Origin of the sequence: Neoalteromonas arenosi, assembly GCF_030362855.1 — a bacterium.
In the GTDB taxonomy this organism is placed as follows: domain Bacteria; phylum Pseudomonadota; class Gammaproteobacteria; order Enterobacterales; family Alteromonadaceae; genus Alteromonas_E; species Alteromonas_E arenosi.
On the sequence record NZ_JAUCBP010000010.1, the window covers coordinates 1 to 115,343 of the forward strand.

Annotated in this window: 107 protein-coding genes and 1 pseudogene (1 of these 108 running past the window's edge); 60 read left to right on the plus strand and 48 right to left on the minus strand. The window is 47.1% G+C overall.

Annotation, left to right across the window (positions count from 1 at the left end):
- Positions 1-297: 297 nt before the first annotated feature.
- Complete coding sequence (locus tag QTP81_RS11715; protein WP_289365701.1) at positions 298-732, plus strand: DUF3291 domain-containing protein; 435 nt, start codon at positions 298-300, stop codon at positions 730-732.
- 29 nt (positions 733-761) lie between these two features.
- On the opposite strand, the gene QTP81_RS11720 is transcribed toward QTP81_RS11715, so the two are convergent.
- Positions 762-2,240 (minus strand): LytTR family DNA-binding domain-containing protein, encoded by a 1,479-nt coding sequence (locus QTP81_RS11720; RefSeq protein WP_289365702.1) that lies wholly within the window; start codon positions 2,238-2,240, stop codon positions 762-764.
- A 125-nt stretch (positions 2,241-2,365) separates the two neighbouring features.
- On the opposite strand from QTP81_RS11720, the gene QTP81_RS11725 reads away from it, so the two are divergent.
- Positions 2,366-3,604, plus strand: coding sequence for a serine hydrolase domain-containing protein (locus tag QTP81_RS11725; protein WP_289365704.1), 1,239 nt, complete (start codon positions 2,366-2,368; stop codon positions 3,602-3,604).
- Between the two features lie 92 nt (positions 3,605-3,696).
- Here the strand turns inward: QTP81_RS11725 and QTP81_RS11730 are convergent, their stop codons facing one another.
- The gene (locus tag QTP81_RS11730) at positions 3,697-4,251 is read right to left on the minus strand and encodes an NAD/FAD-utilizing enzyme (protein ID WP_289365705.1); all 555 of its coding nucleotides are present in this window, start codon (positions 4,249-4,251) and stop codon (positions 3,697-3,699) included.
- A 242-nt stretch (positions 4,252-4,493) separates the two neighbouring features.
- Here QTP81_RS11730 and QTP81_RS11735 point away from each other — a divergent pair, with 242 nt between their 5' ends.
- Positions 4,494-5,606 carry a cystathionine gamma-lyase gene (locus QTP81_RS11735; RefSeq protein ID WP_289365706.1) on the plus strand — a complete coding sequence of 371 codons (1,113 nt, stop codon included), beginning with the start codon at positions 4,494-4,496 and terminating at the stop codon, positions 5,604-5,606.
- Between the two features lie 4 nt (positions 5,607-5,610).
- Here the strand turns inward: QTP81_RS11735 and QTP81_RS11740 are convergent, their stop codons facing one another.
- Positions 5,611-6,288, minus strand: coding sequence for a transporter substrate-binding domain-containing protein (locus QTP81_RS11740; RefSeq protein WP_289365708.1), 678 nt, complete (start codon positions 6,286-6,288; stop codon positions 5,611-5,613).
- A 423-nt stretch (positions 6,289-6,711) separates the two neighbouring features.
- On the opposite strand from QTP81_RS11740, the gene QTP81_RS11745 reads away from it, so the two are divergent.
- Positions 6,712-7,773, plus strand: coding sequence for a CNNM domain-containing protein (locus QTP81_RS11745; protein WP_289365709.1), 1,062 nt, complete (start codon positions 6,712-6,714; stop codon positions 7,771-7,773).
- 42 nt (positions 7,774-7,815) lie between these two features.
- Here the strand turns inward: QTP81_RS11745 and QTP81_RS11750 are convergent, their stop codons facing one another.
- A complete protein-coding gene (locus tag QTP81_RS11750) occupies positions 7,816-8,112 on the minus strand; it encodes a hypothetical protein (RefSeq protein WP_289365710.1) in 297 nt (98 codons plus the stop codon).
- Positions 8,113-8,328: 216 nt separating this feature from the next.
- On the opposite strand from QTP81_RS11750, the gene QTP81_RS11755 reads away from it, so the two are divergent.
- The 3 genes from QTP81_RS11755 to QTP81_RS11765 all read left to right on the plus strand — a co-directional run bounded on the left by QTP81_RS11755 (position 8,329) and on the right by QTP81_RS11765 (position 10,490).
- Positions 8,329-8,793: a DoxX family protein gene (locus tag QTP81_RS11755; protein WP_289365711.1), complete on the plus strand. Its 465-nt coding sequence runs from the start codon at positions 8,329-8,331 to the stop codon at positions 8,791-8,793.
- Positions 8,794-8,802: 9 nt separating this feature from the next.
- Positions 8,803-9,498: a pirin family protein gene (locus tag QTP81_RS11760; protein WP_289365712.1), complete on the plus strand. Its 696-nt coding sequence runs from the start codon at positions 8,803-8,805 to the stop codon at positions 9,496-9,498.
- A gap of 83 nt (positions 9,499-9,581) precedes the next feature.
- Entirely contained in the window at positions 9,582-10,490 is a 909-nt protein-coding gene (locus QTP81_RS11765) for a LysR substrate-binding domain-containing protein (RefSeq protein ID WP_289365713.1), read from the plus strand.
- Here QTP81_RS11765 and pdsS read toward each other — a convergent pair.
- Positions 10,468-12,627: a proteobacterial dedicated sortase system histidine kinase gene (gene pdsS, locus QTP81_RS11770; protein WP_289365714.1), complete on the minus strand. Its 2,160-nt coding sequence runs from the start codon at positions 12,625-12,627 to the stop codon at positions 10,468-10,470. The genes QTP81_RS11765 and pdsS overlap by 23 nt on opposite strands.
- 2 nt (positions 12,628-12,629) lie before the next feature.
- The gene (gene pdsR / locus QTP81_RS11775; RefSeq protein WP_289365913.1) at positions 12,630-13,322 is read right to left on the minus strand and encodes a proteobacterial dedicated sortase system response regulator; all 693 of its coding nucleotides are present in this window, start codon (positions 13,320-13,322) and stop codon (positions 12,630-12,632) included.
- A gap of 311 nt (positions 13,323-13,633) precedes the next feature.
- On the opposite strand from pdsR, the gene nhaD reads away from it, so the two are divergent.
- From nhaD to QTP81_RS11810, 7 genes are all read left to right on the plus strand, one after another.
- The gene (gene nhaD, locus QTP81_RS11780) at positions 13,634-15,040 is read left to right on the plus strand and encodes a sodium:proton antiporter NhaD (protein WP_289365715.1); all 1,407 of its coding nucleotides are present in this window, start codon (positions 13,634-13,636) and stop codon (positions 15,038-15,040) included.
- Between the two features lie 126 nt (positions 15,041-15,166).
- Positions 15,167-15,892: a sortase-associated OmpA-like protein PdsO gene (gene pdsO / locus QTP81_RS11785; protein WP_289365716.1), complete on the plus strand. Its 726-nt coding sequence runs from the start codon at positions 15,167-15,169 to the stop codon at positions 15,890-15,892.
- Between the two features lie 162 nt (positions 15,893-16,054).
- The gene (locus QTP81_RS11790) at positions 16,055-16,987 is read left to right on the plus strand and encodes an ABC transporter ATP-binding protein (RefSeq protein ID WP_289365717.1); all 933 of its coding nucleotides are present in this window, start codon (positions 16,055-16,057) and stop codon (positions 16,985-16,987) included.
- Positions 16,987-17,760 carry an ABC transporter permease gene (locus QTP81_RS11795; protein WP_289365718.1) on the plus strand — a complete coding sequence of 258 codons (774 nt, stop codon included), beginning with the start codon at positions 16,987-16,989 and terminating at the stop codon, positions 17,758-17,760. The genes QTP81_RS11790 and QTP81_RS11795 overlap by 1 nt, the downstream gene beginning before the upstream one ends.
- Complete coding sequence (trmB, locus tag QTP81_RS11800) at positions 17,761-18,423, plus strand: tRNA (guanine(46)-N(7))-methyltransferase TrmB (protein WP_434532985.1); 663 nt, start codon at positions 17,761-17,763, stop codon at positions 18,421-18,423. It begins immediately after the preceding gene.
- A 165-nt stretch (positions 18,424-18,588) separates the two neighbouring features.
- The gene (locus tag QTP81_RS11805; RefSeq protein ID WP_289365720.1) at positions 18,589-19,422 is read left to right on the plus strand and encodes a nitrate- and nitrite sensing domain-containing protein; all 834 of its coding nucleotides are present in this window, start codon (positions 18,589-18,591) and stop codon (positions 19,420-19,422) included.
- Between the two features lie 58 nt (positions 19,423-19,480).
- Positions 19,481-20,485 carry a 5'-methylthioadenosine/S-adenosylhomocysteine nucleosidase family protein gene (locus QTP81_RS11810; RefSeq protein ID WP_289365721.1) on the plus strand — a complete coding sequence of 335 codons (1,005 nt, stop codon included), beginning with the start codon at positions 19,481-19,483 and terminating at the stop codon, positions 20,483-20,485.
- Between the two features lie 8 nt (positions 20,486-20,493).
- On the opposite strand, the gene QTP81_RS11815 is transcribed toward QTP81_RS11810, so the two are convergent.
- Both QTP81_RS11815 and QTP81_RS11820 read right to left on the minus strand, forming a co-directional pair.
- On the minus strand, positions 20,494-20,913 hold the full coding sequence (locus QTP81_RS11815; protein WP_289365722.1) for a hypothetical protein: 420 nt from the start codon (positions 20,911-20,913) through the stop codon (positions 20,494-20,496).
- Positions 20,914-20,925: 12 nt separating this feature from the next.
- The gene (locus QTP81_RS11820; protein WP_289365723.1) at positions 20,926-21,645 is read right to left on the minus strand and encodes an EAL domain-containing protein; all 720 of its coding nucleotides are present in this window, start codon (positions 21,643-21,645) and stop codon (positions 20,926-20,928) included.
- A 178-nt stretch (positions 21,646-21,823) separates the two neighbouring features.
- Between QTP81_RS11820 and panP the strand changes: the two genes are divergently transcribed.
- On the plus strand, positions 21,824-23,455 hold the full coding sequence (gene panP, locus QTP81_RS11825; RefSeq protein WP_289365724.1) for a pyridoxal-dependent aspartate 1-decarboxylase PanP: 1,632 nt from the start codon (positions 21,824-21,826) through the stop codon (positions 23,453-23,455).
- A gap of 35 nt (positions 23,456-23,490) precedes the next feature.
- Positions 23,491-24,030, plus strand: coding sequence for a hypothetical protein (locus QTP81_RS11830; RefSeq protein WP_289365725.1), 540 nt, complete (start codon positions 23,491-23,493; stop codon positions 24,028-24,030).
- A 21-nt stretch (positions 24,031-24,051) separates the two neighbouring features.
- Here the strand turns inward: QTP81_RS11830 and panC are convergent, their stop codons facing one another.
- The 7 genes from panC to sfsA all read right to left on the minus strand — a co-directional run bounded on the left by panC (position 24,052) and on the right by sfsA (position 30,019).
- A complete protein-coding gene (gene panC, locus QTP81_RS11835) occupies positions 24,052-24,903 on the minus strand; it encodes a pantoate--beta-alanine ligase (RefSeq protein ID WP_289365726.1) in 852 nt (283 codons plus the stop codon).
- A 31-nt stretch (positions 24,904-24,934) separates the two neighbouring features.
- Positions 24,935-25,729, minus strand: a complete 795-nt coding sequence (gene panB / locus QTP81_RS11840; RefSeq protein ID WP_289365727.1) for a 3-methyl-2-oxobutanoate hydroxymethyltransferase — start codon at positions 25,727-25,729, stop codon at positions 24,935-24,937.
- Positions 25,726-26,256 carry a 2-amino-4-hydroxy-6-hydroxymethyldihydropteridine diphosphokinase gene (gene folK, locus QTP81_RS11845; RefSeq protein WP_289365914.1) on the minus strand — a complete coding sequence of 177 codons (531 nt, stop codon included), beginning with the start codon at positions 26,254-26,256 and terminating at the stop codon, positions 25,726-25,728. Before folK ends, panB begins: the two co-directional genes overlap by 4 nt.
- Complete coding sequence (pcnB, locus tag QTP81_RS11850) at positions 26,249-27,538, minus strand: polynucleotide adenylyltransferase PcnB (RefSeq protein WP_289365916.1); 1,290 nt, start codon at positions 27,536-27,538, stop codon at positions 26,249-26,251. The genes folK and pcnB overlap by 8 nt, the downstream gene beginning before the upstream one ends.
- A 153-nt stretch (positions 27,539-27,691) precedes the next feature.
- Positions 27,692-28,588 carry a tRNA glutamyl-Q(34) synthetase GluQRS gene (gluQRS, locus tag QTP81_RS11855; RefSeq protein ID WP_289365728.1) on the minus strand — a complete coding sequence of 299 codons (897 nt, stop codon included), beginning with the start codon at positions 28,586-28,588 and terminating at the stop codon, positions 27,692-27,694.
- 51 nt (positions 28,589-28,639) lie between these two features.
- Positions 28,640-29,089, minus strand: coding sequence for an RNA polymerase-binding protein DksA (gene dksA, locus QTP81_RS11860; protein ID WP_289365729.1), 450 nt, complete (start codon positions 29,087-29,089; stop codon positions 28,640-28,642).
- A gap of 225 nt (positions 29,090-29,314) precedes the next feature.
- Positions 29,315-30,019 carry a DNA/RNA nuclease SfsA gene (gene sfsA / locus QTP81_RS11865; RefSeq protein ID WP_289365730.1) on the minus strand — a complete coding sequence of 235 codons (705 nt, stop codon included), beginning with the start codon at positions 30,017-30,019 and terminating at the stop codon, positions 29,315-29,317.
- Between the two features lie 57 nt (positions 30,020-30,076).
- On the opposite strand from sfsA, the gene pepB reads away from it, so the two are divergent.
- Positions 30,077-31,360 carry an aminopeptidase PepB gene (gene pepB, locus QTP81_RS11870; RefSeq protein ID WP_289365731.1) on the plus strand — a complete coding sequence of 428 codons (1,284 nt, stop codon included), beginning with the start codon at positions 30,077-30,079 and terminating at the stop codon, positions 31,358-31,360.
- 25 nt (positions 31,361-31,385) lie between these two features.
- On the opposite strand, the gene QTP81_RS11875 is transcribed toward pepB, so the two are convergent.
- Positions 31,386-31,568, minus strand: coding sequence for a helix-turn-helix domain-containing protein (locus tag QTP81_RS11875; protein WP_289365732.1), 183 nt, complete (start codon positions 31,566-31,568; stop codon positions 31,386-31,388).
- A gap of 111 nt (positions 31,569-31,679) precedes the next feature.
- Between QTP81_RS11875 and QTP81_RS11880 the strand changes: the two genes are divergently transcribed.
- Together QTP81_RS11880 and QTP81_RS11885 are read left to right on the plus strand one after the other, a co-directional pair.
- On the plus strand, positions 31,680-32,285 hold the full coding sequence (locus tag QTP81_RS11880) for a YhgN family NAAT transporter (protein ID WP_289365733.1): 606 nt from the start codon (positions 31,680-31,682) through the stop codon (positions 32,283-32,285).
- Positions 32,282-32,884 (plus strand): DUF416 family protein, encoded by a 603-nt coding sequence (locus QTP81_RS11885; protein WP_289365734.1) that lies wholly within the window; start codon positions 32,282-32,284, stop codon positions 32,882-32,884. Before QTP81_RS11880 ends, QTP81_RS11885 begins: the two co-directional genes overlap by 4 nt.
- Here QTP81_RS11885 and rsmD read toward each other — a convergent pair.
- Positions 32,881-33,519, minus strand: a complete 639-nt coding sequence (gene rsmD, locus QTP81_RS11890) for a 16S rRNA (guanine(966)-N(2))-methyltransferase RsmD (RefSeq protein WP_289365735.1) — start codon at positions 33,517-33,519, stop codon at positions 32,881-32,883. The two genes, QTP81_RS11885 and rsmD, sit on opposite strands and share 4 nt — an antisense overlap.
- Before the next feature lie 64 nt (positions 33,520-33,583).
- Between rsmD and ftsY the strand changes: the two genes are divergently transcribed.
- The 3 genes from ftsY to ftsX are packed head-to-tail and all read left to right on the plus strand — an operon-like array spanning position 33,584 to position 36,509.
- Complete coding sequence (ftsY, locus tag QTP81_RS11895) at positions 33,584-34,819, plus strand: signal recognition particle-docking protein FtsY (protein ID WP_289365736.1); 1,236 nt, start codon at positions 33,584-33,586, stop codon at positions 34,817-34,819.
- A gap of 20 nt (positions 34,820-34,839) precedes the next feature.
- Positions 34,840-35,529 carry a cell division ATP-binding protein FtsE gene (gene ftsE, locus QTP81_RS11900; protein WP_289365737.1) on the plus strand — a complete coding sequence of 230 codons (690 nt, stop codon included), beginning with the start codon at positions 34,840-34,842 and terminating at the stop codon, positions 35,527-35,529.
- Positions 35,526-36,509 (plus strand): permease-like cell division protein FtsX, encoded by a 984-nt coding sequence (ftsX, locus tag QTP81_RS11905; RefSeq protein WP_289365738.1) that lies wholly within the window; start codon positions 35,526-35,528, stop codon positions 36,507-36,509. Before ftsE ends, ftsX begins: the two co-directional genes overlap by 4 nt.
- A gap of 97 nt (positions 36,510-36,606) precedes the next feature.
- Here the strand turns inward: ftsX and QTP81_RS11910 are convergent, their stop codons facing one another.
- Positions 36,607-37,857 carry an EAL and HDOD domain-containing protein gene (locus tag QTP81_RS11910; protein ID WP_289365739.1) on the minus strand — a complete coding sequence of 417 codons (1,251 nt, stop codon included), beginning with the start codon at positions 37,855-37,857 and terminating at the stop codon, positions 36,607-36,609.
- A gap of 21 nt (positions 37,858-37,878) precedes the next feature.
- Entirely contained in the window at positions 37,879-39,102 is a 1,224-nt protein-coding gene (locus QTP81_RS11915) for an EAL and HDOD domain-containing protein (protein ID WP_289365740.1), read from the minus strand.
- 245 nt (positions 39,103-39,347) lie between these two features.
- Between QTP81_RS11915 and rpoH the strand changes: the two genes are divergently transcribed.
- A complete protein-coding gene (gene rpoH / locus QTP81_RS11920; RefSeq protein ID WP_289365741.1) occupies positions 39,348-40,202 on the plus strand; it encodes an RNA polymerase sigma factor RpoH in 855 nt (284 codons plus the stop codon).
- A gap of 67 nt (positions 40,203-40,269) precedes the next feature.
- Here rpoH and purT read toward each other — a convergent pair whose 3' ends face one another.
- From purT to pip, 4 genes are all read right to left on the minus strand, one after another.
- Complete coding sequence (purT, locus tag QTP81_RS11925) at positions 40,270-41,448, minus strand: formate-dependent phosphoribosylglycinamide formyltransferase (protein WP_289365917.1); 1,179 nt, start codon at positions 41,446-41,448, stop codon at positions 40,270-40,272.
- 17 nt (positions 41,449-41,465) lie between these two features.
- A complete protein-coding gene (locus QTP81_RS11930; RefSeq protein WP_289365745.1) occupies positions 41,466-42,374 on the minus strand; it encodes a bifunctional GNAT family N-acetyltransferase/hotdog fold thioesterase in 909 nt (302 codons plus the stop codon).
- Positions 42,375-42,435: 61 nt separating this feature from the next.
- Complete coding sequence (gene dtd, locus QTP81_RS11935; RefSeq protein WP_289365746.1) at positions 42,436-42,873, minus strand: D-aminoacyl-tRNA deacylase; 438 nt, start codon at positions 42,871-42,873, stop codon at positions 42,436-42,438.
- Positions 42,870-43,838, minus strand: coding sequence for a prolyl aminopeptidase (gene pip / locus QTP81_RS11940; RefSeq protein WP_289365747.1), 969 nt, complete (start codon positions 43,836-43,838; stop codon positions 42,870-42,872). Before pip ends, dtd begins: the two co-directional genes overlap by 4 nt.
- A gap of 90 nt (positions 43,839-43,928) precedes the next feature.
- Between pip and QTP81_RS11945 the strand changes: the two genes are divergently transcribed.
- Both QTP81_RS11945 and QTP81_RS11950 read left to right on the plus strand, forming a co-directional pair.
- Positions 43,929-44,156, plus strand: coding sequence for a hypothetical protein (locus tag QTP81_RS11945; RefSeq protein WP_289365748.1), 228 nt, complete (start codon positions 43,929-43,931; stop codon positions 44,154-44,156).
- Between the two features lie 6 nt (positions 44,157-44,162).
- Positions 44,163-44,795, plus strand: a complete 633-nt coding sequence (locus tag QTP81_RS11950) for a DUF2959 domain-containing protein (protein WP_289365749.1) — start codon at positions 44,163-44,165, stop codon at positions 44,793-44,795.
- A 57-nt stretch (positions 44,796-44,852) separates the two neighbouring features.
- On the opposite strand, the gene QTP81_RS11955 is transcribed toward QTP81_RS11950, so the two are convergent.
- A complete protein-coding gene (locus tag QTP81_RS11955; RefSeq protein WP_289365750.1) occupies positions 44,853-45,452 on the minus strand; it encodes an IMPACT family protein in 600 nt (199 codons plus the stop codon).
- Positions 45,449-45,916, minus strand: a complete 468-nt coding sequence (locus QTP81_RS11960; protein WP_289365751.1) for a hotdog fold domain-containing protein — start codon at positions 45,914-45,916, stop codon at positions 45,449-45,451. The genes QTP81_RS11955 and QTP81_RS11960 overlap by 4 nt, the downstream gene beginning before the upstream one ends.
- A 172-nt stretch (positions 45,917-46,088) precedes the next feature.
- Here QTP81_RS11960 and QTP81_RS11965 point away from each other — a divergent pair, with 172 nt between their 5' ends.
- Positions 46,089-46,472, plus strand: coding sequence for a hypothetical protein (locus QTP81_RS11965; protein ID WP_289365753.1), 384 nt, complete (start codon positions 46,089-46,091; stop codon positions 46,470-46,472).
- Positions 46,473-46,486: 14 nt separating this feature from the next.
- Here the strand turns inward: QTP81_RS11965 and QTP81_RS11970 are convergent, their stop codons facing one another.
- Together QTP81_RS11970 and metF are read right to left on the minus strand one after the other, a co-directional pair.
- Positions 46,487-47,365: a virulence factor BrkB family protein gene (locus tag QTP81_RS11970; protein WP_289365754.1), complete on the minus strand. Its 879-nt coding sequence runs from the start codon at positions 47,363-47,365 to the stop codon at positions 46,487-46,489.
- Positions 47,366-47,417: 52 nt separating this feature from the next.
- Positions 47,418-48,302: a methylenetetrahydrofolate reductase gene (gene metF, locus QTP81_RS11975; protein ID WP_289365755.1), complete on the minus strand. Its 885-nt coding sequence runs from the start codon at positions 48,300-48,302 to the stop codon at positions 47,418-47,420.
- 171 nt (positions 48,303-48,473) lie between these two features.
- On the opposite strand from metF, the gene metJ reads away from it, so the two are divergent.
- Positions 48,474-48,812, plus strand: coding sequence for a met regulon transcriptional regulator MetJ (gene metJ / locus QTP81_RS11980; protein WP_289365756.1), 339 nt, complete (start codon positions 48,474-48,476; stop codon positions 48,810-48,812).
- A gap of 63 nt (positions 48,813-48,875) precedes the next feature.
- Here the strand turns inward: metJ and QTP81_RS11985 are convergent, their stop codons facing one another.
- Entirely contained in the window at positions 48,876-50,120 is a 1,245-nt protein-coding gene (locus QTP81_RS11985; protein WP_289365757.1) for a malic enzyme-like NAD(P)-binding protein, read from the minus strand.
- 451 nt (positions 50,121-50,571) lie between these two features.
- Here QTP81_RS11985 and QTP81_RS11990 point away from each other — a divergent pair, with 451 nt between their 5' ends.
- Positions 50,572-51,288, plus strand: coding sequence for a type 2 periplasmic-binding domain-containing protein (locus tag QTP81_RS11990; RefSeq protein WP_289365758.1), 717 nt, complete (start codon positions 50,572-50,574; stop codon positions 51,286-51,288).
- A 169-nt stretch (positions 51,289-51,457) separates the two neighbouring features.
- A complete protein-coding gene (locus tag QTP81_RS11995) occupies positions 51,458-52,189 on the plus strand; it encodes a hypothetical protein (protein ID WP_289365759.1) in 732 nt (243 codons plus the stop codon).
- 322 nt (positions 52,190-52,511) lie between these two features.
- Here QTP81_RS11995 and rpmE read toward each other — a convergent pair whose 3' ends face one another.
- Positions 52,512-52,724 carry a 50S ribosomal protein L31 gene (rpmE, locus tag QTP81_RS12000; protein ID WP_289365760.1) on the minus strand — a complete coding sequence of 71 codons (213 nt, stop codon included), beginning with the start codon at positions 52,722-52,724 and terminating at the stop codon, positions 52,512-52,514.
- A gap of 202 nt (positions 52,725-52,926) precedes the next feature.
- On the opposite strand from rpmE, the gene priA reads away from it, so the two are divergent.
- The 4 genes from priA (at position 52,927) to hslU (ending at position 57,672) form a co-directional block, all read left to right on the plus strand.
- Complete coding sequence (priA, locus tag QTP81_RS12005) at positions 52,927-55,098, plus strand: primosomal protein N' (RefSeq protein ID WP_289365761.1); 2,172 nt, start codon at positions 52,927-52,929, stop codon at positions 55,096-55,098.
- A 78-nt stretch (positions 55,099-55,176) separates the two neighbouring features.
- Complete coding sequence (locus QTP81_RS12010; protein WP_289365762.1) at positions 55,177-55,716, plus strand: SPOR domain-containing protein; 540 nt, start codon at positions 55,177-55,179, stop codon at positions 55,714-55,716.
- 71 nt (positions 55,717-55,787) lie between these two features.
- On the plus strand, positions 55,788-56,312 hold the full coding sequence (hslV, locus tag QTP81_RS12015; protein ID WP_289365763.1) for an ATP-dependent protease subunit HslV: 525 nt from the start codon (positions 55,788-55,790) through the stop codon (positions 56,310-56,312).
- A gap of 31 nt (positions 56,313-56,343) precedes the next feature.
- The gene (hslU, locus tag QTP81_RS12020) at positions 56,344-57,672 is read left to right on the plus strand and encodes an ATP-dependent protease ATPase subunit HslU (RefSeq protein WP_289365764.1); all 1,329 of its coding nucleotides are present in this window, start codon (positions 56,344-56,346) and stop codon (positions 57,670-57,672) included.
- Here hslU and QTP81_RS12025 read toward each other — a convergent pair.
- From QTP81_RS12025 to QTP81_RS12050, 6 genes are all read right to left on the minus strand, one after another.
- Positions 57,669-58,592 (minus strand): ATP-grasp domain-containing protein, encoded by a 924-nt coding sequence (locus QTP81_RS12025; RefSeq protein WP_289365765.1) that lies wholly within the window; start codon positions 58,590-58,592, stop codon positions 57,669-57,671. The two genes, hslU and QTP81_RS12025, sit on opposite strands and share 4 nt — an antisense overlap.
- A gap of 61 nt (positions 58,593-58,653) precedes the next feature.
- Positions 58,654-58,869 carry a hypothetical protein gene (locus QTP81_RS12030; RefSeq protein WP_289365766.1) on the minus strand — a complete coding sequence of 72 codons (216 nt, stop codon included), beginning with the start codon at positions 58,867-58,869 and terminating at the stop codon, positions 58,654-58,656.
- Between the two features lie 190 nt (positions 58,870-59,059).
- Positions 59,060-59,317 (minus strand): hypothetical protein, encoded by a 258-nt coding sequence (locus QTP81_RS12035; RefSeq protein WP_289365767.1) that lies wholly within the window; start codon positions 59,315-59,317, stop codon positions 59,060-59,062.
- Between the two features lie 78 nt (positions 59,318-59,395).
- On the minus strand, positions 59,396-59,623 hold the full coding sequence (locus QTP81_RS12040; protein ID WP_289365768.1) for a helix-turn-helix domain-containing protein: 228 nt from the start codon (positions 59,621-59,623) through the stop codon (positions 59,396-59,398).
- A 31-nt stretch (positions 59,624-59,654) separates the two neighbouring features.
- Positions 59,655-61,805 (minus strand): peptidase domain-containing ABC transporter, encoded by a 2,151-nt coding sequence (locus tag QTP81_RS12045; protein WP_289365769.1) that lies wholly within the window; start codon positions 61,803-61,805, stop codon positions 59,655-59,657.
- Entirely contained in the window at positions 61,802-63,073 is a 1,272-nt protein-coding gene (locus tag QTP81_RS12050) for an HlyD family secretion protein (RefSeq protein WP_289365770.1), read from the minus strand. The genes QTP81_RS12045 and QTP81_RS12050 overlap by 4 nt, the downstream gene beginning before the upstream one ends.
- 482 nt (positions 63,074-63,555) lie before the next feature.
- Here QTP81_RS12050 and QTP81_RS12055 point away from each other — a divergent pair, with 482 nt between their 5' ends.
- Positions 63,556-65,100, plus strand: a complete 1,545-nt coding sequence (locus tag QTP81_RS12055) for a hydroxymethylglutaryl-CoA reductase (protein ID WP_289365771.1) — start codon at positions 63,556-63,558, stop codon at positions 65,098-65,100.
- A 69-nt stretch (positions 65,101-65,169) separates the two neighbouring features.
- Here QTP81_RS12055 and QTP81_RS12060 read toward each other — a convergent pair whose 3' ends face one another.
- From QTP81_RS12060 to QTP81_RS12070, 3 genes are all read right to left on the minus strand, one after another.
- Positions 65,170-68,526 carry an amidohydrolase family protein gene (locus tag QTP81_RS12060; protein ID WP_434532983.1) on the minus strand — a complete coding sequence of 1,119 codons (3,357 nt, stop codon included), beginning with the start codon at positions 68,524-68,526 and terminating at the stop codon, positions 65,170-65,172.
- A gap of 134 nt (positions 68,527-68,660) precedes the next feature.
- Positions 68,661-70,190 carry a DUF3369 domain-containing protein gene (locus QTP81_RS12065; RefSeq protein ID WP_289365772.1) on the minus strand — a complete coding sequence of 510 codons (1,530 nt, stop codon included), beginning with the start codon at positions 70,188-70,190 and terminating at the stop codon, positions 68,661-68,663.
- 94 nt (positions 70,191-70,284) lie between these two features.
- Complete coding sequence (locus QTP81_RS12070) at positions 70,285-71,232, minus strand: response regulator (RefSeq protein ID WP_289365773.1); 948 nt, start codon at positions 71,230-71,232, stop codon at positions 70,285-70,287.
- A 232-nt stretch (positions 71,233-71,464) separates the two neighbouring features.
- Here QTP81_RS12070 and QTP81_RS12075 point away from each other — a divergent pair, with 232 nt between their 5' ends.
- From QTP81_RS12075 to QTP81_RS12150, 16 genes are all read left to right on the plus strand, one after another.
- A complete protein-coding gene (locus tag QTP81_RS12075; RefSeq protein ID WP_289365774.1) occupies positions 71,465-72,127 on the plus strand; it encodes a TetR/AcrR family transcriptional regulator in 663 nt (220 codons plus the stop codon).
- Positions 72,124-72,606, plus strand: coding sequence for a putative 4-hydroxy-4-methyl-2-oxoglutarate aldolase (locus QTP81_RS12080; protein WP_289365775.1), 483 nt, complete (start codon positions 72,124-72,126; stop codon positions 72,604-72,606). Before QTP81_RS12075 ends, QTP81_RS12080 begins: the two co-directional genes overlap by 4 nt.
- Before the next feature lie 339 nt (positions 72,607-72,945).
- On the plus strand, positions 72,946-74,139 hold the full coding sequence (locus QTP81_RS12085) for an amidase (RefSeq protein WP_289365776.1): 1,194 nt from the start codon (positions 72,946-72,948) through the stop codon (positions 74,137-74,139).
- Between the two features lie 2 nt (positions 74,140-74,141).
- On the plus strand, positions 74,142-75,722 hold the full coding sequence (locus tag QTP81_RS12090) for a gamma-glutamyltransferase family protein (RefSeq protein ID WP_289365777.1): 1,581 nt from the start codon (positions 74,142-74,144) through the stop codon (positions 75,720-75,722).
- Positions 75,723-75,731: 9 nt separating this feature from the next.
- Positions 75,732-76,556 carry a sulfite exporter TauE/SafE family protein gene (locus QTP81_RS12095; protein WP_289365778.1) on the plus strand — a complete coding sequence of 275 codons (825 nt, stop codon included), beginning with the start codon at positions 75,732-75,734 and terminating at the stop codon, positions 76,554-76,556.
- A 4-nt stretch (positions 76,557-76,560) separates the two neighbouring features.
- On the plus strand, positions 76,561-77,790 hold the full coding sequence (locus tag QTP81_RS12100; RefSeq protein ID WP_289365779.1) for a pyridoxal-phosphate-dependent aminotransferase family protein: 1,230 nt from the start codon (positions 76,561-76,563) through the stop codon (positions 77,788-77,790).
- A gap of 9 nt (positions 77,791-77,799) precedes the next feature.
- Positions 77,800-79,107 carry an allantoate amidohydrolase gene (locus QTP81_RS12105; protein WP_289365780.1) on the plus strand — a complete coding sequence of 436 codons (1,308 nt, stop codon included), beginning with the start codon at positions 77,800-77,802 and terminating at the stop codon, positions 79,105-79,107.
- A 46-nt stretch (positions 79,108-79,153) separates the two neighbouring features.
- The gene (gene xdhA / locus QTP81_RS12110) at positions 79,154-80,662 is read left to right on the plus strand and encodes a xanthine dehydrogenase small subunit (RefSeq protein WP_289365781.1); all 1,509 of its coding nucleotides are present in this window, start codon (positions 79,154-79,156) and stop codon (positions 80,660-80,662) included.
- Complete coding sequence (gene xdhB, locus QTP81_RS12115) at positions 80,649-83,012, plus strand: xanthine dehydrogenase molybdopterin binding subunit (RefSeq protein ID WP_289365782.1); 2,364 nt, start codon at positions 80,649-80,651, stop codon at positions 83,010-83,012. Before xdhA ends, xdhB begins: the two co-directional genes overlap by 14 nt.
- Entirely contained in the window at positions 83,005-83,940 is a 936-nt protein-coding gene (xdhC, locus tag QTP81_RS12120; RefSeq protein WP_289365783.1) for a xanthine dehydrogenase accessory protein XdhC, read from the plus strand. Before xdhB ends, xdhC begins: the two co-directional genes overlap by 8 nt.
- Entirely contained in the window at positions 83,937-84,437 is a 501-nt protein-coding gene (gene uraD / locus QTP81_RS12125; RefSeq protein ID WP_289365784.1) for a 2-oxo-4-hydroxy-4-carboxy-5-ureidoimidazoline decarboxylase, read from the plus strand. The genes xdhC and uraD overlap by 4 nt, the downstream gene beginning before the upstream one ends.
- Positions 84,434-84,775 (plus strand): hydroxyisourate hydrolase, encoded by a 342-nt coding sequence (uraH, locus tag QTP81_RS12130; protein WP_289365785.1) that lies wholly within the window; start codon positions 84,434-84,436, stop codon positions 84,773-84,775. Before uraD ends, uraH begins: the two co-directional genes overlap by 4 nt.
- Positions 84,775-86,142, plus strand: coding sequence for a guanine deaminase (gene guaD / locus QTP81_RS12135; protein ID WP_434532984.1), 1,368 nt, complete (start codon positions 84,775-84,777; stop codon positions 86,140-86,142). Before uraH ends, guaD begins: the two co-directional genes overlap by 1 nt.
- Before the next feature lie 3 nt (positions 86,143-86,145).
- Positions 86,146-87,348, plus strand: coding sequence for a urate hydroxylase PuuD (locus tag QTP81_RS12140; RefSeq protein ID WP_289365787.1), 1,203 nt, complete (start codon positions 86,146-86,148; stop codon positions 87,346-87,348).
- A gap of 3 nt (positions 87,349-87,351) precedes the next feature.
- A complete protein-coding gene (gene puuE / locus QTP81_RS12145; RefSeq protein ID WP_289365788.1) occupies positions 87,352-88,287 on the plus strand; it encodes an allantoinase PuuE in 936 nt (311 codons plus the stop codon).
- A 24-nt stretch (positions 88,288-88,311) separates the two neighbouring features.
- Positions 88,312-88,878 carry a phosphoribosyltransferase gene (locus QTP81_RS12150; protein WP_289365789.1) on the plus strand — a complete coding sequence of 189 codons (567 nt, stop codon included), beginning with the start codon at positions 88,312-88,314 and terminating at the stop codon, positions 88,876-88,878.
- A gap of 91 nt (positions 88,879-88,969) precedes the next feature.
- Here QTP81_RS12150 and QTP81_RS12155 read toward each other — a convergent pair whose 3' ends face one another.
- The 4 genes from QTP81_RS12155 to gorA form a co-directional block, all read right to left on the minus strand.
- A complete protein-coding gene (locus tag QTP81_RS12155) occupies positions 88,970-90,469 on the minus strand; it encodes a GSCFA domain-containing protein (RefSeq protein ID WP_289365790.1) in 1,500 nt (499 codons plus the stop codon).
- A gap of 242 nt (positions 90,470-90,711) precedes the next feature.
- Complete coding sequence (locus QTP81_RS12160; RefSeq protein WP_289365791.1) at positions 90,712-91,443, minus strand: hypothetical protein; 732 nt, start codon at positions 91,441-91,443, stop codon at positions 90,712-90,714.
- A gap of 178 nt (positions 91,444-91,621) precedes the next feature.
- The gene (locus QTP81_RS12165) at positions 91,622-92,914 is read right to left on the minus strand and encodes an NCS2 family permease (protein WP_289365792.1); all 1,293 of its coding nucleotides are present in this window, start codon (positions 92,912-92,914) and stop codon (positions 91,622-91,624) included.
- A gap of 27 nt (positions 92,915-92,941) precedes the next feature.
- Entirely contained in the window at positions 92,942-94,288 is a 1,347-nt protein-coding gene (gene gorA, locus QTP81_RS12170; RefSeq protein WP_289365793.1) for a glutathione-disulfide reductase, read from the minus strand.
- Positions 94,289-94,515: 227 nt separating this feature from the next.
- On the opposite strand from gorA, the gene prlC reads away from it, so the two are divergent.
- The 7 genes from prlC (at position 94,516) to QTP81_RS12205 (ending at position 102,294) form a co-directional block, all read left to right on the plus strand.
- The gene (prlC, locus tag QTP81_RS12175; RefSeq protein WP_289365795.1) at positions 94,516-96,549 is read left to right on the plus strand and encodes an oligopeptidase A; all 2,034 of its coding nucleotides are present in this window, start codon (positions 94,516-94,518) and stop codon (positions 96,547-96,549) included.
- Complete coding sequence (locus QTP81_RS12180) at positions 96,546-97,235, plus strand: DNA-3-methyladenine glycosylase I (protein WP_289365796.1); 690 nt, start codon at positions 96,546-96,548, stop codon at positions 97,233-97,235. Before prlC ends, QTP81_RS12180 begins: the two co-directional genes overlap by 4 nt.
- A gap of 90 nt (positions 97,236-97,325) precedes the next feature.
- The gene (ubiE, locus tag QTP81_RS12185) at positions 97,326-98,105 is read left to right on the plus strand and encodes a bifunctional demethylmenaquinone methyltransferase/2-methoxy-6-polyprenyl-1,4-benzoquinol methylase UbiE (RefSeq protein ID WP_289365797.1); all 780 of its coding nucleotides are present in this window, start codon (positions 97,326-97,328) and stop codon (positions 98,103-98,105) included.
- Positions 98,105-98,743 carry a ubiquinone biosynthesis accessory factor UbiJ gene (locus QTP81_RS12190; protein WP_289365798.1) on the plus strand — a complete coding sequence of 213 codons (639 nt, stop codon included), beginning with the start codon at positions 98,105-98,107 and terminating at the stop codon, positions 98,741-98,743. Before ubiE ends, QTP81_RS12190 begins: the two co-directional genes overlap by 1 nt.
- Entirely contained in the window at positions 98,743-100,377 is a 1,635-nt protein-coding gene (gene ubiB, locus QTP81_RS12195) for a ubiquinone biosynthesis regulatory protein kinase UbiB (protein WP_289365799.1), read from the plus strand. The genes QTP81_RS12190 and ubiB overlap by 1 nt, the downstream gene beginning before the upstream one ends.
- Before the next feature lie 297 nt (positions 100,378-100,674).
- Complete coding sequence (gene cspE / locus QTP81_RS12200; protein WP_100644315.1) at positions 100,675-100,884, plus strand: transcription antiterminator/RNA stability regulator CspE; 210 nt, start codon at positions 100,675-100,677, stop codon at positions 100,882-100,884.
- 228 nt (positions 100,885-101,112) lie between these two features.
- Positions 101,113-102,294: an acyl-CoA dehydrogenase gene (locus tag QTP81_RS12205; RefSeq protein ID WP_289365802.1), complete on the plus strand. Its 1,182-nt coding sequence runs from the start codon at positions 101,113-101,115 to the stop codon at positions 102,292-102,294.
- Between the two features lie 52 nt (positions 102,295-102,346).
- Here QTP81_RS12205 and QTP81_RS12210 read toward each other — a convergent pair whose 3' ends face one another.
- Positions 102,347-108,355, minus strand: coding sequence for an nSTAND1 domain-containing NTPase (locus QTP81_RS12210; protein WP_289365803.1), 6,009 nt, complete (start codon positions 108,353-108,355; stop codon positions 102,347-102,349).
- Positions 108,356-108,531: 176 nt separating this feature from the next.
- Here QTP81_RS12210 and QTP81_RS12215 point away from each other — a divergent pair, with 176 nt between their 5' ends.
- The gene (locus QTP81_RS12215; RefSeq protein WP_289365805.1) at positions 108,532-108,789 is read left to right on the plus strand and encodes a hypothetical protein; all 258 of its coding nucleotides are present in this window, start codon (positions 108,532-108,534) and stop codon (positions 108,787-108,789) included.
- Positions 108,767-109,168, plus strand: a pseudogene (locus QTP81_RS12220) (GGDEF domain-containing protein). Before QTP81_RS12215 ends, QTP81_RS12220 begins: the two are co-directional and overlap by 23 nt.
- 39 nt (positions 109,169-109,207) lie before the next feature.
- Here QTP81_RS12220 and QTP81_RS12225 read toward each other — a convergent pair.
- The 5 genes from QTP81_RS12225 to ubiD are packed head-to-tail and all read right to left on the minus strand — an operon-like array spanning position 109,208 to position 114,767.
- The gene (locus QTP81_RS12225; protein ID WP_289365806.1) at positions 109,208-110,236 is read right to left on the minus strand and encodes a hypothetical protein; all 1,029 of its coding nucleotides are present in this window, start codon (positions 110,234-110,236) and stop codon (positions 109,208-109,210) included.
- A gap of 60 nt (positions 110,237-110,296) precedes the next feature.
- Positions 110,297-111,145, minus strand: coding sequence for a DUF2797 domain-containing protein (locus QTP81_RS12230; RefSeq protein WP_289365807.1), 849 nt, complete (start codon positions 111,143-111,145; stop codon positions 110,297-110,299).
- Between the two features lie 2 nt (positions 111,146-111,147).
- Positions 111,148-112,545, minus strand: coding sequence for a M28 family metallopeptidase (locus QTP81_RS12235; protein WP_289365809.1), 1,398 nt, complete (start codon positions 112,543-112,545; stop codon positions 111,148-111,150).
- A gap of 24 nt (positions 112,546-112,569) precedes the next feature.
- Entirely contained in the window at positions 112,570-113,265 is a 696-nt protein-coding gene (gene fre / locus QTP81_RS12240) for an NAD(P)H-flavin reductase (protein ID WP_289365811.1), read from the minus strand.
- Between the two features lie 32 nt (positions 113,266-113,297).
- On the minus strand, positions 113,298-114,767 hold the full coding sequence (gene ubiD, locus QTP81_RS12245) for a 4-hydroxy-3-polyprenylbenzoate decarboxylase (RefSeq protein ID WP_289365813.1): 1,470 nt from the start codon (positions 114,765-114,767) through the stop codon (positions 113,298-113,300).
- Between the two features lie 93 nt (positions 114,768-114,860).
- On the opposite strand from ubiD, the gene QTP81_RS12250 reads away from it, so the two are divergent.
- Positions 114,861-115,343, plus strand: partial view of a hypothetical protein gene (locus QTP81_RS12250; RefSeq protein ID WP_289365815.1) — the 5' portion only. The gene runs 30 nt beyond the window's last position; the window shows 483 of its 513 coding nt (coding positions 1-483); it begins with the start codon at positions 114,861-114,863; its stop codon lies off the right edge, out of view.

Genomic DNA, 115,343 nt, shown 5'->3' on the forward strand with positions numbered 1-115,343 from the left:
GTTGTATCTAAGATCCTTGACTAATAGTTAAGACATCTTAAAGAAAGGTCGCTTAGGCGGCCTTTTTTATTGCCTGTGGGAAAGTTGCGAGGTTTAAACCCGCCTTCAGCCGCAATTAAGTACACTTAAACTGCAACACGCTGTGAATACGTCCTTGTAAGCTTGGCGTCGTCATCCATACCGACGACAGTTGCATTTTTAGCATACTCAATTACGGCAACGGTTAAGCGAAAGTGAGATTTCCCCTTAGTGTCAAAACGAAGAACGGCGTCATCCCGGACTTGGTCCGGGACCTCCTTGGAACATGATGTAGTTAGCAAATTTGATTTAGAGTCACCAGAAATGGCTGATTTTGTGAATAATCTCGACCCTATCAATGCGATTGCGGAAAGAAGTCCTGGGTTTATTTGGCGGTTACAGGATGAAAGTGGTGATGCTACTTGCATTGAAGTTGAAGATGCGCCGGACATCATTGTTAACATGTCAGTCTGGGAAAACCTGGATGTGCTGAAAAACTTTATGTTTAAGACTGATCATATCGATTTCTTAAAGCGCAAAAAGGAATGGTTTGTGTCAATGGGTGAAGATTCTTATGTGCTGTGGTACGTGCCTGAGGGACATATTCCGACATTGGCCGAAGCAATGGAGAAGCTAGAATATTTACGCCGAAACGGTGAATCTCCTCAAGCATTTAGTCTGAAAAGTAGATATACACCACAAGATCTAATTTAGAACCCCTCAGCGGCCCTGTGGGCAATAAACTAGGATTTATCTTCTGCCAATATGCTGCGCAGCTCTGCGACGCGATAACGGCTTACAGGGACATTTTCGCCATTAGTCATTTCAGCCCAGTATTTACTGCCTGGCGCTGATTTTAAATTAACGATTGCTGTAGTATTGATGGCGTAGGATTTGTGCACGCGTACAAAGTTGATGGGTGCACTGTCCATGATAATGCCTAAACCATCTTGATGCAGTGCGCTACTACCGTCTAATAACAATAATGATGTGTAGTTACCTTCGCCTTTAAGTGCATAACATTCGCTAACCGCGATGTTCCGACTCCCTTGTGGCGTGGTAAGTTGGAACTCTCTACAGCCTTGCGGCATTGGTTGCTCTTCGGCTGCAACGCGAAAGTCTACGTAAACCCACAGCCAGGCGCCGGCGATTAGTATTAGCGACGCGATAAAATGGTAGCTATCCAAAAAGAGGCCGGTATCGATTAAATTGGAAGCTACACAAGAGAGCCAAAAAATCGGTAAGGTAATTAAGTAGCTAATGTGTTTCCTAACCAGTGCCAGCAAAAACACAACTGCAGGCGCTAAAGCAAGTAGAGTAAAGTCTAAAGCCAAACGCTCATCACCGCTGTTCATGGGGAAAAAATAGCTCGAAAATAAAACAGCAACTCCAGCCAGTAGTATTCCTTTCGACAACCGGGTTTTGTTGATTTGATAACAAGTATAAATGAGCGCTGCCCCTGCGGAGATATTGCTTAACCAAGCAAATATGCCGCGCAATTCATGGTACGGGTATGAATAATTAATCAGTGATCGAGATACCTCTGAACACAACAACACGATGATGCTAAAGCCGTAGATCCCGAGACCGATATGCATTTGATTACCTGCATTGCGGCCGATGCGAAAGCTTTGCAAACTCAAAATGAGCAGTGCGCTAAGAATGATCAACGGCGCAGCATAATAACGCATATCACGGCGGCCACTTTCGCGATAGGGTGTGAGCCAAATGTAATGAAATACCGAGTCATCATGTAGCAGTAGGTGTTGGGTCGAGATCAGTAATCGTATGTGGTGCTCGCCCGGATGCAGCAGTGTTGGCGGAATAAATGTTATGGCGTCAATCGACCCTGCAAGCTCTGTCGCTTTAGAATCACCAATAGTACCTTTTTCAAGTACCATTTGTTCATCCCAAAAAACCTGAGCCGAAAATGGTCCTCCAAGCATCAAACCAATAGGGCGTTGCCAGTGAGGAGCATCATCAACTTGAACCCTAAAGCGCACTTCTTGGATACCGGCATCAACACCGATACGCATTCGATTGCTTTCAACCCAGTTGCCATTGGCATCGATTTCCTCTAACTCATAGCCAGACCAATACACTGTCTCCATTACCGTGCTTTGGTGGGAAATTACCAGGCCTATTATATAAGCGGCTGATATTAATAGTGTAAATTGCCAAATGCTCATTGAGCGTTTGGTCATGGCTTGTGAGTTATTCATCAACTTCCTGAGTCAATCATCCAATACTGATTGCTGTGAACAGCATCGCTGCATAATTATCTGCGGACAATATAGGTTTTTCATTTTGATATGTAAATCGACACAACCGAACAGGAGAGTCATCGATGATTGTTAAGACATCGCTAAAAGTAATCGCTGTAATTTTAATTACTATAGCTTCGTACGCAGGTGCTGTGCAGTATTGGGCGTGGAAGTGGGAAACGCCTAGTAAAGCTTTACCTGCAGGACATCTGACATTTAATGAAAGCTTTAGTGAAGAAGCAAGTGGCAATCTTTGGGCGGAATCTGCGCAGGTTAAAATGACTGAGCTAGCAACCCAGCTTCAATCGGTCTCCATGTCCGGTGCGATGACAGTGGATGGTAATTTAGCATGGGTCGGCAGCGTGGGGCTGGCTCGGGTTGAGCCACTAGAGGAGGCAACGGCAACAACTCAGTATCGAATTGGCAGCGTATCCAAAGCGCTTACCGCGGTAGCTATGATGCGTATGGTTGAAGAGGGCCTGTTAGACCTTGATGTACCTATTCAAACCTACTTACCTGATTACCCTCAGCACGATGCTGATATTACCTTGCGCCAGCTGGCCAGCCACATGAGTGGTATTCGGCATTACGGTTTTGACATTAGGCGATTTCCACCTACCGACAGTGTATCAAATGAGCACTATGTGGATGCTATCGCTGCGTTGGAACAGTTTAAAGGTGACGATTTACTGTTTACTCCTGGACAAGGGTTTAACTATTCCACTCATGGTTACACTTTGCTTAGCGCAGTAATGCAAGCAGCCGGAGGTAAGCGCTTTGAAGCATTAGTTGCTGATTTAGTCACTCAACCTTTGGGTACGACATCCACCCAAGCGGAAAGTGAATTGCAAAGTACCAAGCTCCTTGCTGGGTTTTACAGTTCAGATGGTGGCTTATATGGCGAAACCCCGGAACAAAACCTATCCAACAAAGTTGCTGGGGGCGGCTTTGTATCCACACCTATGGATTTAGTTAAGCTCGGCCGCGCGCTGTTATCTGAACAACTGTTAAAACCAGAAAGTTTCACTGAAATGACTACCGTTCAACCTATGTACGATGGTAGTGAAAACCAGCAGGGGTATGCGCTTGGTTGGCGGCACTATGAAACTCGTCACATTCTAGACGAAGACAATCAAGTTGATGTGATTCACCACGGCGGTCGCTCATTCGGCGCCGATACATTCTTGTTGTTAGTGCCCGAATACAATATTGCAGTAGCTATTACGACGAATGGTCAGAGCGAAGAAAGCCGCGGTGAAATCCAAATGTTGGCCTATGAATTGGCAGGGATGGTAATTCGAGAGCGGATGGCAGGAGATTAGCTGGCAGCGAAAAAGTCGTCATCCCGGACTTGGTCCGGGACCTTCTTGGACTACGCTGTAGTTAGCTATAACCTATTTGAACCGCACAAACACTAAATAGAACGCGCTACCTTCATAAACTTATCTTGCCCTTTCACAACCCAAGCCGGAGCGGCTTCGTCAGTACCGGCTAACTTTAATCTAGGATGCGTGGCGACTATTTTGTCTAGTGCCTGCTCTTGTTCAGGATCGACATCGACAAAAAACACATGAAGCCCGGCCGCAAGTGTTTTTTGAAAGCGTTTGAACTGATAATGTGGCAGTTGTATGCCGATTAAACAGCCTTCCCAAGTACAAAAACCGATAGTAGCAAGCGCCACAAAAATCATTGGTACCCAGCCAAGTTGAGACTCATGCCAGCCCATCAGCCAGGCAAAAATCATCAACAAACTGGCAACTGTTACACCCGTTATTGCCCCTATTTGTGTAGAGTGCACGACGTCCTTTTTCAGTACGGGTTCGATGGCGTGTAAATGACGCTTTTCACATTCGGCGTCTTGTTCGGTGAGAACGTGAAACTGTGGCGTGACAAAGCCATTATTGGCGAGTTGCTCTTCGAGAGTCTTTAAATCATCTAAATCGTCGCTGATGTAGTAGTGTCTCAACATGGTATAACTCCTACTCAAAACAATATTTGTTCTTGCTATTAGAAAATTCTTACGCCGCAACAAGCTGAACAGCTCAAAAAATGCACAATTTAATCCGTGTAGGGGAATAATGTTTACTTTCAACGATGAAAATTTTCCCGCTACTCTAATTACCGATTGTTTATAAGGATTGCTTTGTTTGCAGTTGCGTTATTAGGCTAATGCCTTCTACCATATACGTACAAAATAATTGTTGGCTAGTTATGAAAAAGAAAATGCAGCGCGGAACGCAAGTTGTTCACGCCGGATTACCTAAAGCTTCTCAGGGAATGCCATTTAATCAGGGCCCAGTGTTTGCCAGTACGTTTCACCTATCTGGTGATTGCGATAGTGCAGATTATCAATATGCGCGTTTTAACAATCCAACTTGGCAAGCGTTGGAGGACGGTCTAGCTGAACTCGAGGGCGGTGAAACAGTGATCTTTCCGTCTGGCATGGCGGCCGCAGCAGCGATCATGACGAGTGTGTTGACCACTGGCGACAAAGTTGTGCTGCCAGGTGATGGCTACTTCGCCACACGAGCCTATGCACATGAGTTTCTAGAGCCAAACGGTATTGCAATTGAACTGGTAGCAACGTGTGACTTATTGGAGGCTGATTACTCTGGCGTCACGCTCGTGTTGATTGAGTCGCCAAGTAACCCGATGTTAGATGTTGTGGACATTGCCCAACTAGCCAAGCGCATTCATGCAGCAGGTGGGCTGCTCGCTATCGACAATACCACAGCAACGGTCCTCGGCCAGCAACCGCTTGCTTTAGGCGCCGATTTTTCTATGTCAGCGGATACCAAAGCAGTAAATGGGCATAGCGATGTGGTTTTTGGTCATGTTTCCGGTGTCGATCCGCAGCGTATTGAGCGTGTCCGTTTGTGGCGTAAATTGGCCGGTAATATCCCCGGCCCCATGGAAACCTGGTTAGTTCATCGCGGCTTGGCTACGTTGGATATGCGGCTTGAGAGGATGACGCAAAACGCACAGCGTGTTGCAGAGTTTTTAAGCGCGAATAAAAACGTTGCGTCAGTGCGATACCCTGGCCTGAGTTCAGATCCGTCTCATGAAGTCGCGCAACAACAAATGAGCCATATGGGATTTATTGTGTCGTTTGATTTAGGTACGCAGAAAGCTGCAGATATGTTCTTACACAAAGCAACAGCCATTTTTGAGGCAACCAGTTTTGGTGGTGTACACACGATGGCTGAACGTCGCGCTCGCTGGGGGACAGATAATGTGTCACCCGGCTTAATTCGCCTCAGTGTCGGTTGTGAGAAGTGCGACGATATAATAGCAGAGCTCACTGCATGCTTAAGCGGTGAATAAACGGTCAGTTTTGTGGAATAGTAGTGATGGTTTTGCCACATTGCTGAGCTCTAGCCAGCCATTGTTGAGTGATTTGCAAATAAATGGAGGTATTCTTTTGCACTCTGATCGAATTGGTTAGCGCATCAACAAGGTGTTCGTTATCCCTATGAACATAGTGGTGAGTCGGCAGGTCAAAATCACGGTAGTGCCATGCATAAAAGTCATTGTTATCACTATTGCATACAATACTGGGTATTTGATTGCGTCTTACTAATATTGCCTCCACTCTTTGGCTATCCAAAAGTTTGCCTAAGACAGAGGGGTTCTCGGTGAAATAGCATAACTTATCTTCGTTTCGACAAAACTCTTTGGCCATTAGAAATCCCTGTAAGACGCCTACCGTCCGATTGGGTGATAACTGGCAGTGTTGCTCCTTGCTGCATAATATAACCGTAGCAATCGTGCCCAAGGGTTCCGGGATCTGAATGAGGTTTCGATACTCCTTTACGGCAAATTCATATCGAGCAGCCTCGGCGTCAATTTCGCCTGTGTTTACTAATGGTAACCCGCGTTGGGAAGGGTAATATACGTATTCCGGTTGGATATTTAAGGGCGCGTATACTTGATTAAGGAATTGCTCTATTCTTTGACGTTCAATTGTCGTAGCGATCGACTCTGATACATTAATTTGATAATCCACGTCACCTGCAACGGCAAGAGGCCATAGTAAGATCAACCAGCATAATGAGTAATAATGTATTTTTAGCATGTAAAGTAAGAGTAATGACTCCGCCCACTTCTGCCTCCTTGCTGGTTTCGATTCGCTTTGCGTATTTTAGATAAAGATGTATTTATAGCAAGGTTGCGACTTCACTGATATTTGCATGTGCCAGCTTTGCTGCTAACGCCAAAACTGAAAATTCATTGGCGAAACATGAATATCCTTATTTGATCGGCGATCAAGCGGACAAATAACTAGAAGGGTTGAGCCCGGAAAAAATACCAATTCAGCTAGCATAGACTTGTGCAATCAAAATATCCATGTGGTTAATAGGGCTGTTTTCTACTTGAACCCGAGATTGGGGCGTGCATAATAAACACTGTTTGTTTAGTGGCGGAACCGATGGTCCTTCTTACAATTTACGTGCTTATTGCACTGGGTTTTTCGTTTTTATGTTCGATTGCTGAAGCCGTGATTTTAAGTATCTCTCCGGCCTATATCTCATCTCTTAAGCACAAAAATAAACCGTCCGGTGCTGAGCTTGAAAAGCTAACCTCAAATATTAATCAACCCCTTGCTGCGATATTAACGCTCAATACAATAGCGCACACAATGGGCGCAGCTGGCGCTGGCGCTCAGGCTGCTGCAGTGTTTGGCGACGCATACTTAGGCGTAATTTCAGCGGTGCTAACACTATTGATTTTGGTGTTTTCGGAAATTATTCCTAAGACCCTCGGCGCAACATTTTGGCGTCAGTTGGCTCCGCTTACTGCTTATTTTTTGAAATATTTAATTTTAGTCCTTTACCCATTTGTAAAAATGTCTGAGTGGCTTACCCGAGGCTTTAAGGATGAGAGTCCCCTGCGCGGTTTAAATCGCACGGAATTGCAGTTAATGGCTAAGTTAAGTGCAGAAGAAGGACAATTGGCGAAGCAAGAAGTGGCATTCGTGCAAAACGTCTTAAACCTGCACAACTTGCAAGTAAAACAAGCCGTAACTCATCGCACAAGAATCTTCTCAATCGATGAGACGACAACGGTTGAAGGCTTTTTTCACAAGCATGCCAGTATCGAGTACTCGCGTATTCCAGTGTATGAAGACAATGACAGCGAAAAAATCACCGGTTATGTTATGCGCTCAGATCTGCTGATTGCACAAGCTCGAGGGAACGGCGAGAAAACTCTCAGCGAATATGTAAAACCATTAGTCACTTTGCTCGATACTATGCCGCTATCAGCAACTTTCAATTACTTTATCGAAAATCACGTGCATATGCTGCTGGTCGTGGACGAATACGGTGGCATCGTCGGTATCCTGACGCTAGAAGACCTACTAGAAAAGCTATTGGGCGTAGACATCATCGATGAAAAAGACAATACAGTGAGTATGAAGCGGTTGGCGCGCATTGTTTCTAAGCGGCAAGAAAAGTTGTTGGCGGAAGCCCACGCGAATAAAGACAGTTAGGTTTAATCTCAATCAACCGCTGTCAGCAAAGCCTGACCTCGGCTAATTCGAACACTTATCACAATATTGAGTGATTAACGTCACTTGTTCACGCTCTTCGACCAGTTTTACGCCACAGCGACGACACACGGGCTCAGGGTTTGCTAACCGTGAGATTTCGGTGCTCACTAGGTGCAGTGCCGTTTTGATATCATCAATAAGTTGCGTCACACGGCAGCCTTTGACTGTTGCCTGTTGATCGCTTTGCAACGAACGCCACTCATCTTTAGCGCATGCCAACTGTTTTTTTAACAAGGCTTGCCGCTCGCTGAGATATTCTAGGTATTGACCCGCGTTCATGCACCTGCTCTAAAAGTCGAGATCTGTGGTGTTTACACCTTATACTCATCTGCAGGCAAGCGCGTTGATGTAGATCAAATTAGAGTACACTTAATATTATTCAAATAATTTGAATGATTGTGTCAAATTCTTCCGCTATCAAAATGTCCATTACTCGCTAATATCTAAATCAAGCATTTTAGCTGCAACAAAAATTTTGATTAAGAGGATATGACTATGACTACTTCAACTTTACTAAACGCTTTTCGTTCAAATGATTCAATTGCACCGCTGGCTTTGCGCTTGGCAGCCGGCATTATCTTTGCCGCGCACGGCGCGCAAAAATTATTCGGTTGGTTTGGCGGTTATGGCTTAGAAGGTACTGGACAATGGATGGCTTCTATTGGTCTTGAGCCAGGTTACTTTATGGCATTGATGGCGGGTAGCGCAGAGTTCTTTGGTGGATTGCTCCTGATTTTAGGCTTACTAACTCGCCCAGCGGCTTTTGTACTGGCAATAACGATGGTCGTAGCCATTGTGACAGTGCACTTACCGAATGGTTTATTCATGAGTAACAACGGTTATGAATTTGGTTTGAGCTTACTGGCAATTTCAGTATCACTGGGTCTAAGTGGTGCGGGCAAGTTTGCTCTAGATAATTTGGTTGCGGCGAAACTCGCTGACTCAACAGACAACCAATAAGGAGGAAATGTGATTTCAATAAGACGTGCAGAATCACGCGGCAGAGCCAGCTTCGGCTGGCTCGATAGCCGCCACACTTTTTCTTTCGGCCGTTATTACGATCCGGCTCATATGGGAGTGTCAGCGTTACGGGTTATCAACGATGACAAAGTAGCAGCAGGTGCTGGATTTGGCACCCATGGACACAGCAATATGGAAATTATCAGTCTGGTTACTAAGGGTGCAATGGTGCACAAAGACAGCGAAGGACATGAACAACTGCTTCCAGCGGGTGAATTTCAGTTAATGTCTGCTGGCGACGGTATCATGCACAGTGAGTTCAATGCGTCACAACAAGATTCACTGCAGTTTTTGCAGATTTGGATCCAGCCCAATCAAATGGGCGGAAAGCCAGGCTACCAGCAAAAGCGCTTTGACTTGTCAGCACCGGTTACGCCTGTGATCACTGCTACAGGTGAGGCTGGAACGCTGCAGATAAAACAAGATATGACCTTAAGTCATATTAATCTCGACAGCGATGACTCTCACGAGCTGGCGTTGCAAACAGGGCGGACTTATTACGTCCACGTGATCAGTGGCGATTTGGGTCTTGATGACGAAACAATGCATCCTGGCGATGGCGCTACAATTACCGATGCAACTGAACTTGTGTTGCAGCAACGCGGTAATGAGCCTGTTAAGGCACTGCTGTTTGACCTCCCTTAATACAATGATTAGGTGGTTGAGCAATTGCTCAACTAACCTAAATTGCCCATACTACCCCCTAATTAAATTACTCCTTATTCACTATGTCTCACCCGATCAATTTGGAATCTTTGCGCGTTATTCGCACCATTAAAGAAAAGGGTTCCTTTGCGGCTGCCGCACAAGCATTATTTAAGGTCCCTTCGGCATTGACATACACAGTCAATAAACTCGAGCAAGATTTAGGTGTAACGCTATTTGATCGATCGGGCCATCGCGCTGTTCTTACCGCGTCAGGGGAGTTGATTTTGCGTGAAGGCCAACAATTACTAGAAGCTGCCAATCGCTTGAGTGAAAAAGTCAAAGAGTTAGAAACCGGTTGGGAGCCGCGTTTAACTATAGCCATCGATACATTATTAGCTGTACAGCCTTTGTTGGATTTGATCCATGAGTTTTGTGCCCAACAAAAGCCGGTGAATATCCAACTAATTGAAGAAGTGCTAGGCGGTGGATGGGACGCGTTGCATTCTAACCGGGCGGATATTGCAATTGGTGTAAATGGCGAGACCATTGGTGGTAACTATGATATTCAGCCGATCGGGGATGCAGAACTGGTTTTTGCTGTAGCTGCCGACCACCCACTGGCAGCAGAAGCCGAGCCAATCAGTACCAAACGGGTGGGGGAGTTTCCGGCTGTGGTAGTGAAAGACTCTTCGCAGTCCTTACCCGAACGTTCATCGGGTCTATTTGACGCGCGCCAAACAGTGCATGTAAGTGCGATGCGTTTTAAAATTGAAGCGCAACGGCGCGGAGTCGGCGTGGGTTTTCTACCTCTGCATAGCATTAAGCCATTGCTCGATAACGGTGAGCTTAAAATTAAATATACTGATATACCACGCCCACCAATACCTTTATACGTAGCGAAATCCAAGAGTACGCAAGGCAAAGCTGCACAGTGGTTCTATGAGCGTATTAGTCAAATTGATTGGTTTAGTTACTCAACGGCAGACTGAGAATAACGCAAACACCGGTGTGATCGGGAAGGTTGTCAATTGTGATGGTACCGCCGTGAAATTCTGCAATAGTGCGTGCGATGTATAACCCTAATCCAAGGTGCACGTCTTCTTGTTGCGTCGCTTGCTCGCGTACCGAGACCATGCTTTGAAACACGTCTTTCTCCATTCCCGCAGGCAGTAATTGCCCTTGGTTGGTGATGCTAACGAAGGCGGTTTGCTGCTCGGTCCACAAATGTAGGCCAATAGCCGTGTTTGAATGACTAAATTCCACCGCGTTAGCAACAACCTTGTCGAGTAATTGAGCCAATAAATCGGGCGCTCCAGTGACCGTTGCTTTCTCAGCGCTAATTTTTAACTCAATTGAATGGCTAGGGTAGATCGCGGTATAGCTTTCACAGCATACCGAGACGACATCTTTTAAGTTAAACGCCAACTTTTGCACGCTGGCTAAAGAGGCCTCCAGTCGCGTAGCTTCACTCATACGGGTGAGAATTTTACTCAATCGCTCAATACCGGTTAAGGCTCGCTCGGTATAGGCCTTTTCGCTTTCGTCAGTTTGAATAACCGCGAGGTTGTCCAGGGATGAGCGCACAATTGCGACCGGTGTGCGCAGCTCATGTGACAATCGTGACGCCATGTTTTCGAGATATTGCGTGTAGTGAGTTAATCGCTCTAAAACCCTAGAAAACGATGCGGACAAATCGCCAATTTCATCATAACGGCGCATCGGTTTGAGTTCACCAACGATTTTGCCACTGGCATCAATTACGGCTTCGGTGTCATCGCGCAAGCGTCGGATGCGATTGGATATCCGTGTGGCGAACAACAAGATAACTAACACCGCTACGATCATGATCGCCAGCATCCCGTGAAACAATTGTTCGAGCGCTTGATTGCGCAGCGTGCGAATACCGTTAGTGGTTTGCTCGACGATGACTGCGCCAATGACTTTTTGATCCACATAAATAGGGTGAGCCGCCGATAAAATCACGGCTTTGTTATCAGGACTGAGTCGCCATAACGCGTCAGCATTGCCGTCTAGCGCATTGGCAATATCAGTGCCTTGCAGAGCGAATGCATTGGCCAGTTCGTCAATGAAGTCATTACTCGGTCGAGTCAATACGGTGTAATACAAGGGTAATAAATATTCGCGCTCAATGTATTGCCACCACTGTGGTGCCCCAGACGAGCGCCGAGTGGCGCGCAGCCCTTCCGCTTGCTGGATGTCACCTGCACGCGCCAGTACTCTTAAGTGCTTATCGACGACCCATACGCGTGAACGAGCGTACTGTAAGCTGCGCAACAGTTCTTCGATAGCTGTGGATTGGCTTGCAATAGTACCTAGCTCATTTTGCTGATTCGGATTTGCCGTACCGATAATACTGACCGGTGTAGCGCGAATAGACTCATCGACATCGACTAGTGCGAACGCTAAATCACCACCTGTCATCGCAAATGGAAAGCGAATCTCAATATTGTAACCATCCTCGGTAGCGACCCACTGCCCCTGAATCTGTGTCTCATTGCCCAGTACTTCATAACTATTTGGCTGTGGCTCCAGACGAAAACCGTTCACCCAACCTCCGGCTCGTGGTGCAATTGCAAAGCGTTGAATATTACCCTCGCTGTCGCTCATCGCTATCAAAAGATGATCGTTGTTCTCGATGCCTCTAGCATTGGCGCCTCGAGGGATCCATACGTTGTCTTTTACCGCAAACATTGCATACACAAATTGCTGATAGCGGCCAACGGCGTGATCAAAGCGCAAGCTCACAGGTTGTGCAAAAGGGTCATCAGTATCATCGATCCGATAGCGTTCGTCATAGTGGCGGACCAATGGTTCAGCGTCCTGCCAATCGTTGAATTTGCCGTCGAGTACAATCGGTGCTCGTATTGGCACGGCGTATAGATCTGTGCCGGGTCGGACGGTTTCGCGTTGTGTTGCCGGTGAATCAAATAGCGTTTGACGCTCATGCAGCGCACTTGCTACTGCTCGCGCCGTGCCAATCATGGTTTGTTCCTGCCCGGCGCGCAGATAGGATTCTAATTCCCAAACATATTGATAACCAATGATGGGAATGGCGGTCAAAAATAACGACATGACCAACAATTGTGCGCGAATGGGTATACGCATTACTAATCAGCGGCTCGCCAGCGATAACCCATGCCATAGAGCGTTTCTATATGGTCAAAATGCTCATCTAAGGCACTAAATTTTTGTCTAATGCGCTTAATATGGGAGGTGATAGTCGTATCATCAACTACCATTTTTGAATCATCCATCAGTTGCTGGCGACTTTTTACATGCCCGGGCTTTTTGACGAGAGAATAAAGCATCCAAAATTCGGTAATGGTTAAATCAACAGGTTGCTGACGCCAACTACACAACATGCGATTGCTGTCTAATCGTAAGTTATTCACTTCAATCATCGCACTTTCATCACTGGGTAAATGCTGCAACTCGGCACGTCGAAACAGCGCAGCGATCCGTGCTAAAAGGTGGGGTAATGAAATGTCTTTGGTCAGATAGTCATCCGCGCCCATGCGCAAACCGCTGACGGTATCGATATCATTGTCGCGAGCAGTAAAAAATATGATGGGTACAGTTGATGATAAATTGCGTAAGTACTGACACAATTGGAAGCCGCCATCATATTCATGCTTTAAACCGATATCAATGATGGCTAAATCAGGCAAGCGCGTTGCGAATGCACTCTCTGCCGCAGTGCGGTTGTCATGGCCGCTGACACTATAGCCCTGTCGAGTGAGAGCTTCGGTATAGTTTTCTCGTAATGTTTGGTCGTCTTCAACCAGAGCGATTCGCTTCATAACTACATAACAAAGATTTAATGCTGCTAAGATGCCACAGTGTAACTGACTTTTGCCTGAATACGGTGCTTTAACCTGAATTTCCATTTTTCTGCCACATTTGGCGATATTTTTGCCACCTTAATAGCCACTATTAATGCCGTGAATCGAATAATCGCTTGCTATCTAAGCTCGATGATATATGGTGCACGGGCATTTTTCACAGGGCAGCTTCAAACGGCAAAATCACGCCTTTAAGAGTGCTGTTAGCACTGTTTTGGCAATCTCTATGCCTGCTTTGTCGAAATCAGTCTAACTACAACGGAATTATTATGTACTTTCGGATACTCTTCGGCTTCATTGCAGCGTGTTTATCGCTTGATGTGCATGCGGCTGCGCCTTCTGAGGGCACCCCCTTTTCTTTAATCACTGCGTGGCAAGGCTTCGTAGCCATTGGTGTGTTTGTTTTTGCTTATATTTTTGTCATTCTTGAAGAGCAAATAGAAATGCGCAAATCCAAGCCAGTACTGGTGGCTGCGGGTATTATTTGGATTCTAATTGCGATCGCCTATGCCGGTACTGGACAATCAGCGGTGGTTGAATCGGCTATTCGTCATAATTTCCTCGAATACGCCGAGCTGTTTTTCTTTTTGCTGGTAGCCATGACATACATCAACGCCATGTTGGAGCGCAATGTTTTTAACGCCTTGCGCGACAATCTTACGGCTCAGGGGTTTAGTTATCGTGGTATTTTTTGGCTGACGGGGATCTTGGCGTTTTTCATCTCGCCTATCGCTGATAACCTGACAACAGCATTGGTAATGTGTGCGGTGATTTTAGCAGTGGGCGGAAGCCACAAGGAATTTATTGGCATTGGTTGCGTAAACATTGTTGTTGCTGCTAATGCTGGTGGGGCGTTCAGCCCCTTTGGTGACATTACAACGTTGATGGTTTGGCAAAAAGGTATCCTTTCCTTTACTGAGTTTTTCGCGTTATTTGTACCTGCAGTTGTAAACTTTGTACTTCCAGCGGTCATCATGTCGTTTGCGTTACCCAAAGGTAAGCCCGACACGGCAGTAAGCCAACAAACCCCCATAAAAACCGGTGGTATAGTGATTGTGGGCCTGTTTATCGCAACGATTGTAACAGCCGTCAGTTTCCACAACTTTCTGCACTTACCGCCGGTTTACGGCATGATGTTTGGGTTGGGTTATCTCAAGCTTTACAGCTATTACTTAAAGCGTCTGACCCACAATCAGTACCACGAATCCGATAGCATTCCCGGCTCACACAACAATCCGGAGTCTTTCGATATCTTTTCAAAAATTGCCAAAGCCGAATGGGATACGTTGTTTTTCTTCTATGGGGTAATTCTTGCCGTGGGCGGTTTGGGCTTTATGGGGTATTTAGCCTTGGCCTCAGAATTTATGTATGGCACCTTTGGCCCAACAGGAGCTAACATCTTGGTAGGAATGTTATCCGCCATCGTCGATAACATTCCCGTTATGTTTGCGGTGTTAACTATGTTGCCGGATATGTCACACAACCAATGGTTATTGGTTACTTTAACCGCCGGTGTTGGTGGTAGCTTACTTTCTGTCGGTTCAGCAGCTGGTGTGGCACTGATGGGGCAGGCACGTGGATATTACACCTTCTTTACTCATTTGCGTTGGACGCCGGTTATCGCCTTGGGTTATGCGGCGAGTATTATGGTGCATTTCTGGATAAACGGTGGGTAACGCTTACCCGCCATCTTTTCGCCATAATTGATCAGCAACTTAACAGGATTACGCCACTCGGTTGCCAAGCTTGGGTGATTTACTTATTGGGAAGCAAAAATTCAACTTACCCAAAAGGAAATCACGATGAAAAAATTAACGACACTTTTGACAGGCGCTGCAATGGCGGTCACGCTAGCAATTGGCACTCCGAGTAATGTCTATGCTGATACCTCGGCAGATTCAGAAAAATCCAATTCAACTATCCTTGGTGGCGCTACAGGTGCGACGATGGGCGCAATCGTTGCGGGCCCAGTTGGCGCGGTAGTGGGTGGTGTTATTGGTTTAATGGTTGGCAATGATGTCGAGCAAGAAGCCCAATTAGTGGCTGCTAATCAACAAATTGCGAGTAGTCAGATGGAATTAGTGGCTATGCAAGATGAGCTAGTCGCTTGGCAACAGAAAGCCATGTTGCAGCCAGTGACCATTATTGAAGAAGCTGAACCATTATTACCCGAATTAACCACTACCATTCAATTTCGGACCGGACTTGCGAGTATCGAGCCAGAATACACCGAGCAATTAGCGCTAATCAGTGATCTATTGTTAAGTGCAAAAGACTTATCGATTCATATCGCAGGTTATGCAGACCCGCGCGGTGATAGCGAGCAAAATATCGTGCTGTCGAAGCATCGTGCCAGCGCAATACAAAACGCCTTGATTGAAGCCGGTGTATCGCAAGATCGCATTACTATCAGTGCCAAAGGCGAAGCAGCGAGTGATGCCAATGCGTCGTTTGAGTCACTATTTTTTGACCGTAAAGCCGTATTGATGATTGCGCCGAAGGAGAAAATGCTGACCGCACAAAACTAGTTCCTGCCGTATGTCACTGACGTTCAGGCCCATGGCGTCAGTGGCATTTTTCTGCCTTTCCCCTTGAAATTTGTCATAATGACAATACGTTACACGTGCAAAACAGAACTAAACTCGGTAACTCCACAATTCTCAACTCACGCTTCAATAAATGGGATTGGCATGTTCGCTTTGGATATTCAAGGGTTAACAAAAACCTATAAGGGTGGCGTTCAGGCGCTGCGCGGTATCGACTTGCAGGTTCAGCAAGGCGATTTCTTTGCATTGCTCGGGCCAAATGGCGCGGGCAAGTCAACCACAATTGGTATTATTTCCTCTTTGGTCAATAAATCTAGCGGTAGTGTGAAGGTCTTCGATTATTCGATTGATGATCAGTTAACGCTGGCTAAATCGTGTATTGGCTTAGTCCCACAAGAATTTAACTTCAACCAATTTGAAACGCTTACGCAGATTATGCTTAACCAAGCGGGTTACTATGGGGTTCCGCGCGGTGTTGCACGAGAGCGAGCAGAGACCTATCTGAAGCAATTGGATTTGTGGGAGAAACGCAACTCTCCGGCACGTGAATTATCAGGTGGTATGAAGCGCCGCCTGATGATTGCGCGAGCGTTGATGCACCAACCCAAGATGCTTATTCTCGATGAGCCGACAGCAGGAGTGGATATCGAAATCCGCCGCTCCATGTGGCGCTTTCTTGAAGAAATTAATCAGCAAGGCATAACGATTATTCTCACTACGCATTATCTGGAAGAGGCTGAAAGCTTATGCCGCAATATCGCTATTATCGATAAAGGGCAAATTGTTGAAAACACGAGTATGAAAGCGCTGCTATCGAAGCTTAATGTTGAAACCTTCGTGTTAGACATCGAACCCGTCCAGCAGCCGCCTGAGTTACCCAATTACACTACACGCTTAGTTGATGATCATACGCTTGAGGTGGACGTGCACAAGTCTGAAGGATTAAGTCCGGTGTTTTCACAACTGACCGAGCAAGGTGTACAGGTAATGAGTATGCGCAATAAAGCCAATCGTTTAGAAGAGCTATTTGTGCGTTTAGTCGAAGAAGGCCGCGCCAACGCGGCAGTGGGGGCGTAATGATTAATCACTTATATTTTGTCGCGCTACGCACCATCTGGATTAAAGAGTGCACCCGTTTTTTACGCATATGGGTGCAAACCTTAGTGCCTCCAGCGATTACCATGAGCCTGTATTTTGTAATTTTCGGCAGTTTAATTGGTAGCCGTATTGGCGAGATGGGCGGCTTTAGCTATATGGAATTTATTGTTCCGGGTTTGATCATGATGTCGATCATTACCAACAGCTATGCCAACGTATCCTCGTCCTTTTTTAGTGCAAAGTTTCAGCGTAATGTCGAAGAGTTACTCGTAGCCCCTGTGCCAACTTGGGTTGTCATTATGGGCTTTGTTGGCGGCGGGGTAGCGCGAGCACTACTGATCGGAATTATTGTCACGACAGTGGCTATGCTGTTTGTTGATATATCCATCCATAACCTTGGTGTTATTGTATTAACGTTGGTACTAACTGCGACCTTGTTTGCCACTGCCGGATTGATCAACGCAATTTATGCGAAAACCTTTGATGATATTTCGGTTATTCCAACCTTCGTGCTCACGCCTTTAACTTACTTGGGCGGTGTCTTTTACTCATTGTCATTATTGCCCGACTTTTGGCAGTGGGTAAGCAAAGCCAATCCGGTGGTTTATATGGTAAATGGTTTCCGTTATGGATTTTTGGGCGTTTCCGATGTCAATGTGGCTATTTCGGTTGGCTTGTTGGTCGGTTTCAACGTGCTGTTATTTATCGTGGCATACGTGTTGTTGCAACGCGGTGTGGGTATTCGCAGTTAAATCATGAGCTACAGCGTTCGGCCCATCAATACGACTCAAACCGAGGTTCACGATAAGCTTGAAGAGTACGTAAAACGCTATCAACAGGCGCCGCGGCGACGACCGGTGAGCGAGCATACGCAATTGGCATTTGATGCTGCCATAGAGTGGTTAGGGGATTGGCAAGGGCCAATTATTTTTGACTCGTGTTGCGGTGTAGGCGAGAGCACAGCGGTAATCGCTGCGCAGTATCCGGATGCAAAAGTCATTGGCATTGATAAGTCTGCTGCGCGCTTAGCTAAGCATACAAGCTACACCAATGCTTCGAGCAACTACCAAGTGATACGCGCTGATGTGAACGATTTTTGGTACCTCGCGCAGCAACATGGCATAAAATTAAGCCATCATTTCTTGTTGTATCCCAACCCCTACCCCAAGCCGGGTCAGATTCAAAAGCGTTGGCATGCGGGCCCAGCAATGCCAGATTTTATTGCTTTAGGCGGGACTATCGAGGTACGCAGTAATTGGCGTCTACTGTTAGAAGAGTTTAGGTTAGCGTTGATTATTTACGGTATTGAGAGTGAGCTCACCGCAGTCAGTGGCGAACCTATGACACCGTTTGAGCGCAAGTATTTACTCAGCGGTCAGGACTGCTGGCGGCTAGTTACGCAACATCGGATGTAAGGTGGGTGGTTCCCGCCCACTTTGGTGCATTGCTGTCTCTTCGCCCTGATTTGGCGCAAAAGCCCCTCGAGTCTTCGTGTTTGCATTATATAAAACAGCTAGATATATCTTGGTTTGCAATTTGCTTAAGGTTGCTAGGTTTGTTTTCCAACACAGGATCACGCTATGGAAATCACCGTCTTACTTATCTTAACCATTATCGCTGGTATGCTAGTGACGAGCAGCCGTAAACGACACATTGAGAGATTGCGTCAGGTTGATGGAATAGAGGTGATAAAGCGCATCAAAAACTTAATCTATTTGATTCAAGTTCACCGCGGGTTATCGAGCGCTTTGCTCAAAGGCGATAACTCAGCAAATGCGAAGCTAATCAATGCTAAAGCAGATATTTTTGCCGCCATTGAAACCATCAATGCTACTTTCGCCAACGATCTGGAACGCTGGGCAAGCATTGAAGATCATTGGGGGCGTCTCGCCCAGCAAACTAGTGATAAATCAGTGTCTTACAACTTTGACCAGCATACGTCACTGATCATGAATGTTGCCTGTTTTTTGGAAGACGTGGCAGAGTCTGCGTATTTAACTTCCGGATGTTTGAACGGCTTTGACAACGTGGGGTATGTTTGGCGTGAGTTATTGCACACCACCGAAAATGTCGGGCAGTGTCGGGCTATAGGCACTAGTGTTGTCGTTCAAAAAAGCTGCTCTAGCGCAGATAAGACTAAACTTAACGACTTGCTACAAGCCTTGTCCGAAATATCTGAAACGACGTTACAAAAACTCCCTTATTTGCCCGATGAGCAGCGTGAGCACGACAGACTGATCAAGAAAACCAATGCTAATATGAGTAAATTATTTACGGTAATCAAAACAGAACTGTTATCTGAAAGAACAATTACAATCGACAGCCACCACTATTTTGATTTGGCAACTGATACTATGACAGGGATTAATGAGATTTTTGAGCATCAGCTCAAGCAGGTCGGCCGAATTGTATAATTTACAATCGCCCTGCGTGTTGAGTGATGAATCCCAAATAAAACGATATAGGTACACGATGAAACGCTTGTCAGTATTTATTTTATGCTTGGTATTTTCGAGCCTGAGCGGCGCACATGAGCACACTAGTCCATTTGGACCGAGAGATTTCAAACACATTGAAAACAAATGGACAGCGGTCGTCGCGGCGTACGAACCAGAGATTGCCGCCATTGATGCAGCATTTGCCCAGATGGAAGATGCGCAAATCACCGAAACACTGTATTTCAAAGGCGTTAAATATCAGTTAGGTGAATATAAGGGGGAGCCCATTGTCGTGTTAAGTACTGGGATAAGTATCACCAATGCGGCCATGACAGTACAAATGGCTTTAGATTATTTCCCTATCGACACATTGGTAATGATGGGCATTGCTGGCGCCACTGATCCGCAATTTACGCCAGGTGATATTGCGGTTCCAGAGCGTTGGTATTTCCATGACGAGTCTGTCTATGTAAACCCCAAGCCCAATGCCAGAAACGAATACGAGCTTCCCAGTTTTTATATGGCTCAGCTCGAACAGTATACGCAGCGCAATGTGACCAATCCTCATGCACCACGTTACAATAATTTCGGATTTATTCATCCCAACGAAGTTGCTGTTGTAAGAGAAGGATGGGACTCGCGCCGGCGCATGCCGTATTTCTCTGCAACCCCTAGGTTGCTCACAATGACGAAACGCGCATTGGAGACGATCCCAACTATAACAATGCCATCGGGAAAGCCTATCCAAGTAGCAGTTGGTGGCAATGGCGTAACGGGGTCAGTATTTGTTGATAACGCAGACTATCGCAATTGGTTGCGTGAGGTGTTTAACGCTGACGTAGCTGAAATGGAGTCAGCTGCCGTTGCACAAGTCTGTTTCGTCAACGACATAGATTGGCTGATTATTCGTTCGGTCAGCGATTTGGCGGGTGGTCAAAAGGGTAAAAACGAAGGGAACGTATTTGATGCTATTGCTTCCGGAACCGGCACAAAGCTATTGCTGGGCTTACTTGATGAGATAGTGACAGAAAATGAATAATATTCTAATTAAAGCCTCTCTGAACCTTCGTAGACGGCTTTGCCGCTGACAATTTGCCAACCAATATCATTTGCGTCATCAGATAGGTAATTGACGTTATTGATTATTTCGCAAGACAGTTTGACCGCTTGGCCTCCGGTCAAAACCGAATCCTCAACAGTGATCAGCGCCCATTGATATCCACTGCAGTTTACGCACTCCCACGCGTCTATTAATGTAAAGCTATCCTTTTTAACTGGTGGATTGACAAGCGCATAGCCGCAATCCGTTATTGGATAATAGATATCAAGCTTCGTACCAACTGCAAGCATTGCTAAATACATATGATTTTGTATCTTGGTCTGCATATTGGTTGGGGCATTCTCAGTATAAGACGCACCACAATCGGGGCAGGTTAGCGCTAAGGCAAAAAAGTCAAACGATCCCATCAATAGTATCGCTTAGTGCGACATGGCTTCTTTGCCTGGTGGATAAAACAAGAACCCCTGGGCGTAGCGGATCGAGAGCTGCTTGAGCAACTCAATGGTCGATTGGTTTTCGACGTGTTCGGCGACGATTGCGACATCTTTGGCGTGTGCCACTTCACATACGTGATCGACAAACTGCTGTAATTGTGGGTCTTCTACGTAATGATTGATCAAGTTCCCGCTGAGCTTCACGCCAGTCAATGGCAAACTGAGTAAACGCTGGACATTAACCGGGGTAGCGCCAACATTATCAATAAAAATACCAATGCCCAACTCACTGCATTGTTGAACAAAGTGTGCTAACTCATTTTCGTAATGCAGCGCCGCGTGTGCAGTAAGCTCAATACTGATACGCTCCCTGTGCGGGTATTCGGCTAACACGTCACGCACGAATGGAATGAGCTTGGGATTGAGCAGATCTTGGGTGTCGATATTGATATTCCACGGGATATTGAGGTGGCGAAAGTATTGCGCGCTCTGCAACAGCATAGTTTCTGTTAATTGCTGACACCAATTGTTGCGCTCGACGATAAATAAGAAATCATTAGGTAAAAACGTCACTTCTTGCTCGTTAATTAAGCGAGCTAAGCATTCATAGCGCCAAACTGACTCCGCCTCTAAATCCATAATTGGTTGGAAAAAGGGCACAATTTTTTCAAGCGAAAAGCTCTCAGTGATCTCTTTTATTGGCATTCAGTACATACTTTTCTAACCTAGAGTTATTAATCTATACCAGAATTTTCACAAGCGCCACTGTGCTTTGGTGTGTAAATAGCGCGTATAACACTTGGTAATTGTGCATTTCTGGGGTAAAGTCCGCGATCACCGATCGCCCGAGTGATCGGCAAAGTTAGCGGTTGAGGAAGTCTGTGTGAGTAAAGCTGAAGTCAGTATGAGTCATTTGATCCGGGTGTTTACCAAACCCGAGCAACTGAATTCTAAGCTGGCACAAATCGAACAACATATTTCTGATAATTTAGCCGACTTTTTGTCGCAGCACGTTGTAGCAAAAAAAACGTCGTTAGAAGAAATTGAAAAAGACTTCGCCTCTGCTGCGATTCCAGAAATACCGGAATTCGTTTCGACTCATGCCGAAACGTTACTGGAAAAGCTCGTTGCTCATTCGGTAAACACTTACTCGCCGCGGTTTATCGGCCATATGACCTCAGCATTGCCGTATTTTCATTTACCACTGGCCAAGCTGATGGTGGGTCTCAACCAAAACTTGGTAAAGATTGAAACCTCAAAGGCATTCACGCCACTAGAGCGTCAGGTGTTGGGGATCATGCATAAGCTGGTGTATGGTCAAGACGAGACTTTTTATGAACAGTATTTGCACAGTGCTAAACATTCTTTAGGTGCTTTTTGTTCTGGTGGCACGGTTGCCAACATGACGGCATTATGGGTTGCTAGGAACAACTTGTTGGGGCCAAGACCTGGATTTTCAGGCGTAGCGCGGGCCGGCCTTGCAGCGGCGTATCGGCATTACGATATTGATGGTGTTGGCGTATTGTCTTCACGTCGTGGTCATTACTCCTTGGGCAAGGCGATGGATTTACTCGGCATGGGCCGTGACGAGATGGTCACTATTGATTGTCCATCACAAACACTGTCACCTGAAAAGGCGCTAATTGCTGGACGTGAATATGCTGCGCAGGGCAAGAAATTACTCGCAATCGTTGGCATTGCGGGCACCACAGAGACTGGGCACGTAGATCCCCTAGATGAACTAGCAGATGTTGCCAATGAGCTAGGTTGTTGGTTCCACGTTGATGCTGCTTGGGGCGGCGCAACGCTATTTTCCGAGCGCTATCGCCATAAACTGAAGGGCATTGAGCGCGCTGACTCGATTACTATGGATGCCCACAAGCAAATGTACGTGCCGATGGGCGCAGGCATGGCATTGTTTAAAGATCCGAAAGATAGCAATGCGGTACGTCATCATGCACAATATATTTTGCGTGAAGGCTCTAAAGATTTGGGTTCCACCACGCTTGAAGGCTCGCGCAATGGTATGGCAATGCTGGTATATGCGTCACTACACATTCTCGGTCGTCAAGGCTATGAACTACTCATAAATCAGAGTATTGAAAAGGCTCGCCGATACGCTGAAATGATCGAGGAAGACCCATTCTTCGAGCTCATTACGCAACCAACACTGAGTATTTTGACCTACCGTGTTGTTCCGCCGGGAGTTCATGATCTTTTGGCCAATGCAAGTCAACAAACGCAACAACGCATTTACGATTTGCTTAATCAACTAGTGGTTAGTGTGCAAAAACGTCAGCGCGAAGCGGGTAAGTCGTTCGTATCGCGAACACGCCTATCGACCCAAACATACAGCGATAAAACGATTACCGTATTCCGGGTGGTTCTCGCCAACCCTTTAACCTCAGATGAAGACTTGCGCGCCATATTGCAAGAGCAAGCGACCATTGCTCAGGAAACTCAGGCCTGGCAAGAACTTCAAGGACTTCTGCTACCGCATGTGAAAGTTAGTTAGTTGCGCACGTTTTTTCGCTATTGACTAACTTTTGTATGACCCGTAATGTAGTAGAAATTTACTCTGTGTGTATGGCTATGTCTGAGTCCGCGCCTGTTGTCTACAAACTATTTCCTGAAGAGAATGCGTTAGTCGCTTGGGTGCGGGGCTCAATTTCGTTTGAGCAGATCTATACGCTACTCAATACCATTATTATGGATGACGATTTCATTCCGGGCATGAACAGCTATTACGATCTGAGTCAATGTACTGATATTGATGGCGATTTAGCGGTGTTAAGTGCGTTTACTCACATGCTCAATGAACCGAATGAAAAGATAAAACCCGCACGGACCGCCTTTGTATTACCCGCGCACAACAACAAAGTAGTCAATATGGTTCAGGGTATGGTGTTGATGATATCCGCATCGATTATCGACCATTACTGTTTTAACCACGACGACCGCGAGGGGGCGTTTGAATTCGTGTCTTTTCGGCCATCGTTTCGCGCTCAAATTGATGATATGACCCATCAAGTGCAAAGCGCCTGTTTTGCCACATCAGCTGAGCAAGGCTTTCATAAACATAGCGACTAACCCAGACCGCTTCTCTCGCAACTAATCTAGATGTATTTGGATGTTGTCTATCAGGCGTGTTTTACCTAAAAACGCAGCGGCTAGAATAACTAAGTGCTGATCTTCGTGACCTGGGCTTAACAAATTATGTGCGGCACGGACTTCAATGTAATCGGGTTTAAAACCCGCCTCAGCTAATGTCCGCTTTGCTTCACTAATGAGATAGCTAAAGTCGCGACGGCCCTGCAAGATTTGCTCAGCCATATGACTGATTTGCTGATACAAGGTCGGTGCGATTTGACGCTGCTCTGGGGTTAGATAACCATTACGAGAACTCATCGCTAAGCCATCTGTTTCGCGTTCAGTCGGTACGCCATGTACTTCAAGGTTCATGGATAAATCAGTTACCATCGCGCGGATGACTTGGAGCTGTTGAAAGTCTTTTTCGCCAAAATAGGCCTTGTTAGGCTGAACCATATTAAATAGTTTACAGACAATGGTAGCTACTCCGCGGAAGTGTCCCGGACGACTGGCACCACAAATCATGTAAGACAATCCAGGTACCTCAACAAAGGTTTGTTGCTCAAGGCCTCGCGAGTATATGTCGGCTGCTTTGGGCATGAAGACCACATCTACCCCAAGTTCAGTGAGCGCTGCTACATCGGCTTCCATCGTCCGTGGATAAGCATCCAAGTCTTCGTCTGGGCCAAATTGCAATGGATTTACAAATATGGACACCACGACAATGTCAGCACTTGCTTTGGCGTGCTTGACCAATTTCAAATGGCCCGCATGCAAATTACCCATCGTTGGCACAAACGCAATTACGTCGCCATTGATTTGCCAACTGCGGCGTAACTCACGCAGTGATTGGATATTTTCAATAACTTGCATACTGAATCCTTAAGGACATTTGGGTTGGTGATTATTCAAAGCTGTGCCCAGCGTCGGGGAATTTTTTTTCATGGACTTCACAAATAAACTGTTCAACCGCTTTGTGAATATCACCCGTTTCGGCTAAATAGTTTTTCGAGAACTTTGGCATGTAGTTCGCGCTGACACCGAGCATGTCGTGCATGACTAATATTTGCCCGTCGCAGTGTACGCCAGCGCCAATACCAATGACGGGGATATCAACTGCTTCGGCAATGCGTTTGCCAACCGAAGTCGGCACGCACTCAATAACCAGCAACTGTGCGCCAGCTTGCTGCAGTGCTTTGGCACTGGCCACGAGCTGATCGGCTTTTTCTTGCTGGCGTCCTTGCACTTTAAAGCCGCCAAACACATGCACCGACTGAGGCGTTAAGCCTATATGGCCGCATACCGGTACGCCTCTTTCAACTAAGCCTCGAATCGTCTCAACTAACCATTCGCCGCCTTCCAGTTTGACCATACTTGCACCGGCAGCCATGAGTTTTGCCGCATTCGCGTAGGTTTGTTCAGGTGTTGCGTAAGACATAAATGGCATATCAGCAATGACCATAGTGTGGGCCACGCCGCGACTCACAGAGCGGGTGTGATAGGCGATATCGTCGACCGTAACGCCTAAGGTATCGTCACTGCCTTGCAGGACCATTCCCAATGAATCACCAATCAGAATTAGATCAACGCCAGCCGTATCAAACAGTTTGGCGAAACTGGCATCATATGCCGTTAACGCCGTTATTTTCTGGCCTTCATGCTTCAATTTTTGCAGTGTCGCAATCGTCTTTTTTTTCATGCGTTATGCTCTCCCGAGGTAATCTCCGTTCGTAAACGTCTCAAGCCCTTTAACGAGCAATTCGCAACCCATGCTGCGATTGGACGGCCATCTGGCATTACCATCTCCGGCGCCAATTCAAACAGCGGTACCAAAACAAACTCGCGTTCGGCTATACCATAATGAGGTATGGTTAAACGACGAGTTTGGATGATCTGTTGGTCGAATAATAGTATATCCAAATCCAGTGTGCGCGGACCCCAGCGCTCTTCTTTGCGCTCGCGACCAAAATGGAGTTCAATCGCTTGTAAGTGATCAAGTAGTGCGTCAGCGGAACAAGCACAGCGAATATGCACTACGGCGTTAATATAATCAGACTGGTCTTGTGGACCCATTGGCGCGCTTTGATAGAGCGATGATGACGCTTGAAGTTCAAGCTCAGGATGGACAGCAATCGTTTCAATAGCATGCGCGACTTGCTCAGCCGGTGCGCCAAATTCCGGATGACTAATGTTACTACCAAGACCGATAAAGACTTGCTCATGCATCGCCATTGTTAACCTTATTAGAGCGTCGTGGTCCGCGTTTGCGCCGCGGTTTGCGAGAGCCTACGTTAGCCATCTTTTTGCGACCTTCATTGCTCGCTTCTTGATAATCCGTCCACCACTGCGCCACTTCATGTGCCTCACCGCCTTCGATTTCAGCGCGTAGCAACATAAAATCATACGCGGCTCTGAAGCGCGGATGACTAAATAACGTTTGTGCTCGGCGGCCGAAACGACGAGGTAAACGCCACTGCAATTGCCAAATTTCGCGCATTGCGATACTGAACCGTTTGGGGATCATCAGGCGCTTGGTTTGCTCAATGAGCGCATCACTCATCGCAATATTGAACGCGTCATGTGGCTGCAGGCCAGACTCTGTCAACAGGCGCTGATAGCGTTCTTCTAACGGATACCACAGAAACGCTGCCAGCAGAAAGGCCGGTGTAACGCGCATATCGTTGTTGATGCGATTGTCGGTATTGATCAGTACCTGCTCAATCAATTGCATCTCGCGCCCTTGAGGATTGTTAAGCACCCCATCTAAACAGGGAAACAACAATGGGAATAGCCTGTAGTGATTGAGTAGTTCAAAGGTTTTCACAGCTTTACCCGCAAGGAAGAGCTTTAAATACTCTTCGAACAGGCGTGCGGCAGGAATATTCGATAATAGACCGGCCAACTGGGGAATAGGGGCACCTGTGCGTGGGGTGATGTGCATATCCAACTTGGCGGCGAAGCGTACGGCACGCAACATTCTCACGGGATCCTCGCGATAGCGTGTTTCCGGATCGCCAATAAGTTCAATTTCTCGCCGCTGAATCGCTTGCACGCCGTGGGCGAAATCAATGACGGTGTAGTCGGCAACGCTGTAGTACATGGCATTTATTGTAAAGTCACGGCGCTGGGCATCTTCATCTATCGTGCCAAACACGTTATCGCGTGTCAGTTGGCCATGCTCTGTTTGTTTACCTAAGTCGGCAGCGTTTTCGTTACTGTCGTGATGGCCGCGGAAAGTGGCCACTTCAATAATCTCGCGTCCAAATACAATATGGGCGAGGCGGAAGCGCCGCCCAATCAAGCGACAATTGCGAAACTGCTCTTGCACCTGCTCCGGTGTAGCATCGGTAACCACATCGAAGTCCTTTGGATGTTGACCGAGCATTATGTCGCGCACACATCCGCCGACTAGATAGGCTTCATATCCCGCGCTGTTGAGACGATACAATACTTTTAGCGCATTCGGGCTTATCTCTTTGCGCGTTATCGGGTGCTCAGCCCGTGGGATAACAACGCGCTTGATCTGTCCGTTACTGCCCAAATCGGCAGCAGTGTCTGACGACGACAGCACTTGACGCATTTTTTTAATGACTTTATTGATGATAAGCCTTGGCTCCCCGCCCTAGTTGGCGATCAAAATTAGCCGCATATGATAAGCTGCTTAGGCGGATTCGACAATAACTTCGCGCACGCCGCTGAGCGTTGATACATCGGCGTTTTCTTCTGCCCATTCGATAATTGCACTGACACTGGATAAATCTTGCTGCTGCGGCAGTACGAAGCCAAGGCCTGCTAAGGCCTTGTGCAGGTTGCTAACGGCAACTTTGTCGTCAACCGCTGGGGCGTGATTTTGTTTACTCAATTTCATGCCCGGTGCAGTCGCTAACACGGGTAAATGCGCATACGTCGGTGTTGGTGCATGTAACGCGTGATACAAGGCTAAGTGGCAGCTTGTGGTGGCTAAAAGGTCGGCACCTCGGACGATAGTATTTACCCCTTGGTAAATATCGTCAGCGACAACGACGAGGTGATATGCAAACAGTCCATCACGTCGCTTTAAAACAAAGTCTTCAGTGCAAAAAGGGTCATCAATTTGTACGTTACCGAGTAACAAGTCCTCAAAAATCTGGACCGGCACTTGATGGCGAAACCGGATTGCATACGGAGAGTCGACCTTATTGCGCTTACGGCAATGGCCATCATAGGCCATCCCGCGCGCTTTGATTTGCGCTCGCGTGCAATCGCAGCGATAAGTGTATTGCGCCAGTGATGACAAAACGTCGCTATAGCGTTGTAAGCTTTCCGATTGATACAGCACGTCGCCATCCCACCGCAAACCGTGCGCCAATAACGTTTGTAAGATCAGCTGATCAGCGCCAGCTACGCAACGCGGCGTATCAATATCTTCCATGCGCAACAACCATTTACCCTTGGACTGTTTCGCGTGAAGATAGCTTGCCAACGCAGTTGCAAGTGAACCTAAATGCAGCGGTCCAGTGGGTGATGGTGCAAAGCGACCGATGTAGCCTGAGGGTGAATGCATATTTGTTGCGGTCATAAAAAAAGCCGTACAACGGATTGTACAGCTTTTTGATAGTTGGGAGAGCGATTAGCCCTGCAATTGTTTCTCTTTGATTTCTGCCATCGTCTTGCAGTCAATACACATATCGGCTGTAGGACGTGCCTCTAAGCGGCGAATACCTACTTCAATGCCACAGGAATCACAGAATCCGAAATCGTCATCTTCGATGCGCTTGAGAGTCTTTTCAATTTTCTTAATCAACTTGCGCTCGCGATCTCGCGTACGAAGCTCTAAACTGAATTCTTCTTCTTGCGCTGCGCGGTCGACAGGGTCTGGGAAGTTGGCGGCTTCGTCCTTCATGTGAGTTACTGTGCGATCGACTTCTTCGCGAAGTTGGTTGCGCCATGCAGTCAAAATCAGTCGGAAATGCTCTAACTGATTTTCATTCATATACTCTTCGTCTTTGCCTTCCTGATATGGCTCAAGACCCGCAAGCGCTAGTAAGCCAATAGGCTTAACATCTTTATTTGTTGGCATAGGACACTTCTCCCAGAATCAACCTATATAATCTTCGTCTCAAAAAGACAAAAAGCAAATCGTCGAAACTGTAACCTATTTTGATTACGTTGAGCCAGTTATTGAACCAAAAACCAGCCTCGACGGCTTGTGCTGTGTTCACTGTATGACCGGAATTCGGTAATAATAGAACAAAAAAAGTAAGCGGCAAATATGGCGATGTTGTGTTAAAAATCAACCTATTTTTCAGAAAACAATATCTAGCTTCTGATTTATAAGGGTTTTTTCTTCTTCAATTGCACATTTATACGCCAACACTTCGACGCCCTGTTGACGCGCTTGACACAGAGCTTCAGCGTACTTTGCATCTACATGGGCTGCAACTTTTACTTGTTCCACCGCTGTGTGTTGCACACAAAATAACAATATCGCCCGATAGCCTTGCTGTGCGTAGTTAGCCAATTCAGCGCAGTGCTTGGCACCTCTTGTGGTCACGGCATCGGGAAAGAAACCCGTGCTGCCTTCGCATAAGGTCAGCGATTTTACTTCTAATAAACAGTCTGGGATACCTTCAGATTGTAACAAAAAGTCAAATCTCGAATCAGCGCCTTGCGGTTTAAATTCGGGCCGAATATGGTCATATTCAGAAACTTCAGCTATGTGTTTGCTGTGCAATGCATGAGCAACGATTTTGTTGGCGTTGTTAGTATTGACTCCGATTTTGGCACCGTCGTCATTGATGGCGATTTCCCAGGTATACTGTAATTTGCGTTTGGGGTTATTGGCTGGGCTCAGCCACACTTTAAAACCAGGCTCGGCGCAGCCGGTCATTGCGCCAGTATTGGCGCAGTGAGCCGTAACGACTTCACCAGAATCCAATTTCACATCGGCAAAAAAGCGTTTGTATCGTTTTATTAACGTGCCGCTGATAAGCGGGAGTGCAAAATCCATGGATTCCCTAGCGAGGTTTGTTAGAGTAGCGTCGAAGAATAGCAAAAAGGTTTATCAATGTCGGTTTTTAATTTACGTCTCACAAGCGAGCCTGCAACTGGAGCATGGCATCGTGATTCACTTATTTCCTATGACCAGCAAGGCGCCTTAATTCACTTACTCGACGGCGGTTTGGAGCTGCGTACAATCCAAAAAGCAGCGCGCCAATTGGAGGCCAATGCCCTCAACGAAGTTGCCTTGACAGGCGAATGGGATATTGAGCAGCAGTGGGCATTTGCGATCAGTTTCGTATCGCATAAAAACCCCACCACACTGCATTTTTGTGACAATGCAGACAAACAACTTTTGAGCCAGCGGCTCGATGCATTGGTATTTACGCGCAATTTGGTGAATGAAACGCCAGAAGTGATGAGTCCTGAGTATTTGGCCAAGACTGCGGCTGATTGGCTGGTGTCGTTAGCGCCGACAGCAGTCAGTGTTGAATTGATCTTGGGTGAAGAGCTAGAACAACAAGGATGGACTGGGATCTACAATGTTGGACGCGGCAGTGAGCGTCCACCGGCCATGTTGGTTGTTGATTACAACCCTAGTGGTGATGCGAATGCGCCTGTTGCCGCAGCTTTAGTGGGTAAGGGCATTACTTTTGACAGCGGTGGCTACAGCATCAAATCCAGCGAAGGCATGCTGGACATGAAATGCGATATGGGCGGCGCTGCAACAGTCACGGGTGGTCTGGGCTTAGCAATCATGCAAGGCTTACAGCAACGCGTTAAATTGTTCTTATGCTGTGCGGAGAATCTTATTAGCGGTCATGCGTACAAGCTCGGTGATATTTTGACCTACAAGAATGGTGTCACCGTTGAAATCGTTAACACTGATGCTGAAGGCCGATTAGTGCTCGCTGATGGTTTGTTGGCCGCGGCAGAAACCAACGCGCCGTTAGTCATTGATGCTGCAACTTTAACCGGTGCGGCGATTGCAGCAGTTGGAACGGACTACAATGCGTTATTCAGTTTGGACGATGAGTTACGTGATTCCATGCTGAATTGGGCGCGCCAAGAAAATGAGCGTACCTGGCCATTACCCTTGGAGTCGTGGCACAAAGACAAGTGTCCGTCAAACTTTGCTGATACCGCGAATAGCCGCCCCGTTAAAGGTGGTGGTGCTGGTGGGGCATCGAATGCTGCTGGTTTCTTGTCGCGCTTCGTCGCCAACGACGGACGCGGTTGGGCTCACTTAGACCTGGCATCAGCCTATAACAGTGGTGGCAATAACTTAATGCCAGCAGGTGCAACTGGCCAAGGTGTTAGAACTATTGCGCGAGCACTGCTAGCGCAATAAGAGGAATGGACTAGGTGGTATTTAGTTAAATGCCACCTAAACGCTCTGCTAGTGTTTTATAGCGTTCAACATCACCGCGGTCGAATAGTGGTTTACCGCTACCGTCTTTTTCTTTGGCAATTAATAAACTCTCTCTTTCCAGACGTTCGACTCGAATTTCCTGCACACCTAAAAATTCGGCGACTTCACTAACAGACATTAAACTCATTTGATATTCCTTGGCTAAATTATCGTTCTTCTAATAATGTAAACCGTCTGATGAATTTTCGCTATAATGCGCCGCAAATTAATCGCTCTTTCAATCAAAAATGGAGAATAAATGGATACCTTATCAGCGGCCGTGATGTTGTTTTTGATCATGGATCCGCTTGGCAACTTGCCTATCTTTACCTCGGTCCTGAAGGTTATTGAGCCAAAACGGCGCAGAATCATTCTGATCCGGGAGTTGGTGGTTGCCCTGGTGATTTTGTTTATCTTCTTGTTTAGTGGGCAGGCGATTTTAGACTTTTTAAACGTCGGCCAAGAAACCGTGCGAATTGCCGGTGGGGTTATTTTATTTCTGATTGGATTGAAAATGATTTTCCCACAACCGGGCGGCGTCACGGGTTTAGCTGTAGGTGAAGAACCTTTCATTGTGCCGTTAGCTGTGCCAATGATTGCCGGGCCAAGTACCCTAGCCGCGTTGATACTATTGAGCAATCAAGACCCAACACGGATGGTCGATTGGTCAATTGCACTGGGGGCGGCGTGGTTTGTGTCCGCCGTTATACTCATGTTCTCTGGACTATTTCAAAAGCTACTGGGTGAACGAGGGTTGTCGGCGATGGAACGATTAATGGGTATGATCCTTATCATGATTGCAATTCAAATGTTGCTCGATGGGGTGAGTGCATATATTTCACATGCGGCGGAGCTGGCGCGATGAATACATCAAATAAACTCAATATTTTTGCGCAGGTTCGCGAACTTCCAGTAACTGCGGCTATCGGTTTTTGCGCGACGATGCTGGAACGACAAGTACCCAACTTTACGTTGTTCTGCCAAGTCTGTGAATTTGAAACTGAAGGGCAAATGGAAAAGGCCTTACATCAGCTGTGGTTGGCTTACGATGCGGTTAAGGCGAAACGCAAAGTGACGACCAACATGGGCCTTTTGCGGGACAAGGTTGAGGCGATAGCTCCTGATGCACATGAGTACGATACTTTTGGTGTGTACCCCGCCATTGATTGTGCAATGGCAATGGTTGCGGCGATCAGTTTAGTCACCGGTGATGAGCCACAAGGAGCCGTTATGCTCAGTAAGCTCTCACAGGGCAGCGTCGAAGCGGTTATTTTGGCCACTGAGGGAGAGCTCGACAATCGGGCCATAAAAGCGCATCCCTTGATGCAACGTGAAGTCGAGTTTCAACAAGAGTTACTCAGTTTACTGACGAGTGGAAATAAGCACCTGCCCAGCACTGAGCGCCTCCAAGAATTTGCGCTGCAAGATGGCGCTACGAATATCGGTATAGAATTGGGCGCTTAATCAGCGCTCAAACACCACAGTCCATAAGCAACTTGGCCGGTAGATTTTTGTTTTAACTGCTGCAATTGAAACTGAGTACCAATATCTGCCAGTTCGCTCTCAGTCTCTATGTACAACAGCCCGTCATGCTTGAGTACTTTGTGCTGCTGAATCAGAGCCAAAGCCTGCTCCGCTAGACCTTGATGAAACGGCGGATCGATAAAAATTAGGTCGTATTGTTCACCAAGCGTAGGCAGCACCTGTAATGCGTCTTGCTGGATAACAGTGGCCTGCTGCGCCGAGAGATTTAACGTGGCTAAGTTGGTTTGTAACTGACGCGCGTTGGCAGCATCTTTTTCAACCAAGGTCACAGTTCTGGCATACCGCGATAACGCTTCAAAACCCAAGCTGCCAGAGCCGGCAAACAAATCCAGGCATACGGCATCAGTGGTATCGTGCATCAACCAATTAAATAGCGTTTCTTTAGTGCGGTCGGTGGTCGGTCGCAAACCCTGGGCATATCTCACCGGTAACTTTCGACCGCGCCATTGTCCACCGATGATGCGGATCGAACCACTACTACTGCGGTTAGTTTGTGCCTTGTTGCGTTTTGAGTCTCGCTTGTTGTTGCGGGTCAATGCTAAGATACTCGCCAATGATTTTTCAAAACCCTAGTGTATCCCAAAAACTGCGGATACGTTGAGATGGAATCCTAGTTTAATGTCGAAATTTTTTGATTGGTTTAACAAAGACAAGAAAAAACCATCTACCCCAGAACCTACTGAAAAAACTCATCAACAATCTGTGCCCGAAGAGCAATCGAGCGGAACGCTTGATGAGGCAATTAGTGAAACCCCTGCGCCGCAGTCTGATGTTGCAAGCACAGCGCCGATTGTGAAGGAAACGGTAACTAATGAAATAGAAGTTACGGAAGCCTCAGCGCCGCTTGTAGAGCCTGAGCTGTCAAGCGAACCAGAGATAGAACCAGTTGGCGAGCCAGTAGCGGAGCCCGAAGCACCAGCCAAGCCGAAATTTATGGAGCGGCTTAAGGCTGGACTGTCACGCACAAAACAAAACATCGGTACAGGCTTTGTAGCCTTGTTCAAAGGCAAGTCCATTGATGAAGATCTGTATGAAGAGCTAGAGACGCAATTACTGGTTGCTGATGTGGGTATGGACACAACCAATAAGATCATCACGCGCTTAACTGAGAATGCCAAATTGTCGCAACTGAAAGATGGTGAAGCACTTTACGGCATGCTTAAGCAGGATATGCAAGCAATGCTCGATGAAGTTGATAAGCCTCTGGTGATCGACAATGCCGAAGGTCCCTTTGTGATTTTAATGGTAGGTGTTAATGGCGTCGGTAAAACTACCACCATTGGTAAGTTGGCCAAGCAATACCAACAGCAGGGCAAACGAGTAATGCTTGCGGCAGGCGACACGTTTCGCGCCGCAGCGGTAGAACAGCTGCAAGTGTGGGGCGAGCGCAATGATATCCCCGTGATTGCTCAGCACACCGGAGCCGATAGTGCATCAGTGTTGTTCGATGCGTTACAATCGGCCGAAGCCAAGGGGGCCGATGTATTGATAGCTGACACAGCCGGTCGCTTGCAGAATAAAGACAATTTGATGGAAGAGCTGAAAAAAGTGGTTCGCGTGATGCGCAAGGTTAACCCCAATGCACCACACGAAATCATGCTGACGCTCGATGCTGGTACTGGTCAGAATGCGATTAGTCAGGCCAAGCTGTTCAGCGAGGCGGTAGGCGTTACTGGCATTACCTTATCGAAACTTGATGGCACGGCCAAAGGCGGTGTTATCTTTGCCATTGCTGACCAATTACAAATCCCGATCCGCTATATTGGCGTGGGAGAGGGTATTGATGACTTGCGCGCTTTTAACAGTCGTGATTTTATTGATGCACTATTTACCGAAGGTGATTCAGCAGAGTGATTAACTAGGATGTACTCACGATGATCAAGTTTGAGCAGGTAAGCAAGACCTACGCAGGTGGCCAACGGGCGCTTCAGCAAGTGAATTTTCACCTGCAACCAGGCGAGATGGCCTTTTTGACCGGCCACTCAGGCGCAGGGAAGAGTACCCTGCTCAAGCTGATCAGCATTATGGAGCGACCCACTGTAGGCAAGATTTTCATCAATGGGCATGACTTAGGCAAAATCTCGCGAAAACAAATCGCCTATATTCGCCGTGATATCGGCATGATTTTTCAAAATCATCATCTGCTGATGGATCGCACCGTATTCGACAATGTCAGTTTGCCTTTGGTGATTGAAGGCTATTCCCATAAGCAAATCAGAAAGCGTGTGGCCGCTGCACTGGAAATGGTCGGCTTGGCAGACAAAATGCGTCAATTGCCAATTGCACTCTCTGGTGGTGAGCAGCAGCGAGTGGGGATCGCCCGAGCAATAGTGAATAAACCACCTCTGCTGTTAGCCGATGAGCCGACGGGCAATTTGGACCCGAAGTTGTCGATGGAGATCATCAAGTTATTTGAAGACTTTAATCAGGCCGGAGTTTCGGTATTAATCGCAACCCACGACCTCGGCTTAATCGCGCGCATGCGTTATCGCACGCTAACACTTAAGAGTGGCCAAATGATCACGGATGGTCTGTCGGATGACAGCGTTGAGGTAGTGCAATGAGCTTATTATTCAAAGATCGCAATACCAGCGCAGTTCAATCCTCTAAGGTTAATCGTTTTCAGCGCTTTGTAATGTTTTTTGTGGATCACATTCGCCAAGCATTGCAAAGCCTTGGTGAGCTATGGCGACAACCGGTGGCATCGCTAATGACTATTGGTGTGCTCGGGTTGAGCATTACGCTGCCGAGCACCCTGTACATATTGGTGAACAATGTCGAGAAACTCAGTGCCGGGTGGCAAAACGCTTCGGAGATTTCACTGTTTTTAAAACCAACCGTGAGTGCCCAACAATCGCAACAGTTGGTCAATCGCTTAAGCGTGTGGAACGAGGTCGACAAGGTCGTATTTATTCCCAAACAACAAGCGCTGGAAGAATTTGAGCAGCTTTCAGGTTTGGGCGATACCATTGCCTATTTGCCGGAAAACCCAATTCCCGATGTCGTGTTGGTGACACCTACAAGCATGCATGCAAGCCCTACAGCCGCCAAGCTATTGCTGGAGAAGTTATTAGCAGAGCGCGAAGTCGACATTGGCAAACTGGATATCGATTGGCTCGAGCGATTGTATGCACTGGTAAATGTGGCACGTGAGTTGGTGACATTTATCGGTATCCTATTATTTTTGGCGGTAGTGCTGATTATCGGCAATACCATACGCTTAAACATCCTCAACAAGCGCGATGAAATCGTGGTAATGAAACTAGTCGGTGCTACTGATGCTTTTATTCATCGCCCATTTTTGTATACCGGGTTTTGGTTTGGCTTACTTGGTGGGCTTATCGCGTGGTTTGCGGTGCTGACTATCTTATGGTGGATGGATGCCAGCATCACGCGCTTTGCTGAGCTTTATCAGAAGCAGTTTTCGATTACCGGCCTAGATGGTCAGGCTTTGCTGGTAATGCTCGGCTTATCGATTCTGTTGGGGCTAATCGGGTCGTTTATCTCAGTGCAGCGACATGTCCGCCAGATAGAGCCTAGCTAGGATTTACCGCAGGTAGCTTTTGACTGGGGCTAAGCTTCCAAATGCCAAAGCCGCGCTGGGCGAACAAGCGCGGTAGTTATCGAGGTTCAATTGATGCTTAGATAGTGCTGGGCGTAATTTTACGGGCCGGGAAGTATGAAGACAGCGTTTGGCGCACACCATTGCCCCATACGATGGCTTGGTTATATAAACTGTGGAGTTCCTTCTGGTCGATTTCCAGCGCTTTGGCGACTTTGATTACGTTTAGCCATAGCCCACTTTCAAACGCCCGTACCAAAGTAAAGTAGTGGGCAAACTCTTGGTCCTGCCCCAACAAACCTTGATTAACGTCCTCAGCTAGCGGCAATTGATGCAATATATCGGGCAGATCCTGATCTAAAAGGGCATCAAGCAGTGAGAATAAGCCAATTAAGAAGCCAATGGGAGGATCCGTGCGCAATTGGCGCCGCTGAGAAAGTAAATCGAAAAACTTAGCGCGCACGAGTGACATATGAGTTAACTCGAGTGGCTTTTCGTCGCTCAAGTTAGCTAGCGACAATAAGGCGATGAATTTCTTAATCTCGACTTCGCCCATATAGTTAAGAGCATGGCGCAATGAGCTGATTTTATAACGCTTGTTGATCAGTGGGTTGTTAATAAAACGCAATAACAAATACGAAAGGGCAGCGTCGCGTTCAATAATTTGGTTAATGCGCTCAAAATTAAACTCAGGGCTACTACTTTCGCCCATTAAATCGACTAGGGTTAACTTGCTCGCCGGCAAGTCTCGCTGTAGGCGAGCTTCAGGTTTGGCAAAAAAGTATCCTTGGAATAACTGGAAACCTAATGATTGTGAGTTCGCAAAATCCTCATAGGTATTCACCGCTTCTGCTACCAGCTGCAAATTAGCATCTGCAAGGCGGGGTAGCTGGTGCTCGAGTATATCCAAGCGGTGTGCCTGCAAATCGACCTTTACGATATCGATAAGTGGTAATACGTCGCTCTTACGTTGCAGTAATTGGGGGTCGTCTAACGCTAGTTGAAAGCCCAAGTTCTTCGCGTGCTTGCAAGCATCAGTGAGACCTACATCACTGCGCGGATCGCGATTTAACTCGATAATTACGCGGTCAGGATCGAGGATTGCAGGTACACCTTGCAATAAGGTTTCGGGATTGAGATTGACGAATGACTTCTTATCCCCCGAAATATCGTCCAGGCCTAAGGCGTGAAAGTGCTCGGTTACGTAGTTAGTTTTGCGCTCATCATGAATGGGCAACGCACCTTCTTTGCCATCCCGAAAGACTAGCTCATAGGCATAAACATCTTTTTCTTTATCGAGAATTGGGTGTCGTGCAACAAACGCAAACATACTTTTTTAATCCTTATTATTTTATGCGCCTAGGGCACTTTGCTTCATCGCGTGCCCCCATTTTATCGATTCATTATAAAAACTGTGAAGTAAGTCCTTATCAATCTCGTGTCGCTGAGAAAAACGCTCCACTGTTGGCCAATTACCGACTTCAAACGCGCGTGCAATATCAACGCACTCACGCAATAAATTTTCATTGCCAATCAAGGCGGCCTTTACATTATCGGCCAATGGAACCTTTTCCACCAGTATTGGCATTGATTGATCCAATATTGAGTCAAGGAGCGAGAATAAACCGGTTAAAAACCCCGTCGGTGGGTTTTCTTTCTCTTTCAAAAATAGCGACATTAGTTCACAAAATTTGGCGCGAACCAGTGACATATGCATAAGTTCTATCGGTTTACCTTCACTCAAGTTCGCCAAGGCCAGTAATGCGATGAATTTTTTTACTTCAATCTCACCCATATAGGTAAGTGCATGGCGTAAGGAGGTAATTTTATTGCGCTTGTTAAACAACGGGTTATTGATAAAGCGCAACAACATAAATGACAAACCCACATCTCGCTGTAAAACATTATTCACTTTGTCATAATCAAAATCGGCGCTTGAACTGACAGCAACTAGCTCTAGGAGTGATAATTTTGATGCGCCTAATTGTTTATTTCTGACAATTTCAGGTTTGGCAAGGAAATAACCCTGAAAATAATCAAATCCCAACGACTTATACGCTTCAAACTCTTCATGAGTTTCAACTTTTTCAGCCACCAATATGACTTTGGCAGCTTTTAATTTATCTAACTGTTGCGTGACGTCTTCAACACTGTGCTCTTGCACGTCGATTTTTACATAGCGAACAATGGATAAGAAGGGGTCCCATTTGGGCGCAAAGTCGTAATCGTCTAACGCTAGGTGATAGCCTAAATTAGCGATGTGCTTGCAGGCTGCATAAAGTTCACGGGTGACTTTCACTGTTTCAACAATTTCAATCACCACACCATTGGCGTCCAATGATGTTGGGAAGCGATATTGAAGGGTATCTTGGTGAAAGTTGATGAACGCTTTTTTATTGCAACTGACCTCATCTATACCCAATGACAGATGATTTCCCGTTAGTATTTTTGATGTTGCCTCATCGGCGGGGATTTCTGGGAAACAGTTCTGTTCACTGTCGCGAAACAACAGTTCGTAGGCGAATACATTTTTTTCGTTGTCAACAATCGGCTGACGCGCTACATAGGCAAACATCGAGGCGGCTTTTGTACTTATTTGCGTAAAGAATAAACATTATGCCGATTTTTCGCCCGAAGTGACAGAAAATGAAACTTTTTTCTATAAAATCGGGTCTTGATATATAGCAAATTGACCCAATCACTAGTCAGTTGACAAGGATCAATTAAATAATTGACCGGATTTGGGTTCGGCTTCGTATAACAATCTAGTTTTGTATTCGTAGCTTTGCTACACTTCGGCATCTATTTATGAGGTAACAAATGAGTTCACAAATGCAATCAATGGCATTAACTGTTCCTCTCAGTGGCAGTATCGAGAGCTACATTCAAGCAGTTAGCGGCATCGACATGCTAACAGCTGAAGAAGAGCGGGAATTAGCAGTCCGTTTGCGTGACGAAGAAGACTTGGGCGCAGCGCGAAAACTGGTGATGTCTCACCTGCGTTTTGTTGTGCACATTGCAAAATCATACTCTGGATATGGATTACCCCAAGCGGATTTGATTCAAGAAGGCAATATTGGCCTTATGAAAGCTGTTAAGCGCTTCGACCCTTCAGTCGGCGTGCGTCTGGTATCGTTTGCCGTACATTGGATTAAAGCTGAAATTCACGAGTTTGTGCTTAAAAACTGGCGCATTGTTAAAGTGGCCACAACCAAAGCACAGCGCAAGTTGTTCTTTAATTTGCGCAAAGCGAAAAAGCGTCTCGGTTGGTTTACTCACGAGGAAGTGCAGCAAGTAGCAGACGAATTAGGCGTAAGTACAAAAGAAGTCCTGCAGATGGAAGCGCGCATGAGCAGTCAAGATCAAGCGTTCGACCTTTCTGCCGATGACGATGAAAACGGTAGCTTCGCACCGGTTCAGTATCTCGAGGATAAGACTGCAGACGTTGAACAAGACGTAATCGATAGCAACTGGGATCAGCGCGCATCAAAGCGCCTGTATGCGGCAATCAAAACGCTTGATGCCCGCAGCCAGGAAATTATCGAAACCCGTTGGTTGTCGGATGACAAAACCACCCTGCAAGACTTAGCTGACAAGTATCAGGTATCTGCAGAACGCGTCCGGCAAATCGAAAAAAATGCGATGAAAAAGTTACATGCGGCTATGGCTGCATAACAAGCACATTTTATCGATAAAAAAGCCGGCGATATGCCGGCTTTTTTGTGTCCCTTTAACGCTTTGATTAGTTACACGTCACTTTAACTGCGCTGGCGGTCCATTTCGCCTTTTCTACGGCTTGCTCAATAGAGTTGTCCAAGGCCAGCGCAACGCCCATACGTCGAGTGCCTTGAACCTCTGGTTTGCCGAACAAACGCAGCTGGGTATCTGGCTGTTGTAAGGCGTCATCAAGCTGCTCAAAGGTGATTTCCTTACTTTCACCGGAAACTAACAGAACCGCTGACGCACTAGGACCATGTTGACGGATATTGGGGATCGGCAGACCTAAAATAGCGCGAGCGTGTAAGGCGAACTCTGATAAAGATTGCGAAATTAAGGTTACTAATCCCGTGTCATGCGGTCGCGGTGATACTTCACTGAAAATGACCTCATCACCTCGTACGAATAATTCCACGCCAAATAGCCCCCAACCCCCTAGTGCATCGGTAACTTTACTGGCTATCGCTTGAGCTCGCTGTAAAGCTATGTCTGACATTGCTTGGGGTTGCCAAGACTCACGATAATCACCGTCCTCTTGACGGTGACCAATTGGCGCACAGTAGCTAACACCCTGTGCGTGTTGGATGGTCAGCAGTGTGATTTCATAATCAAAATCAACTTGAGCTTCAATAATGACTTTGCCTTGACCAGCTCGTCCGCCTTGCTGTGCATAATCCCAAGCGGCATCGATTTGCTTTGCGTCAGTCAGTCGAGACTGTCCTTTACCCGAGGAACTCATAATTGGCTTAACAAAGCAGGGAAACCCAACTGCTTCAATTGCCGACACGAATTCTGCTTTTGTTGCAGCAAAGCGGTAGGCCGATGTCGGTAAGGCCAATGTTTCGCTTGCGAGGCGGCGTATACCTTCGCGATTCATTGTCAAGTTAGCTGCATTTGCACTGGGCACAACTGTAAAACCTTCGGATTCTAACTCTATCAGTGTGTGTGTCGCTATCGCTTCAATTTCTGGCACAATCAATGCGGGTTGCTCGAGCTCGACTACGCGGCGTAACTCAGTGGCGTCAAGCATTGAAAATACATGCGCTCGATCGGCAACTTGCATTGCTGGCGCGTTGGCATAGCGATCACAAGCAATGACTTCACAGCCTAGCCGCTGTAATTCAATCACGACTTCTTTGCCCAGCTCTCCCGAACCGAGCAATAACACGCGTTTAGCCGATGATGAGAACGGCGTTCCAATAATTGTCATAATGGATGCTCTTAGGTAGTTGAAGTCACGGGTAAAACCCAATAAACGCCCTTAAACTCCGCAACTGGCGTATCACCATCCAGAATATCCACTTGTAGTTTAATGGGGCATTTTTTGCCCTTGCGTAGGGAGTCAAACTTGCCCGACAAGGTTTCAATATTACACAAAGCACGCGGTTGCATGGTGATCGGCTTGTGATAGTGAATATCGCCATCACCGAGCACAATATCACCGTCCATACCTTGCTGCTTGAGCTGTAAGTGGATCATGCCCCAGCCGGTTAATGTTGCTAGCGAGAAGATACTGCCCGCAAACATGGTGCCGTGGATATTGATGTTTTTATTAAGTGATGCACGGGTTTCAAATGTACGACCTGTGTATTGATAAATCTTAATTCCCATGTGTTCGGAGATTGGGATTGTCTCACTCCATGTCTGCTGCAGTTCATTACACCATTTCGGATGCAACATCAGCACGTTATTTTCAGTGAGTTCTTTAACCATCTGACTGCGCTTGAGTTGATTTAGCTCATTAGGAGCCTCTGCTTCTACGCGGTAACCACAAGATTGAAAAAAGTCGATTGAAGTTTCGCGGCTATTGGTGACAGCGCGTTCTGCGCCTAGTTGTCGAGCCACTGACTCTAATGCTGACAAAATCATTTGTCCAAGGCCCTTGCGTTGGTGATCGCCAGATACAGCAATATGCCGAACTTGCGCTTCTTCGGAGGTATTGAGGTGGACTCTACCAACGGCGACAATTTCGCCTTTACCATCGAGTATCATGCGGTGTTCACTTACACCTTCATACTCATCTTTTTCAGAGCCTGGAGGATAATTCCACGGCTTGCGCAAGATCAACCAACGAAAGTCATAATAGCGGGCAAAATCTTCTTCAGTTTCTGGCGTTGCAATTCTGTACACAAGGAGCCTAGAGGTAATCAATAACCTAACTATTAGACCCTATGCCGGATCGAACAGCAAGTTAGACCTGAAGCCAAAACGTCACAGGACCGTCGTTGACCAAGCTCACTTGCATATCCGCACCAAACTCGCCACAAGCAACACTGGGCATGGCTTGCTGAGCCTTTGTGACAAACTCGGTATAAAGCAGCTTGCCTTGCTCAGGGCTAGCACCGCGAGAAAATCCTGGTCGATTACCTTTGCGGGTATCCGCCACCAACGTGAATTGTGAGACAACCAACAATCCACCACCGGCTTGTTGAAGGTTTAAATTCATTTTACCGTTTTCGTCAGCAAACACCCGATAGTGCAAAATTTTATGCAGTAATTTGTCAACGCTTTCTGATGTGTCGTCACGCTCAACGCCCAGCAATAACAACAAGCCGTTATCTATTTGCCCGATGACGTTGTCACTAACGCTGACACTGGCGCGCGTAACCCGCTGAATAAGCCCTATCATGTGCGCTTCCGCATAAACCGAGCGAATTCGTCAGTGGCCTTGCACAATGCATGCATTATGCCTTTTTCCGACGTGCTATGCCCGGCATCTGGAACAATCTGCAAACGACTATTGTGCCACTTCTTATGCAGCGCAAAGGCCGCTTCCGATTTACAAATTAAGTCGTAACGGCCATGCACGATGGTGCCGGGTAGATCCGCAATTACGTCGATATTGTCGAGAATATAGTTTTCGGCGATAAAACAGTGGTTTTTCAGATAATGACATTCCAGTAAAGCCAAGCTTTTGACCGCATGGAAGTGATGCGCTTCGATAGTAGATGCTTGAGGTAAGATTAACCGGGAGATACGCTCCTCCCAACCGTACCATGCTTTTAATGCTAGGGCTTGGGTCATTTCGTCGGCGTGGTTGAACACGTCGTAATATTGGTTACAAATGTCGTCTGCGCGGGTGGCATTCCCAGAGTAAGCGGCAAATTTTTGGTAATGCTCGGGAAAGACATTCGCGGCACCACTGTTGGGGCAAAGGAACCAGTCCCGATCTTGTTCGCGAGCTAAAAACGTTCCGCGTAAGATCAATCCTAATACTGTATGTGTATATTGAATGGCATAAACCAAAGCAAGTGTAGAGCCCCAGGAACCACCAAACAAAAGCCATGTAGAAATGCCCAAATGTTGGCGAATTTGCTCAATATCTTTGACCAAATCTGCGGTCGTATTGTGCTGTAACTCAGCAAAAGGCGTACTTTTTCCGCATCCGCGTTGGTCAAAACCGATAATCAAATACTTTTCAGGATCAAAAAAGCGCCGATAATTACCTGGTAACCCAGCGCCCGGGCCGCCATGAATAAACAGGGCTGGCGTGCCTTTCGGATTGCCGCTTAACTCGAGGTTAATGTGGTGACCATCACCCACATCTAGCATTTCAGTATGATACGGGTGGATCGGTGGGTACAAATTTGGCATCGTTCTTGAAGTAAATGCTTGTAGTTAAAAATTTGTTCGCCTATGTTATGAACACTTTTGCTACAAATTCAACCAATAAAGTGAGGGTTTATGTCAGGTCAAGGTTCAGGCGGTAACGTTATAGCCGCAATATGTAGTTTTTTTATTGCTGGATTAGGTCAGTTAGTTCAAGGCCGTATTTTAGCTGCTCTCGTATTTTTCTTACTGGTGTGGGTGAATTACACATTGGCTGCCACAGGAATATTATTTTTTATGGCCATTCCTGGTTTTATTTTCCACATTTGGGCTATTATCGATGCAGCTAGATACAAAGGATAATAGACAATGCGTTGGTTATTAATTGCGTTGGTATTTGCACTGAGCGGATGCCAATCAGCTTATTACGCTGCGTGGGAAAAGCTCGGCGTTGAAAAACGAGACATACTAGTGGACCGCGTTGAGGATACGCGCGAAACACAACAAGATGCTCAAGAGCAGTTCTCATCCGCGTTGGAACAGTTCAGCACACTCATTAATTACGATGGCGGTGAATTACAACGCGTATACGAACAGCTAAGTGACGAGTATGAGTCGAGTAAAAATGCGGCTGAAGCTGTCACTGCGCGTATAGACAGTGTAGAGAGCGTCGCTGAAGCTTTGTTTGATGAGTGGCAGAGTGAGTTAGACAGCTATACCAATGCTAACCTGCGACGTGACAGTGAGCGACAGCTTAAAGACACGCGTCGTCGCTATGAAAACTTATTGCGATCTATGCGTCGTGTAGAAAGTAGTATGGATCCGGTACTAGCGTCCTTACAAGACAATGTCCTGTATCTCAAGCATAACTTGAATGCCAATGCTGTCGGCGCATTACAAGGTGAACTGCAATCCATTTCACAAAATGTTAGTCGTTTAATTCAAGAGATGAATGCTGCGATTGCTCAGTCAGATGAGTTTATCAAGAGTATTCAAGGCTAACCTTAAGCTTATAGCGACTGGCTTTGTCACAAGCTAGTCGCCGTTTCCCCCTTCTATTTAGTGACTCAATCGCCGACTATTGCTGAGAGACGCAAGTAAATTATCCAATTCGGCCAACTTACTAGCTGGTATTGCGATATCTAGGATCGCACCTTGAGCATAATCACAGCCCCTAACTACTGCGTTGTGTTGCTCTAACCACAAACGCAGGTATTGCTCGTGCTTAAAGTCGCATTCAACTCGATAGCGCTGGCGTGCTATGCGCTTCTTAATGGCTAACTGTTCAAGGCTTTGTTGAGTCGCACCCGAGTAGGCGCGCACTAACCCGCCAGCGCCGAGTTTAATACCACCAAAATAACGCGAAACAACCACAATAATATCGCCAATACCTTTGTGCTGAAGCACATTGAGAATGGGCTTCCCAGCTGTGCCTGAAGGCTCTCCGTCGTCGTTCATTGCTGCACTAGTGGGCGAATTTGGATCGCCCAAAAGATATGCCCAACAATGATGGCGAGCATCTGGGTAGCGCTGTTTACACTGTTCGATTATTGTCATAGCCGCTTCGCGATCCGGCGCATATCCAGCGCAAGCGTGAAATAGACTCTTTTTGATTTCCAGCGTTGTCTCTAACGTTTCTGCTGGGATTGGATAGCTCATCGCTTCGTTTTTTCGCTAACCCATACCGTTATCGAGCCCTCAACAACCACGTTGTCGCTAGTGTCATAGGCTTTCACTTCCACCTCTAGATTACCGGGCTGCCAAGCATTTTCTGGCACCTGGGCAACGCAGCGAATATCAGTCGGCGCTTTTGCCGGATATTCAACCGCCATACTCTTGGGGATCCAGCGCAAATGCTTCGGAATAGAGGCCTCGCACATAAAGCCCATTGCCATTTCTAGGCCATTACAAATAGCGATTACATGGGCGGTACCGATGTGATTTTGGACTTTTTTACGTTTCCGAAATTGAACCTCACAGCGGTTGGGGCGAAGGTCAGTGATCAGTGGCGAAATCGTCGCAAAATAGGGGGCGCGTCGAGCTGAATACCAACTAAAAAGCTTGCGCCCAAAGGGTAGAGACAAAAATTTGTGATAGGTTTTTAAAACGTAGTTATCGCTCATAAAATCGTTTCCAGACAATGTAGCTCAAGTAAACTAACAGACTTGCTCGTTTCTGTCAGTTTGGAAAGGCGGTGAATACATACGTGTACATTCCCATATTTGCAAGTCAAAACAAACCATCTAGACTTTTGAAATACTGATTATGTAACTGTAATTATTAGAGGGTGTAACCATGCGGTCGTTCTTCATTATGCTCGTATTGACGTCAATCGTTAGTTTACAAGGCTGTACGACAGGAGAGTTAAGGGCACTTAATGATGCGTTAGCAGCTCAAAACGGTACGCCAGTGTATTATCCGAACCAATATGATACGAGCTATGTTGGCGATATTGAATGGACTACGGGGGTCTGGAATGGTGAAGGTTATCAAAGTATTGCCAATACCAGCCGAGATTATTGTAAAGTCCGTGTGCGATACGAGGATGACAGCTACGATTTTTTCTATCTTGACCCGGGTGAAAGTACCGGTGATATGTACATGAGCATTTATAATCAAGCGGAATACATGGATACGCTTTGTAATACCACTCGACGTGTTTTTAACGAGTCCTTCTAATGGCTCTAGTACAGTTACTCTTCGGTACTCTTATTACCTGGCTCTTCGCGGACATTTTTATCGAACACCTCCGTGACTGAGCAAGTAAACTCAGCGCCTAACAGCACAACTATCCAAGATAAATAAACCCAAACAAATAAGATTGGGACAACCGCCAGTGCACCATAAATGAGCTCATAGCTTGGGAAGCTGGTGACGTAAACTGAAAAGCCTTTTTTACACAATTCAAATAACAGGGTCGACACTACAGCACCGGCTAATGCATGTTTAAACGCGACTCGACGGTTTGGCACCAGCATAAATAATATTAAAAAGGCTAAGATAGCCGTAATGCTAGGTACGAGTTTCAAGAAAAATGTGCCTAAACCGGGTGTGTACTCTTCGGCGAAATTGGCCAAGGTGATCAAGTAAGAAGTTGCTATTACGCTGGAGCCCATCAGTACGGGGCCAAGGGTAATTACCATCCAATAAATTGCAAAGGTGTAGATTAGCGGACGTTCACTGGGCGTGCGCCAGATACGGTTCAGGGTCTTATCAATATTGGAAATAAGCAGTAGTGCAACAACGAGCAGTGACAGAATACCGATAGCGCCCATTTGTGATGCGTTGCCAACAAATTCTGTCATATATTGTTGTACCACATCTCCCGATGCTGGCACGAAGTTTTTGAAGATAAAATCTTCGAGTTTGCCACGCGCATCGCCGAACGCTGGAAATGCTGACATCAAGGTAAAAATCACCATGATAAATGGCACGAGTGACAACAGTGACACGTACGCAAGGTGCCCCGCTGAGATAGTAATATTGTCTTGTCTACAGCGGTTAAAAAAGGTTGTAGCCAAAAGCTTCAGATTAGGTTGAAACCCTTTCCACCATACCAGTGCTTTATCCATATAATTACTGTTATATTGTCGCTGAATACTGATCTAGGCCTTCAGTGTACCTTTATTGTTGGCGTAAACCCAGCATATGACAGATGGCATAACTTAATTCGCTGCGATTTAAGGTGTAGAAATGAAAGTGTTTCACCCCTTCTTTCGCCAAAACCTTAACCATATCCATGGCGATATTGGCGCCCAGTAGGTTTCGCGTGGTTTGGTCACCTTCGTCAAGGCCGTCAAAGTGCTTGTGGAGCCAAGCGGGTACATGCACATTGGTCATTTGCGCGAAACGCAGCAACGTCTGATAGTTAGTTACGGGTAAGATCCCAGGTACAATATCCAAGTCGATACCAGCAGCAGCTGCGCGGTCACGGAAACGCAAGAACACGCTAGTATCGAAGAAGAATTGCGTGATCGCTTCGCTCGCACCCGCTTCATTCTTGCGTTTTAAATTGAGTAAATCGAATTGGTCATTGGGAGCTTCTGGGTGTTTTTCCGGATAAGCGGCAACTGAAATGTCGAAATCGGCAACGTCCTTCAACAAAGTAACCAAATCCGAAGCATACATTTCAGGCTTGCCACCGCCGGGCGGCAAATCACCTCGTAGAGCAACGATTCTGCGGATGCCATTATCCCAGTAGTCTTGCGCGATCGTGCGTAACTCTTCTTTACTGGCGTCTATGCAGGTTAAGTGCGGTACCGCGGGAATACCGGCCTGACTTTGGATTTGCTTCACAATATCATGAGTACGGTCACGCTCACCGCTGTTTGCACCGTAAGTTACCGACATATACGCTGGCTTTAGGGGCGCGAGGCGATCGATAGATTTCCACAGCATGGTTTCCATTTTTTCCGTCTTGGGGGGAAAGAATTCGAAGGAAACATCAATTCCGTTTAACTCGGAAAGAGACTGATTTAATGCATCGATACCTTGGGCGTAAGAGACCATAATTAAAATTAACTTTTGCAAATAGACGTTTAGACGTCTAAATTAAATGTAATGTATGAGTGAGTCAAGCATTCTTAATGGAAAATTACAGTGTTTAGGTTGATTGACCTTTGCTGTACAACCGTTAGAATTTCGACCGCGCAATAAATATAACGACAAAGAGGCTGGCAGATGGCTGAGTGGAATGGCAAATACATACATCCGTACGCGGAGCATGGGAAGAAAAGTGAGCAAGTAAAAAAAGTCACTGTGTCTATCCCCATTAACGTACTAAAAGTGTTAACGGATGAAAGAACACGCCGGCAAATTAATAATTTACGTCATGCGACAAATTCAGAATTATTGTGTGAAGCGTTTTTACATGCGTTTACCGGTCAGCCATTACCAAATGATGAAGACTTGAAGAAAGACAATCCTCACAGGATCCCCTCAGAAGCACGCCAAATCATGCGTGACAAAGGTATCGATGATGCCGATATTGATGCGCTATACGATGCATCTGAAGAATAGTTAATAGCTCAACAAAAACGCCGGCTAAATGCCGGCGTTTTTATTTGCTTGTAGAATATGTGCTTATTCCATATAGCCATCGGGCAGCGTTTCAAGCTTAGCAACGCCTGAGTCAATGGCCGCTTGCGCAACGGCTTTGGCGATAGTTGCACACAAGCGCGGATCCATAGGCTTGGGAATGATGTAGTCCTTACCAAAACTCAAACTATCGGTATGACTCGCGGCGAGGACTTCCTCGGGTACTGGCATTTTTGAGACCTTGCGGATCGCTTCTACGGCTGCAACTTTCATTTCATCATTAATCGCTGAAGCTCGCACGTCGAGTGCGCCGCGGAAGATGAACGGAAAGCACAAGACATTGTTAACTTGATTGGGGTAATCAGAGCGGCCGGTTGCCATGATTAAGTCATCGCGGACTTCATGAGCAAGTTCCGGTTTAATCTCTGGATCAGGGTTGGAACAAGCAAACACTATTGGGTTTGGAGCCATCAGTTGGAGTGTCTCAGGCGGTAATAAGTCAGGACCTGATACACCAACGAATATATCTGCACCATTCATAACGTCATCAAGGGTGCGCTTGTCAGTATTATTAGCAAATAACATTTTATGCGGTGTGAGATCGTCGCGACGTGTATGGATCACGCCTTTGCGGTCAAGCATGTAAATCTTTTCGCGCTGAGCACCGCACTTAATCAACAACTCCATACAGGCCACAGCAGCCGCACCCGCGCCCAAACAGACGATAATCGAATCTCGTAAATTTTTACCTTGGATCTCCAAAGCATTTAGCATACCTGCAGCAGTAACGATGGCGGTACCGTGCTGATCATCGTGAAACACCGGTACTTTACAGCGTTGAATCAACGCTTCTTCAATTTCAAAACACTCGGGCGCTTTTATATCTTCGAGGTTAATACCGCCGAAAGTATCGGCAATGTTGGCAACTGTATTAATAAACTCTTCAGTTGTGCGGTGTTTGACTTCAATATCAATTGAGTCAATCCCTGCAAAGTGTTTGAACAGTAGCGCTTTACCTTCCATTACCGGTTTAGAGGCAAGTGGTCCAAGGTTACCCAAGCCCAATATTGCGGTGCCGTTTGATATAACCGCAACCATATTGCCCTTTGCGGTATATTGATACGCTAGGTCCGGATCTTCGGCGATCTCTCTGACGGGCTCTGCTACACCCGGGCTATAGGCCAATGCTAAGTCTTTAACACTGTTGGCAGGTTTACTTAATTCAACTTTAATTTTTCCAGGCGTGGGCTTGGAATGGTAATCCAGTGCCTGTTGGCGAAAATCTGACATGCGTCGAATTCCTTGATTTTTTAATGCTGTAGGGTTGCGCTTGAGCGCTTTTAGTTATCTCGCCAATGTAGCATACCAACCGGCATTCGGCAGATCGGATGTGACGAATTAACAGCATATCGGAATCCACTGGTAATACCAATTCGGATATGCTTAAAAATAACACGCATAAATATGGTGAATGGCAGCCTGCCTATGGATTCTTGGCCTGAATGCAGGTGTGATGCTTCATTTCTGATTGGGCACTTTTAGTTTTAGGTAAAACTCGACAGGCAACAAAAAACAAGGAGCCGCCATTGAATAACAGCTTTTTAATTGTGCCACTATATTTCTTTGACATATGGTCTTAGACAAATAAGTTCACACTAATAGTCTACACTGTTATTTAAGTTAAACCTTCTTTTTCGAACGTTGCATATATGTTGAGAGTCCAGAAATGATACGACATTTAGTGTCAACTCTAATTGTGTCAGTTTCACTTTCACTCTTTGTTGGTAAAGTTTTGGCTGAGTCTAATAAATGGATAATTGCTGCACACCACATAGATGATGTACTTGAAAAATCAAAACCAGAACTTCCCTATAATCAGGTCATAAATAAGTTAGAGCAGCACCCTGAAATTTCATTAGATATCCGCTATTTTCATGCTTTGAGATCAGTGAAGGTATTTAATGACAGCTTGGCGGATTGTTTATTTCCGGCGGCTATTCTTCCTAGTGAAGCAGACAAACCGTTGATTGAGAGTATCGGGATAGTTGAAGCAAAAGCTCACTTTATTGGATTACAAAAATTTAGCACCCAAGATTTAGTTAGATCTACGACAAGTTCAAAAATCATAGGATTTAAGCGAGGAAACACCTTCGGTGGTACTATCGATACACTTAGTCACCATCAACTTATACCTTTGAATACTGGAGCAGATATTGTGCTTTTGCTGCAACAGAACCGAATTGATATATTTTTAGGTTATTTCCCAGATGCCCAGCTTCTAGTAGGCGAAGATTATTCACAATCTGGTTTTAAGGTTTCTGATTTCCCCTTCTACAAACAAAAAGATGCATTTAAATGCTTTGACACACCATCAAACAGAAAACTAGTCGAATTCTTAAACGAAGCCATCGCGGAACTGCACAATAGCAACTTCGTCAACGAGTTGTTTAAAAAATAAATAATCGTTATTAAAACTTCATGCACAAGGTTTGATTTGACAGCGAGACTTGTGGTGACTTCGTCGCAGATAGACAAGTACGGGGCGTTCACTTTTTGGGCAATTTGCTACATACCTGCAAATTTATCGTAAAGAGCGAGATGTAGTTGAACATACAGAGGCATAAGCAATGAAGTACAGTAATCAAAGTGGACAGTTTGAAAATTTCGTTCAAGGGAACGTTGTTGTGAGCGAGTATTCCGGAACCTTCGATGAGCACGGTATCGCTGCCATATTTTCAGAAATTGAGTCAATGACATCTGGACTTAAGCATTGGTGCTGGCATCAGAAGCCTGACCCCAAAACAGTCATATCAAAGACAGGGGTTGATGGGATGATAAGCAGATACACAAAGATACATGTTCACGGCTGTGTTGCTATTGGTGTCTGCTACACCAATCCCGAGATTGATCGAATATCACTTCCCAAGGATGGCTCAATCAAAACATTATTTAAAATAAGTCGGAATAGAAGCTCGCTTTATGAGTTTTTCGACCAAGCATTACACGAAGCTGAGCAATCCCAGCTGGGCCAACTTCAGTTGGCAACTACAGCAAAGGCTAAGGATTATGACGTCATTACCCAGTTCATCACTGCCACAAAAGCAGCAGAATTAACCTCAGATGAACTTAAAAAGCTCGTCGGATACACTAAACCCCAGCTCGATGCCTTGCCCGCACTTGACAGGCAAACCTTAACCTACATGCAAGCCATGACAGCACTGCTTGGAATTGTTGCTTTTCAGCTCAAGCCAGAGTCACTCAACCGCTGGTTACATACCCCAATTGAAGGGACAAGTAATACACCATTGACCATTTGCCAGGAGCCCGATGGTATATATAAACTATTCCGGTCGCTATAGCCGCGGATTGAAGCATTCATGATACGCCTCTTTATGTAGAGGCATTGGCCGACGATTAAATACTATCGACTGTCCGCTTTTCAAATTTCTGTGTCGTTTACAGAGCTCAGACACTGACCGTCAGTAATACGTACGAAGCAGATCTCGGCCTGCGCCGAGATGACGGTTACGGAAACTTACCGAAAACACTCTCAGGTTTGATCAAGTGCTCTAGACTAGCTTGCTAGATCAAACGATGGCTAATCCATATAGAGCATTGTTGTTACACACAGAAGGCACAAAAAAAGCGCCATAAAGGCGCTTTTTTCGATAATTCAGTTGCTTACTTCTTGCTAAGTGCACCGAAACGCTTCTTGAAGCGATCCACACGACCACCAGTATCAACGTTACGTTGCTTACCAGTGTAGAAAGGGTGACAAGAAGAACATACGTCTAGGTTGATGTCTTTACCTAGCGTAGAGCGAACTTTAATTACGTTACCGCATGAACATGTCGCTGTAACTTCTTCGTACTTAGGATGAATATCTTGTTTCATTAGGGTTACCTCACATTAAGGCCGCATCGCTAACCAACCCGCAGTTGACCACCATACGTTACAAAAAATTTGGCTACTCAGAATCACAACGACTGAGCTTGCCGTAAAGAGCGGCGCATATTAATGTACCGCCTTTGTGCAATCAAGTATTTTTCCGCAAAATCGCTGCTTTTTTGTGCGGTTTGCGGATGTGGAGTCCTTTTTGTCGGTAATTAGTGTCGCGCTTCCCGTACCGATGCGGCGTACATTTGACTATTTAGCAACTGAAATCTCACCAGGCTGTCGCGTGGCGGTGGAGTTCGGCCGTCGTCAGTTAGTCGGCGTGGTGATGGCCAATAAAGCCGCCAGTGATTATCCCATTGAGAAACTCAAGCCAATCCACACGCAACTTGATAATAAACCCGTTCTAACAACCACTATGCTTGAGCTGGCTAAATGGTTAGCCGATTATCAGCACCACGCCATTGGCGATGTGGTGCAAACCTTGTTGCCTGCTGCGTTGCGCAAAGCGAATCCGCTACAGCAAGCAACTCTCGACTATTACGAATTGACGGAACTTGGTGAAACTCAGCTAGCTGAACCGATGCGCGCAAAACAGCAACAGGCGTTACTCTCTATGCTATCCAATGGTCAACAGCTGCACAGCGAGGTACGACAAAGCTTCAGTGCTGCGGTAATCCGAACCTGCGAGGCAAAAAGCTGGATTAACACAATCAGTCAGCCGGTAAAGCCCGATCTAAAGTGGTGGCACAAGTTAGCGGTTGCCACCAAACCTACACCGAATGCTGAACAAGCCCTCGCTATTGCCGCGATTAATGCCAAGGATAAGCAATTTGCACCGTTCTTGATTGAAGGGGTAACGGGCAGCGGCAAAACTGAAGTGTACTTACAGGTCATAGAGCCAGTGCTACAACAGGGCCGTCAAGTGTTGGTGTTAGTACCAGAAATAGGTTTAACACCGCAAACCGTCGCGCGTTTTGAGCGCCGCTTTGGCATTGCGATTGGTGTATTGCACTCTGGTCTAAATGACAATGAACGCTTAGCCGTATGGCAGCAAGCGCGAGAAGGTAGTATTGGGCTAGTAATTGGCACGCGTTCGGCGGTATTCACACCGTTTGCGGACCTGGGCATGATTATCGTCGACGAAGAACACGACGAATCGTATAAACAACAAGATGGTATGCGCTATCATGCGCGAGATGTGGCGGTTTTGCGCGCGCAGCGGTGTCAATGCGCGCTGGTCCTCGGCAGTGCCACACCATCGCTCGAATCATTGAACAATGCGCTGGTACATAAATACCAGCTACTCCAACTTCACCGGCGAACGGGGAGTGCAGAGTTAGCCAGTCAAAACGTATTGGATATGCGTGGCCAACAGTTACAAGCGGGTATTGCACACCCTTTGCTAGAGAAAATGCATACTCACTTGAGTGCTGGTGGGCAAGTGATGGTGTTCGTTAATCGGCGTGGTTACGCACCAGCGCTGGTTTGCCACCAATGCGGTCATGTGGAGCAATGTCAGCGCTGTGATATCCCTTACACTGTACACAAGAAGTTGGCCAAACTGCAGTGTCACCGCTGCGATGATGTACAGGCCATTCCAACGACATGCAATCAATGCGGCAGTCGTGATTTGATGTCACAGGGTGTCGGTACAGAGCAGTTGGAACAGTTTTTTAACCAAGCGTTTTTAAAGCACTCATGTGTACGCATAGACAGCGACAGTGTGCGCGGCAAAGATAAACTAGCCAAGTTAATCGATGCCATTAATCAAAATCAGCATCAAATATTGATCGGCACGCAAATACTCTCCAAAGGCCATCATTTTCCATTAGTTTCGTTGGTGGTAGTGCTCGACGTTGACGGTGCTTTATTCAGTCCAGATCTGCGCGCCACAGAAAAATTAGCCCAGTTATTAACTCAAGTATCAGGACGTGCTGGACGTGAAAATCGCAACGGCGAGATGTGGCTACAAACCCATTATCCCGACCACCCTCTATTGCAGGATTTGATTAACAATGGCTATGCTCACTTTGCCCGCCAAGCTCTGGCTGAACGTCGAGCGGCAGTGGCACCGCCTTTTGCCCATCAAACGGTTTTTAGAGCGGAGGCCAATGACATTGCTTTGGTTGAGCGCTTCTTAAGCGATGTTCGTGATGTCCTGGCGCGGCAAAGCTCACTGACCTTGATGGGTCCCGTGCCAGCAATTATGTTTAAGCGCGCTGGGCGTTTTCGCATGTTATTGATCGTTCAGGCCGCAGCACGCCCGTTGGTACATAAATCCATTGCTTCTCAGCTGAGTTTTATTGAGTCAATGCCGAGTGCGAATAAGGTGCGCTGGGCAATTGATGTTGCTCCTACCGATCTGAGCTAAAAAAATCGCAATTCTCGAAGCTTTTTTGTCGATGACCAAGTACACTGAACGGCCCGGTAAGTAAGTTGTTTTTTGCCAATGACACAAAGAGATTACGTAAAGCGCGGTCGCGCTACAAAACAAACTAAAAAAGTTGAGAAACCTGCATTCCCATGGGTAAACGTAACCGTCGCGTTGTTGATTATCGTCGGCTTTATCTTTTTGTTGTGGAAAATTAAAGACAACGCACCAGATCCTGAAGTCGCTGAAGACTTACCTGAAGTAGTAGCCACTGAACCAGAAAAAGAATTACCAGAGCTTCCTGAAGAAGAGTGGGAATTTATTCGAACCTTGCCCGGTTATGAAGTCGAAATCGAACAAACCGAAGAGGTTCAATCAACACGACGATACATTATGCAATGTGGTAGTTTCCGCAGTGAAGAGCAAGCTGAAGAAATGCGTGCCCAGATTGCTATGACCGGCTTGGAGTCAGTGGTACGTCCAAGCGAAGGAAGCAATGGCCGTTGGTATCGGGTGATGTTAGGTCCTTACGATAGTAAACGGGCCGCTGAACGCAACCGCCATACCATTCGCGATGTGGGTATTCGCACATGCCAGATTTGGTATTGGAATCAGTAGTTATCATTGAAAACTTGAAAAGCGTTTGATGAGCCCCACCTTAGCTTCATAATCGATGCTAAGGAAAACGCATGACTACTATAGTTTCAGTACGACGTGATAACCACGTTGTCATTGCCGGCGATGGCCAAGTATCGCTGGGCAACACCGTAATGAAGGGTAATGCCCGTAAAGTGCGCCGCCTATATAACGACAAAGTCCTAGCGGGCTTTGCAGGTGGCACTGCAGATGCTTTCACCTTGTTCGAACGTTTTGAAAGCAAGCTAGAAATTCACCAAGGGCATTTAACCCGTGCAGCCGTTGAGCTGGCTAAAGATTGGCGCACTGATCGCGCCTTGCGTCGACTCGAGGCGCTGCTTGCCGTGGCCGACCATACCGCATCTTTAATCATCACCGGCAATGGTGACGTGGTTCAGCCAGAAGATGATCTCATCGCGATTGGTTCTGGAGGTCCGTTTGCTCAGGCTGCTGCGACTGCTCTGCTCAACAATACTGAGCTAAGCGCGGTTGAAATTGCCCAAAAGAGCTTATCTATTGCTGGTGACATCTGTGTATTTACCAACCACAGCCAAACTGTCGAGACTTTGAGTTACTAAACTCAATTATCCAACACGAGAAGAATTGACTATGTCTGAAATGACACCCAGAGAAATTGTCCACGAATTAGATCGCCATATCATTGGCCAACAAGACGCTAAGCGCGCTGTATCAATTGCATTGCGTAATCGCTGGCGCCGCATGCAGCTCGACCCGGAGCTGCGTCAAGAAGTAACTCCGAAGAACATCCTTATGATTGGCCCAACGGGTGTGGGTAAAACCGAAATCGCGCGCCGTTTGGCAAAATTGGCAAATGCACCGTTTATTAAAGTTGAGGCGACAAAGTTCACTGAAGTGGGTTATGTCGGTAAAGAAGTAGAATCGATCATTCGTGACTTGGCGGATATCTCGGTGAAACTGACCAAAGAGCAGGAGATGGAGAAGGTTAAATTCCGCGCTGAAGAAGCGGCGGAAGAACGTATTCTCGACGCATTAATCCCGCCGCCAGAAAACGTATTTGGCGAAAAAGAAGAGGTCAATAATAAATCGACCCGCCAAGCATTCCGCAAGAAGCTGCGTGAAGGTCAGTTAGACGATAAAGAAATCGATATTGATGTGGCTTTACCCCAGGTTGGTGTCGAAATTATGGCTCCTCCAGGTATGGAAGAAATGACGAATCAGTTGCAGGGTATGTTCCAAAACTTGTCGGGTCAACAAAAGAAAAACAAGAAACTTAAGGTCAAAGAAGCCTTTAAGTTATTGGTTGAAGAAGAAGCTGCACGTTTAGTCAATCAAGAAGAGCTCAAAGAAAAAGCCCTGTTTAACGTTGAGCAAAACGGTATCGTTTTTATTGATGAGATTGACAAAATTTGTAAACGCGAAGGCACCGGCAGTGCCGATGTATCTCGCGAGGGTGTGCAACGTGATCTGTTACCACTCGTTGAAGGCTCAACGGTTTCAACCAAGCACGGCATGGTAAAAACCGACCACATATTGTTTGTTGCGTCTGGTGCTTTCCAAATGAGTAAACCGTCGGATTTAATCCCTGAGCTGCAAGGTCGTTTGCCCATTCGCGTTGAGCTATCGGCCCTTAAAGTGGAGGACTTCGTACGTATCTTGACCGAGCCTAGCGCTTCATTAACTGAGCAGTACATTGCCCTGATGAAAACCGAAGGCGTGGATGTTGAATTTGCTGAGTCAGGTATTCAGCGTATTGCTCATGCTGCATGGCAAGTGAATGAACGAACTGAAAATATCGGTGCTCGCCGCTTACATACAGTGCTAGAGCGCTTGATGGAAGATATCTCATTTGACGCCTCAGAGCGTTCAGGCGATAAAATAGTTATCGACGAAGAGTACGTTAACAATCACCTTGAAGCTCTTGTTGAAAACGAAGATCTGAGCCGCTTTATCCTCTAAAGCGGACTGTAGCTCTGACTGTATGGCTGCATCAGCAATTCGGTCAGAGCTTCACTGATTGGTAAACCCGTTTCCCGCTCAACGGCAAGAAACATCGGACTTGGGTTTGCTTCTAAAAAATAGTATCTGCCATCGGCGTCACAACGCCAATCAATGGCTGTCCACTGCATGCCTAAACCACGCATTATTCGGCGAGCGAGCTTTTGTACTGACTGAGGAATAGCGATCGCCGTCACTGTGCAATTGGGATCATTGCGATAATCGAGTTGATTGCTCAAAAACTCTACACTAAAGGTCTGGCTACCAACAACATAAGTGCGAATGTTTGTACCAGTGATACAGCGTTGCAATGTTATCGGTGCTCGGGCTAACGCAGTCCTAAGATGCTCCAGCGAGCGCTTTTCGGCACCTAACCATTGGGTATGTGAGCCACCGTGCACGGGTTTAAATATCACCTGTTGATGCTGGGAAAGAAACTGCTGCGCTAAGCGGACGCAATTGCCCACGTATGTTGCCGGAATTTTTGCACCTAATCGGTGTGCAAGATTTAACTGACGGGGCTTTACTTTGTGGCCTTCAATGGCGTTAATACCGTTGACCCAGTTGATGTGAGGCTCACTCAGTAAGGTTTTTATAGCGCTAATGCTGTCTTGTGTGGCAATCACATCGGTGGTGGTTAAGGCTGGGAAAAATCGCCAATAGACCGAGCATACATCGGCGAAACACACTTCGTCATCTCCCATCTTCAGCCAGCCCTCACTGCTAATGGGATCCCAGCTAATGGCATGACACATAGGAAATTGGCTGGCATCAAACACTGCGACTTTGCGGTTTCGTGCTAATAGACAGCGGCTTACGTGTTGAACATGCGGGTCATTGTCTTGACCAATGATTAAGCTAACAGCGCGTCGGTTTGTCATTGTAATTCCTTACTTTTGACGAGCTTGGCATTCATTACCAAGCTCTGATCTTAGCGGCTGTTTACAGTTTGCTAGTGGGTGGCACAAAGCCACCATCTTCACCTAGCGCTTGAGTGTAGAACACGGGTGGCCCCACGATTCGATCGTTGGTTTTAATCAGTGTTGCTTTACTGGTATCGGTATGAGTTAACTTGTCATCTTGTTGACCACCAACAACCTGTGAAGTTTGGTTGTCAGGCAGAGAATCAACGGCAGTACGTGCAAATGGATGTGGCATTGTAGGCTCCAATTATTTAGTCATGGAGGAAGGTTTGAGCTGAACACTACAACTAAAAAGCGCGTGTTTAGCCTCAACTTTTCCTTGGTTATCTCAACCTAAATTGAGGGTTCACACCTTGTGAACATCTATAGAATAACGTCTGAACTTATTAGAGCTACTGACTGCAAGGCGAGGACTAGGACAGGTATTACTGTCTTGGCTTATTGGGTAATTGTAGCGTTTTGGGTTGATCGGCTAACCCGGTTAGGTAACTGGCTTTTAAACCAGAAACTAAGGCGATAAACCACAGCGCATTGAAGACAGTAATTGCCAGCCACAAACTTGGCGTTTGGCCGGTGATAAAAAAGTACAGCAATAAACAGACACTTCCGCCTGCGAGGGTGAAAAATGTGTAGCTAAACAGCAATAATTTAAGGTGTTTTTGGTAATGAATGGGGTTAGGCATAAATATCCTTATTTAAGACTAAACACCCCTGCCTTTAATCCACTTATCTCAGGCACGGGTGTTTGTTGTCGGACTGCGCTAGAGCGCGGGTGTGGCGTCGTAGAGTGCCTTAAAATAGGCGGCCATCAAATTCGCTCGATTGCGAATATCCAGTTTTCGATAAATATTGGCGCAGTGAAATTTTACCGTTCGCTCACTGATAAACAATTCTCGGGCAATCAATTTATTGGGCAATCCCTCCATGATTTTCATTGCTACCTGAAGTTCTCTACGTGACAGCTTTTCGAGTTGTTGATGCATATTCATAGTTGTTTCCTTGGTCTTCTTCCGTTGAAGGTTAGTGGGAGTTACTGGTCAGGTCGTGCGCATCCACTGGATGCAGCACACCATCGACCAATTCGTAGATCCTGTCGGCGTTGCGTAGCGTGCTTAAACGGTGCGCAGCAATTATTCGAGTGATATTCAGACGATCTAAATTCGCTTGGATGTTGGCTTCATTAGCGCCATCCAAATGGCTAGTAGCTTCGTCTAAAAATAGAATTTTGGGTTCTCGATAGAGCGCGCGGGCTAGCACTAACCGCTGTTTTTGACCGCCGCTAAAGTTGCATCCCATATCGTTAATTAAGGTTTGGTACTGCATGGCGGTTGCTTCAATTTCATTGGCGATCCCAGCTGCTTGCGCGGCTAGTTTCACCGCTGCAAAATCAACCTTGTCTGCAAAACCAGCGATATTGTCGGCGATTGAACCGCTGAGCAGCCGATCATCTTGCATGACCGCACCAATCTGCTGGCGAAAATTACTCACATTTTGCGGTGCCTGGCCATCCATGCGCAAAAAGCCAGACGATAGCGGTATAAGGCCCATCATGCATTTCAATAACGTAGTTTTACCACAGCCACTGGCACCAATGATTGCGATTGTCTCACCTGCGTTTACATGCAGATTAATATTGTTGAGAATGAGTGGCTCTTGAGGCGCATAGCGGTAGCTCACATTTTCGAGGGTTATTTCGCCGGACAGCTCAACTAGACAGTTGCCAAGGTCTGTGGTTTTGAGCTGCGGATCCTGTTCCGTAAATACAATGTCGGCCAGCCGATCAAAATGTAGCCCTAACATTTTAAACTCAATCCATTGCGAGATCAGGCCATCCATGGCACCAACAAAGCGAGTCTTGTAGCTGATGAATGCGTAGACCATACCAATACTCAAGATGTTGTCCATCACCGCATGTGCGGCTAAGGAAATGAGCAAAATATTTTCCAAGCCAAACAGTAATTGATTCGCAGCGCCGAAGCCGATATTCCAGCGACTAATTTGAATTTGCTTATTCATTGAATCGGCTAGTCGATTCAGCCACTGCGACTGGCGTTGGCTTTCTTGACCAAACAACTTAATGGTTTGGGCACCGCGTAGAGACTCCATAAAATGACTACTTTCTCTAGCGCTGGCGGCAATGGCCTCTTCGTTGAGGCGCCGAATTGGACGAAACAGTAGCGCCCGTAACAATGCATATAAGCCGACCACACCCAACACCAAACTGGCCAGCATTGTATTGTAGGCATACATTACAACTAACGTGATGATGGCCATTAAGCCGTCTAAGAAAACTGCAATCATGCCAGTCGTAAGCATTTGTCGAATCGTTGTCAAGGAACCAAAGCGACTGACAATGTCACCAACGTGGCGTTTACTAAAATAATTTAGTGGTAGGCGAATGAGGTGATTAAACACGTTGCTGGCCATCTGCAAACTCAAGCTATTGGACACCTGCAGCGTGACTAACTGGCGCAATATGGACGTTCCCATCTCAATCAACAACAAGAGACTAAACCCTAAGGCTAAGACTACGAGCAAATGGGTATCACCGGTGGCAATCACTTCATCAACGACAATTTGCATATAAAACGGACTGAGCAGGGCGAACAACTGAAGCATCAATGACAAGCTAAAAATAATGACTAAACTACGCTTCAGGCCATGCAAATGACACCAGAAATGACTGAAGCGCAACTGGTTTTTATCAGCATGTGGGATGAATTGAGGTGTAGGTGACAGCTCAAGAGCAATACCGGTAAAACAGTTATCGACTTCTGGCCAGAATACTTTGCGCTCTCCCAGCGCCGGATCGAGTATCGTAATATGGTGTTTGTTAACCGCCGTTAAAACCACAAAATGCTTGAGTTCCCAATGTAGAATGCAAGGCGTTTCAAGCTGGCTAAGATCGTCCAAATCCAGTTTCAGTGCGCGTGACCCCAATTGCAACTGGGCGGCAATATCCATCACTTGCTTAAGAGTGGCGCCATGGGAAGAAATCGCAAAACGCTGACGCAAACGGGTTAGATCCGTTTCGTATTTGAAGTAGCAGGCAATCATCGCTAGGCACGCAAGTCCACATTCGGCCGCTTCTGTCTGCAAGATCAGTGGTACATGACGTCTGGTATTAAAGTGCAAACGGTCTTTAGCTAAGATATTTGTTGCAAAGCTCATTGCCATTCTCCTTGCAGACTGCGAATGGGGCCAATTAGCCACTCCCAAAGCGTACGGCTTTCAAGTTCAATGTCGGCGCTTAACGTCATGCCTGCATGCAGCGCAATTGGCTCATCGTTCAATTGCATCTTTGCCGTGGTTAATTCCGCAAATGCCAAATAAACCGACGCATTAACGGGTAACGGATTATCTAAAAGATCGGTCGGATTAATACTGGTTGCTGACAATGATTTCAGTTCGGCAAGATGCAAACCGTATTTCTCAAAAGGATAGGCATCGTATTTCAGTCGTATATTACTGCCGATTTTGAGCTGACCAGCAGCACCTACAGGAACCAACAAATGCGCTTCTAGTTTTGCATTGGCCGGCAGTAAGCTGAGTATTGATTGCATTGGTTCGATACTTTGTCCTTCGCGCACTAGTAGATTAGCAACGACACCATCGCTGGTTGCAACAACTTCAAACTGTTGTAGGCCAGACAGTTCTGCACGTTGCTGCCGCAACTCGCTTAACTGTTGGAGCAACAGGGTTATTTGTATTTGAGTGTGCAACGGGCTCTCGGCAATTTTATTGTTGATAGCTTCGATGTTATTTGCGTATTGACTGTATTCTCTCGCCATTGATTGGCGCCGAAATGTTAGCTGTAACTTTTGCTCAGTTAGTGACTCAATATCATTTTCAGCGATATGGCCTGAGCGGTGTGCCGTGCTGTATCGCTCGAGCCGATTGTTTAAAAGGGTGAGCTGGTTGTCCAAATTGTGTTGCTGTTGAACAATGCTGTATTGGGCTTGATGATGATGTTGTCTCTGGCGCTCTAGGGTCGCCATATGTGCCTGATCAAGCGCATGAGTAGCGGTAATTCGTTGTTCGATAGTGGCTAGTTGAATGTCGATTTCTGTGGCGAGAGTCGTCAGCATCGCCTGGTCGTAGCCGGTTTCACTGAATGGGCGGATAGTAGCAATAGCTTGACCGGCTACAACAAATTGACCTTCGGTCACATGCAGTGATTCAATCATGCCACGACGTTGCCCGGTGAATTGTTTAGCGATACCTGTGACTGGCATGAGCCAACCCTGAACGGTAACCTTCCGCGTGTATTCCTGAGTTATGAGCCAGACCGCGACAAGTGCGATCCACAGCAACAGCAGTGACCAACACAGGACCAAAGGCGGACTAACTCGGATCAAAACACTACCTTGCAAGCGTTGTTGCTGAAACTGCAATGACTGGCGGCGAAATAGTGTTATCTTGTCCTTCGATTTCGTCATATTGAATGCCTGCCTGTATTGATTACCTTAACAAGTGCAAGAGCTATCCTTCCTTGGATGTAGTGGCGAGCCCTGCCTGCTCTCGTGTTTCCTTCTTGCATCGCCAAACAAGGGTTTGTCTTCCATAACAATTGCTAGCTCCTTGACATCAATTCCCTGACATCTGTCTGCTATTCACGTTGTATGGCGATGCTCATCATGCCGCTGATCCACGTCCATCGAAACTACCTTGGCATGTGCACAGCACTCCTTGCTGGCTGTGTCAGATTAGCCTTAACTCGATTGATAACCTATGGGCAAATAGACCAACTGTGATAGGGCTTCAATGAGGTGTGAATATGTCTCATATGTGGCATCAATGTCCTATCTGTAAGAGGGGAGTTATTGGTTTTAATCAGGCCTTTGGGCACTGAAGTGGGTCACAGTCGGGCAATCAAACAGGATTGTGCTATACCTTAAAAACACTAATAAGAGGCCACCCTATGTTTATTCCCAGCATCTTACTCAAACAGTTGTACACCCACGGCAGCCTAACCAAAACCGATACGGGCATTAGTTTTATGCTTAAAAACCGTCTTAAAGACGCGAAGGTTAATGAGCTTCATTGGATTAGTATTGATGGCGAGAAGGTCGCTGAAGATAAGATTAAAATTCAAACCGGACCTAACGACGTGAAAACCTTACAAGAGTTAAATAGTGGACCGGATGTCGCATTTGACCTGAAGCAGACTTATACCATTTTTGTTGAATTTGCTGCCGAAGTGAGTCATGAAAAACGCAAGATCGGTATATCTTTTAAGGCCAGTCCGTTCGGTAAGCTAAAATTCGAAGTAGAAGACGTCGTCTCTGCGGGTGATAAAAAACCGTCACATATTCCGCGCGATCCACATGATGATTATGGCGAGGCGATGATCAAAGCTCGCCAAGAATATTTTGCTCAGCGAACAGGCGGTGCAATTAATCACGTGGGGAATTATTCAGTTGACCCCAATTCATTGAAAGGTAACGTCGAGCATTTTATTGGTGTGGCTCAGGTACCAATTGGGATAGCTGGTCCATTGACTATTGATGGTGAATACGCAAAAGGTGATTTCGTAGTACCTTTAGCGACGACCGAGGGAACATTAGTTGCCTCATACAATCGCGGTATGAAACTGCTCAATTTGAGCGGTGGAGTGCGCACTACAGTGGTGGATGATGCGATGCAACGCGCTCCAGTGTTTGTTTTCAAGGATGCGCGCGGGGCACGCGATTTTGCCAAATGGCTAGATGAAAACATTCAAACCGTACGTCAAGAAGCAGAGGCGACCTCGAGTGTTGCTAAGCTAACCTATATTGATACTTACTTGTCGAACAAATTTGCATTTTGTCGATTTAACTATCAAACCGGTGACGCAGCAGGGCAAAACATGGTTGGACGAGCTACTTTTGCAGCGTGTGGCTGGATCCTTGATCACTATGACGGAGTCGAAAATTTTTACCTCGAGAGTAATTTCGCAACAGACAAAAAAGCCTCGCAAATCAACATTATGCGTACTCGTGGCAAGCGCATTACTGCAGAGGCTACGATTAAACGTGAGCACCTGCTCAATGTTATGCGTGTCGATCCAAAACAAATCGATTATCACGGGCGTGTTGCGGGAATCGGTTCTTTTTTATCTGGCGTAAACAACACCGGGTTACACTCTCCGAATGGTATTACCGCAATGTTTATTGCCACTGGCCAAGATGTGGCAAACGTCTCAGAATCGTCGGCGGGTATTTTATACTCGGAGTTAACCGATGATGGTGATTTGTATCTATCACTTACTATTCCTTCGCTAATCGTTGCTACTTACGGTGGCGGCACAGGAATTGGCACGCAAAAAGAATGCTTGGAGTTGCTTGATTGTTATGGCCGCGACCGGTGTAAGAAGTTTGCCGAAATTGTCGGAGCCGTTGCTCTGGCTGGAGAAATTTCACTGGCGTCAGCGATATCCTCTCAGGATTGGGTATCTTCGCACGAACAATATGGACGCAATCGATAGACGCCGTCACGTCGAGAAAGCGAAAACAAAAAAGCCCGCAAATGCGGGCTTTTTAAACGTCAAACTGGATTAGTGTTTCCAGTGATATTTATGCGCCTTAGCGTCAATCTGCTGGGCAGTTTCAGCAGGCATAAACATCCGATTGTTACCTTCGAAAAAGAATGCGTTGCGCTTCTCGTCACTGCCTACTTCGTTCATGGTGGCAGCTTCATAAACGCGACCGTTTAGCACCGTGTAGGTCACGTACTCACTGCGCTTCAAGTCGCTCAGCACATCACCTTCAATAACCACTAAATCGGCTAACTTGCCGACTTCGATACTACCAATATCCTTATCCATACCGAGGTGGAATGCGCCGTCAATAGTACCGCCGCGAAGCGCTTCCCAAGGTGTAAAGCCTCCTTGTTCCATCATCCATAATTCCCAGTGCGCACCAAGCCCTTCACGTTGTCCGTGGGCTCCGATGTGTACGCCAACGCCATTGTCGCGCAACGTTTTCGCATAAGTCGCAATGTCGATATGGTTGTACTGATTATCCGGTGCGGTTGGGCGGCGAATTGCACGACGCTCAATCAAAAAGTTAGGGGTATAGCGCATTAAGCGTTCGTTCTTCCACACTTCAGTGCGATCGTACCAGTATTCTTCCCCCATTAATCCGCCGTAAGAAACTACGAACGTTGGCGTGTATCCAAAGCGCGTTGCACCCCATAACTGAGTTAAGTCGTTGTAACCGTGCGCGATAGGAATTGAGTGCTCAAGCCCTGTGTGACCATCAACAAGCATTGATAGATTCTGCTGCAGTTTACCGCCCCCTTCAGGCACAACCATCATTTCCAGATGCTTAGATGCTAGTAATACCTGTTGGCGTTGATCGCGCCGCGGTTGATTATAGCTCTTGACCGAAATCGCGCCGACATCTTGCAATCGTTGAACATGGAAATAAGCATCTTCGTAATTATTGATGATTGCTTTGTAGCCCATCGCCTCTGCACCGTACAAAATTGTCCCGGTAGAATAGATACGTGGTGCCACAATCTCACCCGCGCGCTGCAGCTCCGCTGCTGCCATAATTTCGGTCGTGTCGTTTGATGGATCGTGAATGGTAGTTACCCCAAACGCTACATTTGAGTATTGACTCCAATTTTGCTGCGGAATGATCTCATTGCGGCCTTGTGCGCCGTGAGCGTGAGTATCGACTAGACCCGGTATGACCGTGTGACCAGCCGCGTCTACGACCAATGCGTTCTCAGGGACTTGGACCTCATCAGCGCTCCCAACCGCACTGATACGATTACCCTCGATAAGCACTACACCGTTGGCGATGATCTCTTGCTCTTCATTAGCATTGCGCATGGTAACCACTGTGCCACCAACAATCGCAGTCACTTGGTCTGGCTTATCAGTAGCGCGCGCGAACGACAGATTGATGCCTTCCGCTTCGGCGTCGCGCAGTTCAGCTTCCTCGCCTGCTAAGAAAGCAAAGGTATCGCTGAGTTGACGCTCGAAGAAATACGGACCGTGGAACCAACCCACAGACGCATTGTTAGGAGCCCAGTTCAGGTATTCACCGGCCCGGGCCGAAACCTGTTTGACCGGTAGAGAGGTCATTTTGGGGCCAACAGTCACTTTTTTACCATTATCGGCAAATGGTGCAATATAGGCATTGTATTGATGCACGAAAGCAACCCACTGTTTGTCATGCGAGAGTCGGTACTCACTGACTTTGTCGGCGCCGTATAAATGTATGCGCTTATCTTCACCGTTGAGGTCAACCGATACAAATTGCGTTTCAGGATAGGGCGTACCACCAACGGATTCAGTAAAATACAGTCGTGTGTTATCGCCGGCAAAATGTGGATTCCAACCACGTTTTGCGACACGCGTGGTCTCTTCATCATCAAGGTTTAATACATAAATGCCAGAATCTACTGAGTGGGTCGGATCCAGCAAGTAACCACCGCTAAATTTGCGGTAGGTAATGAGCTCACCGTCGGTTGAGAAGCTTGGCTCGATATAGTGGCCAGGCGTAAGACTGACAATTTTGCCCTTACCGCCGCGCGCTGAAACCACGCGAATACTACCCAACTCTTGGTCATTCCAAGTCGTGTATACAATGCGCTTACCGTCATTGGAATAGCGCGGATAGTATTCGTCGTGTTCATCTTGACGAGTTAGGCGCTTGGTCTTGCCAGATTTCAGATCACGGACATACAACTTACCTAACGCCTGGAACAACACTGTTTTGCCGTCCGGCGATTTTTGTGACCAGCGAATTGCTTTAACGTCGAACTCGTCAGGTGCGACATCTACGGGGAAACGCAACGCATCAGCGTATTGCAATGTTGCTTTTACATTGACGTCAAGGGTTGTAATTTGCGGGTTATCCGGCGTACTTGCTGCAACATCAATGACGTGAAATTTGCCGCCAGTCCAAAACACAATGTTTTCACTATCGGGGGTCCAGTCGAAGTAAGCAAAATAGCCCTCGGTACCGAAGCCTTCTTGCATATCACGCTCGAGTCCAAGGAAAATCGGTGCTTCAATACCCGTTTCAATGTCTTTAATAAACAGTGCCGTGCGGTTCGTAACACGACGCACATAGGCAACTGATTTACCGTCTGGTGATGGCGTTGGCACAATAGCACCTCCAGTGCCGGAGATGTAGCGCTCTTCTTCGCCCGTCTCACGATCAAATCGCGTTATCGCAAATATAGCTTTAAGTGGGTCACGGTTGTAACTAAAGGTGCTGCCAGGGGTTACATCTTGCGTGTAGTAGATGTATTTGCCATCAGGCGAAAATGCCGGGTCAGCGATATTCTTTTGGTCTGACTTACCATGGGAGCGCGCTTTGATTGTTAAGCCACTGCCGCCGCTTTTATGCCACATCCAAATTTCGCCAGCAGGAATACTGCGACTCGACATAATGCCTTTAGTACCTACTAGATATTGGCCATCAGGGCTCCATTTGGGTGAGTGAATAATATTGTTTTTTTCTTTGGTCACTTGACGCAAATTGCTGCCATCGATGTTCATGATCCAAATATTACTCAGCCCGTCGCGGTCAGATATAAACGCGACTTCTGTGCCATCTGGACTGATGGTTGGATGGATGTTCCAAGCAAAGTCCTGTGTCAGCGGCTTGGCTTCGCCGCCGTTGATGTCCACGATGTAGATGTCGCCTAACATATCAAAGACAAACTGTTTGCCATCTGGGCTAACATCCAAACTCGACCATGTTGTTTCATCCGTCTCGATGTCGATACTCGAAAGTGATAGAGGCGGGTTGAGTACATCCCACTCGGAATAGTCATTTTCACTGGATTCTTGTTCTTGGTGGTCGTCGGCGTATGTGTTGGCAGTGAAAGCTAACGTCATGAAAAGGGTTGCCCAGCCAAACACGCGGGTAAGTCGTTTAGGTGTTTTCATTAGAGTTCTCTATTGAATTTTTATTAGTCAGGCAATCGTTAGATGCTGCCTTTTTGTGTCTCGTAGCAACATTAACACAGTTCGTTGTGGATTGGTCGGCAAAGCGTTAGATGGCACTGGTTAAGCGATTAGATTTAGTCGGGGAAAGAGGCGCGAATGGCAACGAACTGATCAATATTCTGGAGTAATAGGTCTACAAGCTTGGGATCAAACTTTTTCGCCCGTTGCTGTTCAAAATACTCAACAATTTGGGGTAATGGCCATGGATCTTTGTAACAACGGCTGCTGCCTAATGCATCAAACACATCAGCCACGGCAGAAATACGCCCGGCAATATGGATCTGTTCGCCTTTGAGCTGATTAGGGTAACCACTGCCATCCCAGCATTCGTGATGTTGTTGCGCTATGATACCCCCTAAACCCAGAATTGGGTTGTCGCTGCGACTGAGCATGTCATGGCCTATTTGGGCATGGGTTTGCATGATCGCAAACTCTTCATCGGTATGCTTGCCTGGCTTGTTGAGGATTTTATCGGGAATGCCGACTTTGCCAACATCGTGCAATGGCGACGCCAGTTTGATCATCTCAGCATCGTGCTCAGATAAACCATATAAAGTCGCTAATAAATGGCTGACATGCGCAACGCGTTTGACGTGACTGCCGGTTTCTTTAGATCGCATTTCTACCGCTTCACCTACGACGTAAGATAGTTCTCGTTGGGATTCTTTAATGGTTTCGCGCAAGCTTAAATTCTCGTGGGCAACTGCGATATTGTGCGCAAAAAACTCAAGCAGATGATGCTGGACAGGCTCCATAGAGCTATCACGTGATACGTATAGCAGGTTCTCAGTACCGCGGCTAGTGGTGAAATAACCAATAAAATAATCACTACTATGGATACTCTTTTTCTGTTCCAACGCAAGCGTTAGGCGTTCTCGGATCACCTCATCAATGCACTCTGAAGACCCGCATTGTCCCTGATTATTCGCCAAAACGTTAATACCGTCTTGAGGCGCCTTGCCAAACTTATGGGTAATCGCACAACAGACAATTTGTTGTGTTTCAAGGCCGAGTAAAATAGCGATTTGGCGCAGTATCGTATTGGCGAACTGAGGGAGCGTTTCGCATTCTATAAATTCGGTTGTAGCAGCAATAATTCGCTCTAGACCCACCCGGTGGCGTTCAATGATTTTGATATCGCGATAGCTACGCAGGGCTGAAAACGTCACCGTTTTTAATCGCAGTGCGGTTAACTCGGTTTTATTTTTATAGTCGTTAATATCGTAATCGCGGATCACGCTTTCTTCAGGCGCTTCACCGGGTTGGCCGGTTCGCAGTACTAATCGAATGGTATGGTTACTAGCAGTTTCGCGCACCCAGCGGATAAGCCCCAACCCCGCATTGTTAGTTTCCATTACCACATCAACGATCGCTAAGGCAATATCGTGGTTGTCGTCACTGCTTAGCAGAACTTTGGCCTCGGTAGCTGAATAGGCGCTGATACATTGCACCCCGCGACCGTCAAACTCCATGTCGTCAAGCACTAGCTTTGTAATAGTATGGATTTCCGGCTCATCATCAACAATCAGAACTTTCCATTGCTCGCCTGATGGTAACAGGGGTTCTTGATAATCGTCGTCGGCGAATAGGAGTTCGTCGTCCATTGGACCGTATAGTTGAGTGTACTTGGCCTAACTATAGTTCAAATCACTGAACTTACTAATTTATTGGCCAGTTTCAGGAGTCAACGTCAGGCGCTTAAATATATTCGAAACCGGTAGGGCTCCAGCCTGCGATATTATTACCACCGCGACGCTTAGCAGAGCGCAAGTTTTTCTGTGCCAAACTCATGATGTTGTGTTGGTCAAAACCTGCATCAATTAGCGATGCGAGACCTGCGCTAATTGTTACATGGCCTTTTTCTGACGTGAGATGAGGGATAGCGGCAATATTCATCGCATTGAGTACTTTCGATGAATATTGCCAGGCTTCAGCGCGATTGGTTTCTGGCAACACGGCACAAAACACCCCGTCACTGTGGCAAAAGACTTTGTTGATGCTGTCGACAAATACTTCGCGTAATTCAAATGCGACCTGCGATAACATAACTTCGTTGGCCTCACTACCGTAATAAGTTAGATGTTTTTCGTAGTCATCAATACCGAATAACACCAGTGACATTTCAATCCGGTTTTTAAGCGCAAGTTTAGTTTGAAACTGCAGATAATCTTCCATTAAATCACGCGTTGGCAACTGTGTAATAGAATCTAAAGCACCTGAACGGCGCTGGTTGTGACTGCGCTTGCGCGCATTCAATTGAGCGCGTACACGATTGCGTAGGCTGGCCTTGTGAACGGGTTTGGGAATATAGTCGTCGCCACCGGCATCCCAGCAACTTTGTTGTTCTTGCTCAGTGGTCATGGCGGTTACAAACACAATCGGTGTGTCGTTGAAATAGGGGTTTTGTTTGAGTGTTCGACAGGTTTCTAAACCATCCATTTGCGGCATGTTGACATCGAGCAAAATTATATCGGGCTCTATACTCTCACATTGCTGAATCGCTTCTACTCCCGAGCCCGCCACGAAGACGTCGTAATCGGATTCTAGATAACAGCGCAACAACTCTAAATTAAGAGGTTGATCATCCACTAACAAAATTTTGTCACGAGCGCTGGACCCTAAAGTGCGCTCAAAAGCACTAAACATGAAACGTAACCGGAACTAATCGAACCATGTGATTATACGGTAAAAGCTTAAAAAATACACTAAAAAACCGATGCTTAAAAATCCTTGTATACCGCGTACTTATTGGGTTCTTCGCATTTATAAAGCTCGCCTCAACGCTGTTCAGCAACGCATCAACACGTCTAATCCAAATTTGACCTTTTGGTCAATGATGGTATTTATGACAGGGATATAACACAGCGCAGCAAGCACCATGACAGTCGACAGCAGACAGAGTAAAAAGGAAGTCACCCGCCTGAAAAACGAATTACGCATACTTGATGCCGCCGAAAAGCTCTTTTCGCAAGCGGGATACGACGGCGCGAGTATGAGTATGATAGCCAAAGAAGCCAGTGTTCCGAAAGCTAATGTTTTGTATTACTTTAAGAGTAAAGACAACCTATACGAAGCGGTGATCGATAGAATTGTCAGTACCTGGAACTTAGGTTTAGACAATATTACGCCAGCGCATGACCCAGCTGAAGTGCTCTATAATTATATCCGCGCGAAGGTTAAGTTAGCGATTAAGCAACCGATGCAATCAAAGTTATTCGCCTCAGAGATCATCCGCGGTGCCCCCTATCTAAAAGACTATCTACGCGTAAAAGCACGCCCATGGTTAAGAGATAAAGTTTGTGTTTTCGAGGCCTGGATGCAACAAGGTAAAATGGACACCGTCGACCCGAACCATTTGCTTTTTACGATTTGGAGTGCCACTCAGTATTACGCTGATTTTGAGGCTGAAGTGCTGTTAGTCATGAATAAAATCGAATATGAAGACGCTGATTTTGATGCGATCACCCAATCAGTGGCATCAATCATTTTAAAAGGGGTAGGTCTGACAATCCCAGACTCAATCAAATCGGGGCAATCATGACTGAATTTACCACGCCCGATTTATTCGACGAACATCGCGATTCGGTTGATGTTCCGCACAGCGGCCTGAGCCATTTTGGTGGCTTGCAAAAGTTTTACGGTCAAGCCGTAACCGTTACCTGCCCAGAGGATAACTCTCTGGCCTGGGAAATATTGAAACAGCCAGGGCAGGGTAAGGTTTTAGTGATCGATGGGTTCGCCAGTCACAAGTATGCTTTTATTGGCGATATTATGGCCACCAATGCGATTGACAATGGCTGGGTTGGTGTCATCGTTAATGGCTGTTGTCGCGATATCGAGATCCTTCGCGAGATGCAGCTCGGTGTTATGGCATTGGGAACCACGCCGCGCAGTACCGTAAAGCGCGGCTTTGGCGACCGCGATCGGGCTGTCACTATCTTATCTGCAACGATTCGCCCTGGCGATTGGTTATACGCGGATGTTAATGGCTTAATCGTAAGCCCTGCACCTTTACTGTAACGCCGTAATGACACCAAGACATGAACCAAATTGGTGCAAGCTAGCACCAACTTGATCGAGTCCTCGTTGTTAAAGCCAAGCGCTAATTATTTGTGTCTTTTTCAAACCCTTTGTTGTCAACCGATCGGACAGGATTGTCAAAAACGGAAAGGTTCTTGCTTAATTCTTGCATAGGTTATTGCAAGAATAACGTGTAATTGAGCTAGAAATAGAATAATTCTGAATTCTAAAGCCCGCATTAGTATTGCCTATCGCGCGCAGACGCTTAGATATCAATAGGCATTTGGGGAATTTGCACGTATAATCCTGACCAATCGGTCAAATAACGAGGCGAAGTGAGTGAGTGATCAAGCTGTTTTTTGTTTACACGGCCCAGTGAATTGGCAGCTTATGCCCCACGGTTCGCTGGCCAATAAACGCTTAGCAGTAAAAGACTTATTTGCTATCAAAGGCTTTAAAAACGGTGCGGGCAATCCTGATTGGTTGCGCCAAGCTAAACCGGCAGAGCATACCAGTGATGCAGTTAACAAGCTGATGCATCAAGGCTGTGAGTTAGTCGGGCTGACCCAAACAGACGAGATGGCCTATAGCTTAGAGGGCAACAATCAGCATTACGGTGCTGCTGAAAATCCGCGATTGCCAGGGCATGCCTGTGGTGGTTCTAGTATGGGATCCGCGGCAGCAGTCGCCGCTAACTCAGCTGATATTGGCTTGGGTACTGATACGGGCGGTTCGATAAGAGTACCAGCGAGTTACTGTGGGTTATTTGGCATCCGCCCAAGCCACGGAGTTATCGAACCAGCGGGTTTGTTGCCATTAGCTCCTGCGTTCGACACCACGGGATGGTTTTGTCAGCAGGCCGATTTACTCAGCCAAGTTGGCGATGTGTTACTACCCGCCCAAGTACAGACAATCGTTGACGAGTTAGTCATTTTCGATGCGCTGTTTGAGCTGGTAGAGCCGTCATTGGCTAGGTTATTGCGCGCAGAACTTGAGCGAGTAAAACCGCATTTTAAAAAGGTTCGATCGCTGGAAATTGATGATCAGCAATTAATCTCGCAGCTAGCGGATGCGTTTCGCGTATTGCAAGGCCGTGAAATTGGGAGAACTCATGGCGATTGGGTAACTACTGCCAAGCCGCATTTTGCACCGCCTATCGCTCAGCGCTTTGCCATGGCGATGGCACTGACAGAAGCTGAAGAGCAACGAGCCAAGCAAGTACAGGCAAAGTGGTGTGCGCTACTGGCGGCTAATTTGTCGCCACACAGTGCGTTGTTTTTACCCACAACGCCAACGACAGCGCCGCAGCTAGGTGCTGATACTACCGACCTGCGGATGCAAATACTAACGTTAACCGCGATAGCCGGTTTGGCCGGCGCTGCTCAAGTCCATTTGCCGCTAATTAATGTGCCGCTTGAAAAGCAAGTGGCACCCTATGGTTTTTCTTTGCTTATGACAGCAGGTAATGACCGCACACTATTGCAGTTAGTCAAAACACTCACTGCATCATTAACGCAACAAGATGAGAATTGATGATGAGCCAATTTAATATTGCATTTACCGCTCCTCATAAAACTGCCACGGAAGCTGGGATGTTTATCTTGCGCCAAGGCGGTACAGCAACTGAAGCCATGGTCGCCGCTGCGGCAACTATTAGTGTGGTGTATCCACATATGAACTCAATTGGTGGTGATAGTTTTTGGCTGATTGATAATCTTGGCGCAGATGCGCCAATTGCAATTGATGCCTGTGGTGCAGCGGCTGCTGATTTGGCTCAGTATCAAAGTGTAAAAGCTATTGCTGATCGGGGCGGTCGCAGCGCCATCACACAAGCGGGAACTATCAGTGGCTGGCATGCAGCGCTGCAAGCGGATAACAATGCGAAATTGCCATTGGCGACTGTTCTAAAGCCTGCCATAGATGTAGCTAAACAGGGTTTTGAGGTAACGCAAAGCTTGCAGATGGCCGCGGAAAAGTTATTTGCAACCGAGGGGCGCAATCAAGCGTTCAAAGACTTGTATGAGCCTAACGACAGACCGCTTCGACAAGGCGAGCACTTCACAAACCCAACGCTGGCACGCGTATTCGAACACCTTGCAGAACATGGGTTAATGGCATTCTACAGCGGCGAATTAGCGGCCAGTTTTGCGCGGGATTTAGCAGCTGCGGGCAGCTCAATAACCATTGAAGATATTGCAGCCACTCAAGCGCAAGTAGTTACACCACTTAAAGCCAGTCTTGACGGCGTTGATTGTTACAATCTACCAGCGCCGACTCAAGGTGTTCACTCGCTGGCAATTTTGGCCATCATCGATCGTCTTAAGTCGCGCGCCATCTCTGACATCGACTGGATGCATTTAGTTGTTGAAGCCACGAAGCAAAGTTTCAATTTACGCCCGCAAATATGGGGTGATCCAAATGCTGTCACTGAGCTTTATGAGCAAGTTTTACAGGCTCCGGTCATTGACCAATTAGCGCAAAATATTTCCATGTCCAAAGCTGAGCCTTGGCCGTTTAACGCGGCGCCTGGCGATACGGTATGGCTTGCTGCGCGAGATAAAAATGGTCAAATGGTGAGCTTTATTCAAAGTATCTATTGGGAGTTTGGCTCAGGTGTTGTGATGCGCGACGGCGGGTTTGTTTGGAATAACCGCGGGGTGAGTTTCTCGTTAGATCCGCGCGCTGTGAATAGTTTACAACCGCATAAAAAGCCTGCGCATACACTGAATCCGGCATTTGCGCGCTATCACGATGGACGCCGACTCGCTTACGGTACCATGGGTGGGGAAGGCCAGCCGCAAACCCAAGCCAAGGTGTTTACCGACTACACTTGGCGCGGTAAATCAGTCGTTGAGGCTGTTGCTTCGCCGCGCTGGTTACTTGGCCGTACGTGGGGCGATAGCAGCACAGATTTAAAAGTCGAACAACAACTTGCCGAGCAGTTGGGCTTTGAGCTCGATCGCTTGCGCCATAAGTGGCAGCCAGTGCCAGACAACAATGAAATGATGGGCCATGCAGGGGCCATCCTTGATACTCAAACTCATCTAGAAGCCGCATCGGATCCGCGCTCCGACGGCCAAGCCAGCGTCGAATCTGCCGCTGAAGCACAATCGTAGGAAATTTCGATGTCTGAATTATTAGCCCAATGGCCGATTGTTGTTGCTCTCATTGCCACCGGTGTGTTTGCCGGAATACTGGCAGGGTTGTTTGGTGTCGGTGGTGGCATTGTTATCGTGCCAGTACTGTATTTTTTATTACAAGGCTTCGGCGTCAGCGCCGAGTCGGCAATGATGATTGCAACGGCTACGTCGTTGGCAACCATTGTTCCCACCTCAATATCTTCAATTCGCTCACATCATGCCAAAGGCAATGTGGATGTTGAGTTACTTAAATATTGGGCCGGTTTTATTTTGTTAATGGCGGTTGTCGGAAGCGTATTTGCCCATTACATTCGTGGCAACGCGCTGACCTTAATGTTTGCCTGCATCGCTATTTTGGTGAGTTTAAATATGTTGTTCCGCGCCGGTGCGCCGGCACTCGCACAGCAACTACCGGGCAAATTGGGTCAGGCGATAATGGCCTCTACTGTAGGCGGTTTATCAGTCATGATCGGTATCGGTGGCGGTACCATTGGTGTGCCATTGCTCAGTGCATTTAACATTCGCGCGCACGTCGCAGTTGGCACCGCTGCGGTATTTGGTCTGTTGATCGCACTACCCGGTGTGCTTACGTTGTTGGTGGTAGGGCAAACACCCACTGACGCGCCTATTGGCACCTTCGGCTTGGTTAATCTACCGGCCTTTCTACTCATCATTCCACTGACTATCTTGTTCGCACCCGTAGGTGTGAAGATAGGCAGCAAACTCGACCCTAAACAATTAAAACGCGCTTTTGCCATAGTACTGATGCTCACCGGCCTGCGCATGTTTACGCAGGCGTTAGGAGTATAAATTTATGACTAATTACACCGATATTCACACCCTAAACCCGCCGCAACGTCTGTTGATGGGGCCTGGCCCGATCAATGCTGACCCCCGTGTGTTACGCGCTATGTCAGCACAATTGATCGGTCAGTACGACCCAGCTATGACCGGTTTTATGAATGAAACCATGGCGCGCTATCGCCAGATCTTCAAGACCCAAAACAAATGGACGTTCTTGGTCGACGGTACGTCACGCGCCGGCATTGAAGCCGTGCTGGTTTCGATTCTGCGCCCTGGAGATAAAGTCTTAGTGCCAATTATGGGGCGTTTTGGCCACTTGTTAACTGAGATTTCTCAGCGCGTAGGGGCTGAAGTTCACACTATAGAAGTGCCTTGGGGAGAGGTGTTCCAACCGGAGCAAATTGAAGCGGCCATTAAACGCGTCAAACCGAATGTGTTGGCGATGGTGCAAGGGGATACATCGACCACTATGAACCAGCCACTGGCGCATATTGGCGCTATTTGCGCCCAGCACGATGTGTTGTTTTATTGCGATGCAACGGCATCGATTGTAGGCAACGAATTACCGGCCGATGAATGGCAGCTAGATGCATTATCGGTTGGTTTGCAAAAGTGTCTGGGTGGTCCTTCAGGTTCTGCGCCGCTGACCTTGAGCGACAAGTGTGTGGATTGGATCCGCACGCGCAAAAAGGTTGAAGCGGGTATTCGTACAGCCGCTCACCAAGATGGCACAGAGCCTTTTATACGCTCTAACTACTTTGATCTCGGTATGGTAATGGATTACTGGGGCGAAGAGCGCCTCAATCACCACACCGAGGCTACTAACATGCTTTATTGTGCATCGGAATGTGCGCGCATCGTTATTGAAGAGGGCGTCGACGAATGCGTTGCGCGCCATAAACTGCACGGTGATGCAATGCTCGTAGGGGTGCAAGCGATGGGTCTAAAAGTGTTTGGTGATATTCAAAACAAAATGAACAACGTCGTGGGCGTTTATATCCCTGACGAGGTTGACGGCGATGCTGTGCGCGGTCAGATGCTAGATGATTTTGGGATTGAAATTGGCACGTCATTTGGACCATTGCACGGCAAAATTTGGCGCATTGGCACTATGGGCTACAACGCGCGTAAAGATGCTGTGTTACAGACCTTGGCGTGCTTGGATGCATGCTTACAAGCCAATGGCTACAAAGGCCCTCATGGCGAAGCTACTGCAGCTGCGTTAGCGCATTACAAGTAAGAGCGGCTGATGAACGTACTTGATCCCCACACAATCACCCGGCATGGCAAACGCGCTATCGAGCGCTGCTTAGCGCTGAGTCGTATCAGCGAAATGGACGGCGGTATTTTACGTCAGTATTTGACTGTTAAACATGCCGAGGCCAATCAACAGGCAGCGCGCTGGATGCAGCAAGCGGGAATGACTACTTGGCAAGATGAAGTTGGCAATCAATGGGGCCGCTTAGCCTCGTCTGATCCCGCTGCTAAGCGCTTAATTGTTGGTTCACACTTAGACACTGTGCCCAATGCCGGCGCCTATGACGGAATTCTGGGGGTGATGCTGGCAATTGAACTTGCTGATCTTGCCCATCAACAGAGTGTTGAATTGCCGTTTCATTTAGATGTTGTGGGTTTTTGTGATGAAGAAGGTACTCGGTTTGGTGCTACCTTAATTGGCTCCAAAGCCTTGGCAGGCGACTTCAACGCTAATTGGCTCGAGCTGACCGATGAGCATGGCACTACTATGGCTGATGCGATGACTGTCTTTGGCCTCGACCCATTAAAAGTGCAGGATGCGGCTCTTGATCCAACCGAGTTACTCGCTTATTGGGAAACCCACATAGAGCAAGGCCCCGTGCTTGAGGCCCAGCAACAGGCCATTGGCGTTGTTACCGCTATCGCAGGTGCTAAACGTGCATTGGTGAGCTTTAAAGGCCGCGCTGGACACTCGGGTACAACGCCAATGCACATGCGCCAGGATAGCCTAGTGGCGGCGGCAGAATTCATTTGTAAAGTTGAACAATCAGCAGCGCAGTGCAGCAATAGTCAAGTTGCGACCGTGGGATATATCGACGCCAAACCCGGTGCGGTCAATGTTATAGCCGGTAAAACCACGCTCAGTTTAGATGTGCGCGCTCAGCAAGACAGTGAATTAGACCAATTGCTACACAGTATTGAGCACCATGCACAAGCGATAGCTGAGCAGCGTAATTTGACGCTGGAATGGCAGTGGACCCATGCCGCGGCGGCAGTTGCCTGTGATCAGCATATCATGCAGACCTTTATGGAAGCCTGTGCGCGAAACGATGAGTCAATTGCCCTGCTCCCCTCTGGCGCAGGGCACGACGCTATGGCTATAGCGACAAAGTGTCCGGTCGGCATGTTGTTTGTGCGCAGTCCCGGAGGCGTAAGCCATCATCCATCAGAAACGGTGGTCGAAGAGGATGTGGCACGGGTATTGGCGGTGATGTATTCGGCGTTAGCAATTCAGATTGCCAAGACGCAAGAAACCTACGAGCCGGTGACGCACGACGATGTAGCTTTGGCTGCAGGCTAATAAAGCTACCCTAGGCTAAAATGAATAGAGTGCAAGAGGAACTATTGTGATTCAGTTTTTGTTAAACAATACGCCAGTGACGGTTGAGAATAGCAGACCGACCATCACACTCTTAGACTGGTTGCGCAAAGACCGAGGTTTGGTCGGCACCAAAGAAGGTTGCGCCTCAGGTGATTGTGGCGCATGCACGCTATTGGTAGGTGAGCAAGTTGCACATGGCTCCAGCGAAAAACAATGGCGCTATAAAACGATCAATAGTTGTTTAATGTTACTCGGCAATGCGCATGGCAAACACATCGTTACCGTTGAGGCGGTAACGCAAAATTTGTATGCCGATGTTGATGAGTTGCATCCAGTGCAAAAAGCCATGGTTGAAAGCCACGGCTCGCAATGCGGTTTTTGTACGCCAGGCATTATCATGAGTTTACTCGCACTGTACATTAACAATGCAAGCTATCCAGGTAAGAAGGCAGTAATCCACGCTCTGGGTGGAAACCTGTGTCGCTGTACCGGGTATCAGCCGATCCTCAAAGCCGCTGAAAAAGCCTTTGAATACGAACGTCAGCCGGTGGCTTGGGCTGCTACTGCGGACAGTTTCGCGCGCAGTTTAAGGAATGCTGGCAATAGCCTAAAAGAAATTCCTAGCCTGCGCTTTGAGCAAAATCATTTCTATGTGCCACAATCGTTAAAACAACTAGTAAATCTTAAAAACCAGTGTCCCGAGGCGCGTTTGATTGCTGGCGGTACAGATCTCAGCATTGAATTCACGCAACAGCTCACCGAGCCTGCGATCATTATCTCCGTTACGCAGGTGACCGAACTTATTCAGGTGAGTGATTCAGGCGATGGACTGGTCATCGGCGCCGCAGCGACTTATGCCGACTTCATCGAGCTATTCTGTCGCCACTACCCCGAGAGTAAAGAGCTATTCGAGCGCTTGGGTTCAGAACAAATCCGCAATGGTGGTACTTTAGGGGGGAGCTTAGGAAATGCTTCGCCGATTGGCGATCCGGCGCCCTTGCTGATTGCCCTTGATGCTACCCTAGAGCTTGTTTCCATTGCCGGTACGCGACACGTTAAAGTAGAAGATTTCTTTACCGGTTATCGGCAAACGGTGCTAACCGCGAATGAAGTGATTCGCCAAGTTTTAATACCCAAGCGCCCGGCATCGTTAAAACTTGCAAGCCACAAAATTTCGAAGCGTTTTGAAGATGATATTTCCACGGTATGTTTGGTATTAGCCGTGGACCATGCCGACGATCAAATTACTGCGGTGCGCTGCGCAATGGGCGGAATGGCAGCGTTGCCAGCGCGGGCCAAAACGGTCGAACAGCAGCTACTCGGTGCGAGCTTGAGCCAGCACAGCTTTAATCAAGCGGCAAGCGCGCTAGCGCAAGATTTCTCACCCATGTCGGATGTACGCGCCAGTGCTGAATATCGCCTAACGGTTAGTCAAAACTTACTTACCCGTATTGGTTATGAGTTCTGTCAGCCAATTGATGTGGTTAACGTTGCTGAGCAACCAGCCGTGAGGATTGCCCATGCGTCACTTTGAGATGGATAAACTAAAAGCGCGCGGTGGCAGCGTCGGGCAATCGAAATTCCACGACAGCGCTGTTAAGCAAGTGTGCGGTAGCGCCAAATATGTCGATGACAATCCTGAACCCGCCGGGTGTCTGCATGCCTATCCGGTATTAGCGCCGATCACTCGTGGCGTAGTCAAATCCATTGATACCCGTAAGGCTGAAGCATTAGCGGGTGTGGTGCGGATCTTTACAGCCAGTGATGTGCCTGGAAAGCTGGACATTGGCCCGGTCTTTCCCGGTGATATCCTCCTGACCGACAATGAAATTCAATACCACAATCAACCGGTATTGTTAGTGGTTGCTAAGAGTTACGACGTCGCTCGACGCGCTGCACGAATGGTCGAGATTGAGTGTAGAAGCAGCGAAGCCGTGCTAGACATTAAAACTGCGGTAGAGCAGCAGAACTGGGTTAGACCTCCACATTCATTGCAACGCGGCGATGCTGAAGCAGCGATTGCCAATGCTGCGCATACGCTTTCAGGTGAGCTGCACGTCGGTGGCCAAGAGCACTTCTACTTGGAAGGCCAGGTAGCAATGACTGCACCCAATGAAGATGGCGGTATGTCAGTGTATTGTTCTACCCAGCACCCCACTGAAGTTCAGCATTTAGTAGCCAAAGTACTCAAGCAGCCGTTTCACTTTGTCACGGTTGAAACCCGTCGTATGGGCGGCGCTTTTGGTGGCAAAGAAACTCAAGCGGCACCTTGGGCCTGTTTAGCGGCATTGGCCACTTATCATTTGGGCTGTGCGGTAAAATTGCGTTTAGCGCGAGCGGATGATTTTCGTTTAACTGGTAAGCGTCACCCTTTTTACAATCACTATCGCGTCGGTTTTAACGACGATGGTTTGGTTGAAGGCGTGCACATTGAGGTTAATGGCTTTTGTGGTTACTCGCCGGACTTGTCTGACGCAATTGTCGACCGTGCCATGTTTCACGCCGATAATGCTTACTACTATCCGGCGGCAAAAATCATCGGTAACCGCTGTAAAACCAACACTATGAGCCACACTGCATTTCGTGGTTTTGGTGGCCCGCAGGGCATGATTGTGGCTGAGCTGATCATGGATGATATTGCTGCTGCACTGGGCAAAGATCCGCTCGATGTGCGCAAAGCGAATTTGTACCAACCGGGACGCGACGTAACGCCATACCATCAAACGGTCGAGCAGCATGTGATGGGCGATATGATCGCGCAACTTGAACGCGATGCTGATTATCGTCAGCGCCGCGCGGCGATTAAACAGCACAATAGCAACTCGCCTTTTATCAAAAAGGGGTTGTCGATGACGCCAGTGAAATTTGGTATTTCTTTTACTGTGCAGCACCTCAATCAAGCCGGTGCGTTAGTGCATGTATATTCAGACGGTTCCATTCACCTCAATCACGGTGGCACCGAAATGGGCCAGGGACTTAATACCAAAGTGGCGCAAATTGTAGCGCATGCCTTTGGCGTCGATTTTGAAACCGTCGGCATTACTGCCACACGCACCGATAAGGTGCCCAATACATCACCTACAGCGGCGTCTAGCGGCACAGATTTAAACGGCATGGCGGCGCTTAATGCGGCCAATACCATCAAACAGCGCTTAGTTGATTTTATCGCCGAGTATTTTGGCGTAGAAGCGGAAAGTGTTGAGTTCAACAACAACCAAGTGACCTACGACAATGGCCAAATAAGCTTTGCAGAGTTAGCTAATTTGGCTTACATGAAACGCATTTCACTTTCATCAACCGGGTATTACGCTACACCCAAAATACACTACGACAGAGAGAAAGCCGAGGGACGTCCATTCTTCTACTACGCGCACGGTGTTGCATTAAGCGAAGTAGAGGTGGATGTCCTCACTGGTGAAAACACCGTTACCCGCGTTGATATTTTGCATGACGTCGGCAGCTCGATTAATCCCGCATTGGACGTTGGTCAAATTGAAGGGGCGTTTATTCAAGGTATGGGATGGCTGACGACTGAAGATTTGCAATGGAATGACGATGGCAAGCTGGCCAGTTTTGGGCCGGCTACCTACAAGATCCCAGCCATTGGTGATACACCGGCGGAGTTTAATGTGTCGTTATATGATTCAGCGAATCCGGAAACTTCAGTATTTCGCTCTAAAGCCGTTGGTGAGCCGCCCTTTATGCTGTGTTTCAGTGTATGGAGCGCAATTCGCGATGCAGTAAGCAGTATCACCGATTACCGCTATTTGCCGAGTATTGACACACCAGCTACACCGGAGCGGGTGCTTAACGCCGTTAATGTCAGTAAAGCCTGGTTAGCCAAACAAACCTCTAATGCGGAACCGGAGTCGACTCATGTCTGATCCAAATAACATGTCACTCAATCAATCTCATCAAGGCTTTCACAGTCTAACTTGGTCGCAAGCGATTGCGCAGCTTGAGCGAGAAGGCACTGATTATGTGATTGCTACAGTATTGGGTACCAGTGGTTCAACACCGCGCGCGTCGGGAACAAAAATGGTGATCACTGGCGAGCATATTTTCGATACCCTCGGCGGCGGGCACCTAGAATTTAAAGTAATCGAAAAGGCGCGTAGCTTATTGACGCAAGGTGAGCCTGCTCAAGCGCTTGAGCAATTCCATTTAGCTGCCAACTTAGGCCAGTGCTGTGGCGGTGCCGCTGTGGTCATGTTTGAGGTTATGGTTAGTGAGCATATGCAGCTTGACGTCTATGGTGCTGGTCATGTGGCGCAAGCGTTAATACCTATTTTGGCGCAATTACCCATCCGGATCCGTTGGATTGATAACCGTGCCGATGTTTTTCCGGCCAACATTCCAGCCAATGTCACTAAAGTTGTGGATGATGAACCGGTAGAGGTGGCTAAACGAGCCAAGGCGGGCAGCGCCTATTTGATACTCACCCACAATCATCACTTAGATTTTGAATTAGTCTGCGCCATTTTAAAGCGCAATGACGCCTTGTGGCTGGGCGTCATTGGCTCTGCTACCAAAGCAAAACGGTTTCGTCATCGCCTTGCCCATCGCGACTTCAGCCCTGCCCAAATAGAGACGATGATTTGTCCTGTGGGGGTGCCTAATGTGGCGGGTAAATTACCGATGGAAGTCGCTGTTTCTATTGCTGGGCAAGTGATTGGTCTATATCAGCAACAGACTACGCCGCCACAAAGTCGACGAGGATTGCAATGGCAACAGCTAAAGCAGGCCTTTGAGTTATCTAACAATGAACAAGTAGTAGCGCCTACAGCGGCGCATAAGGTTACTGGAGAGTGAGTTTAACAACGTTGAATAATGCCACCGCAGAGCAGGCGTCTGTGATGTTAGAGAGCTGTTGCGTTGCACCGAATTGGGTTTCTGCCATGGTGGCAAAGCGGCCGTTTGATTCTGCGCAACAGCTGTTTAATGCAGCGGATGCTGTTTGGTGTGAGCTAGGTGAAACTGACTACTTGGCCGCTTTTGAAGGACATCCACAAATTGGTGACGTGTCGACCCTGCGTGAAAAATACGCAGCAACCGCTGATAAAGCCGGTCATGAACAGTCGGGGATGCAAGTCGCCACTGACGAAATGTTACAAGAAATGATGCGCTTGAATAAGGCCTATTTAGACAAGTTTGGATTTATTTTTATTGTTTGTGCCACAGGCAAGTCAGCCAATGAAATGTTGGGGTTGATCCGCGCGCGAGTCTGCAATGATCGCGCTACTGAATTGGCCATCGCCGCTGGCGAACAAGCAAAAATTACGCGTATTCGATTGGAGAAGTTACTGTGAGCAAGAGCCCAATTACCACCCATATTCTCGATACCGCTACAGGCACGCCGGCAGCTGGCGTCCCGGTCGTATTGTATAAACTCGAACAAGACAGTTGGGTTGAGCTTACCCGAGGCGCAACAGACTATGATGGTCGCATTACTGATTGGTTGTCTGGGGTAGAGGTAACATTTGGCACTTACAAATTGCACTTTGATTTAGACACTTATTTTGCCGAGCAACCAGAACCCGCATTCTACCCCTTTGCTGAGATTTGCTTCCGCCGTCAAGATAACAAACATCACCATATTCCTTTGCTATTAGCCCCATTTGGCTACTCTACCTATCGAGGGAGCTAGTGATGAGCATTGAGCACGCTAAGCGTAAAATCATCTGCGCGGATATTCTCGATTTTCTCGACGATCCCAGCATTGCTGGCGATGATGCCGTGCGTTATTTCGAACAGGGCGCTTTGGTTATTGACCAGGGCAAAGTACTAGACTTAGGTGCTGAAAAAGACATTGTGGCCAAGTATGCTGACATCACGGAAGTTGTTCGTCACGATGGCAAGTTGCTGGTTCCAGGATTGATTGATACTCATATTCACTTACCGCAAACCGAAATGATCGGCTCCCACGGTGAACAATTGCTGACCTGGTTGACCGAGTATGCCTTTCCAACCGAGAAGAAGTTTGCCGACCATGCCTATGCTGCAGATATTTCCAAGCGTTTTCTTGATGAACTACTGCGCAATGGCACCACAACCGCCATGGTGTTTGGTACTGTGCATCCAGAATCGGTCGATGCCTTTTTTACTGAAGCACAACAGCGCCGTATGCGTATGATTGCTGGAAAGGTGTTGATGGATCGCAATTGTCCCGAAGATTTAGCCGATACGCCCGAGCTGGGCTACAGCCAATCCAAAGCCTTAATTGAAAAATGGCACAATGTTGACCGTTTAGCCTACGCGGTAACACCGCGATTTGCACCGACCTCAAGTCATGAGCAGCTGGCGGCCTGTAAGCAATTGCTCGATGAATACCCCGATGTATACATGCAATCACATTTATCGGAAAACATTGAGGAATGTGAATGGGTAGATAAATTATTTCCCGCGTCAGATGACTATTTAGGCGCCTATGAAGATGCGGGTTTAGTGCGCAAGCGCGCGGTTTTCGCTCACGGCATTCACTTATCGGAGCGCGAGTTAATCTCATTGGCAAAACACCAAGCGGCGTTGTCACATTGTCCCACTTCCAATTTGTTTTTGGGCTCTGGGTTATTCAACTTAAAGGCTTGTGAAAAGCACAAAGTAACCGTGGGAATGGGCACGGATGTGGGTGCTGGAACGAGTTTTTCACTGCTGCAAACCGGTAGCGAAGCATACAAAATACAGCAGCTTCAAGGTGAAAACTTTACCGCATTTAAAGGCTTATATCTGGCTACTCTAGGTGGCGCCAGGGCCCTCGATCTGGAAGGCTCCATTGGTAATTTTACGCCCGGTTGTGAAGCAGATTTTGTTATCTTGGATCATCACGCGACACCGTTTTTGAGCTTCCGCCTGCAGCATGCCAAAACCCTCCACGAGCGCCTGTTCGCGATCATGATGCTTGGCGATGACCGCTGTATTGAGCATACCTATGTGCTTGGTGATTGCATTTATCAGCGCGACGCGCAGCCGCAATTTGCGTCATCTAACACCACGCCACTAAGGGAAGTGAGCTAAATTATGCAGAGTTACTTTTTTGAGATTGCCCATTTAGTGTTGCGTTACTTCCACGTTATCGCTGGGATCGCGTGGATTGGTGCATCCTTTTACTTCGTCTGGCTCGACAACAATTTACAAACCCCGCCACAATGGAAAAAAGACAAAGGGATCCGCGGCGACTTGTGGGCCATTCACGGTGGTGGCTTTTATGAAGTGGCCAAATATCAAAACGGCCCTGAGCAAATGCCATCGACCCTGCATTGGTTTAAGTGGGAAGCCTACACCACTTGGATAACCGGCATGCTGTTATTTAGCTTGATGTATTACATCGGCGCAGATGCTTACCTGTTAGATCCGGCGAAATCCAATATTGATAAGCTTCGTGCTATTGGCTCGTCAATGGCGTTTATTGCGGTTGGTTATGCGATTTACCGGGGTTTGTGTAAAACCAAACTAGTCGACAATGGCTATGCATTCACAGTAGTTGTTATTGCGCTACTTGCGTTGGCTACTTGGGGACTGGACCAGCTGTTCACTGACCGCGCGGTGTATATTCATATTGGTGCATTGGTTGGTACTTGTATGGCCGGTAATGTTTATCATGTGATTATGCCGGGGCAAAGGTATATGGTGGCCGAAGTAGAAGCAGGACGCATTCCTGATCCGGCGCCGGGATTAAAAGCCAAGCAGTGTTCGGTGCACAACAACTACGCCACGCTGCCGGTGATTTTTATCATGCTCAGCAATCACTTTGCCTATACCTACAGTCATACGTACGGCTGGTTGGTATTAATTGGGCTATTCATTATCGGCATGTGGATCCGTCATTTCTTTAACTTAAAGCACCAAGGGGTCGACAAACCGCAAGTACTTATCAGTGGTATAGCCGCGTTTTTTGCGTTAATGCTAGCCATTGCACCGTGGCACTTAATGCAAACTGGCGAAAGCGAGAACACCGTTGCCGTGACCGATGCACAAGCTTGGCAGATCATTGATAAACACTGCACAGAGTGTCACAGCCAAAGCCCGCGCTCTGCGATGTTTCCCACCGCGCCAGCAGGGTTTGTACTAGATTCAATTGACGAAGCGAAACAAGGCATTCAGCTTATTCAAGCGCGGGCCATCATAACTCAAGATATGCCACTGGCCAATCTCACCCAAATGACAGCAGAAGAGCGCGCGCAACTTGCCACTTGGTTAAAGGCGCTAGAGGCACAGGACTAAACAATGGCGGATAACTCCTATAACAATTACCCGCGCGACATGCAGGGCTACGGCGCTGATGTGCCCCACGCCAAGTGGCCAAACAAAGCCAGAATAGCGATACAAGTAGTGATGAACTACGAAGAAGGCGGTGAAAACTGCGTCTTACACGGTGACCCTGCGGCAGAAACTTTTTTATCAGAAATCGTGAGCGCACCGCATGTAGAAGACCGCCATATGAGTATGGAGTCTGTCTACGAATATGGCAGCCGCGCTGGCGTTTGGCGGTTGTTGCGATTGTTTGACAAATACGACATTCCCATCACGGTATTTGCGGTTGCTATGGCGCTTAAACGGCATCCTGAAATCGCTAAAGCCTGCATGGCGGCAGGTCACGAGATTTGTAGTCACGGGCTGCGGTGGATCAACTATCAGAATGTTGATATCGATACTGAGCGCCAGCATATGCAAGAAGCGGTTAGGATTATCGAAGCCATTACCGGTGCAAAGCCGAAAGGTTGGTATACCGGTCGCACTAGCCCCAACACTGGTAAGCTAGTTGCCGAAAATGGTGGCTTTGTTTACGACGCCGATGATTACAGTGACGACTTACCGTTTTGGAAAACCGTTGGCGACAAACAGCAGTTAATTGTTCCTTACACTCTGGATGCTAATGATATGCGCTTTGCCGCCGTGCAAGGTTTTAACGCGGGCGATCAGTTCTATAACTACCTGAAAGATGCGTTCGATGTGCTGTATGAAGAGGGTGATCCAAAAGGATTGGATCGGCCGAAAATGATGTCGATTGGCCTGCACTGCCGCTTAATCGGACGCCCCGGCCGGCTTAAAGCACTAGAACGTTTTTTCCAGTATGCCAAATCCTTTGATGACGTGTGGTTTGCCCGCAGAATTGATATTGCTGAGCATTGGCAGCAACTGCACCCATACAAATCTGCGTAACCTAATATTAGAAATGAGCCTGTCATGACAACAAAGAAATTTATTACCTCACAAGAACTCCTCGAAGACTCATTTCGTCTTGCCGATCAAGTGTTTGAGGATGGTTTTAGACCAGACTTTATCATCGGTATCTGGCGCGGCGGCGCCCCGATTGGAATAGCGGTACAGGAGTACTTTGATTTTAAAGATGTTGAAACCGATCACATTGCAGTACGCACTTCGTCTTATTACGGTATTGGCCAAGTTTCTAAGACCATTAAAGTGCATGGTTTGCATTACCTCATTGAAGAAGCGAACGCCGATGATTCACTGTTGATTGTAGATGATGTGTTTGACTCAGGTCGCTCAATTGAGGCGTTAATTGCGCGTATTCGCAAGTTGTCGCGCTTAAATACGCCAAGCGACATTCGCATAGCCTGCCCGTGGTTTAAGCCTAAGAACAACAAAACTGACTTAACGCCTGATTACTACCTACGCGAGAGCGACGAATGGTTAGTGTTCCCGCATGAACTCTCGGGCCTCACACCAGAAGAGCTTATCGATGGAAAACAAGAGCTGGCAGGGATAAAAGATATTTTGTTAAAGAAGTAAGAGCCTTTACGCAGCGAATTTTCCACTCGGACCACCAGTAGAAAGGCTAATGATTCAATGCTATTAGTTGAAAGTTTTAGTTGGTAGAACATTATATTATGCGGTCGCGTCTTATCCCTTGTTCAGACAAGTCAGCGATGATTGACTCACTACTTTCTTGAGCGCTAATCAAAAGTTTAGCATTTGGAAAGCGAGCCAGAGCCTCAGGGGGCTGCACTTTAAACCCAAAAAACTTATCAATTGCTGCAGCGTTACGGTCGCAAATCATCACAATATTTCTATTCAGCAAATCTGTTTTCTCGAGTAAGTTTTTTGCACTAATACCAGCGCCATAAAGAATGATATCAATATCATCGGGTTGCTGCTCTAGCGTCTGTTGAACGTCAGCTACGAAGTCAGTTCCGGAGGCAAAAATACGATCAAGTTGTAGGCGATGAGTTGGCTCAATCTTGATACCCGAATTTAAGAGTTGTTTGTATGCTTGCCTTAACGGTTTTACAAAGGTTTCCGGAACGGGAAGACATTGGTGACGCTCTATATTTTCTGCAGCGGTCACTAGGATAGCAACGCGCTCTTGAATCGATAATTGCTTAAATCCCTGAACGTCTTTAGCAAAGTTTTTTTGAACTTCGATGAAACGTTTTAGTTCATCGCTCATATATTTATTCACAAAACGATTAACTACATACGCTGAGGTGGTTTGCGCAACGTGCCCATAATCGGAATCTCGGACACCAAAAGCTTCTTTGCTACGCAGTTCATCGAGCACCATTTCATAAGAAGGAAAGTATCTGATATTGCGATTTATTGAGGTTGCCTGAATTCCATCTTGAAGGGCCACACGCACTTTAGATTTATCATAACAATTTGCTACCAATCCATCCTTTGGAAACGCACCAAGTTCATTGTTCCAGTCGGTTTCTTGATCTTTGAAGTCGCCAATTGGCCCCCATGCATATCTTTGGGGACTCACTGTGAAGCAAATCATAGCTGACTCATTAGTGAGAATTTCTAGAGCTTTTAGAATGTTTTGCACATCAATTGTGACTTCACTTGTAGTGGGCTCGATAAAATCGAACTCTGAGCGATCAATGCCTTGGAAATTTGTTACTACATGTCCACCCCGTTTTAATTTCAAGTACTGACTCGTACCTAATGTCACAATTACCAGATCAGCGTTTTTCAACTTGTCCTTAAATGTTTTATCAATCTGAAAACACTGTTGAGAGAACATGTCTAGGTCAGTATTTATGCCGTACAGACCATTGTGCAGCGTTGAGGTTATGACGTCTTTTTCTTGGTTTTTGTACGTCGAATCCACGTAGACTGCCTTGGAATCAGTAAAAGTGCTTGGTAATTCGATTAAATGCTGCATGTAAGAAGCAAAGCTTTTGACACTAAAACGCGTTGCACTTCGTCCGTCGAACTGTGTCTTAAATCCTAGGTCATTTAGATTCTTCGAAATCGCATAAGCAAAACAACTGCCGGTCGCTACGACTTTTTTGTTAAAGCTATCTAGCACTGGAGATGACTCGATATTGATAGAGAGTGCTCTTTGACGATGTTTTTCTGCGAATACTAGATCTTTCATAGAATTATTCAGGCGGCTAAAAGTGCATCAGTGATTTCTATATCGACATTGTTCGCATTTTTATTACCCTAGATTGAGCGCGGAGATTGATATTGCCTTAGCAATCTCCTGAATGAATCTATGAGAGAGCAAAAGATAATAATTGCAACTTAAAGAGGAACCTTCTCAAACGAGAGATAACCTCAGGCTCACCATTTGAATTTATGGTCTTTTAGGTTCTGTAAATGCTGAGGCAGATGCCTTCAGCGATCCAAGCCTAGCGCTTCTTGAACATTGATAGATCTGACGCCTAATTGCTCGGCTTTTATCACATCAACCGAATCGAATTGGATTTTACAGCCAGCGTCAATCATTTCCAGCCACGCATCTCGCAATTCATTCGGGCGTTTTCCAGTCCAGAACAATTCGGTTTTTTTAATATAAGTGACTACCGGTTCAATGTGGCCATCGCTATAAAGTTGTCTGACGAGATCAAAATCAGGGCCAAACGCGCCCAACAAAGCAGAGTCGACATCATCTATGGCAATCAGAAGTTCTTCGAATGCTAGGTCGAGATCTCCTTGCCGATAAGCAAGCCATGCCCTAGCAATGTCAACATAATGATTTTGACTTCCGAAACCATCGACAACCTCGCCAGCTATTTTTTGTTCTGTACTCATCTCTCTGGCGAGCTTAAACGCGTGGCTTATCTTTAACTGAACCGTTTCAATCGGCTCAAATTGCGCGCTGTACTTAATGTGTCGACTTAAATTCGTGATCACTTGATATAGACTGCTTTCCTTCGACAAACTCGCTTCATAGTCTCGTAGTGTATCGTTTAACAAACGGCGGTTTCTCGATTCAAAATATTCAAACCGCTGCGCTATATATTGGTGATACTCAGGATCCTCACACCCCTGCATGTAATCTGCGCGAACGGGGGCACTCAACACAAGACTGCTGAAAAATAAGGGCAGGAGGAGTAACGACTTCACTTTGGACTCAGGTTCTATTGCTATTAACTTGCATACTGTGAAAGTGTAAGTATTGATCGAAAAAGGGTATCAACGATAAGCCGTTGCCGCATTGATTGGGGATCGAATCCTACAAGAGGATTACGCATCATCCCCGCACGTAATTACGGCGCTGTCCTTAATCTGATGACAAAACGCGTTAGCTAATAAATGCCAGCTTCAGTACAAACAGCACGGTTAAGATCCAGACACTAATACTGATTTGCTCAAATTTGCCGCATAGTGCTTTGACTGCTGTGTAAGTAATAAACGCCAAAGCAATGCCGTGGGCGATTGAGAACGTGAGTGGCGTTAATAACAGCACTACGGCAACAGGTGCTGCTTCAGTGATATCCTGCCAATCGATGTCTTTGAGATTCAGCAGCATCAAAATTGCTACGTAAAATAATGCACCGGTTGTCGCGTAAACGGGGATCATGCCAGCTAGAGGGGCAAAAAAGGTGCTGAGTAAAAACAGAATACCAACTACTACAGCGGTCAAACCCGTGCGGCCGCCAGCAGCGACACCGGCACTACTTTCTACATAGCTGGTGGTGGTTGAAGTGCCCAACGCTGAGCCCGCAACGGTTGCCAAGCTATCACTGGATAATGCCTTGCCTAATCGTTCTATATTACCGTTTTTATCCACTAAGCCAGCGCGCTGAGTGACGGCAATCAAGGTGCCCGACGTATCGAATAAGTCGACAAACAAAAACGCAAACACCACGGTTAACATTGATAGTTCAAGCGCAGCTGCAATATCCATTTGCATAAAGGTCGGAGCCAGAGAAGGCGGTGTTGATACCATGCCGGTATATTCCACATCACGAAATAGCAGACCCAGCACAGTAATGGCTAGAATCGCAATCATTACTGCGCCATTCATATTTCGAGCAGCCAAGGCAGCGATAATAAAGAAGCCAAGGATACTCATTAACGGGCCAAATTGAGTGATATCACCAAGCGTTACGAAAGTGGCTGGATTGGCAACAATGATTTCGGCATTTTTAAGTGCGATCATAGCGAGAAAAGAGCCAATACCTGCGGCTATCCCCAGCTTTAGTGTTCGCGGTATAGCATTGATGATCCACTCGCGGACCTTCAGCACACTGAGTAGCAAAAACAAAATACCAGACAAAAAAACCGCACCCAACGCGGCTTGCCAGGTATGTCCCATACCGAGCACCACACCATAAGTGAAAAAGGCGTTTAGCCCCATGCCTGGTGCAAGCGCGATTGGGTAGTTAGCCACAAAACCCATAATGAAGCAGCCAATAGCCGCAGCCACACAGGTGGCAACAAACACTGCGCCTCGATCCATCCCTGCATCAGCCAGCATCGCGGGATTAACAAAAATTATATAGGCCATCGTTAAAAAGGTTGTTAAACCAGCGATGACCTCGGTTTTGGGAGTTGTTCCATAGCTTTGCAGCTTGAACAATTTTTCTAGCATTTAGGGGGTCTCAGCAGCAGTTTTGAGCTACATCGTAACAAACTCTTCGCCACTTGTTGGGTGAATAGCTACACAGGCATCGAAATCGGCTTTAGTTGCGCCCATTTTCATTGCTACACCGAAGCCCTGCAAAATTTCATCCATGGCAAAACCAATACCGTGTAAGCCGACAACGGTTTCTTCCTTGCCCGCGCAAATCAGTTTCATTTTAGTGATTTGACGGTTCTTGGTAACCGCTGTGTACATCGCTGCGAAGCTCGATTCATACACTTTGATGTTCTCATCGCCGTATTTGGCAATTGCTTGTGGTTCGGTCAAACCAATAGTGCCAATAGGCGGATGGCTAAATACCACTGTTGGGATCATGTCGTAATCCATATGCGCATCAGGCTTGTTGTTAAACAAGCGCTCTGACAATAGTCGTCCCGCCTTAACAGCAACTGGGGTTAAATCGACTTTGCCAATACAATCGCCCACTGCATAGACGTTGGGCGCGTCGGTGTTTTGATACTTATCGACGATGATATGGCCTTTCAGGTCGGTTTTAACATCAGTATTTTCAAGACCGAGGTTACCCGTAGCTGGACGACGACCAATAGCCCAGACCAAGCAATCGGTATCGATTCTTTCACCGTTAGTTAGCACTACCGTGAGTGATTCGTCGTCGTGTTTAATTATCTCTTGGATCACATGGAATTTGTGCAGGCGCGGACCTTCCTGCTCGATAATTTCGGTCAAGGTTTCGGTCAACATCGGATCAAAACTGCGCAGCGGTGCATTCTTGCGTACGATCAAGTGCGTTTCACTGCCTAAACTGTGCATAACACCGGCCAGCTCTACTGCAATGTAACCAGCGCCCGCCACAACTACGCGCTTCGGCTGCTGTTTAAGTGCGAAGAAGCCATCTGAATCAATCCCATACTCGGCACCTGGTACGGTGTCCCGATGAGGATATCCGCCTGTAGCTATGAGGATATGCTTGCCGCGATACAATTCACCGTTTACTTCAACGGTATTATTGTCAACAAACTTCGCAAAACCTTCGACCCGCGTAATATTGTTGTTGGCTAGCACACGGTCATAAGAGCCGTGAATGCGCTTAATGTAGGCTTCACGACTAGCCACCAGTGTTTCCCAACTAAAGTTATTAACCGTCACATCAAAACCGTAATCAGGTGCGTATTGATGAATAGCTTCAGCGACTTGAGCGCCATACCACATGGCTTTTTTGGGTACACAACCTACATTTACGCAAGTACCACCAATCGCTTTGGCCTCGATAAGTGCGACTTTTTGGCCGTAGCGCGATGCGCGGTTGGCTGAAGCGATACCGCCACTGCCGCCACCAATACAAATATAATCAAACTCTTGCATTATTATTCCTGATTTAGGTCATTTGGATGCTATTCAGATAGCTTTACATAGAAAAAACTTTCAAACAAAGTATGTCTATCAAATACGTCTCGGTTCTAAGTATTGATTGATCTTGCGGAGATTCAACCCGTGTACTGAAAAAATAACGAACAAAAACTTCGCCGTACGTTGCATTTTGGGGTTGTGCCCACAGTTAACTAAACATCGACAGGTTAAGAGAGATCACTGTGCAAAATTTTACTGAACAACAACAACAGCCATTGCCTAATTTTTCCGCTGTTAAGCCAGACGGCATCGAAGCCGCTGTCAAACGAGTTATCGAAGATTCTAAACGCGAGATCGATGCAGTCGTCGCAAGTCAAGATTATAGCTACGCCAATCTTATTCAGCGTCTTGAAGCACAAGACGATATTCTCAATCGGTTGTGGTCACCCATTTCACATATGAATTCAGTGGTGAGTTCAGACGAGTTGCGTGCGGCACACGACAGCTGCTTACCTTTGCTATCTGAATATGGCACTTGGGTCGGTCAACACAAAGGGCTATACGACGCCTACGTAAGTTTACAAAACAGTCCAGAATTTGCCGATCTCGAACTGGCTGCAAAAACCAGCATCGACAACACGGTGCGCGATTTTACTCTTTCAGGCGTTGCGTTACCTGACGCCGAGAAAAAGCGTTATGCTGAGATCCAATCGCGGCTTTCGGAACTTGCATCCAAATTCAGTAACAACCTGCTAGATGCCACGATGGCATTCACCAAATTGATAACAGACGAAGCCGAACTTGCAGGTTTACCGGAATCAGCACTTGCTGCAGCCAAGCAAGCTGCCGAGCGCAAGGAGCAAGAAGGCTGGTTATTCACATTAGATATTCCTAGCTACTTACCGCTGATGATGTATTGCGACAATCGCGCACTACGCGAGGAAATGTATCGCGCCTACACGACGCGCGCCTCAGAGCAAGGCCCTAATGGGGGAGAGTTCGACAACTCAGCGATCATCGATGAAACCCTACAATTGCGTGAAGAGGCCGCTAAACTATTGGGTTTTGATACCTACGCCGAGCGTTCACTGGCGACTAAAATGGCTGATACACCAGAGCAGGTGATCCGCTTCTTGACCGATTTGGCCCAGCGTTCTAAACCTCAAGCTGAGCAAGACTTGCAAGATGTGCGAGACTTTGCCCAGCAAACATACGGTGTAGAGCACCTTGAAGCTTGGGATCTTACTTACTACAGCGAAAAACTTAAACAACAGCGTTACGCCATTTCAGATGAAGAGCTGCGCCCCTATTTCCCTGAGCACAAAGTGGTTAGCGGTCTATTTGCGATTGTAGGTAAATTATATGGTCTAACGATTAAAGCCCGTGATGATGTGGATACCTGGCATGAGGATGTTACCTTTTACGATATCTTCGATGCTGACAATGAATTGCGCGGCAGCTTTTACTTCGATTTGTACGCGCGTGAGGGTAAGCGCGGTGGTGCTTGGATGGATGAGTGCCGCGTGCGACGAGCAACCGAGCAAGGCATACAAACCCCTGTCGCTTATTTAACTTGTAATTTCAATGGCCCGGTCGGCGGTAAACCAGCGCTGTTTACCCATGACGAAGTGGTGACCTTATTCCACGAATTTGGTCATGGCATTCACCATATGCTAACCAAAGTCACGGTTGCTGGTGTATCGGGTATCAATGGCGTGGCCTGGGATGCTGTCGAATTACCAAGCCAGTTTTTAGAGAATTGGTGTTGGCAAGAAGAGGCCTTAGCACTGATTTCAGGTCACTATGAAACCGGTGAGCCACTACCAAAGGATCTGCTCGATAAGATGTTAGCCGCGCGTAATTATCAATCGGCGATGCAAATGTTGCGACAGATCGAATTTAGCTTGTTTGATATGGCTATCCATCAGCAATCAACAGCTGAACTAGATGTTCAAGCCACCCTAAATGGTATTCGCGCTGAAGTTGCCGTGGTAACGCCACCAAGCTTTAATCGCTTCCAGCACAGTTTTGGGCACATCTTTGCGGGTGGTTATGCCGCCGGCTATTACTCATACAAATGGGCTGAGGTCCTGTCTTCAGATGCGTTTAGTCGCTTTGAAGAAGAAGGGATCTTTAACCCACAAACTGGCCGTGATTTTCTCACCAATATCTTGGAAAAAGGTGGTAGCCAACCGCCAATGGCTCTGTTCAAAGCCTTCCGTGGTAGAGAGCCTGAAGTAGACGCGCTACTGCGCCACAGTGGTATTGCCGCATGAGTGCCGAACCGTTCGCTGCAATCTACGCCCGTGCAGCTAAGCGCAAGGGCGGAGAAGCGGCGTTAGAAAGGTTGATCGGTCAGCCTTTATCCGCTGAAGAGGTAGCGGCTATACCCGACGATCGATTTTTAGCTGAATTTACCAAAAAGGTCTTTCAATCGGGCTTTGTTTGGCGCGTTGTGCGGCAGAAATGGCCAGACTTTGAAGAGATCTTTTTTGGCTTCGATGTCGAAAAAATTCTGTTAATGCCAGATGAGATGCTTGAGCGCAAAGCCGGCGATAAGCGCATCATTCGCAACTATAACAAAGTCAAAACGATTCGAGATAATGCCATGATGATTGCCGATGTCAGTCGCGCACATGGTAGCTTTGGGCAGTTTGTTGCCGATTGGCCAGGGGATGACATCACAGGTTTATGGGAATACCTCAAAAAACACGGTGCTCGCTTAGGTGGTAATACTGGACCGTATGCATTGCGCTTTTTAGGCAAAGACACCTTTTTGCTTAGTAAGGATGTTGAAGATTATTTCACTCAGCACAAACTGATTGAAGGTTCACCGCGCAGTAAACGCAGTTTAAAGACGATCAACGAAACCTTTTTAAATTGGCAAAAGCAAAGCGGTTGGTCGCTGCAAAGTCTAAGTCAATTGCTCGCCTATAGCTGTGGTGATAACCACATCAATTAGGCACTGAACGTCAATAAAACCTGTTGCTACGGCGGTCTTTTCGGTAGACTTGCGCGTATATTGTGATTGATGTTCGAACAGGGAAACAGCATGACAACCGAGTCTACTCCTAACACCACTAACGAGGTTGGCGAAACCACGCATTTTGGCTACAAACAAGTGGCCACTGAGCAGAAAGCGTCGATGGTGGCAGATGTGTTTGATTCAGTTGCCGCCAAGTATGACTTGATGAACGATTTGATGTCGATGGGTATTCACCGCGTGTGGAAACGCTACACCATTGATTGTAGCGGTGTGCGCAGTGGTCAGCGCGTGTTGGATTTGGCCGGTGGTACTGGCGACTTAGCCGCTAAGTTTTCCCGCTTGGTGGGTGAAAAAGGCCAAGTTATTTTGGCGGATATCAACCGCGAGATGCTTAAAGTCGGTCGCGACAAATTACGTGACAAAGGCATTGTTGGCAATGTTGATTACGTGCAGGCCAATGCTGAAGCATTACCATTTCCTGACAACCATTTTGATTTGATCACTATTGCGTTTGGTTTGCGTAACGTAACCGACAAAGACAAAGCATTAGCCTCAATGTTCCGCGTGCTTAAGCCCGGCGGTCGCTTGTTGGTGCTTGAATTCAGTAAGCCTACTCAAGAATGGCTGAGTAAAGTCTACGATGCGTATTCTTTCCACGTATTGCCGAAAATGGGGCAACTGGTGGCAAACGACGCCGATAGCTACCAATATTTAGCTGAATCTATCCGCATGCATCCGGATCAAGAGACGCTTAAAGACATGATGGTCAAGGCGGGATTCGACAACGCTGAGTATTTCAACCTCACTGGCGGTATTGTTGCCCTACACCGAGGATTTAAGTTTTAATGCCCACCGCCCAAGTGCTACAGGCTCTAGCTGAAACGGTCATTAATCCACTGCTAAAGCTCGATCCACAAAGTCATCAACGCTTGCATCAGCTGCGCGGCAAGCGCCTGATCGTATGGCTAGATGAAGTCCAGTGGCCAATTGAATTGGCCTTTGAAGGTGATATCAGTATTCACGAGGCGCAAGTGAGCTGGGCTGAAGCACTTGAGCGTAATGCGCCCAATGAGTGTTTGATTAAAACTTCAATTAGCACCATGCCCGAGCTGCGTGATACGCGTAAAATTACCCAATTGATTCGCGAAGAAAAGCTCGATTTAAGTGGCGATATGCACATTGCTCAGCATGTCAGTGCACTGTTTCAAGAGCTCGATATCGATTGGGAAGAGGTGCTGTCCGAACACCTAGGCGATATTGCCGCACACCAGCTAGTGAAAACAGCCAAATCATTTGATCAGTTTGCTCGTCAGCAACTGCAGCAATTTGCCGAAACCCTTGGCACGGCTCTCATCGATGAGAAGCGCTTAGCGGCACACCGGTTGCAAGTTATGCATTTCGGTGATCAAGTTAGCCAACTGCGCGATGACGTGGATCGTTTAGCGGCTAGGATCACCCAATTAGAGAATAAGAAAGCCCCCTAATGCGATTGTTCCGGCTGTATAAAATCAACGCTATCTTACTAGAGCACGGCTTAGATAAGCTGATACCAAAGCGGTTTATGCCGTGGTACGCACGCGTGTTCCGTCATTCGATGTTTTGGATCCGCAACAAACACACGCAAGAATCCAACGGTAAGCGCATACGACTGGCACTACAAAGCCTTGGGCCGGTATTCATTAAGTTTGGGCAAATGCTTTCAACCAGACGCGATTTGTTGCCCCCAGATATCGCTGATGAGTTAGCTTACTTACAGGACAAAGTTCCACCGTTTGACTCAGACGAGGCGCAGCGCATTATCAAACAAGCATTGGGGATCCGCCATTTTGATGAACTGTTCAGTCAATTTGAGGAACAACCGCTAGCCTCGGCCTCCATAGCGCAAGTGCACGCTGCGAAGCTCAAACGCGATGGTAAAGATGTAGTGATCAAGGTCTTGCGACCGGATATCGAAGCTACTATCGATGCTGACCTAGAGTTATTACAAAGCTTCGCCCAGTTGCTACAGAAATGGCTGCCCGACGGTAAGCGCCTGCGTCCGGTAGAAGTGGTCGCCGAGTATCGCCGCACAATTAAAGATGAACTGGACCTACTACGCGAGTCCGCCAACGGTATCCAGTTAAGCCGCAATTTTGTTAATTCTGAAGCGCTTTATGTACCGCATATCTACAGTGACCATTGCCGTGAAAACGTCTTGGTTATGGAGCGCATCTACGGTATTCCGATTGCTAATATCGAAGCGCTAAGAGCGCAAAATACCGATTTTAAATTACTTGCTGAACGCGGCGTAGAGGTGTTTTTCACACAAGTATTCCGCGATAGTTTTTTCCATGCTGATATGCATCCGGGTAATATTTTCGTATCCACTGAGCATCCGCAAAACCCTCAATACATCGCTATTGATTTTGGCATAGTGGGTACCTTAAACCGTGACGATAAGCGCTATTTGGCCGAAAACTTTATTGCCTTTTTTAATCGCGATTATCGCAAAGTCGCGCAGCTGCACGCCGACTCAGGCTGGGTGCCACACGATACCAATATCGATGATTTCGAGATGGCGATCCGCAAAGTCTGTGAGCCAATTTTTCAAAAGCCACTGGCGGATATTTCTTTTGGTCACGTGTTGATGCAACTGTTTAACACGGCGCGCCGTTTTAATATGACGGTGCAGCCACAATTAGTGTTACTACAAAAAACCTTATTGTATGTTGAGGGCTTAGGTCGTCAGCTTTATCCACAACTCGACTTGTGGAAAACCGCAAAACCCTTCTTGGAGAACTGGATGAAAGAACAAATCGGCTTGTCAGCCATGCTGAAGAAGATCCAAGAGAACCTACCGTTCTGGTCAGAAAAACTGCCCGACATGCCTGATTTGATCCATGACAGCTTAAAACAGTTACGCACCTTACCAGAGATACAGCAGCGCCAGTTTGAGCAGCAAATGATAGTGCAACGCAAACAGCACAAAGCACAATTGGCCACCACTGTAGGTGCGACTTTCTTTATTTTGGCCGCTTTAATGCCGATAACACCACTGCATTGGAGTGCCTCTGCAGTACTGCTTTCATTCGGGATCCCTTGTTGGCTGTATGCCTATCGACAGGCAAAATCTAACTAATTAAAAGTTCCCGGTCACTCATCCGATGACTGCCTGAAATATGACAATTTCGTGATAATTTGCTGATTTTACGCCAAATAAGATAGCTTAATCAGTAATTGGTGGTATAGTTCTATTGTCTTTGACGGACGTGTTTATAGAGTTACAAGCTGCAAGTGTTATGAAACATCTCAAGTTACTTTAGTGATTTGTTGTAAGAAGTTTTCCATTCGTACGTGTTGACCCTCAAAATATTCAAGTTAATCGAAGGCGAAAGATGCGCAGGGTGCGCAAGTTACAATTTAATTGAGGTTTTACATGTCTAAAGTTACAGGCACCGTTAAGTGGTTTAACGCTGATAAAGGTTATGGTTTTTTAACTCAAGATAACGGTGGTAAAGATGTATTTGTACATTTCCGCGCAATCGTTGCAGAAGGTTACAAAACACTTCCAGAAGGTCAAAAAGTTCAGTTCGACGTTGAAGAAGGTCAAAAAGGTCTTCAAGCAGCAAACGTTGAAACTATCTAATTGAGTTTCTTTGTGATGGCCGTCAGGCCATCACTAATCCTTCTAATCCCCCTCATTCCCTTTTACCCATATTTGCAAATTTATTAGATTCAACACTGTTTAAGTGGGCTTATTGACGCCTGTCAATTACTTGGTTTTTTTCACCTCAGCGCAGCGCGTATTTCAGTTATACTAGTGACCAAAATAGAGGTGCAAAGACCTCCAATCATTTGCTACAAGGTACCTTACATGTCACGACCATTGCCTATTTGGGATGACTTACTGCTGTTGGATAGACAGCTTTCTGAAGAAGAGCGTATGTTGCGCGATAGCGCGCATGATTTTTGTCAGGCGCGGTTGATGCCGGGCGTACTGCAAGCGAATCGCGATGGTCAGTTTGACCGCGATATCATGTACGCCTTTGGTGAAGCGGGCTTACTCGGAGCGACTATCGATGGTTATGGCTGTGCTGGCACTAACTACGTGAGTTACGGTTTGATCGCGCGGGAAGTCGAGCGCGTCGATAGCGGTTATCGCAGCGCCATGAGCGTGCAATCTTCACTGGTTATGCACCCGATTTACACCTTTGGCAGCGAGGCTCAAAAAGAACGTTACTTACCAAAACTTGCTACAGGTGAATGGGTAGGGTGTTTTGGCTTAACCGAGCCGGATGCAGGCTCCGATCCCGCCGCCATGCGCACCCGGGCTGAAAAAGTTGACGGTGGTTACCTGCTCACAGGTAGTAAGATGTGGATCACCAACTCACCGATTGCTGATGTGTTTGTGGTGTGGGCGAAAAATACCGCTGAAGATAATGCCATTTGTGGCTTTGTACTTGAGAAAGGCATGCAGGGTTTAAGTGCGCCCGAAATTCACGGCAAACTTTCGCTTAAAGCCTCAATCACTGGTGAAATAGTCATGGATAAGGTCTTCGTACCGGATGAGAATATGTTTCCAACTGTGCGGGGGTTGAAGGGCCCGTTCAGCTGTTTAAATGTGGCCCGTTATGGCATTTCATGGGGGGCGATGGGGGCGGCAGAATATTGCTGGCATGCAGCGCGTCAATACGGTTTAGATCGCAAACAATTCGGTAAACCACTAGCGCAAACCCAGCTATTTCAAACCAAGTTAGCTAATATGCAAACGGAAATTACTTTAGGTTTACAAGCATCTTTGCGCGTCGGGCGGCTGATTGACAGTAATGAATTCGACCCAACCATGATTTCGCTGGTTAAACGCAACAACTGCGGAAAAGCGCTAGACATAGCGCGCCAGTCACGTGATATGCATGGTGGTAACGGGATTGCCGATGAGTTCCACATAATGCGGCATATGATTAACCTTGAAACAGTTAATACCTATGAGGGGACTTACGACGTCCACGGTCTTATTTTAGGCCGTGCCCAAACAGGCTTACAGGCGTTCTTCTAACTATCACCGGGTCAGAGTAAATTTGAGATTTACTCTGACCTTGCACTCTTGTTTATTGAACTGAGCAATAAACGCCTACTAGTATGTCTATTCGCGTAGCACGAGGGTGTGTATGGAAGCGATCTTTTTCGAAATGTTGCAGATCATCTACCGCGAATTCGAGTCTCACACTATTGTCGGTTGCCGTAAACGCCACTGAGCGGCCGGAGCTGGCTTCAATCCAGTCATAATCAGCATATTCGCTATCTGGCAAACGCAATTGTATGTCCTCATTGTCAGCGGTTTCATATATTACTGCACACTCTCTATCGGTCGGAAACTCCTCTAGCCATACACGGTCACCGTACATTGCACCTAATCGCGTATGCATGTCGATATGAATTTCCTTGCGATACATTTGTTCTGTGTATCCACTTTCAGCGCGATCGACTTCCCGCTCGATAAACCACTTGTAGTCAGAAGTTGTTTGTCGGGTTGGTGTAATGCGCCACGCGAGTTCGTCAGTGGTATTGTCTTCAAGTTGCAGTTTTAGCCATTGCGACCAATTAATCGTATCACTGCTTGGCTGTAATACGATTTCTTGTTGCAGCGCCATCCAGTCTTCGATACTGTCGATTTCGCTGACACGCTGTAATAGTGGCTGTAGCTCCTGGGCATCACCTTTGGGTGGAGCTGTCATAAACAATAAACCACCCTGATGCAGCCAATAACTCTCCTTGTTTACTGACAATCCGTCTTTGTCATCAAATCTACCAAGGCCGTTCATCGACTGGAAATTATGACTGGTGATCGGCTCTTCAAAAATTGTGCGACCCGACTCAAGTTCAATCAACCGGTAGATCAGGACTTCGTTATTCAAGCGTCCATAAATTACCAGAGTACCTTCTGGTCCCAATGCGTCAGCGAATGGGGTGAAATTGTCCTTAATGGGGATCTGCGAGGCATTGCCTTGTTTTTCGCTGGACCGTTCAGCGCCATCGGCACCTTGCTGAGTATTCGCCGATTGATTATCCTCTGTCTCAATGTTGTAGATAAAGGTCGGTTGATTGTACATGGTAGCGACCAGCTGATTGCCATCGTCATTGAGCTGCATCCGCAGCGGCGCAGCACTGGTAGTGATCGTACGCACATGTTCACAGGACGATGTATCCAACTGTTCAATGTCATAGCTCTCATTGATTACATAAGCTTGTGAAGTATCCGGTGTTAGCGTTAGTGGTAACGCTCCCTGATCGAAAAAGCTTATGACTTTATGACACAGGAGTTCTCCATCTGCGGCCTTGAACATCATATAGTTACTCTCATCCACCAATAATACGCTGCTGGTGGTGACATGCCCGTTCCACTGTGTTGCGCTCGTACCTAGCTCAGATTGCCATTGAAGGGTACCGTCTAGGCTGCGGAACTCGACCCTATCTTCAAACACAAAGGTTAACGAGTTTGACGGAGCGTGATAAGTGGCATCGCCGGGAATACTCTCTAGTGCAACATTGGCTTTGACTTGTCCGTCTAGGCCAACCAATTTGTAGGCTGATTCGGTGCTAAAGCCTACAAGGCTTTCGTCGTCAACAATTTGATAAACGGCAACAGCTTGAGCAAGCTCATCGATACTATGAGATAACTCTGCACCTTGCTCAAGATCGAACAGTTTGAAGCCATCTTCGTATTCCAGAGCCACCAGCTGTTTGCTCGAGTGGCTAAAGATCTGTTTATTTGCCACCATGTCTTGACCGCGTAATTGCAGCAGGCTTTGTTCCAGTGATGGTTTGAGGCGCAAATGATAGAGCTGATTTTCCGATAATATACCCACCGCAGTACCGTCAGGTGAGAAGGCCGCAACATGCTCGAAACCTTCATCGCGGTTTAACCCGTCTAAGGTAAACAATGTTTTCATCCGCTCTACATCAATCAACTGGATAGCGTACTCATCGGCGCGATATCCGTAAATTAGGATCCGCTCACCTGTTGGGTCGAACAGTAAGTCCATATCACCGCTAGAGAGAATGCGTCCAGGCAAGCGCACTGCACTTGCAACATCGAATAACAACACGTGTTCAGTAGAGCTATCGATAAAGGCTATTAACGAGGAGTCAGGATGGGCGATAAACGTTCGTGCTTCATGCCAGGGGGTGTTGCGCATATCAAAGGTAACAGTTCCTGTGGCCAATTCCCAGGCTACCACTTTGTCATCATCATCACGAATGACAAAGTAATCGCCATTCTTCGCAAACGCGATTTGTTCAACTGGGCGCTCCCATTGAATATTGGCCAAGACCGTTTGTTCATCAACATCTATGATGCTGAATTGGCCACTTTCTTCGAGAATCGCGAGATAGTTATCTTGAGTATCACTGGCAGTAGCGATAACCGGTGAAGCAGTATCTACCGCATAGACTACTTCTACTTGGCCATTGATGTATTTCCATACAACGGCGGCATTGTCGGTGGTTACATAGTTCCAGTAATAGTTCTCGCTCGAACCCAGTAGATTCACCTTAGCATCGGTGAAACCAGGATCGGTCTCGTCAGTGCCTGAATTGATGTAACTGACAAAGCCATCTTCATTAACCGCCATCATCCATTCGCTATGGGGTAAATATACCAACTGGTCAAATTCCTCTTTGATTTGGGTGAGAAGCTTGCCGCTGGTGATATCCCATTCAAGTAATTGGTCTCCGGTTAACACTGTAACCTTTTTGCCATCAGGACTGTAAACGAATGATTTGGCTTGTGAGTTACCTAACACGCGGTGGTTTTGTGCAGAAATATCAACAATTCGAGTGACACCATTACGAGCCACAGTGATTGCTTGGCTGCCATCACTACTGACACTTAGATCAACCACATCGGAATCGTGCTCAATACTATACTCCACCTCTTCGGTTTCCAGGTTGTAAACGGCAAAGGTATCGTCGGCACTGACGCTGGCGAAGCGGCGGCTATCCAAAAACCTGACTTCGTATACACTGCCATTGTGTATGTTTCCGACAACTTCGGTTTCGCCGGAAGTAAGATTGAGGATCCGAACCGTGCCATCCCAGCTCGCACCGGCTAAGAGCAGTCCATCATCAGAAAAGTCAATGGATGCCACGGCATTGTCAAATACAACCTCGGTGTCACTGTTTTCTGCGCTAACGCCATAAACGGGAAGCGTATTGCCTTTGTTGGCAACAGCGACAAAACGCTGTTGTGGGTCGGTTAGCAGTTGCCAAACATAACCGTCGAGTTTTTTCCAAGGCGCTGGCGTATTCTGCGTCGTGCCGCGAAAGATGTTGCCCTTGTTATCGCCACTGAATACCTGGTTACCCACCTTCACCACACTTGTGAAGTAGGCATCTTCTATTGGGGTTAGCTTGTCTTGGTGCTGACGTGTCCAATCTTCAGTGTTATACACGGCTAACCAGCCGTCTTCGCTGATCATTGTGGCAAAGCCAGATACAGGGTCCATATGGAAGTCAGCAATATCTTCGTCAAATACATCTAGCTCTCGAATCAGGCTTCCATCGGTTGGGTCCCAAATATTCAAACTGTTCTTGTTGATCAATGCCAGCCAGCTACCATCTGCAGCAGAGAATGCATACTTGATATGCCAGTCGTAGTAATGGAACGTAAGGATAGGCTCATAGTCTGTATAATTGTCTTCGCGGGAATAAATGCGCGGGTAGTAGAGGCTATAGAGGTGCAAAATATGATCGTTTTCACCGAAGAAAATAGCATCGTCAGTGCGACGTGGTAACGGAATGCGATCGCCTTCAACCGCTTTAAGTTGCCGTGCTAATAAATGCCCCGCTGCAATTTGAGCTTTTTGGTCGGGGTTGACTTTCAGTGCTTCACTAAAGGCCGTGAAAGCCTGTTTAATTGAACCTTCATTGCCTTTATCCACGCCAGTTAAAAACTGCTCTTCGGCCAATAATAATGCATTTTTTTCAGACTCTCGGACAGCTATGTCGGTTTGTATCATGGCCTGCTCAGATGCTTCTTCTGCCTTCTTCGCGTAAATCAATGACAGGAAAGTCAGTGCAATCAATACCACCATAGATGCCGCGACAATCGCGAACCGGTTGCGGCGTTTGACCGCTTCGCGTTGAATGGATAGTTGTACAAACTCGGCAACGTCATGCTGCATTTGGTCTTGGCGTTTATCCAACCAAATTTTGGCTTCTTCCAACGGCTTACCACTCGGCAATAAATAAGCGTTGTTTTGCTTTTCTAAGTGCCAAATTTTGGTCTCTTTGCTGACCCGGCTGTACCAGCGCAAGTATTCTTGGTTGGCCGCGACAAAGGTCTTAATGCGTTGCCATTGATGCAGAAGCGCTTCATGTGTCAGTGATATATGAGTACGGCCGTCATCATCGGTATCTGCGACCAGTAAGCGTGCGTTCAAAAAGGCTTCGACAAAGGCTTTTTCCGCTGGGTTTGCATTAAACTGCTCAATGCTGACCTGCTTGCGAGTCGCACGGCCTTCTTCGTTCACCGCAATGAGATGCCCCATTACATTGTTGAATACATCTTCACTGTGATCGTCGATTGCCGCATATGTCGATTCTGCTTTTTGACTAATGGCACCAGCCAGACCACCCATTTCACGGTAAGCGGCAAAACTCAATTGCTTGTTGTCTTTGTCGCGATGCAAATAAAGTTGCTCTAGGGCGAACTCTAGCAGTGGGAGCGATTCGGGGGAATTTTCCGCCTCATCAAGTAGTATTTCATCTAGGCCCTCACCTTTCTCGTCAACATCAAAGGTCAGCCCCGCCGCTTTAGCCGGCCCCTGTATGATCTCTTTGAGTTCATGCGGGCGAGGTGGTCCCAAATCTGATTGGCGACCGTCTTTCTTTAAGTTCATCAGCGCCGGTACGCCGAGGATCTCGGGATAAAAGTCGCTGCGGATAGTGGCAATAACCCATACTTGACCACTTTCTACTAACGCGGTGATCCAAGCCAATAGCTCATCGCGAACATTATCAGCGAGTTGGAAAATCTCTTCGAACTGATCCCACACCAATAACAGGCGTACCTTCGGTGGCTGCTGATAGTTTTCTTTTTCTTGCAGTGCCTGACTTGCGCGGCGCAGTGCAGCTTTTAACGGTTGCGCTTGATTTGTGCCGGTTTCCCAAAATGCACCAATTTCTTCTTCGCTGTCGTAGTCTCCGGTAAGCAACTCAGGCAACACTCTGCTTTGGCTGATCCGTCGCGCCAAAGTTTGCATCGGTTTGTCGCCCAGCTCGCTGGGTTTGATAACCTCGTGACGCCACTGTACAACATCGGCCATCGATAGGGTGTTTTGCAGCTTAGGCAAAATTCCCGCGCGCACCAGTGATGATTTACCCGAACCACTGGCTCCTACGAGCAGTAAAAAGCCCTTGCCGTCGCGCTCATAATTGGCGAGTAATCGCGCGCGTACTTCTTGCACCGCACGCTGACGACCAAAGAATATAGGCGCATGCTCTGGTTCAAATACCTGTAGGCCACGATAGGGGCTGCCTTTAGCTTCAGGCCAGGTAACCTCTTGGGTTTGGTTTTTCAGCCATACTCGCAAGTCTTGCTCAAATTGCTGCTCAAAAAAATCGGTCGATTCAAACGGCTTAAACGCTGCGGTAAAGTGGCCTTGCTCGTTTTGTACCCAGCGCCGCCAAAACGCCTCGAGGGCCTGCATTTCGGCCTTTTCTTGTTCTAACCGATCGGCATCGTAAAACACTTTTTCAGTTTTGCGATACAGCAGAATATCGGGTACCTGCTCGACTAATGCTTTGTCCATCGCGGTTTCGAATTCGTACTCGGTGCCAGTCGGAATGGTGCCATCGTCGCGTTTATAGTCTTCGGGTAACTCAGAGCCCAGACGCTTCCACAATACGCAAACCACTAAATCGGCTTTGTCAGGGGCAACAATTTGCTTTTGAAAGGTTTCGCGAGCGGTATAGACATTTTCCTCCCAGCGTATAGCCTCTAGCTTAACGTCCGGGAAATCTTGCTGTACGCGCTCAACGACTTGGCTGATACGGCGTCGTTCAGCATCTACGTCGGAAGGGGAAGAAACAAAAATCCGTATCGTTTGGTTGTCCATAGCACTACCATTAGTTGAAGAAACGTTGGTTTTTTCATCAGTCTAGCAAAAAACTGGCCGTTGCAAAGTATGCAACAAGATTTCTAATGGGGTTGAGTTGGTTAGCTTCGCTTTCCGAGTTTACTCTGTGCCCTTGTCTCTTTAGGATATCTCTTCTTTTTAATCCAGAGGTATGCATGTCGTTCCGCGTATTAATGCTTGTGTCAGCACTGCTGATTGTTAGTCCTGTGTTAGCGCAAGAAGGCGAGTCAGCTAATTTCGATCAGCTAATCGCGACCGCCTATAAAGTTCGCAGTGCAGACGCTGTAGCGCTGGGTGAAATTCTTGATGAATTAACACAATCCACTTCACAGCTTAACGACTATCAGCGCGATTCACTGGCGTATTTGCGCGGTTATCAATTTGCCATCAATGGCGTACTGCCGCAGTGTTAACAACGCGGTAAGTTTAATCATTCTTGATTTGGATGACTTTAAACGGGTTAACGATAGCTATGGGCATTTGGTTGGCGATTGGGTATTAAAAGCGGTCGCACAATTATTGTGAGATGCTTGTCGTTCGGATGATGTATATGCGCGGATCGGCGGTGAAGAGTTCGGTATCTTACTGCCCGGGCGCAATGCCAATGACGCGATGGAGCTCGCCGAAGAATTGCGACGGCGTGTTGCCGCAATCGATACTCAAGAGGCGGGGCAAACCTTTAAACTCTCGGCAAGTGTTGGCGTTGCAACCTGCATCAATGGCGACTACGTGTTTGATGACTTATTCAGTCAAGCAGATACTGCGCTGAAGACTAAAAAGGGGGCGCAGTAATTGTTAACTCTGTCCTCACTAACTATTAATCAGCAAACTTTACCAAGCGCGTAAAATCTCTTCATACGAATTGGGATCCAAGTGACTCTTACGTTCTGAATGGCTGTTTTGTTGGCCATTGCTAATTAAGTACTGGCGCGCCGCATCCCAATCGGCAAAACGTTCACCGTCAACGATAAACTGTGTGGGTGAGGTGCGGCTGCTGTTCCACGTGTATGCACTATTGGTCGCGTCTTCTAGCGAACCATTGAGTATGGTGTTTAAGTGATGCGTGTTACGTGAACTAATAAGCTCTTGTGCGCCATCGTCATCAGTATCAGCTTTGATCCAAGCCAGACCCAATAACTCATTTAAACGCCCTTCGATCAGCATAGCTGCAATGGCATTGTCGAAGTCTTGCAGGATGGTTTCGGCATTCTCTACTTGCCGATTTAAGGTCAAATGCAAACCAGTGGTAAATAGGCTTTGAGCACTGCGGTGGAGTAATTCCTGATCAATATCTATCAGCAAACGGTTGAATTCAGCAAAATAAAGCGAATCAGTGAGTAAGTAGTTACTACGGTCATCGGCTATGTTGTATATAGTATCAAACGAGGTGGAATTACGTGACCAGTTGATTTCTCGAACTAGGCGCAGTTCCGGCGTAAAGGCGTAGCGGTTTTCTACGGCCACACGCGCATTGCGGATCTGGCTAAAACTGCGTACGCGCTCAATGTCTGGCGACTTGCTGACCAAGTGCAAGTACAACGGAATGTAACGCTCGGAATAGACAAACCGGTCACTCTGTTCAGTTAGATCAATAAAGTCAATACGACCGTCAAATTTGCCAGAATTTAAACCGCTAGCGGCAAAGGCTTCGCGTTCGATTGCGATGGTGGCAGAGTGTCCAGCACGCTGCATCGCTTCGGCAACAATGGTATTGATGCGTTCTGAATGTGCGCCTAAATCGGTAAAGGTTTCCCACTCTGTGGTTACCAACTTCAATGAATCGGCGTAACTGTGCAGTGGCGCTAGCAACACGCCTGCGCCAACTGTGCATGAACACAAAAACTTACCAATTGCCTTCACATCAACTCCTTAATCTCAACCATTAACGTGTATACGAAATAGCGCGGTAAATTTCTCACTTTAGTCGTGCGAAACCTGCAATCTATACCCAGCGTATTTGCGCATGTTTATCACGCGGTCACCATCTAGCAGAAGGTATTGACCTTTAATTCCTTGCAATTGACCACTAAAGCTCGGCGTTTTGTCCAGATTGATCGACTTTACTTTCTCCGGATACTGAGTCACCGGATAGTTGATACTAATGGGATCGCTCTCAACAGGTTGTACAGCCTGAATGCCATGCTTTGCGCAAATAGCTTCGATTTCCGGCGCAATGGCATTGAGTACTTGTTCCGCGCGACCTTGAATATCGAGATCGTCAGGCTGACCTTTGAGCATGGTGCGCCAATTGGTCTTATCGGCGATATGCGCTTTGGCCGCATGTTCAACTAAGCCACTAACTAAACGCTCTGACACGCGCAAGATGGGTAGCGCTTGCGTTGCCCCTTGGTCAATCCAACGCGATGAGACGCCATCAGTTACATGCCGGGTAATACCGATTTTTAGTGCGCCGGTATTGGATAAATACACAAAGTGGTCGCTTAAACAGTTTTGTTCGCCCCACTCTGGCTCGCGGCAGGTGCCTTCTGAGTAGTGGCACAGCTCGGGTTTAATAATACAGCTATCGCACTGCGCCAACGTGATCAGGCAACGATAGCAATAACCCTGGTTAAAGCTCTTCTTGGTTTTGGCATCGCAGTGTACGCAGTTGATGTCACCGGTGTGTTCAACCTCGATATTGCGACCAATTAAAGCATTCATATCAATTTTTTCATCACCCACAGGTAATTGATAATGGGCTAGGTGTGAACCTCCAGATTGCGCTTCAGTGTGCACTTGCATTTTGCGAATTTTGCCAACAACGGCCATGATTATTCTGCCTCAGGATCGGGTAAAAAGGCGCCAGCGGCACCTGGGAATACAACAGGACTCTCGTAGCCGTCTTTGCTAACGCTGGCAACGCCAAAGAAGTAGTTATCAATAACCACATTTTCCAATGTGGCTTCAGTGACATCGCCAACGAAACGGCTAAACTGCCATTGCGGTGCATCGGTGTAGCGCCAGTAAATTTTGTAACCCTTCAAGTGCGGGTTGGTGGTTTTATCAACCGCATTCCACGCCAGTGTCGTGCTGGGCTGAACCGCGCCACTGATAGTCACCCCCGTTGGTGGTGATGGTGCCCAGGATAGGCTTGCCAAACTTGATGCGTTCAAGCCAGTTAGCTTAGCGGCGTAATCAAAATCAACGCCATCAATGGTATCACCGTAAGCACGACCATCTTCTATACGGATATCTTGATGTTGGCGATCGTAATGTTCATTGGTTTCCATGATGCGTATACCCGGAAAGCCAAGGTCATTGAATGGGCGATGATGTCCGCCGCGACGGAAGCGATCTAAGCGGTAGATCACCATGGTATCGAGGTTGGGAATGTAGCGGTCGGCAATCCAATCGATGTAGCGCGCGAGGTTGCGACTCGGTGAATCGACTTCACCACCGGTAAAACGACGTAAACGAGCTTCTTGAGGCGTTTCCAGCATGCGCGTGCCCTCGGCAAAGATCCGCGCAGTAGTATTGTTGATTACACCGTTTATACCCTCGATATTACCAATCATATCGTTGTTTAATACACCGACGATGCGCCAGCCATCGGCTAATGCATTGGTTGCCATGATCTGGCCACCAAACAACCCTTGCTCTTCGCCGGCAAGTGCGGCGTAAACAATACTGCCGTTAAATTGGTATTTAGTAAGTACGCGCGCGGCTTCTAGCGTACCAGCAACGCCTGATGCGTTGTCATTAGCGCCGGGTGAATCAGAGGTGAAATCCATCACATCGGTAACGCGCGAATCGATATCGCCGGACATGATCACGTATCGGCCTGGATCAGTGGTACCGCGTTGAATGGCAATCACGCTGACAACGTCGACTGGGTCGGGAATACGTCGCTCGTCACTGATTACATCTGATTGAAAATAGACTTCCAAGCAACCACCGCATTCGGCACTGATGCGTTCAAATTCGGCCTTTATCCAACGTCGCGCCGCGCCAATGCCGCGAGTATCTGATTCGGTTTCGCTCAAGGTATGGCGAGTACCAAAATCAACCAGTGTTTGGATATCGCTTTCGATGTTGGCTGCCGATGGGGCAACTCCTATGGTGTGCAATATTTCGTGGTCGTGGTATTCAACGGTAGGTTCAGCATTAGCCGCCACGCTAGTTAGTAAAAGGGTCGCGGCGAACGTGCGAAACGGGGCAATTGCAGACATAAGAGGTCCTGTTGTTATTCGAATTTATAGGTAGCTAAAAGCGTCTCCGAATAATTGCTCGGCAGGGAAACCCAACGCGGTAAAATCATCGCGTACAACTTTAGCCATTTCAAACCGACCGGCCACATATATATCGTAGTCAGCAAGGTTGTCGGTATTGTCGATCACGGCTTTGTGTACCCAACCGCTTAACCCTTGCCACTCGCTTTCTGGATATTGCACTACGGGTTTAAAGTGAAAGTTTGCGTGTTGTTCACTTAGGGCGTTGAGATGCTCGACGCAATACAAGTCTGCTTGATTACGTACACCCCAGTACAAATCGATCGCTTTATTGGGGTTTTGTTGCAATGCGGACTGCAAAATTGAATATACGTATGAAAAGCCTGTGCCGCCGGCGAGTAAAATAATCGGGCGCTCACTGGGTTGATAGAAGGCGGAGCCGTCGGGTACATCAACCACAATTGAGTCTTCGCTGCGCAACTTCTCCATCACTTCCCATGCGTAGGGATTCTCTGGTGTTGCGCCAATATGCAACACCAACTCTGGGGTTTGGTGCGGAGCATTGGCAATCGAAAACGGACGAGCGTCTTCATCAGACATAACCACTTTTAAGTACTGGCCGGGATTAAATTCAACCGCTGCAGGCGGTGTAAGAACGACTTCAAAAATCGCTGGCGTGAGCGATGAAATTTTTGTCACTGTGCAAGTGGTGTGCGTCATTAAATTAAACTTCTCTATTTTAACTGCGGGTATTATGACAATAAATCGAGCTCATCCCAAATCGCATCGACACGGGCTTTAACATCTTCGTCCATTACAATGGGCGTACCCCACTCACGGTCAGTCTCACCAGGCATCTTATTAGTGGCGTCTAGACCCATTTTTGAGCCTAAACCGGAAACCGGCGAAGCAAAGTCGAGATAATCAATCGGTGTATTTTCGATCATCGTGGTGTCACGCATTGGGTCCATCCGCGTGGTAATAGCCCAAATCACGTCTTCCCAGTTGCGCGCATTCACATCATCGTCACACACAATCACAAACTTAGTGTACATAAATTGGCGCAGGAATGACCAAACCCCCATCATTACGCGTTTGGCGTGCCCGGGGTATTGCTTTTTCATCGTCACTACAGCCATGCGATACGAGCAACCTTCTGGCGGCAAGTAAAAATCCACAATCTCCGGGAACTGCTTCTGTAAAATCGGCACAAACACTTCGTTTAATGCCACTCCTAATATTGCTGGCTCATCGGGTGGACGGCCCGTGTATGTTGAGTGATATATAGGGTTCTCGCGATGAGTGATATGCGTCACGGTGAAAACTGGGAACTCATCTACTTCATTGTAGTAGCCGGTGTGGTCGCCGTAAGGGCCTTCTGGTGCAGTTTCCCCCGGTTGTAAATACCCTTCCAAAACGATTTCTGCCGATGCGGGCACTTGCAGATCATTACTGACTGATTTAACAACCTCAGTTTTATCACCGCGTAGTAAACCGGCAAACGCATATTCAGACAGCGTGTCAGGCACGGGTGTAACAGCACCTAAAATAGTCGCAGGGTCGGCACCCAGCGCAACGGAAACAGGGTAGGGTTTATCAGGGTTTTGCTGGCACCATTCACGGTAATCCAATGCCCCACCGCGGTGTGATAACCAGCGCATAATGACTTTGTTTTTGGCAATCACTTGCTGCCGATAGATCCCCAAGTTCTGGCGTCTTTTATGCGGCCCGCGTGTCACAGTTAAACCCCAGGTGATCAAAGGTGCTGCATCACCGGGCCAGCAGCGCTGGATAGGTAACTTACTCAAATCGACGTCATCACCGCTAATCACATGCTGCTGGCATGGCGCTTTTTTGAGTACCTTGGCAGGCATATTAAGCACTTGCTTAAATACTGGCAGTTTTTCCCATAAATCCTTAATGCCTTTGGGGGGCTCAGGCTCTTTTAAATAGGCCAACAGTTTGCCTACTTCACGCAGTGCTTCGACTGAGGTTTGTCCCATGCCTAATGCCACCCGCTCCGGAGTACCAAATAAGTTGGCAAGAACCGGTATATCACTGCCTTTGGGGTTTTCAAATAAAATGGCTGGGCCTCCGGCGCGCAACGTGCGATCAGCAATTTCAGTCATCTCTAAATCAGTGTCGATAGGCATAGAAACGCGTCTGAGTTCACCGCGTTGTTCCAGTTGCGCGATGAAATCGCGTAAGTCTTTGTATTTCATATTGAAGGGCAAGGATTCTGTGACTACTCTTTAATGTAGGAATTATACCAGCTATTGCGCGTTTCTGATCACACTATAACAAAGTGAGGATTTATGGCTTTTTCGCGTCGATTAATTGCAGTGGTTTTAATGCTTGGCACAACACCACTACTCAGTGCTCAAAACCCGGCCCCCTGTACAGAAGCGGAATATCGGCAGTTCGACTTTTGGCTTGGGCAATGGCAGGTAACGCAAGCAGACGGCACTGTAGCTGGCACTAACTCAATCGTAAGTGCCTACCAAGGCTGTGTAGTCACAGAACACTACGAAGTGGCAGGGCAACCTTACGGCATGAGTATCAATGCCTATGACCGCGCGACGCAGCAATGGCATCAGACTTGGATGGATCGCAATGGTACGGTTTTGAAATTATCCGGTGGCATTCAAAATGGAATTATGGTGTTATCAGCTAAAGTGATGGATTCTTCAGGTAAACCTGCAACCCATCAAATCAGCTGGGAGCCACAAGCAGACGGGACCGTGGTGCAGCATTGGCAATACAAACTTGATGATAGTGAGCAGTGGTCTACCTTGTTT

Bases quoted from the DNA above. Each gene is read 5' to 3' on its own strand.
- QTP81_RS11720 (WP_289365702.1), bottom strand. From the start codon at position 2,240: ATGAATAACTCACAAGCCATGACCAAACGCTCAATGAGCATTTGGCAA.
- QTP81_RS11725 (WP_289365704.1), top strand. From the start codon at position 2,366: ATGATTGTTAAGACATCGCTAAAAGTAATCGCTGTAATTTTAATTACT.
- QTP81_RS11730 (WP_289365705.1), bottom strand. From the start codon at position 4,251: ATGTTGAGACACTACTACATCAGCGACGATTTAGATGATTTAAAGACT.
- QTP81_RS11735 (WP_289365706.1), top strand. From the start codon at position 4,494: ATGAAAAAGAAAATGCAGCGCGGAACGCAAGTTGTTCACGCCGGATTA.
- QTP81_RS11745 (WP_289365709.1), top strand. From the start codon at position 6,712: ATGGTCCTTCTTACAATTTACGTGCTTATTGCACTGGGTTTTTCGTTT.
- QTP81_RS11750 (WP_289365710.1), bottom strand. From the start codon at position 8,112: ATGAACGCGGGTCAATACCTAGAATATCTCAGCGAGCGGCAAGCCTTG.
- QTP81_RS11755 (WP_289365711.1), top strand. From the start codon at position 8,329: ATGACTACTTCAACTTTACTAAACGCTTTTCGTTCAAATGATTCAATT.
- QTP81_RS11765 (WP_289365713.1), top strand. From the start codon at position 9,582: ATGTCTCACCCGATCAATTTGGAATCTTTGCGCGTTATTCGCACCATT.
- pdsS (WP_289365714.1), bottom strand. From the start codon at position 12,627: ATGCGTATACCCATTCGCGCACAATTGTTGGTCATGTCGTTATTTTTG.
- pdsR (WP_289365913.1), bottom strand. From the start codon at position 13,322: ATGAAGCGAATCGCTCTGGTTGAAGACGACCAAACATTACGAGAAAAC.
- nhaD (WP_289365715.1), top strand. From the start codon at position 13,634: ATGTACTTTCGGATACTCTTCGGCTTCATTGCAGCGTGTTTATCGCTT.
- pdsO (WP_289365716.1), top strand. From the start codon at position 15,167: ATGAAAAAATTAACGACACTTTTGACAGGCGCTGCAATGGCGGTCACG.
- QTP81_RS11790 (WP_289365717.1), top strand. From the start codon at position 16,055: ATGTTCGCTTTGGATATTCAAGGGTTAACAAAAACCTATAAGGGTGGC.
- QTP81_RS11795 (WP_289365718.1), top strand. From the start codon at position 16,987: ATGATTAATCACTTATATTTTGTCGCGCTACGCACCATCTGGATTAAA.
- QTP81_RS11805 (WP_289365720.1), top strand. From the start codon at position 18,589: ATGGAAATCACCGTCTTACTTATCTTAACCATTATCGCTGGTATGCTA.
- QTP81_RS11810 (WP_289365721.1), top strand. From the start codon at position 19,481: ATGAAACGCTTGTCAGTATTTATTTTATGCTTGGTATTTTCGAGCCTG.
- QTP81_RS11815 (WP_289365722.1), bottom strand. From the start codon at position 20,913: ATGGGATCGTTTGACTTTTTTGCCTTAGCGCTAACCTGCCCCGATTGT.
- QTP81_RS11820 (WP_289365723.1), bottom strand. From the start codon at position 21,645: ATGCCAATAAAAGAGATCACTGAGAGCTTTTCGCTTGAAAAAATTGTG.
- QTP81_RS11830 (WP_289365725.1), top strand. From the start codon at position 23,491: ATGACCCGTAATGTAGTAGAAATTTACTCTGTGTGTATGGCTATGTCT.
- panC (WP_289365726.1), bottom strand. From the start codon at position 24,903: ATGCAAGTTATTGAAAATATCCAATCACTGCGTGAGTTACGCCGCAGT.
- panB (WP_289365727.1), bottom strand. From the start codon at position 25,729: ATGAAAAAAAAGACGATTGCGACACTGCAAAAATTGAAGCATGAAGGC.
- folK (WP_289365914.1), bottom strand. From the start codon at position 26,256: ATGCATGAGCAAGTCTTTATCGGTCTTGGTAGTAACATTAGTCATCCG.
- gluQRS (WP_289365728.1), bottom strand. From the start codon at position 28,588: ATGACCGCAACAAATATGCATTCACCCTCAGGCTACATCGGTCGCTTT.
- dksA (WP_289365729.1), bottom strand. From the start codon at position 29,089: ATGCCAACAAATAAAGATGTTAAGCCTATTGGCTTACTAGCGCTTGCG.
- sfsA (WP_289365730.1), bottom strand. From the start codon at position 30,019: ATGGATTTTGCACTCCCGCTTATCAGCGGCACGTTAATAAAACGATAC.
- pepB (WP_289365731.1), top strand. From the start codon at position 30,077: ATGTCGGTTTTTAATTTACGTCTCACAAGCGAGCCTGCAACTGGAGCA.
- QTP81_RS11875 (WP_289365732.1), bottom strand. From the start codon at position 31,568: ATGAGTTTAATGTCTGTTAGTGAAGTCGCCGAATTTTTAGGTGTGCAG.
- QTP81_RS11880 (WP_289365733.1), top strand. From the start codon at position 31,680: ATGGATACCTTATCAGCGGCCGTGATGTTGTTTTTGATCATGGATCCG.
- QTP81_RS11885 (WP_289365734.1), top strand. From the start codon at position 32,282: ATGAATACATCAAATAAACTCAATATTTTTGCGCAGGTTCGCGAACTT.
- ftsY (WP_289365736.1), top strand. From the start codon at position 33,584: ATGTCGAAATTTTTTGATTGGTTTAACAAAGACAAGAAAAAACCATCT.
- ftsE (WP_289365737.1), top strand. From the start codon at position 34,840: ATGATCAAGTTTGAGCAGGTAAGCAAGACCTACGCAGGTGGCCAACGG.
- ftsX (WP_289365738.1), top strand. From the start codon at position 35,526: ATGAGCTTATTATTCAAAGATCGCAATACCAGCGCAGTTCAATCCTCT.
- QTP81_RS11910 (WP_289365739.1), bottom strand. From the start codon at position 37,857: ATGTTTGCGTTTGTTGCACGACACCCAATTCTCGATAAAGAAAAAGAT.
- QTP81_RS11915 (WP_289365740.1), bottom strand. From the start codon at position 39,102: ATGTTTGCCTATGTAGCGCGTCAGCCGATTGTTGACAACGAAAAAAAT.
- rpoH (WP_289365741.1), top strand. From the start codon at position 39,348: ATGAGTTCACAAATGCAATCAATGGCATTAACTGTTCCTCTCAGTGGC.
- dtd (WP_289365746.1), bottom strand. From the start codon at position 42,873: ATGATAGGGCTTATTCAGCGGGTTACGCGCGCCAGTGTCAGCGTTAGT.
- pip (WP_289365747.1), bottom strand. From the start codon at position 43,838: ATGCCAAATTTGTACCCACCGATCCACCCGTATCATACTGAAATGCTA.
- QTP81_RS11945 (WP_289365748.1), top strand. From the start codon at position 43,929: ATGTCAGGTCAAGGTTCAGGCGGTAACGTTATAGCCGCAATATGTAGT.
- QTP81_RS11950 (WP_289365749.1), top strand. From the start codon at position 44,163: ATGCGTTGGTTATTAATTGCGTTGGTATTTGCACTGAGCGGATGCCAA.
- QTP81_RS11955 (WP_289365750.1), bottom strand. From the start codon at position 45,452: ATGAGCTATCCAATCCCAGCAGAAACGTTAGAGACAACGCTGGAAATC.
- QTP81_RS11960 (WP_289365751.1), bottom strand. From the start codon at position 45,916: ATGAGCGATAACTACGTTTTAAAAACCTATCACAAATTTTTGTCTCTA.
- QTP81_RS11965 (WP_289365753.1), top strand. From the start codon at position 46,089: ATGCGGTCGTTCTTCATTATGCTCGTATTGACGTCAATCGTTAGTTTA.
- QTP81_RS11970 (WP_289365754.1), bottom strand. From the start codon at position 47,365: ATGGATAAAGCACTGGTATGGTGGAAAGGGTTTCAACCTAATCTGAAG.
- metF (WP_289365755.1), bottom strand. From the start codon at position 48,302: ATGGTCTCTTACGCCCAAGGTATCGATGCATTAAATCAGTCTCTTTCC.
- metJ (WP_289365756.1), top strand. From the start codon at position 48,474: ATGGCTGAGTGGAATGGCAAATACATACATCCGTACGCGGAGCATGGG.
- QTP81_RS11985 (WP_289365757.1), bottom strand. From the start codon at position 50,120: ATGTCAGATTTTCGCCAACAGGCACTGGATTACCATTCCAAGCCCACG.
- QTP81_RS11995 (WP_289365759.1), top strand. From the start codon at position 51,458: ATGAAGTACAGTAATCAAAGTGGACAGTTTGAAAATTTCGTTCAAGGG.
- rpmE (WP_289365760.1), bottom strand. From the start codon at position 52,724: ATGAAACAAGATATTCATCCTAAGTACGAAGAAGTTACAGCGACATGT.
- QTP81_RS12010 (WP_289365762.1), top strand. From the start codon at position 55,177: ATGACACAAAGAGATTACGTAAAGCGCGGTCGCGCTACAAAACAAACT.
- hslV (WP_289365763.1), top strand. From the start codon at position 55,788: ATGACTACTATAGTTTCAGTACGACGTGATAACCACGTTGTCATTGCC.
- hslU (WP_289365764.1), top strand. From the start codon at position 56,344: ATGTCTGAAATGACACCCAGAGAAATTGTCCACGAATTAGATCGCCAT.
- QTP81_RS12025 (WP_289365765.1), bottom strand. From the start codon at position 58,592: ATGACAAACCGACGCGCTGTTAGCTTAATCATTGGTCAAGACAATGAC.
- QTP81_RS12030 (WP_289365766.1), bottom strand. From the start codon at position 58,869: ATGCCACATCCATTTGCACGTACTGCCGTTGATTCTCTGCCTGACAAC.
- QTP81_RS12035 (WP_289365767.1), bottom strand. From the start codon at position 59,317: ATGCCTAACCCCATTCATTACCAAAAACACCTTAAATTATTGCTGTTT.
- QTP81_RS12040 (WP_289365768.1), bottom strand. From the start codon at position 59,623: ATGAATATGCATCAACAACTCGAAAAGCTGTCACGTAGAGAACTTCAG.
- QTP81_RS12045 (WP_289365769.1), bottom strand. From the start codon at position 61,805: ATGAGCTTTGCAACAAATATCTTAGCTAAAGACCGTTTGCACTTTAAT.
- QTP81_RS12050 (WP_289365770.1), bottom strand. From the start codon at position 63,073: ATGACGAAATCGAAGGACAAGATAACACTATTTCGCCGCCAGTCATTG.
- QTP81_RS12055 (WP_289365771.1), top strand. From the start codon at position 63,556: ATGTTTATTCCCAGCATCTTACTCAAACAGTTGTACACCCACGGCAGC.
- QTP81_RS12060 (WP_434532983.1), bottom strand. From the start codon at position 68,526: ATGAAAACACCTAAACGACTTACCCGCGTGTTTGGCTGGGCAACCCTT.
- QTP81_RS12065 (WP_289365772.1), bottom strand. From the start codon at position 70,190: ATGGACGACGAACTCCTATTCGCCGACGACGATTATCAAGAACCCCTG.
- QTP81_RS12070 (WP_289365773.1), bottom strand. From the start codon at position 71,232: ATGTTTAGTGCTTTTGAGCGCACTTTAGGGTCCAGCGCTCGTGACAAA.
- QTP81_RS12075 (WP_289365774.1), top strand. From the start codon at position 71,465: ATGACAGTCGACAGCAGACAGAGTAAAAAGGAAGTCACCCGCCTGAAA.
- QTP81_RS12080 (WP_289365775.1), top strand. From the start codon at position 72,124: ATGACTGAATTTACCACGCCCGATTTATTCGACGAACATCGCGATTCG.
- QTP81_RS12090 (WP_289365777.1), top strand. From the start codon at position 74,142: ATGAGCCAATTTAATATTGCATTTACCGCTCCTCATAAAACTGCCACG.
- QTP81_RS12095 (WP_289365778.1), top strand. From the start codon at position 75,732: ATGTCTGAATTATTAGCCCAATGGCCGATTGTTGTTGCTCTCATTGCC.
- QTP81_RS12100 (WP_289365779.1), top strand. From the start codon at position 76,561: ATGACTAATTACACCGATATTCACACCCTAAACCCGCCGCAACGTCTG.
- QTP81_RS12105 (WP_289365780.1), top strand. From the start codon at position 77,800: ATGAACGTACTTGATCCCCACACAATCACCCGGCATGGCAAACGCGCT.
- xdhB (WP_289365782.1), top strand. From the start codon at position 80,649: ATGCGTCACTTTGAGATGGATAAACTAAAAGCGCGCGGTGGCAGCGTC.
- xdhC (WP_289365783.1), top strand. From the start codon at position 83,005: ATGTCTGATCCAAATAACATGTCACTCAATCAATCTCATCAAGGCTTT.
- QTP81_RS12140 (WP_289365787.1), top strand. From the start codon at position 86,146: ATGCAGAGTTACTTTTTTGAGATTGCCCATTTAGTGTTGCGTTACTTC.
- puuE (WP_289365788.1), top strand. From the start codon at position 87,352: ATGGCGGATAACTCCTATAACAATTACCCGCGCGACATGCAGGGCTAC.
- QTP81_RS12150 (WP_289365789.1), top strand. From the start codon at position 88,312: ATGACAACAAAGAAATTTATTACCTCACAAGAACTCCTCGAAGACTCA.
- QTP81_RS12155 (WP_289365790.1), bottom strand. From the start codon at position 90,469: ATGAAAGATCTAGTATTCGCAGAAAAACATCGTCAAAGAGCACTCTCT.
- QTP81_RS12165 (WP_289365792.1), bottom strand. From the start codon at position 92,914: ATGCTAGAAAAATTGTTCAAGCTGCAAAGCTATGGAACAACTCCCAAA.
- gorA (WP_289365793.1), bottom strand. From the start codon at position 94,288: ATGCAAGAGTTTGATTATATTTGTATTGGTGGCGGCAGTGGCGGTATC.
- QTP81_RS12180 (WP_289365796.1), top strand. From the start codon at position 96,546: ATGAGTGCCGAACCGTTCGCTGCAATCTACGCCCGTGCAGCTAAGCGC.
- ubiE (WP_289365797.1), top strand. From the start codon at position 97,326: ATGACAACCGAGTCTACTCCTAACACCACTAACGAGGTTGGCGAAACC.
- QTP81_RS12190 (WP_289365798.1), top strand. From the start codon at position 98,105: ATGCCCACCGCCCAAGTGCTACAGGCTCTAGCTGAAACGGTCATTAAT.
- ubiB (WP_289365799.1), top strand. From the start codon at position 98,743: ATGCGATTGTTCCGGCTGTATAAAATCAACGCTATCTTACTAGAGCAC.
- cspE (WP_100644315.1), top strand. From the start codon at position 100,675: ATGTCTAAAGTTACAGGCACCGTTAAGTGGTTTAACGCTGATAAAGGT.
- QTP81_RS12205 (WP_289365802.1), top strand. From the start codon at position 101,113: ATGTCACGACCATTGCCTATTTGGGATGACTTACTGCTGTTGGATAGA.
- QTP81_RS12210 (WP_289365803.1), bottom strand. From the start codon at position 108,355: ATGGACAACCAAACGATACGGATTTTTGTTTCTTCCCCTTCCGACGTA.
- QTP81_RS12215 (WP_289365805.1), top strand. From the start codon at position 108,532: ATGTCGTTCCGCGTATTAATGCTTGTGTCAGCACTGCTGATTGTTAGT.
- QTP81_RS12230 (WP_289365807.1), bottom strand. From the start codon at position 111,145: ATGGCCGTTGTTGGCAAAATTCGCAAAATGCAAGTGCACACTGAAGCG.
- QTP81_RS12235 (WP_289365809.1), bottom strand. From the start codon at position 112,545: ATGTCTGCAATTGCCCCGTTTCGCACGTTCGCCGCGACCCTTTTACTA.
- fre (WP_289365811.1), bottom strand. From the start codon at position 113,265: ATGACGCACACCACTTGCACAGTGACAAAAATTTCATCGCTCACGCCA.
- ubiD (WP_289365813.1), bottom strand. From the start codon at position 114,767: ATGAAATACAAAGACTTACGCGATTTCATCGCGCAACTGGAACAACGC.